General features: G+C 53.3%; 88 protein-coding genes and 1 tRNA gene. 34 read left to right on the forward strand and 55 right to left on the reverse strand.

Annotated features, from left to right (window positions below; genetic code table 11):
• From ACEW72_RS10045 to ACEW72_RS10095, 11 genes are all read right to left on the reverse strand, one after another.
• Positions 1 to 302, reverse strand: a 302-nt coding sequence (locus ACEW72_RS10045) for a biotin/lipoyl-containing protein (RefSeq protein WP_373476242.1), incomplete at its 3' end; no start/stop codon positions are given.
• Between the two features lie 6 nt (positions 303 to 308).
• Positions 309 to 3110, reverse strand: coding sequence for a 2-oxoglutarate dehydrogenase E1 component (locus ACEW72_RS10050; protein WP_373476243.1), 2802 nt, complete (start codon positions 3108 to 3110; stop codon positions 309 to 311).
• 38 nt (positions 3111 to 3148) lie between these two features.
• Complete coding sequence (gene sucD, locus ACEW72_RS10055) at positions 3149 to 4033, reverse strand: succinate--CoA ligase subunit alpha (RefSeq protein WP_373476244.1); 885 nt, start codon at positions 4031 to 4033, stop codon at positions 3149 to 3151.
• A gap of 11 nt (positions 4034 to 4044) precedes the next feature.
• A complete protein-coding gene (locus tag ACEW72_RS10060; RefSeq protein WP_373476245.1) occupies positions 4045 to 4566 on the reverse strand; it encodes a hypothetical protein in 522 nt (173 codons plus the stop codon).
• Positions 4563 to 5525, reverse strand: coding sequence for a malate dehydrogenase (mdh, locus tag ACEW72_RS10065; protein WP_373476246.1), 963 nt, complete (start codon positions 5523 to 5525; stop codon positions 4563 to 4565). The genes ACEW72_RS10060 and mdh overlap by 4 nt, the downstream gene beginning before the upstream one ends.
• A 138-nt stretch (positions 5526 to 5663) precedes the next feature.
• A complete protein-coding gene (locus ACEW72_RS10070; RefSeq protein ID WP_373476247.1) occupies positions 5664 to 7049 on the reverse strand; it encodes a M20/M25/M40 family metallo-hydrolase in 1386 nt (461 codons plus the stop codon).
• A 55-nt stretch (positions 7050 to 7104) separates the two neighbouring features.
• A complete protein-coding gene (zapE, locus tag ACEW72_RS10075; protein ID WP_373476248.1) occupies positions 7105 to 8217 on the reverse strand; it encodes a cell division protein ZapE in 1113 nt (370 codons plus the stop codon).
• Positions 8218 to 8235: 18 nt separating this feature from the next.
• Entirely contained in the window at positions 8236 to 8688 is a 453-nt protein-coding gene (locus ACEW72_RS10080) for a PaaI family thioesterase (protein WP_373476249.1), read from the reverse strand.
• 14 nt (positions 8689 to 8702) lie between these two features.
• A complete protein-coding gene (locus tag ACEW72_RS10085) occupies positions 8703 to 9482 on the reverse strand; it encodes a succinate dehydrogenase iron-sulfur subunit (RefSeq protein WP_373476250.1) in 780 nt (259 codons plus the stop codon).
• Between the two features lie 65 nt (positions 9483 to 9547).
• Positions 9548 to 10906, reverse strand: a complete 1359-nt coding sequence (locus ACEW72_RS10090; RefSeq protein ID WP_373476251.1) for a hemolysin family protein — start codon at positions 10904 to 10906, stop codon at positions 9548 to 9550.
• Positions 10907 to 11031: 125 nt separating this feature from the next.
• Entirely contained in the window at positions 11032 to 12255 is a 1224-nt protein-coding gene (locus tag ACEW72_RS10095) for a UbiH/UbiF/VisC/COQ6 family ubiquinone biosynthesis hydroxylase (protein WP_373476252.1), read from the reverse strand.
• Positions 12256 to 12372: 117 nt separating this feature from the next.
• On the opposite strand from ACEW72_RS10095, the gene ACEW72_RS10100 reads away from it, so the two are divergent.
• The 4 genes from ACEW72_RS10100 to ribA all read left to right on the forward strand — a co-directional run bounded on the left by ACEW72_RS10100 (position 12373) and on the right by ribA (position 17546).
• A complete protein-coding gene (locus ACEW72_RS10100; protein ID WP_373476253.1) occupies positions 12373 to 14691 on the forward strand; it encodes a DNA translocase FtsK 4TM domain-containing protein in 2319 nt (772 codons plus the stop codon).
• A 38-nt stretch (positions 14692 to 14729) separates the two neighbouring features.
• Positions 14730 to 15380, forward strand: a complete 651-nt coding sequence (locus tag ACEW72_RS10105; RefSeq protein ID WP_373476254.1) for an outer membrane lipoprotein carrier protein LolA — start codon at positions 14730 to 14732, stop codon at positions 15378 to 15380.
• Positions 15381 to 15678: 298 nt separating this feature from the next.
• On the forward strand, positions 15679 to 16485 hold the full coding sequence (gene xth, locus ACEW72_RS10110) for an exodeoxyribonuclease III (RefSeq protein ID WP_373476255.1): 807 nt from the start codon (positions 15679 to 15681) through the stop codon (positions 16483 to 16485).
• Positions 16482 to 17546 carry a GTP cyclohydrolase II gene (gene ribA / locus ACEW72_RS10115; RefSeq protein ID WP_373476256.1) on the forward strand — a complete coding sequence of 355 codons (1065 nt, stop codon included), beginning with the start codon at positions 16482 to 16484 and terminating at the stop codon, positions 17544 to 17546. Before xth ends, ribA begins: the two co-directional genes overlap by 4 nt.
• A 10-nt stretch (positions 17547 to 17556) precedes the next feature.
• Here the strand turns inward: ribA and ACEW72_RS10120 are convergent, their stop codons facing one another.
• Together ACEW72_RS10120 and msrB are read right to left on the reverse strand one after the other, a co-directional pair.
• Positions 17557 to 19590: a transglycosylase domain-containing protein gene (locus ACEW72_RS10120; RefSeq protein ID WP_373476257.1), complete on the reverse strand. Its 2034-nt coding sequence runs from the start codon at positions 19588 to 19590 to the stop codon at positions 17557 to 17559.
• A 40-nt stretch (positions 19591 to 19630) separates the two neighbouring features.
• Positions 19631 to 20023: a peptide-methionine (R)-S-oxide reductase MsrB gene (gene msrB / locus ACEW72_RS10125; protein ID WP_373476258.1), complete on the reverse strand. Its 393-nt coding sequence runs from the start codon at positions 20021 to 20023 to the stop codon at positions 19631 to 19633.
• A gap of 102 nt (positions 20024 to 20125) precedes the next feature.
• Here msrB and ACEW72_RS10130 point away from each other — a divergent pair, with 102 nt between their 5' ends.
• Positions 20126 to 20656 carry a DUF4402 domain-containing protein gene (locus tag ACEW72_RS10130; protein ID WP_373476259.1) on the forward strand — a complete coding sequence of 177 codons (531 nt, stop codon included), beginning with the start codon at positions 20126 to 20128 and terminating at the stop codon, positions 20654 to 20656.
• 16 nt (positions 20657 to 20672) lie between these two features.
• On the opposite strand, the gene holA is transcribed toward ACEW72_RS10130, so the two are convergent.
• The 4 genes from holA to ACEW72_RS10150 are packed head-to-tail and all read right to left on the reverse strand — an operon-like array spanning position 20673 to position 25127.
• The gene (holA, locus tag ACEW72_RS10135; protein ID WP_373476260.1) at positions 20673 to 21695 is read right to left on the reverse strand and encodes a DNA polymerase III subunit delta; all 1023 of its coding nucleotides are present in this window, start codon (positions 21693 to 21695) and stop codon (positions 20673 to 20675) included.
• On the reverse strand, positions 21692 to 22180 hold the full coding sequence (gene lptE / locus ACEW72_RS10140; RefSeq protein ID WP_373476261.1) for an LPS assembly lipoprotein LptE: 489 nt from the start codon (positions 22178 to 22180) through the stop codon (positions 21692 to 21694). The genes holA and lptE overlap by 4 nt, the downstream gene beginning before the upstream one ends.
• The gene (leuS, locus tag ACEW72_RS10145) at positions 22177 to 24693 is read right to left on the reverse strand and encodes a leucine--tRNA ligase (protein WP_373476262.1); all 2517 of its coding nucleotides are present in this window, start codon (positions 24691 to 24693) and stop codon (positions 22177 to 22179) included. Before leuS ends, lptE begins: the two co-directional genes overlap by 4 nt.
• Positions 24694 to 24695: 2 nt before the next feature.
• Positions 24696 to 25127, reverse strand: a complete 432-nt coding sequence (locus ACEW72_RS10150) for a DUF3576 domain-containing protein (RefSeq protein WP_373476263.1) — start codon at positions 25125 to 25127, stop codon at positions 24696 to 24698.
• A gap of 248 nt (positions 25128 to 25375) precedes the next feature.
• On the opposite strand from ACEW72_RS10150, the gene ACEW72_RS10155 reads away from it, so the two are divergent.
• Positions 25376 to 26131 (forward strand): hypothetical protein, encoded by a 756-nt coding sequence (locus tag ACEW72_RS10155; RefSeq protein ID WP_373476264.1) that lies wholly within the window; start codon positions 25376 to 25378, stop codon positions 26129 to 26131.
• Here the strand turns inward: ACEW72_RS10155 and ACEW72_RS10160 are convergent.
• On the reverse strand, positions 26128 to 26652 hold the full coding sequence (locus tag ACEW72_RS10160) for a thiamine phosphate synthase (protein ID WP_373476265.1): 525 nt from the start codon (positions 26650 to 26652) through the stop codon (positions 26128 to 26130). The genes ACEW72_RS10155 and ACEW72_RS10160 overlap by 4 nt on opposite strands.
• A gap of 59 nt (positions 26653 to 26711) precedes the next feature.
• Between ACEW72_RS10160 and ACEW72_RS10165 the strand changes: the two genes are divergently transcribed.
• Complete coding sequence (locus ACEW72_RS10165) at positions 26712 to 27386, forward strand: YggS family pyridoxal phosphate-dependent enzyme (protein ID WP_373476266.1); 675 nt, start codon at positions 26712 to 26714, stop codon at positions 27384 to 27386.
• On the opposite strand, the gene pdeM is transcribed toward ACEW72_RS10165, so the two are convergent.
• The 6 genes from pdeM to ACEW72_RS10195 all read right to left on the reverse strand — a co-directional run bounded on the left by pdeM (position 27366) and on the right by ACEW72_RS10195 (position 34217).
• On the reverse strand, positions 27366 to 28061 hold the full coding sequence (pdeM, locus tag ACEW72_RS10170) for a ligase-associated DNA damage response endonuclease PdeM (protein ID WP_373476267.1): 696 nt from the start codon (positions 28059 to 28061) through the stop codon (positions 27366 to 27368). The two genes, ACEW72_RS10165 and pdeM, sit on opposite strands and share 21 nt — an antisense overlap.
• 41 nt (positions 28062 to 28102) lie before the next feature.
• Positions 28103 to 29059 (reverse strand): retroviral-like aspartic protease family protein, encoded by a 957-nt coding sequence (locus ACEW72_RS10175; RefSeq protein ID WP_373476268.1) that lies wholly within the window; start codon positions 29057 to 29059, stop codon positions 28103 to 28105.
• 132 nt (positions 29060 to 29191) lie between these two features.
• Positions 29192 to 31597, reverse strand: coding sequence for a ligase-associated DNA damage response DEXH box helicase (locus ACEW72_RS10180; protein ID WP_373476269.1), 2406 nt, complete (start codon positions 31595 to 31597; stop codon positions 29192 to 29194).
• Positions 31598 to 31603: 6 nt separating this feature from the next.
• Positions 31604 to 32989 carry a phosphoglucomutase/phosphomannomutase PgmG gene (gene pgmG / locus ACEW72_RS10185; RefSeq protein ID WP_373476270.1) on the reverse strand — a complete coding sequence of 462 codons (1386 nt, stop codon included), beginning with the start codon at positions 32987 to 32989 and terminating at the stop codon, positions 31604 to 31606.
• A gap of 33 nt (positions 32990 to 33022) precedes the next feature.
• Positions 33023 to 33388, reverse strand: coding sequence for a J domain-containing protein (locus ACEW72_RS10190; protein WP_373476271.1), 366 nt, complete (start codon positions 33386 to 33388; stop codon positions 33023 to 33025).
• Positions 33389 to 33434: 46 nt separating this feature from the next.
• Complete coding sequence (locus tag ACEW72_RS10195; RefSeq protein ID WP_373476272.1) at positions 33435 to 34217, reverse strand: division plane positioning ATPase MipZ; 783 nt, start codon at positions 34215 to 34217, stop codon at positions 33435 to 33437.
• A gap of 98 nt (positions 34218 to 34315) precedes the next feature.
• Here ACEW72_RS10195 and panC point away from each other — a divergent pair, with 98 nt between their 5' ends.
• The 4 genes from panC to ACEW72_RS10215 all read left to right on the forward strand — a co-directional run bounded on the left by panC (position 34316) and on the right by ACEW72_RS10215 (position 37907).
• Positions 34316 to 35155 (forward strand): pantoate--beta-alanine ligase, encoded by an 840-nt coding sequence (gene panC / locus ACEW72_RS10200; RefSeq protein WP_373476327.1) that lies wholly within the window; start codon positions 34316 to 34318, stop codon positions 35153 to 35155.
• A gap of 108 nt (positions 35156 to 35263) precedes the next feature.
• Positions 35264 to 35560 carry an SEL1-like repeat protein gene (locus ACEW72_RS10205; RefSeq protein WP_373476273.1) on the forward strand — a complete coding sequence of 99 codons (297 nt, stop codon included), beginning with the start codon at positions 35264 to 35266 and terminating at the stop codon, positions 35558 to 35560.
• 91 nt (positions 35561 to 35651) lie between these two features.
• Positions 35652 to 36863, forward strand: a complete 1212-nt coding sequence (locus ACEW72_RS10210; protein ID WP_373476274.1) for a cation:proton antiporter — start codon at positions 35652 to 35654, stop codon at positions 36861 to 36863.
• 63 nt (positions 36864 to 36926) lie between these two features.
• Positions 36927 to 37907, forward strand: a complete 981-nt coding sequence (locus tag ACEW72_RS10215) for an SDR family NAD(P)-dependent oxidoreductase (protein WP_373476275.1) — start codon at positions 36927 to 36929, stop codon at positions 37905 to 37907.
• A 44-nt stretch (positions 37908 to 37951) separates the two neighbouring features.
• Here ACEW72_RS10215 and ACEW72_RS10220 read toward each other — a convergent pair whose 3' ends face one another.
• Positions 37952 to 38578 (reverse strand): TetR/AcrR family transcriptional regulator, encoded by a 627-nt coding sequence (locus tag ACEW72_RS10220; RefSeq protein ID WP_373476276.1) that lies wholly within the window; start codon positions 38576 to 38578, stop codon positions 37952 to 37954.
• A gap of 224 nt (positions 38579 to 38802) precedes the next feature.
• Here ACEW72_RS10220 and ACEW72_RS10225 point away from each other — a divergent pair, with 224 nt between their 5' ends.
• The gene (locus ACEW72_RS10225) at positions 38803 to 39747 is read left to right on the forward strand and encodes a metal-dependent hydrolase (protein ID WP_373476277.1); all 945 of its coding nucleotides are present in this window, start codon (positions 38803 to 38805) and stop codon (positions 39745 to 39747) included.
• Here ACEW72_RS10225 and ACEW72_RS10230 read toward each other — a convergent pair.
• The 3 genes from ACEW72_RS10230 to rplU form a co-directional block, all read right to left on the reverse strand.
• On the reverse strand, positions 39735 to 40325 hold the full coding sequence (locus ACEW72_RS10230; protein WP_373476278.1) for a GNAT family N-acetyltransferase: 591 nt from the start codon (positions 40323 to 40325) through the stop codon (positions 39735 to 39737). The two genes, ACEW72_RS10225 and ACEW72_RS10230, sit on opposite strands and share 13 nt — an antisense overlap.
• A gap of 203 nt (positions 40326 to 40528) precedes the next feature.
• Positions 40529 to 40798 (reverse strand): 50S ribosomal protein L27, encoded by a 270-nt coding sequence (gene rpmA, locus ACEW72_RS10235; RefSeq protein ID WP_373476279.1) that lies wholly within the window; start codon positions 40796 to 40798, stop codon positions 40529 to 40531.
• Positions 40799 to 40831: 33 nt separating this feature from the next.
• Positions 40832 to 41248 carry a 50S ribosomal protein L21 gene (gene rplU, locus ACEW72_RS10240; RefSeq protein ID WP_373476280.1) on the reverse strand — a complete coding sequence of 139 codons (417 nt, stop codon included), beginning with the start codon at positions 41246 to 41248 and terminating at the stop codon, positions 40832 to 40834.
• Between the two features lie 204 nt (positions 41249 to 41452).
• On the opposite strand from rplU, the gene ACEW72_RS10245 reads away from it, so the two are divergent.
• The 7 genes from ACEW72_RS10245 to ACEW72_RS10275 all read left to right on the forward strand — a co-directional run bounded on the left by ACEW72_RS10245 (position 41453) and on the right by ACEW72_RS10275 (position 50524).
• A complete protein-coding gene (locus ACEW72_RS10245; RefSeq protein WP_373476281.1) occupies positions 41453 to 41959 on the forward strand; it encodes a hypothetical protein in 507 nt (168 codons plus the stop codon).
• 58 nt (positions 41960 to 42017) lie between these two features.
• Positions 42018 to 44714: a phosphoenolpyruvate carboxylase gene (gene ppc / locus ACEW72_RS10250; RefSeq protein ID WP_373476282.1), complete on the forward strand. Its 2697-nt coding sequence runs from the start codon at positions 42018 to 42020 to the stop codon at positions 44712 to 44714.
• 110 nt (positions 44715 to 44824) lie between these two features.
• Positions 44825 to 46651 (forward strand): DUF885 family protein, encoded by a 1827-nt coding sequence (locus tag ACEW72_RS10255; RefSeq protein WP_373476283.1) that lies wholly within the window; start codon positions 44825 to 44827, stop codon positions 46649 to 46651.
• Positions 46630 to 46818, forward strand: a complete 189-nt coding sequence (locus ACEW72_RS10260) for a hypothetical protein (protein WP_373476284.1) — start codon at positions 46630 to 46632, stop codon at positions 46816 to 46818. Before ACEW72_RS10255 ends, ACEW72_RS10260 begins: the two co-directional genes overlap by 22 nt.
• 187 nt (positions 46819 to 47005) lie before the next feature.
• Positions 47006 to 48442 (forward strand): sugar transferase, encoded by a 1437-nt coding sequence (locus ACEW72_RS10265; protein WP_373476285.1) that lies wholly within the window; start codon positions 47006 to 47008, stop codon positions 48440 to 48442.
• Between the two features lie 73 nt (positions 48443 to 48515).
• Positions 48516 to 49748, forward strand: coding sequence for a WcaI family glycosyltransferase (locus ACEW72_RS10270; RefSeq protein WP_373476286.1), 1233 nt, complete (start codon positions 48516 to 48518; stop codon positions 49746 to 49748).
• Complete coding sequence (locus tag ACEW72_RS10275; protein ID WP_373476287.1) at positions 49745 to 50524, forward strand: FkbM family methyltransferase; 780 nt, start codon at positions 49745 to 49747, stop codon at positions 50522 to 50524. The genes ACEW72_RS10270 and ACEW72_RS10275 overlap by 4 nt, the downstream gene beginning before the upstream one ends.
• A 3-nt stretch (positions 50525 to 50527) precedes the next feature.
• Here ACEW72_RS10275 and ACEW72_RS10280 read toward each other — a convergent pair whose 3' ends face one another.
• The 8 genes from ACEW72_RS10280 to ACEW72_RS10315 all read right to left on the reverse strand — a co-directional run bounded on the left by ACEW72_RS10280 (position 50528) and on the right by ACEW72_RS10315 (position 58811).
• Positions 50528 to 51193, reverse strand: coding sequence for a hypothetical protein (locus tag ACEW72_RS10280; RefSeq protein ID WP_373476288.1), 666 nt, complete (start codon positions 51191 to 51193; stop codon positions 50528 to 50530).
• A 1-nt stretch (position 51194) separates the two neighbouring features.
• Positions 51195 to 52472 carry a lipopolysaccharide biosynthesis protein gene (locus ACEW72_RS10285; protein ID WP_373476289.1) on the reverse strand — a complete coding sequence of 426 codons (1278 nt, stop codon included), beginning with the start codon at positions 52470 to 52472 and terminating at the stop codon, positions 51195 to 51197.
• Between the two features lies 1 nt (position 52473).
• Positions 52474 to 53586 carry a glycosyltransferase family 4 protein gene (locus ACEW72_RS10290; protein WP_373476290.1) on the reverse strand — a complete coding sequence of 371 codons (1113 nt, stop codon included), beginning with the start codon at positions 53584 to 53586 and terminating at the stop codon, positions 52474 to 52476.
• On the reverse strand, positions 53583 to 54668 hold the full coding sequence (locus ACEW72_RS10295; RefSeq protein WP_373476291.1) for a glycosyltransferase family 4 protein: 1086 nt from the start codon (positions 54666 to 54668) through the stop codon (positions 53583 to 53585). Before ACEW72_RS10295 ends, ACEW72_RS10290 begins: the two co-directional genes overlap by 4 nt.
• Complete coding sequence (locus tag ACEW72_RS10300) at positions 54665 to 55969, reverse strand: O-antigen ligase family protein (protein WP_373476292.1); 1305 nt, start codon at positions 55967 to 55969, stop codon at positions 54665 to 54667. The genes ACEW72_RS10295 and ACEW72_RS10300 overlap by 4 nt, the downstream gene beginning before the upstream one ends.
• 170 nt (positions 55970 to 56139) lie before the next feature.
• Entirely contained in the window at positions 56140 to 56913 is a 774-nt protein-coding gene (locus ACEW72_RS10305) for a hypothetical protein (protein ID WP_373476293.1), read from the reverse strand.
• Positions 56914 to 56999: 86 nt separating this feature from the next.
• Positions 57000 to 58367, reverse strand: coding sequence for a cytochrome P450 (locus ACEW72_RS10310; protein WP_373476294.1), 1368 nt, complete (start codon positions 58365 to 58367; stop codon positions 57000 to 57002).
• A 198-nt stretch (positions 58368 to 58565) separates the two neighbouring features.
• A complete protein-coding gene (locus ACEW72_RS10315) occupies positions 58566 to 58811 on the reverse strand; it encodes a hypothetical protein (protein ID WP_373476295.1) in 246 nt (81 codons plus the stop codon).
• Positions 58812 to 59194: 383 nt separating this feature from the next.
• Between ACEW72_RS10315 and ACEW72_RS10320 the strand changes: the two genes are divergently transcribed.
• Positions 59195 to 60049 (forward strand): MraY family glycosyltransferase, encoded by an 855-nt coding sequence (locus ACEW72_RS10320; RefSeq protein WP_373476296.1) that lies wholly within the window; start codon positions 59195 to 59197, stop codon positions 60047 to 60049.
• A 171-nt stretch (positions 60050 to 60220) separates the two neighbouring features.
• On the opposite strand, the gene ACEW72_RS10325 is transcribed toward ACEW72_RS10320, so the two are convergent.
• The 8 genes from ACEW72_RS10325 to ACEW72_RS10360 are packed head-to-tail and all read right to left on the reverse strand — an operon-like array spanning position 60221 to position 69486.
• Positions 60221 to 61039, reverse strand: a complete 819-nt coding sequence (locus ACEW72_RS10325; protein ID WP_373476297.1) for a glycosyltransferase — start codon at positions 61037 to 61039, stop codon at positions 60221 to 60223.
• A gap of 22 nt (positions 61040 to 61061) precedes the next feature.
• The gene (locus ACEW72_RS10330) at positions 61062 to 62018 is read right to left on the reverse strand and encodes a hypothetical protein (protein ID WP_373476298.1); all 957 of its coding nucleotides are present in this window, start codon (positions 62016 to 62018) and stop codon (positions 61062 to 61064) included.
• Positions 62015 to 63025: a glycosyltransferase family 10 domain-containing protein gene (locus ACEW72_RS10335; protein WP_373476299.1), complete on the reverse strand. Its 1011-nt coding sequence runs from the start codon at positions 63023 to 63025 to the stop codon at positions 62015 to 62017. Before ACEW72_RS10335 ends, ACEW72_RS10330 begins: the two co-directional genes overlap by 4 nt.
• A 6-nt stretch (positions 63026 to 63031) precedes the next feature.
• Positions 63032 to 63865 (reverse strand): FkbM family methyltransferase, encoded by an 834-nt coding sequence (locus ACEW72_RS10340; RefSeq protein WP_373476300.1) that lies wholly within the window; start codon positions 63863 to 63865, stop codon positions 63032 to 63034.
• Positions 63862 to 65211 carry a hypothetical protein gene (locus ACEW72_RS10345; protein WP_373476301.1) on the reverse strand — a complete coding sequence of 450 codons (1350 nt, stop codon included), beginning with the start codon at positions 65209 to 65211 and terminating at the stop codon, positions 63862 to 63864. Before ACEW72_RS10345 ends, ACEW72_RS10340 begins: the two co-directional genes overlap by 4 nt.
• Positions 65204 to 66376, reverse strand: coding sequence for a GDP-mannose 4,6-dehydratase (gene gmd / locus ACEW72_RS10350; RefSeq protein WP_373476328.1), 1173 nt, complete (start codon positions 66374 to 66376; stop codon positions 65204 to 65206). Before gmd ends, ACEW72_RS10345 begins: the two co-directional genes overlap by 8 nt.
• Positions 66339 to 67319 (reverse strand): GDP-L-fucose synthase family protein, encoded by a 981-nt coding sequence (locus ACEW72_RS10355; protein ID WP_373476302.1) that lies wholly within the window; start codon positions 67317 to 67319, stop codon positions 66339 to 66341. The genes gmd and ACEW72_RS10355 overlap by 38 nt, the downstream gene beginning before the upstream one ends.
• Positions 67285 to 69486: a GumC family protein gene (locus tag ACEW72_RS10360; RefSeq protein ID WP_373476303.1), complete on the reverse strand. Its 2202-nt coding sequence runs from the start codon at positions 69484 to 69486 to the stop codon at positions 67285 to 67287. Before ACEW72_RS10360 ends, ACEW72_RS10355 begins: the two co-directional genes overlap by 35 nt.
• 413 nt (positions 69487 to 69899) lie before the next feature.
• Here ACEW72_RS10360 and ACEW72_RS10365 point away from each other — a divergent pair, with 413 nt between their 5' ends.
• Both ACEW72_RS10365 and ACEW72_RS10370 read left to right on the forward strand, forming a co-directional pair.
• Complete coding sequence (locus tag ACEW72_RS10365; RefSeq protein WP_373476304.1) at positions 69900 to 71132, forward strand: O-antigen ligase family protein; 1233 nt, start codon at positions 69900 to 69902, stop codon at positions 71130 to 71132.
• Positions 71133 to 71430: 298 nt separating this feature from the next.
• Positions 71431 to 72672: a tyrosine-type recombinase/integrase gene (locus tag ACEW72_RS10370; protein ID WP_373476305.1), complete on the forward strand. Its 1242-nt coding sequence runs from the start codon at positions 71431 to 71433 to the stop codon at positions 72670 to 72672.
• A 370-nt stretch (positions 72673 to 73042) separates the two neighbouring features.
• Here the strand turns inward: ACEW72_RS10370 and ACEW72_RS10375 are convergent.
• Together ACEW72_RS10375 and recJ are read right to left on the reverse strand one after the other, a co-directional pair.
• Positions 73043 to 73117 (reverse strand) — tRNA-Glu (locus ACEW72_RS10375).
• Positions 73118 to 73183: 66 nt separating this feature from the next.
• The gene (gene recJ, locus ACEW72_RS10380) at positions 73184 to 74950 is read right to left on the reverse strand and encodes a single-stranded-DNA-specific exonuclease RecJ (RefSeq protein WP_373476306.1); all 1767 of its coding nucleotides are present in this window, start codon (positions 74948 to 74950) and stop codon (positions 73184 to 73186) included.
• A gap of 41 nt (positions 74951 to 74991) precedes the next feature.
• Here recJ and ACEW72_RS10385 point away from each other — a divergent pair, with 41 nt between their 5' ends.
• Positions 74992 to 75483 carry a flavodoxin family protein gene (locus tag ACEW72_RS10385; RefSeq protein WP_373476307.1) on the forward strand — a complete coding sequence of 164 codons (492 nt, stop codon included), beginning with the start codon at positions 74992 to 74994 and terminating at the stop codon, positions 75481 to 75483.
• Here the strand turns inward: ACEW72_RS10385 and glpX are convergent.
• Together glpX and ACEW72_RS10395 are read right to left on the reverse strand one after the other, a co-directional pair.
• On the reverse strand, positions 75480 to 76463 hold the full coding sequence (glpX, locus tag ACEW72_RS10390) for a class II fructose-bisphosphatase (RefSeq protein WP_373476308.1): 984 nt from the start codon (positions 76461 to 76463) through the stop codon (positions 75480 to 75482). The two genes, ACEW72_RS10385 and glpX, sit on opposite strands and share 4 nt — an antisense overlap.
• Before the next feature lie 153 nt (positions 76464 to 76616).
• A complete protein-coding gene (locus ACEW72_RS10395) occupies positions 76617 to 77921 on the reverse strand; it encodes a homoserine dehydrogenase (RefSeq protein WP_373476309.1) in 1305 nt (434 codons plus the stop codon).
• 115 nt (positions 77922 to 78036) lie between these two features.
• Between ACEW72_RS10395 and ACEW72_RS10400 the strand changes: the two genes are divergently transcribed.
• A complete protein-coding gene (locus ACEW72_RS10400; RefSeq protein ID WP_373476310.1) occupies positions 78037 to 78837 on the forward strand; it encodes an NTP transferase domain-containing protein in 801 nt (266 codons plus the stop codon).
• A 23-nt stretch (positions 78838 to 78860) separates the two neighbouring features.
• Here the strand turns inward: ACEW72_RS10400 and ACEW72_RS10405 are convergent, their stop codons facing one another.
• Complete coding sequence (locus ACEW72_RS10405; RefSeq protein ID WP_373476311.1) at positions 78861 to 79919, reverse strand: DUF1176 domain-containing protein; 1059 nt, start codon at positions 79917 to 79919, stop codon at positions 78861 to 78863.
• A 69-nt stretch (positions 79920 to 79988) separates the two neighbouring features.
• Here ACEW72_RS10405 and ACEW72_RS10410 point away from each other — a divergent pair, with 69 nt between their 5' ends.
• Positions 79989 to 80858 (forward strand): 3-hydroxyacyl-CoA dehydrogenase NAD-binding domain-containing protein, encoded by an 870-nt coding sequence (locus tag ACEW72_RS10410; protein WP_373476329.1) that lies wholly within the window; start codon positions 79989 to 79991, stop codon positions 80856 to 80858.
• Positions 80859 to 80873: 15 nt separating this feature from the next.
• Here ACEW72_RS10410 and metC read toward each other — a convergent pair whose 3' ends face one another.
• The 3 genes from metC to ACEW72_RS10425 form a co-directional block, all read right to left on the reverse strand.
• Complete coding sequence (gene metC / locus ACEW72_RS10415) at positions 80874 to 82049, reverse strand: cystathionine beta-lyase (protein ID WP_373476312.1); 1176 nt, start codon at positions 82047 to 82049, stop codon at positions 80874 to 80876.
• On the reverse strand, positions 82046 to 82888 hold the full coding sequence (sseA, locus tag ACEW72_RS10420; protein ID WP_373476313.1) for a 3-mercaptopyruvate sulfurtransferase: 843 nt from the start codon (positions 82886 to 82888) through the stop codon (positions 82046 to 82048). Before sseA ends, metC begins: the two co-directional genes overlap by 4 nt.
• Before the next feature lie 63 nt (positions 82889 to 82951).
• Positions 82952 to 84475 carry a cryptochrome/photolyase family protein gene (locus tag ACEW72_RS10425; RefSeq protein ID WP_373476314.1) on the reverse strand — a complete coding sequence of 508 codons (1524 nt, stop codon included), beginning with the start codon at positions 84473 to 84475 and terminating at the stop codon, positions 82952 to 82954.
• Positions 84476 to 84586: 111 nt separating this feature from the next.
• Between ACEW72_RS10425 and queF the strand changes: the two genes are divergently transcribed.
• Positions 84587 to 85045: a preQ(1) synthase gene (gene queF, locus ACEW72_RS10430; protein ID WP_373476315.1), complete on the forward strand. Its 459-nt coding sequence runs from the start codon at positions 84587 to 84589 to the stop codon at positions 85043 to 85045.
• Here queF and ACEW72_RS10435 read toward each other — a convergent pair whose 3' ends face one another.
• Positions 85046 to 86608, reverse strand: coding sequence for a helicase HerA-like domain-containing protein (locus ACEW72_RS10435; RefSeq protein WP_373476316.1), 1563 nt, complete (start codon positions 86606 to 86608; stop codon positions 85046 to 85048).
• A 194-nt stretch (positions 86609 to 86802) separates the two neighbouring features.
• On the opposite strand from ACEW72_RS10435, the gene ACEW72_RS10440 reads away from it, so the two are divergent.
• Positions 86803 to 87951: a serine hydrolase gene (locus ACEW72_RS10440; protein WP_373476317.1), complete on the forward strand. Its 1149-nt coding sequence runs from the start codon at positions 86803 to 86805 to the stop codon at positions 87949 to 87951.
• A gap of 329 nt (positions 87952 to 88280) precedes the next feature.
• Here ACEW72_RS10440 and ACEW72_RS10445 read toward each other — a convergent pair whose 3' ends face one another.
• Entirely contained in the window at positions 88281 to 88577 is a 297-nt protein-coding gene (locus ACEW72_RS10445) for a hypothetical protein (protein ID WP_373476318.1), read from the reverse strand.
• Between the two features lie 232 nt (positions 88578 to 88809).
• On the opposite strand from ACEW72_RS10445, the gene ACEW72_RS10450 reads away from it, so the two are divergent.
• The 5 genes from ACEW72_RS10450 to ACEW72_RS10470 all read left to right on the forward strand — a co-directional run bounded on the left by ACEW72_RS10450 (position 88810) and on the right by ACEW72_RS10470 (position 95425).
• The gene (locus tag ACEW72_RS10450; protein ID WP_373476319.1) at positions 88810 to 89790 is read left to right on the forward strand and encodes an ArsR/SmtB family transcription factor; all 981 of its coding nucleotides are present in this window, start codon (positions 88810 to 88812) and stop codon (positions 89788 to 89790) included.
• Positions 89787 to 90728 carry a methylenetetrahydrofolate reductase gene (metF, locus tag ACEW72_RS10455; RefSeq protein WP_373476320.1) on the forward strand — a complete coding sequence of 314 codons (942 nt, stop codon included), beginning with the start codon at positions 89787 to 89789 and terminating at the stop codon, positions 90726 to 90728. The genes ACEW72_RS10450 and metF overlap by 4 nt, the downstream gene beginning before the upstream one ends.
• On the forward strand, positions 90725 to 91771 hold the full coding sequence (locus ACEW72_RS10460) for a homocysteine S-methyltransferase family protein (protein WP_373476321.1): 1047 nt from the start codon (positions 90725 to 90727) through the stop codon (positions 91769 to 91771). The genes metF and ACEW72_RS10460 overlap by 4 nt, the downstream gene beginning before the upstream one ends.
• 15 nt (positions 91772 to 91786) lie before the next feature.
• The gene (gene metH, locus ACEW72_RS10465) at positions 91787 to 94402 is read left to right on the forward strand and encodes a methionine synthase (RefSeq protein WP_373476322.1); all 2616 of its coding nucleotides are present in this window, start codon (positions 91787 to 91789) and stop codon (positions 94400 to 94402) included.
• Positions 94403 to 94489: 87 nt separating this feature from the next.
• On the forward strand, positions 94490 to 95425 hold the full coding sequence (locus tag ACEW72_RS10470; RefSeq protein WP_373476323.1) for a right-handed parallel beta-helix repeat-containing protein: 936 nt from the start codon (positions 94490 to 94492) through the stop codon (positions 95423 to 95425).
• Positions 95426 to 95839: 414 nt separating this feature from the next.
• Here ACEW72_RS10470 and ACEW72_RS10475 read toward each other — a convergent pair whose 3' ends face one another.
• Positions 95840 to 95992 (reverse strand): hypothetical protein, encoded by a 153-nt coding sequence (locus tag ACEW72_RS10475; RefSeq protein ID WP_373476324.1) that lies wholly within the window; start codon positions 95990 to 95992, stop codon positions 95840 to 95842.
• On the opposite strand from ACEW72_RS10475, the gene ACEW72_RS10480 reads away from it, so the two are divergent.
• Positions 95991 to 96335: a hypothetical protein gene (locus tag ACEW72_RS10480; RefSeq protein WP_373476325.1), complete on the forward strand. Its 345-nt coding sequence runs from the start codon at positions 95991 to 95993 to the stop codon at positions 96333 to 96335. The two genes, ACEW72_RS10475 and ACEW72_RS10480, sit on opposite strands and share 2 nt — an antisense overlap.
• Before the next feature lie 1162 nt (positions 96336 to 97497).
• A complete protein-coding gene (locus ACEW72_RS10485; RefSeq protein ID WP_373476326.1) occupies positions 97498 to 97788 on the forward strand; it encodes a hypothetical protein in 291 nt (96 codons plus the stop codon).
• Positions 97789 to 98440: the final 652 nt, after the last annotated feature.

Below are 98440 nucleotides of genomic sequence, written 5' to 3' on the forward strand. Positions count from 1 at the left end.
GCCGTGGCAACCGGTTGGGGCGCAGCCGCAGCCGCAGCAGGTGCGGGCGTGGCCGTTGCACCACTGCCTTCTTCAATCGAGGCAATCACCGCGCCGACATTCACGGTCGCGCCTTCTTCGACGCTGTATGCGCCCATGATCCCGGCAACCGGGGCAGGCACTTCTATGGCAACCTTGTCGGTTTCAAGGCTGGCAATAGGTTCATCGGCGGCGACCGCCTCGCCCGGCTTTTTCAGCCACTGGCCAAGCGTTGCCTCGGTGATGGATTCGCCCAATACGGGGACTTTGACTTCAGTGCTCATGGGGTATCAGCCTTTTCTCTGACGGCGGATTTCAGCGCGGACGTTGTGACCAAGGGCATCGGCGACCAGCGCCGCCTGTTCGGCCTGATGGCGTTTGGCAAGGCCGGTTGCGGTCGCAGCGGCTGGCTTGCGCCCTGCATAGCGCGCCCGGTTCGGGCGGGATTTTGCAGCGGCAAGACATTCTTCGATGAAGGGATCAACGAAAAACCAGCTTCCCGCATTTTTCGGCTCTTCCTGCGCCCACACGACCTCTTCCAAATTGGTCATGCGTTTCAACCGGACGGTCAACGGTTCGCCGGGGAAGGGATAAAGCTGTTCGATACGCACGACGGCGGTGTCCTTGTCACCCGCCGCATTGCGCGCCTCTATCAGGTCATAGGCCACTTTACCCGAACACAGCACCAGACGCTTCACATCCTTGTCAGCCGGCGCATCGGGATCGGACAATATCCGCATGAAATGGCTTTCACCCTGAAAATCCTCCGCCTTGGAAACTGCCATTTTGTGACGGAGCAGTGATTTCGGTGTCATCACCACCAATGGCTTGCGGAACGGCCGTGCCATCTGGCGACGCAACAGGTGGAAATAATTGGCGGGCGTCGTGCAATTTGCGACCTGGATATTATCCTCGGCACACAGTTGCAGGAACCTCTCAAGCCGGGCGGAACTATGTTCAGGGCCTTGCCCTTCATAGCCATGCGGCAACAGCATCACCAGACCATTGGCGCGCAGCCATTTGGCCTCGCCCGCCGCGATAAACTGGTCGATGATGACCTGAGCGCCGTTGACGAAATCACCGAACTGCGCTTCCCACAAAACGAGCGTTTTCGGCTCGGCCCCGGCAAAGCCATATTCGAAGCCAAGCACACCGAATTCGGATAGCGGACTGTCGAGAATCTCGAAGCGGCCGTGCGGCAAAGTCGACAGCGGCACGTACTTTTCCTCGGTGCCTTGGTCGACCCAGACACCGTGCCGCTGGCTGAACGTGCCGCGCCCTGAATCCTGCCCCGACAGGCGAACGCCATAGCCTTCGGATAATAACCCGCCGAACGCCAGAGCCTCGCCGGTCGCCCAGTCGAAATTTTCGCCGCTCGCGAACATCGCCTTTTTGGCATCGAGCACACGGCCCAACGTCGGGTGGATGTTCAGGCCTTCAGGCACTGTGGTCAGTGTGCGTCCCAGACTGTCGAACAATTTCTTCGACACGCCGGTCTCGACATTGCGCCGCGCGCTTTCGGGGTCGGCTGGTTTCGAAAGACCTGACCAGCGCCCGCCGAACCAGTCGGCCTCGTTCGCCTTGTAATCGGCGGCACCGGCAAATTCCTGCTCAAGCAGCGCAACAAAGCGCATGGTGTGTTCATTCGCCCAGTCGCTGTCGATAATAGCTTCGGCCTGCAATCTTCTGGCATAAAGTTCGCCGACGCCAGGATGGGTCTTAATGACCTTGTACATCAATGGCTGGGTGAAACTCGGCTCGTCGCCTTCGTTATGGCCGAAGCGGCGATAGCACCACATGTCGATCACGATATCGCGGTGAAAGGTCTGGCGGAATTCGATCGCAATCTTGCAGGCAAAGGTTACCGCTTCGGGGTCGTCGCCGTTGACATGGAAAATCGGAGCCTGAACGCCCTTGGCAACGTCCGACGGATAAGGCGAGGATCGTGCGAATTGCGGGCTGGTGGTGAAACCGACCTGATTGTTCACAATGAAATGCAAACATCCGCCGGTATTATAGCCTCGGATGCCCGAGAAGCCGAGACATTCCCAGACAATGCCTTGTCCGGCAAACGCCGCGTCGCCGTGGAGCAATACCGGCAGGACTTGCTCATGCTTGCCAAGGTCATCGCGTGCGGTCTGGTTGGCGCGGACTTTGCCCAAGACAACGGGGTTCACCGCTTCGAGGTGCGAAGGGTTGGGGACAAGGCTCATATGCACCTTGACGCCATCGAACTCGCGATCGGTGCTGGTGCCGAGATGATATTTAACATCGCCCGACCCGCCGACATCGTCGGGGTTGGATGAGCCGCCGGAAAATTCGTGGAAGATCACACGATAGGGTTTCGCCATCACATTGGCTAGGACGTTCAAACGCCCGCGATGCGGCATGCCATAAACGATCTCGCGCACGCCGAGCGACCCGCCATATTTGATGACTGCCTCAAGCGCAGGGATCATCGATTCGCCGCCGTCCAAGCCAAAGCGCTTCGTGCCGACATATTTGCGGCCGAGGAATTTCTCATATTGCTCGGCTTCGATGACCTTGGCGAGAATGGCTTTCTTGCCTTCGGGCGTGAACTGGATCGCGGCATCCTTGCCTTCCATCCGGTCCTGAAGGAATCTACGTTCTTCAACATCCGCAATGTGCATATATTCAAGGCCGACCGGGCCGCAATAATTGGCACGCAGCGTATCGACCAGCTCGCGCACCGTCGTCCACTCGAGACCCAGCGTGCCGCCAACATAAACCCGTTTTTCGAGATCGGCACCGGAGAAACCATGATATTCGGGCGTCAGGTCGGCAGGAATTTCCTGTTTTGAAAGTCCAAGCGGGTCGAGGTTCGCCGCCAGATGGCCACGCACGCGGTAGGTTCGCACCAGCATCATCGCGCGGATCGAATCGCTCGCTGCCGAAACCGCGTCGGCCTCTGCCATTGGCTTGCCAGCCGCTTTCGCCGCTGCCTTCACCTCGACCGCCATTTGCGTGGGGTCGAGCGATGCGGTCAAATCATCGGTAACCGACAATGGCCAGTTGGCGCGCTCCCAGCTGGGACCGCGTTCAGTTTCAAAATCCTGGTTCTCTAGACCCATATCTATGCCTTCCTTGGGGAGGGAAACGGCAGGGATGCTTATCCCTTCAGTACTTCGACCAATGTTTTGCCGAGTAAAGAAGGTGACGCCGACATGCGGATGCCCGCTGCTTCCATAGCCGCGATCTTGCTTTCTGCGTCGCCCTTGCCGCCTGATACGATCGCACCGGCATGGCCCATGCGCCGTCCGGGAGGAGCCGAGCGTCCGGCGATGAAACCGGCCATCGGCTTTTTGCGGCCCTTTTTGGCTTCGTCGATCAGGAACTGCGCGGCTTCTTCTTCTGCGCTACCGCCGATTTCACCGATCATTATGATCGATTGTGTCGCGTCGTCGGCAAGGAATAGCTCCAGACAATCGATGAAATTGGTGCCATTGACCGGATCGCCACCGATGCCGACGGCAGTGGTTTGGCCAAGCCCTTCGGCGGTGGTTTGAAACACGGCTTCATAGGTCAATGTGCCCGACCGGGAAACAACGCCGACCGAACCCGCTGAAAAAATGCTGCCGGGCATGATGCCGATCTTGCACTCATTCGGGGTTAACACGCCGGGGCAGTTCGGCCCGATCAGCCGCGATTTGGAACCGGAAAGCGCGCGCTTGACGGTGACCATGTCCAGCACCGGAATGCCTTCCGTGATGCACACGATCAGCGGGATCTCGGCATCAATGGCTTCCAAAATGGAGTCCGCGGCAAAGGGTGGCGGGACATAGACGACGCTGGCATCTGCGCCAGTCGCCTGTTTGGCCTCAAGCACAGTATCGAACATCGGCAGGCCGATATGGGTTGAACCGCCCTTGCCCGGCGTAACCCCGCCGACCATTTGCGTGCCATAGGCAAGTGCCTGTTCGGTATGGAAAGTGCCCGTCGCGCCGGTCATGCCTTGCGTGATGACCTTGGTGTTTTTGTTTACGAGAATAGACATTGTTTTTGTTCCTATTTTTTCTTGGCTACAAAGATGCCAAGACCGGATTTTGGATTCACGGTAGGCCCTACAAAATACTTCAACTTGTCGTCGTCAATCAGCCACTCAAGCTCCGGATTCGGTCGATCTTTTTCCGCGATACGACGTGGCGCGACTTGATGTTTTTTGGCAAGCGCCCCCACCACCGACGCTAAATCTGCGTCAGAACGGGTTGCTACGACGCACGTTTTCAAAACAGTGGATGGGTCGTTGTGTCCAAAAATGACAAACGCGCCGTTGGTGGAAAATATTGAACCTATATCATCACCATATTCTTTGGCCCAGCTATCGCCGGGAATGGCGGTTTGAGGAGAAGCGGAGTTCAACAAATTTTCGCACGCCGCAGCATACTGTAAAATTGCTTCCAATGATGACTTGTTTTGGTTCTCAAGGTCAGCCGACAGCTTCGGCACAATCAAGTCGGGATCAGCCGCTGCACTTTGGGCAACGGACGACGCTTCCATGAGCAGCAGTATGCCGAAAAGCAAACTCACGCCAAGCTCGAATCAATCGCCTTACACGCCACCAGCAGTTCCTTCACCGCATCGACGCTGACCGCGAGATTTGCCTTCGCTTCGTCATCCAAAGCGATCTCGACGATCTTCTCGACGCCGCCTGCACCGATGACCACAGGTACGCCGACATACAGATTGTCGACGCCATATTGGCCGGTCAGGTGGACAGCGGCGGGAAGGAGGCGCTTCTGGTCATACAGATAGGCTTCGGCCATCGTGATGCCGCTGGTTGCAGGCGCGTAATAGGCCGAGCCGGTTTTCAGCAACGCTACAATCTCGCCGCCGCCGCTGCGTGTGCGCTGTACGATCGCGTCGATGCGTTCCTGCGTCGACATGCCCATCGCGATCAGGTCGGGAACCGGAATGCCCGATACCGTTGAATAAGAAATGACCGGAACCATCGTGTCGCCGTGGCCGCCCAGCACGAAGGACGTGACATCCGTGACCGAAACGTTGAATTCTTCGGCGAGGAAATGGCTAAAGCGGCTGGAATCGAGGACTCCTGCCATGCCGACGACCATATGGTGCGGCAGGCCGGAGAATTCGCGTAATGCCCAAACCATCGCGTCGAGCGGGTTGGTGATGCAAATGACGAATGCGTTTGGCGCGTTGGCTGCGATGCCTTCGCCGACCGCTTTCATGACCTTCAGATTGATGCCGAGCAAATCATCGCGGCTCATGCCGGGCTTGCGCGCAACACCGGCGGTGACGATGATGACGTCTGCGCCTGCGATATCGGCATAATCATTGGTGCCGGTTATCTTGGAATCGAAACCTTCAACCGGGCCGCATTGGGACAGGTCGAGTGCCTTGCCTTGCGGAACGCCTTCAACAACGTCGAACAATACGACATCGCCAAGGCCTTTATATGCTGCGAGGTGGGCAAGTGTGCCGCCGATATTACCGGCACCGATAAGCGCAATTTTTTTGCGAGCCATGAAACGAGATCCTTCCCTTAAGGCCTGTAGCGGAATTGACGCCGCGTTACGCCGAATCGCTATGGATAACAACCCAATAAAGGCGACAAGTTAAGGCTTTTTACGATAATAGTTCGCAATAGCGTTAAAGCGCGTGCATCAGCCGGCCACTCGCTTTAACATCTCCATCCAGATCGGAATCTGGCCGTGAAAGCCCTCTGTCCAAACTCTTTCATTAAGGCCGTGGGCGCCTTCGCTTTGCCCGACAATTCCCCAAAGGCCGCCAAAACCGTAAACCGGAATTCCCTGGGCGCGCAGAAACGCCCCGTCGGTTGCCCCTGCTGATTGGAATGGAATGACCGGAGCATCTTTGAAGCGCGTCGCCACCGCCGCCCGATAGGCCTCGGTGATGTCGTCGCGCAACGGCGTTGGCGATGTTTCGGGCGTTTGTGAACCTTCAACGGCTGTGACCGTCACATCCGGGCCGGAAAGCGCCTGCAGTTGCTGACGCACATCTTCTATCTTTACGCCCGGAAAAATCCGGCAATTGACATTGGCTTCGGCCTTTTGCGGCAAGGCATTGGGCGCGTGCCCGCCCGACAACATGGTTGCGACGCAGCGCGTCCGGGTGCTGCCGCTGTCCATCGCTTCCAGCAAATCGGCGGTCTCGCGGTCTTTGGGGTCAGCTAAAAAGCGGCGAACCAGCTCGCCATATTGGCCATTATCCCCTTTTGCCAACGCGGTATAAGTGGCGCGGGTGGCATCGTTTATCATCGGTTCAAAACGGTGACGCTCAAGCGCAGCCAACGCATTTGCCAAGGCATAAATGGCGTTGTCGGGTCGCGGTACGCTACTATGGCCACCGCGATTAACCGCGCTCACCCTGTAATCGGCATAGGTTTTTTCGGCAATTTGCATACCAAATGCTTCCACCCGGCCGTCAGGAAAGACAGAACCGCCGCCCGCATCGCTATTCAGCGCATATTCGGCTTCAATCAATGCACGCCATTCGGTCGCCGCGCGCTTGCCACCATTGCCGCTGGTTTCTTCGTCGCCTGTAAACAATATGATTATGTCACGGGTCGTCTGGAATTTTTCCGCCCGCAAATATTGCAGGGCGATCAATATGCCGGTCAATCCGGCTTTATTGTCATTGGACCCGCGCCCGAGATAATAGCCGCCCTCTTCGCGGAATTTGAAGGGCGGATATTTCCAGTCGCTTTCCTTGGCCGCGACGACATCCATATGCGCCATCAATAAGATCGGCTTTTTCCCGCTCGGCTTTTCCGCCGGCCAGCGTGCGATCAACGTTTGGGTGCTGTCATGATCCTTTACGACGACATCGTTGATGCCGGCCTTGCGGAATTCCGCTGTCAATAACGTCGTCAGCTTTTTGAATTCGGCGGTCTGCCCCTCGACAGTCGGGATTTCGACAATTTTGGCAAACAGGTCACGCTCGGCCTTGTGTTTTGCGTCCTGCGGCTGGCCGTGGGCTGCCGTTGCGACCAGCATGGCGGCGGCAGCGATTGATACATAGCGAAGCATTACACTCTCCCTCAAGGCTTTGTCTGATTTCGCCCGAAATCGCTTATGCCTTTACTTAACGCGGACCGTGGCCTTCTGCCAGATAATCCTCCGATTGCATTTCGAGCAGGCGGGATACCGTTCGGTCAAATTCGAACCGTCCGTCACCATGCGGGTATAGCGAATCCGGGATGGCATCGGCACTTGCCAGAAATTTGACCCGATGTTCGTAAAGCGCGTCGATCAGGGTAACAAAACGGGCCGCCTCATTCCGGTTTTCAGGGCCAAGCACCGGTATGCCCACCATGATGACCGTGTGAAACCGCCGCGCGATTGCCAGATAATCTGCCGCGCCCCGGGCTTCGGCGCACAGGCGTTTGAACGAAAAGACGGCGACCCCTTTCAACGCCTTGGGCACATGGAGCGTCCGGCCGACCCCGACATCCAGTTCAAGTGCCGGAACGTGCGCGCGGTCTTCGGGCGGATAGTCGGTCAAACGGAAAAAGCTTTGGGATAAGGCAGCCGTTGCCTCCGCCCCGTTGGGAACGAGCCATGTTTTGGCATCACCCAACCTATCGCGGCGGTAATCGACCGCACCATTGAGCGCGACAATGTCGAGCTTGTCTTTCACCAGTTCGATAAAGGGCAGAAAGAGCTGACGGTTCAGGCCATCCTTGTACAGGTCGTCCGGATGCCGGTTTGATGTCGTCACGACCGTGACGCCCGCGGCGATCAAGCCGGTGAACAGCCGCGACATAATCGCCGCGTCGGCCATATTGTTGACCACCATCTCGTCAAAACACAGTAAACGTGCCTCGTCCGCCAAAGCTTCGACCAACGGAGGGATGGGATCACCTTCTTCCTTGGCGCGCTCATGTTTCAGGCGGGCGTGGATGTCGAGCATGAATTCATGGAAATGAACGCGTTTTTTGCGGCGGATCTGTACCGACCCATAAAACAAATCCATCAACATCGACTTGCCGCGCCCGACGCCGCCCCACATATATAATCCGCGCACGGGTTCGGGCTTTTTGCCCAAATAGCGCCAAATGGTGCTTCCGCGCGGGGGGACAGCCTCGAGTTCGGCCTGGACTCTGGTCAAGGCGTGAATGGCGGCTGCCTGATCGGCATCTGTCTTCAATTCATTGGCCGCCACCAAAGCGGCATAGCGGTTATTGACCTTATCCATGCATTTCACCACGAACAATCATCGTTGCGTGGGTTTCCGGATTGTCCCTGAAAACGCGGCGACACGGTCGTTGCCCTGGGTCACGATACCGCGCATGAACAACAAGCGGCCGGTTTCTTTCAGCAATTCGACCTCGGCATCCAGTGGTTCGCCGATAACCCCTGCGCCGATGAACTGCACCGAAAGATCGAGGGTTACTGCGGCGCCGGCCTCGATCAGGCCGAACATGCGGGATGCACCGAACATGGCGACATCGATAAAGCCCAGGGTGACGCCCCCGTGTACGGCATTGCGTAAATTGCTGTGCCGGTGTTCCGGGAACATACGAAGGCGGGCCTTACCCTCTCCTTCGCTTCTGACCAGCATTTTGCCCAACACCGTGCCATTATAGCGTGAGGCGTCGGTCATCTGCCAATTTAGCCAGCCCGGATGATCGGGATCAGGGCTGCTATCAAATGCGGGAGTTTCCAAAAGATGACCCGAATTTAGATGTGCCGCTCGGCAACCATTTTTTTGGTTTCCGCAATGGCCTTGGCCGGGTTCAGGCCCTTGGGGCAGGCATTGGCGCAGTTCATGATGGTGTGGCAACGATACAGGCGGAACGGATCTTCCAGTTCATCCAACCGCTCGCCGGTCATTTCATCGCGGCTGTCGGCCAACCAGCGATAGGCCTGCAACAATATCGCCGGCCCCAGAAACTTGTCGCTATTCCACCAATAAGACGGGCAACTGGTCGAACAGCAAGCGCATAAAATGCACTCATACAGACCATCCAGCTTGGCCCGGTCTTCCGGCGATTGCAGCCGTTCCTTGCCTGATGGTTCGGGGGTTACAGTCTGGAGCCAGGGCTTGATCGACGCATATTGCGCGTAAAAATGGGTGAAGTCGGGGACGAGATCCTTGATGACTTCCATATGCGGCAACGGGGTGATGGTAACTTCGCTTTTGCAATCTTCAATGGCCGTGGTGCAGGCAAGGCCGTTTTTACCATCGATGTTCATCGAGCAGGACCCGCAAATGCCTTCGCGGCAGGAACGGCGGAATGTCAGCGAGCTGTCCTGTTCGCCCTTCATCTTGATCAAGGCATCAAGCACCATCGGCCCGCATTGTTCGGTATCGACTTCAAATGTGTCGTACCGCGGATTTTGACCGCTGTCGGGGTCATAGCGATAGACCTTGAATTTCTTCAATTTGCCGTTCGTTTTTGCTTCGTGAACTGTGCCCTTTTGGACTTTGCTGTTCTTGGGAAGAAAGAAATCGGCCATATCTATATCCTGTGGAAACTACGGGGCCTGAATCGAACCCACAAATCTGAACGTCTTGAAGTCCGTTATAGAGCCATTCGGTTAATCACAAGCCCCTCAACTGCGTCGTTTATGCTTGCTTTTTTTGCAAGCGCCACGCGCAATTTGTCGATTTTCCGCCCGTCCATATCAACGACTTCAAATCGCCAGCCTTGATCGATGAACGATTCGCCTTCTTCGGGCAGGTGACGCAAAATATGTAAGACATGGCCCGCTGCGGTTGCATAATCGCGGTCATCGGGCAGGTCGATGTCCAGAATCTCGGCCATGGCGTCTGCGGCCATTGCGCCCGAAACCAACATTGAGCCGTCATCCAGAGTAATGATATTGGGCGCACTGCCCTGAGCCTGATCCGAAGCGAATTCGCCGGCAATGGCGGCCAGCAGATCATTGGGGGTGACGATCCCTTCAAAATGACCATATTCATCATGCACCAAAAGCATCGGTACATCAGAAGACCGCAAAATTTCCAACGCATCCATTGCATCCAGTTGATCCGGAACAATCTCCGCCTTTCGCATCAGTTCACGCAAATCGAGACGTTTTCCGCCGATCTGGGCAGCGACAATATCGCGCGATTGGACCACGCCGATAATGTCATCGCCATTTTCGCCGGTCACCGGAATGCGGGTGTGTGGAGAATTTACAAGCACATCGCGCACCTCGTCTTCCGACGCGTCGGCGGAAATGCGGTCAACATCGGTGCGCGGCGTCATCACTTCGCGCACGGGCCGGTCGGCCAACCGGACGACGCCTGCGATGACCTTATGTTCATGCTCTTCAATAATTCCCGCATGGGTCGCTTCGGCAAAAACCATGCGAAGCTCTTCGGTGGTCAATGCGTCCCGGCTGTCACGGCGCAACCCTAACAGGCGAAAAATCAACGCGCTTGAACGGTCAAGCAGCCACACGATCGGCGCTGTAATACGGGACAATATTTCCATGGGTCCGGCAACAATGACGGCGATTCTTTCTGGCGCTATCAGCGCGAATTGCTTGGGCACCAGCTCGCCCACGACAAGCGAGGCGTAAGTCGTAATCGAAATAACGATGCCGAATCCCAAAGTATCGGCCCAGTCTGCCGGAATGCCGTTCAAGGCCAGCCGCTGTGCAACGGGCTCACCCAGTGTTGAACCGGAATAGGCGCCTGCGATAATACCGATCAAGGTGATGCCTATTTGGACCGTCGATAGAAATTTTCCGGGGTCGCGGGCAAGGCGCAAAGCCGTATTAGCCCCCCGCGTTCCGCTATCTGCCATAGCCTTCAACTTAGCAGAGCGGGCCGAAACGATGGCCAGTTCCGACATCGCGAATATCCCGTTGATGCCGATAAGCACCAATATTGTCGCGGCATCGAACCAGGGAAAGGGACTAAGGGGTTCCATAGAAAGAATTTCCTCTTAGCGGCAAATGGCGGCTTCTGGCAACCGGAGAGCTAGGGTCACGCCCACTTAAATGCACGTGCGAGGTTTGAGGCCATTCTGACGCTAAATGGTCCTGACCCTAAAACTTATACCGCAACGCCCTGCAACAATTTGGGCAACGCGCCGCTTTCGCCCCTTGCTTCGGCCATGAAAAAGGCTTTTGCAGGGCGGGTGCGTTGAACCATGCCCATGCCCGTACGGCGTATCGCAGAAGCGGTTTTTCCGGGGACTGAAAAAAGGCGGTTTAAACCGTCGGTGGACATCGCCACCATCAGCGTATCGATGCTACGCCAGCGGCTGTACCGGTCCAGTAACTGCGCGTCACCCAGATCAAGCCCCAGCCGAAGCCCGTCGACAAGCACCTCGGTCAACGCCGCCACATCGCGCAATCCAAGGTTCAATCCTTGACCGGCAATCGGGTGAATACCGTGGGCACTATCCCCGATCAGCACGAGCCGTTCTGCGGTCATCGAACCGGCGTGATGGAAACCGAGCTTATAGCTGGAAAGCGGCGCGGCCAGTTCGACTTCACCCAATATTCCACCCATGGCCTTTCGCAGTTCAGCAGCATAGCCACGGCCCGACAGCTTCAAATATCCCGGGGCATCGGCCTCTTCGACGGACCAGACGATGGCTGAACGGTGCCGTCCATCCGCACAATCAAGCATGGGCAGCACCGCGAACGGGCCCGAAGGGTAGAAGATTTCATAGGCAATATTGTTATGCGGCTTTTCGTGAAATATCGCTCCAACCATTGCGCTATGTCTATATTGCCAATGGACGATCTTTATCCCGGCTTCTTCGCGGGTTATGCTTTGCCGCCCTTCGGCAACGATTATCAGTTCAGCTAAAATTGTTGCGCCATTGTCGAGTTTAACGGTTATGCCCGAGCTATCGCGCGTTTTTTCAACTATTCCTGCAGGCATATGCAGTTGAATGGCATCGCTGGCCTGAGCCGCTTCATACAATGTGCGTCGTAAAAACCGATTTTCGAACATTTGCCCAAGATAACCATCATCGGCACCGGGCACAAAGTCGAGCGACCCTGGCTTCAAACCGTCGCTGACCCATATCTGTTTGATCGGACAGCCTTTTCCTTGCAACGCATCGGCAAGGCCGATGGCCTCAAACATTTTCAGGCTTGAACTGGAAATGGCCGATGTCCGGCCATCAAAGCCCGATGCCAGCATAGAAGTCGGATCGGCGCGATCGACAACATGGGTGGTGATTCCATGCTTCGCGAGGGCCAGTGCCTGCGTTAGGCCAACAAGGCCACCACCGATGATGATTACGTCTGCTTTTTGCGTCATAATTCACATATGGCGTATTTGGCCGCGTGACTCAAAGGAGGATTTTGACCGTAATGCTTGACGGGGACTCCGGCGGAGGCGAAAAGGGGGCGTATTAACCTTGTAAAGCAGTGTTCGATGGCGTCGCGTATTTCCAAAATTACTTCCAAAAATAGTATGGCCAATTGGCGCCAGATGATGCGTGCCTCGCTGATCCGGAGCAGCGCAATGATCGGCGCAGCTGCGCTTGGTTTCCTGGCCGTATTTTATGGATTGTCCGTATTAAGCTATTCGCCGGCCGACGCCGCTTTCAATAGTGCAGCGGCAGATGTCCAGCATAACTGGATGGGCCAATCTGGCGCATATGTCGGCGACGCGGCCCTTTTTCTTTTTGGTTTGCCGTCGATATTCCTGTGCCCTTTGTTATTGGTATTTGCCCGCCGTTTGTGGCGCGACGTTCCGCAACCACAGTGGAAACGCCAGTTGATTTTTTGCATCGCGGGGATGCTGATCATGGGGTTCGGCATGTCCTATTGGCAACATGGCAGCGATATTGGCTTGCCAGCAGGTTGGGGCGGTACAATCGCGTTGTTGCTTGATAGCGGCATAACACCGTTGATCGGTCAGATTCAGGGTTCGTTTGGAACACTCATCCGGGTGGTATTAATTGTTGCCACCATATTGGGCGGCATCACGGTGGTTATCCGGTCGCTCCAGCTTGAACGTCCATTGTTCCGCATTCCTGCGCTTTCGATGCCCAAATTCGGATCCGGCAGTCAATTTGCCGGCGATATCGACGGCGATGCACCTGTGCCGATACTGGAACCTAAACCCCCGCGCAAAGCTGTAGAACCGGAAAATCGCAAGCCACCTGTGATTGACGACCGCAATGCCGCGCCCAAAAAGGCCGCCTTTTCAACGGGTGCACGGCAAGGCGATTTTTTTGGCAGCTATGCCTTGCCATCGCTTGACCTGCTTGACCCGCCGCCTGCAATGTCTGCGCCCAAACTTGATAAAGCCGCACTGGAAGCCAATGCCAGATTGCTCGAATCGGTGCTCGACGATTTTCATGTAAAGGGCCAGATTGTTGCGGTGCGGCCCGGGCCGGTGGTGACCATGTACGAACTGGAACCTGCCGCGGGTATTAAATCCAGCCGCGTCGTGCAACTTGCAGAGGATATCGCCCGGAACATGTCGGCGCTTTCGGCGCGTGTTTCAACGATTCCCGGGCGCACGGTGATGGGTATCGAACTGCCGAACGCCAATCGCGAGGCCGTTGTGTTTCAGGAAATGGTCGGCTCCAGCGCGTTTGCCGATCAGAAAGGCGCGCTGCCGATCGTGTTGGGCAAGAATATTTCCGGCGACCCCGTTATTGCCGATCTTGCGCCGATGCCCCATTTGCTGGTCGCCGGTACCACCGGCTCGGGTAAGTCGGTGGGTCTGAACTGTATGATCCTGTCACTGTTATACCGGCTGACGCCCGATCAGTGCCGGATGATCATGATCGATCCGAAAATGCTCGAACTTAGCAGCTATGACGATATTCCCCACTTGCTCTCACCTGTCGTAACCGAACCTGCCAAGGCCATCCGGGCGCTGAAATGGGCGGTGGAACAGATGGAAGAGCGGTACCGCATGATGTCGTCACTGGGCGTACGTAACCTTGCCAACTTCAATGAAAAAGTCCGCGCAGCCTCGGCAAAAGGCGCGCCTTTGGGGCGCAAGGTCCAAATCGGCTATGATCCGATGACGGGCCAACCCCAATATGAAGAAGAGCAATTGGCGTATGAACCGATGCCGCAAATTGTCATCATCGTCGACGAGCTGGCCGATTTGATGATGACCGCAGGCAAAGAAGTTGAATTCCTGATCCAAAGGCTTGCGCAAAAGGCTCGGGCGGCCGGCATCCACTTGATTATGGCAACGCAGCGGCCGTCGGTGGACGTCATCACCGGCGTCATCAAAGCGAACCTCCCCACGCGCATTTCGTTTCATGTAACATCGAAAATCGACAGCCGCACGATTTTGGGTGAACAGGGCGCCGAACAGCTATTGGGCAAGGGCGATATGCTATACATGGCGGGCGGTCGCGGCTTGACGCGTATCCATGGCCCCTTTGTTTCCGACGATGAAGTCCGGCGCGTTGCCGACCATTGGCGCGGGCAAGGGCAGCCTGAATATATCCAGGCGGTGACCGAAGAACCCGAAGATGGCGGATTCGACTTTGGCAGTATGGGCGCCGACGATAGTGAGGAAGACTCACAATATCGCAAGGCGTGCCAGATTGTCTTTGAAAGCCAAAAGGCATCGACCAGCTGGATCCAGCGGCAATTGCGGATCGGATATAACAGCGCTGCGCGGCTGATTGACCGGATGGAGGAAGATGGCTTTATCAGCGGGCCAAATCATATCGGACGGCGCGAAGTATTGCGCGACCGGAACGGCGAGCCGCTATAAATGTTAAGACAGGGTTCAACCCCCTTTTGCCAAAGAGCATGATATTCTCCCATGGAACCCAGATTATGACTTTCGGAAAATACGCACTGATATTCGCACCCGTCGCGCTGGTGTTGACTATGCCGGGTTCGGCACAAAACAGTTCTGCAAAAATGGACGAGGTTGTCGCCCATATGAAGGCTGTCACCACGATGACGTCAACCTTTACACAAACCGACCGGCGCGGCGGGACATTGTCGGGCAAGTTGCTGCTCAAGCGTCCGGGCCATGTCCGGTTTGAATATCAAAAGGGCGTACCGCTGTTGATTGTGGGCGACGGCAAAGCGCTCACAATTGTGGATTATGAGGTGAAGCAAGTCCAGCGATGGCCGATCCGCAACAGCCCACTTGCGGCTCTGCTTGACCCGGGCCAGGATCTTCGGCGCTATGGAAAATTGGTTGAAACGTCGACCGACGATGTCACCAGCGTCGAAGTGCGTGACCCGAAGCGGCCGGAATTTGGCGTCATCACGATGATTTTCGTGCGCCGGCCCGGTGCACCGGGTGGCCTGACCTTGAATGGATGGGTGGCCCTTGATTCCAAGAACAACCGCACGACCATCCGACTCACCGATACAAAATATAACGTAAATATCGCAAGTTCCGCATTTACATGGAAGGACCCCCGTCCCGTCCGGCGTAAATCCTAGGGTCCTGACCCTAAAGTGACGACGAAGCGATGCTGGGTCCAGACAAGCTGTGCGACTGAACGGGCTTGTTCATCTGGCTGACAGGAAAGTCATTGTATAAATTTCCCATCAGCAGTCGGTAGTTCGTGTGGTTTTCCCCCTGTTGCCCACGACGATTAAGCCACCGCTGATATCCGCGTGACGAACGCAAGCTTAGCCCTCATCCCAAATGCCCCCGGGATGAGGGCTTTGCTTTTTTCGCTTTAATTGCCATCAGTCGCTTGCCCGTTGGTGCACGGGCATCTAGGGCCTTAGCATCATGTCACAGACAATCCGCATCGCTTCTTGGAATATCAATTCGGTTCGCGCCCGGATCGATATTGTCGAACGCTTTTTGAAAGAAGAGGCGCCAGATATTTTATGTCTGCAGGAAACCAAGGTCATTGATAGCCTGTTTCCGGAAGGTCTCTTCCGGCAGTTGGGTTATCGTCACATGATGATCAACGGGCAACCCATGCACCATGGTGTGGCGATTGTCAGCAAAGTGCCGTTGATAAACCGCAAAGTCGAAGATTGGCAGGCAAACGGCGAGGCCCGCCACATCAGTGCGGAACTGAATCTGGAATCGACCAGAGGAGTCCGTCTCGATAATGTCTATATCCCGGCGGGCGGCGAAGTTCCCGATCTGGAATCCAATCCGAAATTCGGGCAAAAGCTCGATTTTCTGACCCGGATGAAAGAATGGTCGCAGGGCGTGACTGGCCCGACCATCTTGACGGGGGATTTTAACGTAGCGCCCTTTGAAAATGACGTATGGAGCCACAAGCAACTCGTCAATGTTGTGAGCCATACACGGGTCGAGTGCGAACATCTGGCGGCTATCAAGGATGCCGGCAACTGGGTCGATATAGCCCGGCATTTTGTCGACCCTTCGCAAAAATTATATACGTGGTGGAGTTACCGCGCCCAGGATTGGGAAACGTCGGACCGTGGCCGACGGCTCGACCATATGTGGGTGACGCCCGACCTGACGGCAAAGGCGAAAGCCCATGTGGTGCATAAGCATGTCCGGGGCTGGGGCAAGCCGTCGGATCATGCGCCAATTGTCACGGAATTCGCCTTTTGAATATCGACCCTTCTTCGGTTGGTGACCCGAAACGCGCGGCGCGAGCCATCGATGCTCTACGACGCGGCTGGCCCATTCGGATCGCGCATGACAATCAAATCATTCGCGTTGCTGCGATCGAAACCGCGGTTACGGTTCAGGGCGCTTCAAGTCTGCTTTTGTCGGCAAGCCGGGCAGCGACGCTCAAGCTTGTGAATCAGCGCGCGGCAGCCAACACTGACTTGCCCGTGCGTATCGCAGTCCCTGCGGATCTTGATATGGGCATGGCGTTGGCAATTGCCGACCCGACGCTTGATCTGCTTTATCCTATGAAGGGTCCTTTTTTGGCTAAAGCGGTTACCGACACGACCCCTTGTGTTGCCGCAATGGAATTGGCGCGGTTAGCCGGGCTGCTGCCTGCATTTCTGGTTATGGATGTCGATGCATCGACCGATGATGTGGTCGCGCCAGCCGACGTCGCCGCCTTTGACGACAGCGATAATTTGCAGATTGCAGCGCGGGCAAATTTGCCGGTTGCGGTTAATGCCCATACCGAAATAGTGGCGTTCCGGTCGCTTGCCGATTCAACGGATCATGTCGCGCTGGTGATCGGTAAACGTGACGGTTCACCGCCCATAGTCCGTTTGCACAGCGAATGTCTGACAGGTGATGTTCTCGGAAGCCTGAAATGCGATTGCGGCCCGCAATTGCATGAGGCGTTGCACCATATATCCGACGCTCAATGGGGCATATTGCTCTATTTGCGTCAGGAAGGGCGGGGTATTGGCCTGATCAACAAATTGCGCGCTTATGTGTTGCAGGATCAGGGATTTGACACCGTTGATGCCAATGTCCGCCTTGGCTTTGCCATAGATGCCCGTGATTTTTCGGTGGCGGCGCGGATGCTCGACCTTTTGGGAGTTGCTACAGTGCGATTGCTGACCAACAATCCGGAAAAAGTGGCGGGGTTAGAAGCCGAAGGTATCGTGGTTTGCGAACGGCTTCCGTTGAAAATTGCCTCTAACCCTCACAATGCCCGTTATCTGGATACGAAACGGGACCGGACCGGCCACGCACTTTAGGCTCTTTGGGTTAAAGCCCCGTCGGCTCGTCCGGTTCTGGCTGCGCGTCAACGGGTCGGCGGCCAATCGCTTTGTCGATAAAATCTTCGTCCAACTGTTCGGACCGAATGCCATCGGGAAGGCCGGGGTCGTCGACCGACGGGACGCCCTCGATAGGGTTGCCATTTTCGTCCAGCAAAAACGGTTCGCCATCCTCGCCCAGCAATAATTCTTCTTCTTCTAGCCGTTCGGGGAAGGTGACTTCGGTCGCAAATTGTTCGACGGGCCGATTGGCGACCGCCACGCGCATAAACGCGGCCCAGGCCTGCGCTGGTGCGCGTCCGCCTTCCAACCCGCCAACCGCGCGGGCATTGTCCCGGCCCATCCACACGCCTGTCGTCAGACCGCTTGAAAATCCAAGAAACCAGCCATCTTTGTTGCTGCTGGTCGTGCCGGTTTTGCCAGCGGCAGGCCGCCCGATATTCGCCGCCCGTCCGGTGCCGGTCGCAACCGCAGTCTGCATCAAATCGGTCATTCCGCCCGCAACCCATTCTTCAACCAACTGGATCGATTTCTGTGGCTTGGCGGAATAGATGACGTCCCCGTCAATCGTAGTGACCTTGGAAATCCCATAAGGCGTGATGCTGCGCCCCTTCGCCGCAACGGCGGCAAAGGCGCGGGTCATATCGATAACGCGTGCCTCCGATGTTCCCAAAACCATCGAGGGCTGGGTATTGATCGGCGTCGTAATTCCAAAACGCTTGGCCATATTTGCAATGCTGCTGGTGCCAACTTCTTCACCGATTTTCGCGGCGACGGTGTTTTTGGAATAGGCAAAGGCGGTCCGCAATGTGATCTCGCCGGCATAGCTTCCGCCGCTGTTTTTGGGTTGCCACCCTTCTATTTCCACAGGTTCGTCCACAACCTTGTCCTCAGGTCGGAAACCTGCTTCCAATGCAGTCAGATAGACGAATAGCTTCCATGCTGATCCCGGTTGCCGCACGGCGGTAACGGCGCGGTTATAATTGCTGGTGACATAATCGGTTCCGCCGACCATGGCTTTGACTGCGCCATCACGATCAATGGCAACAAGCGCTCCTTGCGTGCCCTTTGGGGCATTGGCAACAATTGCAGCGGTCGCTGCACGCTGCATTTTCAGGTCAAGGGTCGTCCAGACATCAATCGCTTTTTCGGTCTCGTCAATCAACCCGTCAAGCTGCGGCAGCATCCAGTCGGTGAAATAGCGGACGCTGTCCTGTGGCGGTTCCGACGCGATCTTGACTTGGGCAGGCTTGACTGCAGCGGCCTGTTCAGCCGTAATCATCCCCGCGTCCTGCATGACCTCGACCACTACTTCGGCACGGTCAAGCGCGGCTTTTGCGTCGGCGGTCGGGGAATAACGTGATGGGGCTTTCACCAATCCGGCAATAATGGCGGCTTCCGCAAGCGAGAGTTCTTCGGCACCGTGGTCAAAAAATTTGCGGCTGGCCGCATCAACACCGTAAGCGCCGCCGCCAAAATAGACTTTGTTCAAATAGAGTTCGAGTATCTGCTCTTTGGAAAATTTGGTTTCCATCGCAAGCGCGAGGATAATCTCACGGATTTTGCGGCCAAACTCCTTGTTGCTGTTCAGATACACATTACGCGCCAGTTGCTGTGTAATGGTTGATCCGCCTTGCGTCCAACGGCCTTCAATGGCGCGTACATAAAAGGATCGGGTGATGCCGATGGGGTCAACACCTGGGTGCATATAATAGCGTCGATCCTCGACCGCGACCATTGCCTCTTTCATCTCGTCGGGCAGTTGCTTGAATGTCAGCCATCGGCCAAAACTGGGGCCAAGAGATTGGATGACGGTACCGTCGGCGGCACGAATCCGGATCATTTGGCCATTTGGTGAAGCTTTCAGGTCTTCAAAACTGTCAATTTCGCCACGTGCTATCGCCACAAATATCCCGAGCACCATCAGGCCGAGAAGCAGGCCGACAATGCCAATTTTGAAAAGGCGGGCGATCCATGTCATGAACGATCCGCGTCCGCCATCCGGGGTATATGCACTTACCATTGCGCGTGGTGTTAATCCCAATGCGATTCGGCGACAAGGCCTAATCAGGATCGAATTCAAGCGCCGCACTGTTGATGCAATATCGCAAGCCGTCAGGCCCCGGCCCATCTGGGAAAACGTGGCCCAAATGCCCCTCGCAAGCGGCGCAGCGCACCTCGGTACGGATCATGCCATGCGACATATCGCGATGTTCTTCGACGACTTGAGGATCTGCTGGCGCGGTAAAGCTGGGCCAGCCCGACCCGCTTTCGAATTTGGTACCGGAAACGAACAATGCAGTACCACAACCGGCGCAGCGAAACTCTCCTTCGCGCTTTTCATCGGTTAGCTTGCCCGCAAATGCACGTTCCGTGCCGGCTTCCCGCAGGACATGATATTGCACAGGGTCGAGTTCTGCGCGCCATTCCGCATCGGTTTTTTCAATTTTTTTCATCAAAAAGGGCCTTTCAACATCTAAATGTGGGGGTTAGATTTGCATGGTCAAGGGGCTGACTTAACCCGTTGTTTACCATGAACTGCCTAAAGTGAACAGGTTATGACAGGACCAGGTCATAAGTTGCGCGCTTTGGCGGCGTTGGGGCTATTGCCGTTGCTATTGGCGGCGGGCGAGGGGCCTTGTCTTTTATGCACAGCGCCAGATAGCAAGGCGAAGGAAAGCGTCGAACAGGACGTTCCACTCTCAATTGATATCACAACAAAGCTGGATTTTAGCCGTGCCGCGCTTTCAGGCGCGGGTGGTGGCCAGATTGAAGTCGATCCCGATAATGGAACCAGGCGGGTGAATGGCGGGATTGTGGATCTGGGCGGTTCGATGCTGGCCGGAACTGCGGTGGTAAGGGGGCAACCTGGGCGATCGGTGCGGATTGATATGCCAACGACTGCCCGCATGACGTCATCGAGTGGTGGTGTAGTGGAAATAGCCGGATTACGGACCAGCTTAACAGGCAGATCGCGGCTGGATCAGCAAGGTCGGCTCGATTTCTCTTTTGGCGGCAAATTGATTGTCCGCGGCAACGCAACCGGTACATTCCGCGCACGTATACCTATAACTGTTCAATATGAATGACTTATGGGTCCTGACCCTAGCCCCGGCGGGCAGCGGCGCGGGCGATGCGGATCAATTCTTCTTCCAATATCACCATTGCCAGATTTTCACGGACGCTCATCAATTTTGATTCCACATCCAGCAAATGGCCGTTCAAACCAGCCAATCGCACGGATGGCCAGCGCGACAATTGTTTGATGAAATCATCGGCTTCTTTCCAGAATATCGACCGCGTAGCCTTTACAACTGCACCGGGGTTGGAGCCGCTGTCCACCTTTGCGCGCAACGACGCCAATAAAGTCACCCGCCTTTGCAACGCCCGGACAATGCGGATCGGCTCGACTCCCATTTCGCGTGCCGCAACCAACTCACGCCCGGCGCCGCGCAGTTCCCCGCCCATGACCTGATTTACAAGGCCGCCCACATTTTCTTCGCCGGTTTCGGCTGACAAAGCTTCAAATGCCGCGATTTCAACGGTTACGGGCCGTTGGGGCGATGCGTCATAATATAGCGATAATTTCTCGATTTCGGCCTGCGCCAATTTGCGATCCTGCCCCGTATAGCGCGCAATTCTGGCTGCAAGGCTGCGGTCGAGTTTGAGCCCTGTCGTGGCAGCGTAGGCCATTACCGATGCTGCTGCATCGGCTTCTTCTGGCAAATAGCTGATATATGCCAAGGCGCGGGGGTGACTTTCCACCAATTTACGCAATTTGCTTGCTTTGGTCAGGTTGCCGGCAATTGCGATTACGGGATTAACTTCGCCTTCAAGCGCCAACAGATTTTCAACTGCGGCCAACCCTTCTTCGCGGCGAAAATTTACCCTGAGATAGCGCTGGTCGCCGAAAAGCGACATCGACGATGCCTCGTCGGCCAGCAAAGCCGGATCATTTCTGATCTGTTCGCTATCAATGTCCACGCGCTCTGCACCAACCAATTGCGCGGCCATCTGGCTAGCGATGTCGGTATTGGCGGATTCGTCCTGACCGAAAATAAAAAACAGCCGGATGTCGGGCCGCGTTGTAACTGCACCAATGAAACTACGTTCCTTGGCGTTGCTCATTCGCCGCCTGCATATAGCGAAAGGCGGGTCACAATCTGGTCCGCAACGCGCTGGGTCAGGTTTTCGAGTGCGGTGTTTTCGCTGGCAATCGTGGCATATTCGGAACTGACGACGTCAATACCGGCATCTGCCCCTGCCGTTGCATCCAGAACGGTTTCCCCGGTTGAACTTAGAATAAGCTGGTACCGCGCCCGCAATGTGCGCCGTTCACGGGTGACGGTATCATCGGCACGCACGCCAAATCCTTCGATCTGGTCATCCAAGGCCACCACTAACCGGAATCGGGAATTGTCATTTCGCGGCGTGCCCAACCTGTCGTTCAGTGCATTACGCATCAACCAGCCGTTTTTCCCCTGGATAGGTTCGACAGCGATGGACACCAAAGTTGATGCTACGGCCCCTGTTGAACCCCCACTATATAGCGGCCGTAACCCGCAAGCGGTCAGCATGAGTGCAAGAATGAAGGGGGCAATAAAGCGTTTCATAAGACGATGTTGACCAGCCTGTCAGGCACAATAACGACTTTCCGGATTTCTGCGCCGTCGATGGCAGACTGAACCTTTTGACTGGCGAGTGCAAGCGCTTGCATTTCGTCTTGACCCAATCCTTTTGGCACGGTCAGCGTATCGCGCAATTTGCCCCGGACCTGGATCGCAATCGTCACTTCGTCTTCGACCAAAAGTGCAGAGTCGACTTCGGGCCAGGGTGCGTCCGCGATCAAACCTTGACCTAATTTCGTCCATGCTTCTTCGGCGAGATGAGGTACCATAGGGGAGGACAGCAGAATGATCGTCTTGATCGCTGTATCGCGTGATGCCGAAGGGGCCGCCTTTTCAATGGCGTTGGCCAGATCATATATTTTGGCCACCGCCTTGTTGAAAGACAGCGCTTCGATATCGGTGCCAATACCGGCAATCGCCTGATTCATCTTGCGTAACAGCGCCTTGTCTTCGCCCTGCGCGCCGCTGACCTGCCCGGTTAAGCGCCAAAGACGCTGGACAAAGCGCCAGCAGCCTTCGATCCCTGCTTCCGACCATTCCAGATCGCGTTCTGGCGGGCTGTCGGACAGCATGAACCAGCGCACGGCGTCGGCCCCATATTGGTCGACAATATCATCAGGATCGACGACGTTTTTCTTCGACTTCGACATTTTTTCGATGCGCCCGGCGGTCACGGGTGCGCCGGTATCGACGATTGTCCAAAGATCGCCGTCACGTTTCACCTGATCCGGGCTGAGCCACGCACCCTTGGCATCCTGAAAAGTCTGATGCGTCACCATCCCTTGGGTAAACAGTGACGCAAAAGGCTCCTTCACATCGATCATACCGATATGATTAAGCGCCCGCGTCCAGAACCGCGCATAGAGCAAATGCAAGATCGCGTGTTCAACGCCGCCAATATATTGCTGCACCGGCAACCATTTTTCGGCAACTGCACGATCAAAGGGCTTGGTACCCGGCTGGCTTGCGAAACGGATGAAATACCAGCTGGAATCCACAAATGTGTCAAGCGTATCGGTTTCGCGCCGCGCGGCTTTTCCGCATTGCGGACAATCGACCCTGCTCCATGTCGGATGGCGGTCCAGCGGGTTGCCGGGGATATCGAATGTGACATCTTCGGGAAGTTTCACCGGCAATTGCGCTTCGGGAACCGGAACCGCGCCGCAGCTTTCGCAATGGATGATCGGAATGGGCGTGCCCCAATACCGTTGACGGCTAACGCCCCAATCGCGCAGGCGATATTGTGTCTGGCCCTTGCCCCACCCTTCTGATTCAGCCTTTGCGATCACGTCGGCTTTGGCCTGTTCGATCGAAAGTCCGTCCATCCAGTGCGAATTCACAATAGTACCCGGACCGGTATAGGCGACATTGCCGGTAAAATGGCTGTCGGCGATATCACCGTCCGACACGACGCGGGTGACCGGCAGTTCATACTTACGCGCAAAGTCGAGGTCGCGCTGGTCATGTGCGGGGCAGCCGAAGACTGCGCCAGTGCCATAATCCATCAGCACGAAATTCGCGACATAGACGGGCAGATGCCAACTGGGGTCGAGCGGATGTTCAACCGTCAGACCGGTATTAAATCCCATTTTCTCCGCAGTTTCGATATCGGCTGCGGTCGTACCACCTTTGCGGCACTCTTCGATAAAGGCGCTCAATTCCGGCGCATTGGCCGACAATTTCTGCGCGACCGGATGATCGGCAGCAATGGCGACAAAGCTGGCGCCGAACATCGTGTCGGGCCGCGTTGTGAAAACGTCGATACCGTCCCCGTTCGATCCGGGAAAGGCGAAGCGGAACGTGAGGCCCTTGCTGCGCCCGATCCAGTTTTCCTGCATCAACCGGACTTTGTCGGGCCATTGATCCAACGATGACAGGCCATCCAGCAATTCGTCGGCAAAATCGGTGATTTTCAGGAACCACTGGCTCAGCTTGCGCCGTTCAACAGGCGCGCCGGATCGCCAGCCCTTGCCATCAATGACCTGTTCATTGGCGAGCACGGTCATGTCCACCGGATCCCAATTCACCGCCGATTCCTTGCGATACACCAGACCTGCGGCATAAAGTTTCAGGAACAAGGCCTGTTCGTGGCCATAATATTCCGGTTCGCAGGTTGCCAGTTCACGCGTCCAGTCAATGGCAAAACCAAGCCGTTTCAACTGCGCCTTCATGTTGGCGATATTGTCGCGGGTCCAGCCGCCGGGATGCACGCCTTTTTCCATAGCGGCATTTTCGGCCGGCATTCCGAACGCATCCCAACCCATCGGATGCAAAACTTCATGGCCGGTCATGCGCTTGTAGCGCGCCAGTACATCACCCATCGTATAGTTGCGGACATGGCCGATGTGAATGCGTCCCGAAGGATAGGGAAACATCTCGAGCACATAACTGCGGGGCTTGGGCGACGTATCGTCTGCGACGAAACTCGCTTGATCCTCCCAAATCTTCTGCCACCGCGCGTCGGCGACGTGCGGGTTGAAACGATCAGGCTGGGTCATAATTATCCGCTAATGGCTGTACGGCGCAGGTCGCGGGCCTTGGTCAGGATGATGGCTTCCATTTTTTGCACCGTAGCCGCGCGCAAAGGTGCGGCGACCCATTGCCCGTTTTGGGAAACTTCACGGCTTCCGGCAACGCGCAGTGCATCGGCGCGCAGATCCTGATCCAAAATCGAAATGGTCAGTTTGATGCGCTCACCGGGGGTTTGCGGATTTACATACCAGTCGGTTACTATCACGCCGCCTGCCGAATCGGTTTGAACCAGCGGCATGAACGATAGAGCATCCAAAGATGCCCGCCAAAGATAGCTGTTAACGCCAATTGTGGTCACCTGACTTGCGGCAAGATCGGCTTTCGGACGCATAGTGCCGCCACAAGCGGACAGCAATAATGTGCCGGAGGCGAGAATGAGTGCCAGGCGAGTGAAGCGCATAATTTGTCCTTGAACGATGAAAAAGTCAGAATCCTCTATAGCGCCTTGCTGGCTTGAGCAAGCTTTCTGGGTGCTGAACCAGCGACGATCAATCATTAGCTAGGGCTAGGCTGGGTATCACTTTGTGGATAACGTGCAACATATTGTGAAAAATTGTATTGTTTGAAAGATTCTTTGGTCCCCGGCCTTTCGATTTCAGAGAATCATGTCTATACCAATAACCAAGAAGGAGTCGATTTGGCGCTGTTATGTCAGCAAGTAAGTCTTTCCGGCGGAATAAAGCCATTTTTGCAGCTGCGTTGCTTGCAACGGGTTCGCTTGTCTTGTCACCGCTGGTGATGCCTGCGTTCGCCGCCAATACGATAGAACGCGCCAACCGGGCTTCCAATGATTGGCTGAATACATTTACACCTGCTGGTGTTGACAGTCGGCTGGCTGAAAAATTTGCGGAACCATCGGGTGCCGACAATCGCCGTTTCCCGTTCACGCTTGCTGGCGGGGAAGCCAATCGTAACCGGACAATCATTGTTGCTGCGCGCGCCAATTCGCGTTTGACGGCAGGTGCGGTATCGGTGCGTGGTGCAATCGCCGCGGTTGAACCCGGTGCGGGCAAGGCTTTGCGCCTCTCGACCATCGACTATCGACTGACGGCGGCGAAAGGTTGGCAGGGCTTCACTTTGCCGACTGCTCCCAAACTCTCGGCTGTGGCACCGCTCAGCGAATTGGGTCGGGGCAGCTTCCGGCTTGATGACGGCGTTAAAAAGCCGCGCAAATTCAATGCGAGCATAAAGCTTGACGAAAACAAGGAAGTTGCGCCCCCTGCGCGCGGCAGCGCTTCAACTAACGAATATAAGCTGGATGTCGGCGGCAGCTTCTCCATCAGCCGCAAGATCGATTTGACGGCGGGTGTTCGCTACACAAGCGAAAATGACCGAGTAATGCCCACCACGGATAACCGTAAGGATAGTGAAGCAGTCTATGTGGGGACCAAAATCCGCTTCTAGGTCTTTGCTGTAATTTTTCGATCCATCAATCCGTCGATTGCAGCCCATCCATAAATCAGGCGTTGATTGAACAGCTTTGCCTTTTGGCGGGTCACCCCCCCCAATGCGATAATTTTTGTACCATTGACCTTGGCCGCTATTCGATTGAGTCCGTGCAAGCCGAGTGGGCTTTGCCCCGGATGACTGTTGGTTGCGAATATCGGCGATACCAAAATCATTGCGCTTTTAATGCGCCTTGCCTCGGCCAGTTCCCGCCGGTCATGAACCGAAGCACTTTGCAGCATTTTTGAACGCTTACTAACGCTGCGGTGAAACCCGTCCGCGCGCCAGTGCACGGCACTCCGTTCGCTTCCTGCGAGCAGCAAAATATGTCCGCGTTGCCGGCAAATATGCGCGACCTGTCGAAACAGGGCGAATCTCTGCGTTTCGTTAAGTTCGTAATGACGGAATATAACGCCAGATCCAATTGGCAACCGCCGGATAGACGAAAACAACCTGTCTCCGAATCGCTGATCGGTCATCAACCAGATTTTTGGAAGGGGGTGGCGGCGGCGCATACGGATGCGTATAGCGCTAGCTTATGCAAGCAACAGCCAAAAATCCAAGCCGACCGATTACCGAAATCAGGGCGCAGATGGCGTCTGCGGCAAAAGTCGCAAAACGCCGTGAAGGTGATGTCACCCTTATCGCAGTTTCGAAAACGCGCTCCATTGAGGAGATTGAACTCTTAATCGCGGCTGGACAGCGGGCCTTTGGCGAAAACCGCATTCAGGAAGCGGCCAGCAAATGGCCGGAATTAAAGGCGCGGTATCCTGACATCACACTTCACCTTATCGGACAATTACAATCCAACAAAGCGCAAGAAGCCGTTGAGATTTTTGATGTCATTCACACGGTTGACCGGCCTTCGCTGGTTTCTGCTTTAGGCAAGGCGATGCGTGATCAGGCCCGTCACCTTCCCTGTTTTATCCAGGTTAACATCGGCGCAGAAGAGCAAAAAGGCGGCTGCGCCATTTCGGCACTTCCCGAATTGCTGGAATTAGCGAAAAAAGAGGGGTTGGCGATAAAAGGCCTAATGTGCCTGCCGCCCGCTCATGTCGAGCCGGCGCCGTTTTTTGCCCTGCTGGCAGAGTTGGCGGCACGTCACGGTTTTACTGGGTTAAGCATGGGAATGTCCGGTGATTTTGCCACTGCCATCATGCTAGGCGCAACCCATATCCGCGTTGGTACGGCGTTATTTGGCGAGCGCGATTGATTTACTGATTGGAAATCGGGCAAGTCCATTACGGACGGGGACAAGAGCTTCTGCTATTTCGGATTGTAGCAAGTCACAGGCACTGATGATGGCGTTGTCGAGCACATCCAGCCCGCCTGTAAGCGCCCCAAAAGCTGGCATAATGAGCTTGCGGTCGCTTTTCACAAAGCAGCGGCGCGATACCATTCGCCCGCGCAACATTTGCCGGAACTTTGGGTGAAAATGGCCCGATATTTCTGGCATGGATTCGCCCGCTTTTGCTTCGTGGCGTAATAGGATATCGTCCAATTTCAGATCTGTAACAGATGATCCGCCCCAACGGCCTTCCAAAATAGGGTCATGATTGCCTGTTATCCAGATCCATTCGGTTGACCGGATCAGGCCGGACAGAATATCGGCGGCATCCCCGCCCAAACGTCTTTCTCCGCCGCAGTCGTGAAAATTGTCGCCCAAACATATGATGCGTGCCGGCAGAAATATTTGGGAGAGCGCAGCGAGGGCCTGTATGGTGGCAAGGCTGTCATATGGCGGCAGCATCTGGCCGCCCGCCGCATAGGCGCTGGCCTTTTCCAAATGCAAATCGGATACCAACAATACTTTTTGGGAAGGCCAATACAGCGCCGAATCACCTGCCAATTCGAAAACATCGCCACCAAATTCGAATATGCGCTTCATCGCGCCAGCCTATGCGGTGCATCGGTTTGTGTTGCAAGTTGTCACTGGAAAGTGGTCGACATCCTCTTGGGTCTGTTGCGCCACACATTGTTTGGAAGGTCAAAACCTACCCGGCGATTGCCAAAATCAATGAGAACCCGATCAAAAAGTTTCAAGGCATCCATACCCAGAAGGATCGCGGGCCTGTCATTCATCTTGAGCGCGGTGAAGGCGTAGTTTTCGGCAAAGGTGATGGGCAGATCATTGATCGCCAGTCCGCCAATTTCTAAATGCCTTAATTGGGTGAATTGCCCGTTTAACACTGTGCCTGTGACGCTTAACATTTCAACCGGCACAAAGTCTGTTTTAAAGTGTCTACGGCGCAACTTGTCACGTAGCGCAGGATTGGCCATGCTGTTTTGTGCACCCGTGTCCAAAATGACATCCACTTTTATACCGTCGATATTTGCGCTGGAAATAATCATGCGGCCCGCTTTTTTCTTCGCGGTTACCACGATCATACCGTTTTCGAGCTTTGTTTTACCCCGCGTTTTTTGTGACGGCAGGACATCCATTTTTTGGTGTACGAAATCCAGCAAAACCTTGTTTTCTTCAAGGCTGTCTATTCCTAACAGGCCATAAGCTCCGAGATTTGACCGTTCGAGACCGGGCGCCTCTAATCCTTCGAGATTAACCGTCGCTGTGGTCAATTTATCGATGAAAAAGGAATTCACTTGGGTTTGCCCTGAAATGGTCGCAAGCGTGAGTATCGGGCCGGCCTCAAGGAACAGTTTTTTAGCAAGATCATTTGCGATCACTGTCCGCTCGGCACCCGTGTCAACGATGAATGGTACCGCTTCACTGCCATTCACCTGAACCTGGACCGTCATCCGGTCGGTCTTGTCTAACGCGAAGAGCTCGATTTGAGCCACTTCGGGCGCGGACACTGGTATAGCGTGCGCGACGGCACCAATATGGGCAAGCACGATGGTTACGATTCCCAAAACCAAATGTTTCATGTCATCTTCTCCCGCCCGGATGCTACGCCTGTTTACGATAAGCGGCAAGTCACCGCCGGTCGAAGCAATTGCCCGCTTTGTCGAAGCAGTTAAACAGCGCCGATCGTCTTCGATTGTTCAATGTATCGGGGGTTAGGGGGTCATCGCCAGACCGGCAAGACTCTCTGCTTCCAACAGAAGTTCATCGTCTACCGAGCCTTGTGCGACGCTTTCGCGCCCGATCATTACCAGTAACGGCACGGCCAATGGGCTAACCCGTTCCAGATCGACGTGCAACATTGTATCAGTGGCCCGGTCAAGCAGATCGCTCAACCGGCCCAAATCGGTCAAACGCGCCCGGGCATCGGCCCATGCTGCCTCCAACAACAGATGGTCCGGTTCATATTTTCGCAGCACATCATAGATCAGATCGGTGGAAAAAGTAACTTGCCTTCCGGTCTTGCGCTTACCCGGATGCTGGCGTTCGACGAGGCCGCTGATAACCGCAACCTCGCGGAATGCGCGTTTCAACAGATAGCTGCTTTCCACCCATTCGACAAATTCGTCGTTTAATATGTCGGCTGAAAACAAAGGTTCCGGATCGGTTATCGGTTTCAGGCTCCACACGCCAAGCGCATAGTCGCTCGCGACAAATCCCATCGGCATGAGGCCACGGCTTTCCATCCGCCGGGTCACCAACATCCCAAGCGACTGATGCGCGTTCCAGCCTTCGAACGGATAGGTCACCATGTAATGGCGCTTGTCATGCGGAAAGGTTTCGACAAGCAGTTGTCCGGGCGTCGGCATTTTGCTGCGATAGGCCTGCATTTCCAGCCACTCGCGCACCTCGTCGGGAAAGCGTGCCCAACCTGCCTGATCGGTCAGCATAGACCGCACCCGCTGGGCCAAATGGGTAGTGAGCGGAAGTCGTGCGCCCATATAACTGGGGATAGTATTTGCCGCTTTGGTCGCGGCCCGCACGATTAGGTCGAGATCTTTGATCGTTTCGACTTCCAATGCCATGCCCGCAAATGTGAATGTGTTGTCCGGCGTCAATGTGGCTGCGAAGCTTTCTTCGACTTTCCCTAATTTGCGGCCGTTCCGGAAGCGGACGTCAAGCATCGGCGAATCTACAATAATGCCTGCGTTGAACCGGTGTTGCGCCGCAAATTTGGGATGCGACAAATGCCATTGCCCGTCGGGTCGCTTCACCAGCTTTTTGAATTTATCATAGGCTTTCAAAGAATAGCCGCCGGTTGCAATGAATGCGATCACCCGCTTGAATGTCATTTCATCCAAAGCGGAATAGGGAAAAGCCGACTGAATTTCGGAAAGGAGATCGGCTTCATAAAATGGCCCGGCGCAGGCAAGTCCCATCATATGCTGCGCCAGCACATCGTAACTGCCCGGCTGAAAAGCCTCACCATCGCGCACGCCTTCGCGGACCGCATCATAAGCAGCTTGCGCTTCGAGATATTCGAACCGGTTGCCGGGGACGAGAATTGCTTTGCTTGGCTCATCCATCCGGTGGTTCGACCGCCCGATGCGTTGCAATAGCCGTGAACTTCCCTTTGGTGCGCCCATCTGGATCACACAGTCGACGTCACCCCAATCAACGCCGAGATCAAGCGATGCCGTACACACCAGCGCGCGAAGCTTTCCTTCGGCCATCGCGTTTTCAATTTTACGCCGGGCCTCTATCGAAAGCGATCCGTGGTGGATGCCGATGGCATATTTCGGTTCGTTCGCGTCCCATAATTTCTGGAAGATAAACTCGGCAAGAAAGCGGGTGTTGCAGAATATCAGCGTGATTTTATTGCGGCCGATCTCTTCAATTAACTGCGGAATAGCGTGCTGACCACTATGTCCGGCCCATGGTACGCGGCCTTCAGGCAACAGGATTTTAAGATCAGGTTCCGCCGCAGCCTCGCCTTGCACCAGCCGCACCTGATTGATGTCACCATAAGGTGCAAGCCATGCACGATAGGCATCGGGATCGGACACCGTTGCCGACAATGCGACGCGTTGCAACGCGGGTGCGAGCGCTTGTAGCCGGGCCAGCGAAAGGCTCAGTAAATCTCCGCGCTTGCCATTGGCAAAGGCATGAACTTCATCAATGATAACGCGCTTAAGTGTAGAAAACAGGAAAATACTGTCTTCGTGGCTCAACAATAATGACAGTGATTCAGGCGTGGTTAGCAAAATATGCGGTGGCTTCACCCGCTGCCTTTGTTTGCGCTCTGACGGCGTATCGCCGGTGCGTGTTTCAACCCGGATGGGCAAACCCATTTCCTCGATCGGCAACAGCAAATTGCGCCGGACATCGACGGCCAGCGCCTTCAGCGGAGAAATATAAAGCGTGTGAAGGCCATCACACGGGTTGGCAATCAAGTCGCTGAGGGTCGGGAGAAATCCAGCCAAAGTTTTGCCCGCACCCGTTGCTGCCACAAGAAGCGCGTGACGTCCTTCATCGGCAGCATCGATCATCTCCAACTGGTGTCGCCGCGGATGCCAATTACGGGCGGCGAACCAGTCGGAAATGATGGGAGATAGCGTCACACGGACTTAATGCCCGACAGTTTCCCCGCGTTCCAGTCCTGATGCCGCCAATTGTGCGTCAATCTGCGCCATCAGGCGATCTAGACCTGCTTCGCTCGATGCTTCGGCGCGGGCGACAAGCACATCCTGGGTATTCGAGGCGCGCAGCAACCACCAACCATCAGGTGTGCTAACACGCGCGCCATCGGTGTTGTTGACGTCCGCTCCATCCGCAGAAAGCCGGGCGAGAACTTCATCAATCACCGCAAATTTACGGCTTTCGTCTACCTGGAAGCGCATTTCGGGTGTGTTAATCATGTCGGGCATCGCACCGCGTAGTTCGGTCACGCTTTTGCCCAGCTTGGCCGAAGCTGCCATTAGCCGGACCGCCGCGTAAATGGCGTCGTCAAAGCCGTAATATTCATGTTTGAAAAAGATATGTCCGCTCATTTCACCGGCCAACGGTGAACCTGTTTCCTTCATTTTGGACTTTATGAGGCTATGTCCGGTTTTCCACATAAGTGGTTCGCCGCCCAAATCTGCAATCCGGTCGTAAAGCGCTTGCGAAGCCTTGACGTCAGCGATTATGATTGCGCCCGGTACTTCGCCCAAAACATCTTCTGCATAAATTTGCATGAGCTGATCGCCCCAGATGATGCGGCCTTCGCCGTCGATTGCGCCGATCCGGTCACCATCACCGTCAAAAGCCACTCCAAAATCGAGATTCTTTTCCGCGACAAGCTTTTGCAAATCGACCAGATTTTTGGGGTCGGTGGGATCGGGGTGATGATTGGGAAACTGGCCATCCACATCCACAAACAAAAGATGGTGTTCACCAGGCAGCATCTTCACCAGCTTTTCAATCGCTGGTCCCGCCGCACCATTGCCCGCATCCCACCCGATGCGGAACGGTTTTTGTGGTGCCGCCTGCGCGACCCGGGCGACATAGTCGTCAAGGATATACAGATGTTCAGACGTTCCAGTACCATCCACCCAATCACCAGCAGCAGCCATTTGGCCGAGTTTCTGGATGTCCGCCCCGAAGAAAGGCCGTCCCTGAAGGACCATTTTGAAGCCGTTGTAATTGGCTGGATTGTGGCTGCCGGTTATTTCGATGCCGCCATCTACATCTTCCAAAACGGCTTCGGCATAATATAACATGGGCGTAGGTCCCATGCCGATGCGGACAACATCGACGCCGCTGTCATTCAAACCGCGAACCAAGGCTTCCTCAAGCATCGGTGAGCTGACGCGCCCGTCATAGCCTATAGCGGCCTTTTTACCGCCAGCGCGGATCAGGCAAGTGCCAAAGCCGCGGCCAATGGCATAGGCATCATCGGTGCCCAGCGTTTCGTCGATTATGCCGCGGATATCATATTCACGAAGTGACGTAGGGTGGAAAACATGGGTCAATGTCGATACTCCTGTTATGTGTTCGGACGGCGCTTAACGCGAATGTTTTTCAAGTTCGTGTAGCAAATGGTCACGCGCTTCATTTAATTCACGCGCACGCTCTTCGTTCCCTCCGGTGTCGGGATGGTTCTGCGCGATCAGCGCGCGGTGCCGTTCACGAATCCGCGCGGCGTTGTCAAAACGGGAAACCCCCAAGAGGAGCCGGGCCTTGTCGGTATCAAATTGGCCGTCCTGTTGATTTTTGGAGCCGAACAGCCGCTTTTGGGTCCCGCGATGCCATGCTATTGCGACGAATATGGCAACCAGCCCGAGGAAGAAACTTCCGCGTAGCATGATAGCTGCGCCTGCCACGCCCATGACAATCGGCAGAAGCGTTTCAATCGTCAACTTGCCCTTCATACCGCCCATCCATGGACCGCGACACTAAAGGCAATAAGAAAAGGCATCATGCTAAAACAGCCTGGCTTGGTTCGGGAAGCGCAAGGCCAGTCACCAGTTCGCGCAGTTCCTGCCGTGCGACGATATGCGCGGTCGCCAACTGGCCCAGATGTCCCTTGTCAATCAACGTTAGGCCAGATGGAAACAGCTCACGGTATATCACACGCTCATTAAGTCCGGGAACCGACCGGAAACCGACGCGTTTTGACAATTCTGCAATGGCATCGGTCATACGTTGCTGGTTTCGCGCTTCCATATTATGCAACCGGTTACGCACTACAACCCAGTCGATTGTAACGCCGTCCGCCTTCGCACGCTCTTTTCGCGCTTCCCAGATGAGTTCGGCATAAAAGCTCAACCGGCGGACCTTGAAATTTTCAGCATCAACCTGGCCGATAAGATCGAAATCGACAAAGCTGTCATTGATGGGGGTAACGAGCGTATTTGCCCGTGTCGCAACAAAACGGGCATATTTATCATCGCGACCGGGTGTATCGTAAATGACAAAGTCATTGTCGTGGCTCATCCGGTCGACTTGGCGTTCAAGTGTTGCTTGTGAATCATGTTCGAACACCTCGAACTCCGGCATGGGCAAGGTGATCCCGCGCCGTTTGATGGTGTCGCGACGATTTTCCAGATAGCGATAGAGCGTGCGTTGACGCGAATCGAGATCAATACATGCGACCCGCGCGCCACGGGATGCAAGTGCGATAGCAACGTGCACTGCGGTTGTTGATTTTCCTGTGCCGCCCTTTTCATTGGCGAAAACGATATGATGTACCCCGGCCATACGCCTATTATAACCCCTGTTCGATATTTGCCTTGAAATGCATTATATGCATCTTTCATAGACATGCCCTCATGGCCAATAACCAAGGCGACCGGTACGTGCAAACCATCAATCAACTTGACTCACTGCGAAAAAATATTGCGGCGCTACGTAAAGCAAGGCAGCGCGTCGCTTTAGTCCCGACTATGGGCGGGCTGCACGACGGGCACCTTGCGTTGGTGGAGGCCGCGAAAGCCCATGCCGATGCGATTGTCGTTTCAATTTTCGTCAACCCTACGCAATTTGGTCCCAATGAAGATCTCGACGCCTATCCCAGAACGTTGGAACGTGATTCTGAATTGCTACGCGGGTGCAAGGTTGATCTGCTGTGGGTACCGCAAGTGCCCATTATTTACCCCCATGGGTTCGCGACGAAAATCCATGTCGCCGGACCCAGTGCCGGATTTTGTGGCGGTTCTCGACCCGGGCACTTTGACGGCGTCGCGCTGGTGGTCGCCAAATTGTTCAATCAAATAGAACCCGACGTCGCATTTTTTGGCGAAAAGGATTTCCAGCAACTGGCGGTCATCCGGCAAATGGCGCGGGATCTGGATTTCAATCTGGACATTGTCGGAGTTCCCATCGTTCGGGATGCCGATGGCTTAGCGCTGTCTTCGCGCAATGCCTATCTGTCGGCGGCGGAACGCAAATCTGCGCTCGCATTGCCCCGCGCATTGAATGTTGCAGCGCAAGCCATCCGTGCGGGCGCTGAAATTGGTCAAACAATTGCAGCCTCGATCGACACTATCACAGCCGCTGGTTTCTCGAATGTGGATTATTTTGCGCTTGCCGACGCCGTAAGTTTGGAGGTGCTTTCAATCTATGACGGCCGCCCCGCCAGGTTGCTTGCAGCGGCTAAAATCGGGAAAACCCGGCTGATCGACAATCTCGCTCTTTGATTTCGGCCTGCCCCGCTCCAGAATGGACGAAGTTTTCCTCGTTTTCGTTAACCATTTGTTAGCCATGATACGCGAAGTTGTCCCCACAAGGGAATTTGGGGACAAAAAATGGGAAACAGTTTCGAAAGCGCTAATTTTCTAATCGAAAGCCGACTGGCTGACGCCGCACGTGGTTGCGCCGATGCTTTGTATGATCTCGGCATGGCATACTCTACCGGTGGTGGTGTCGACATCGACCTGATTGAAGCGCACAAATGGTTTAATCTTGCCGCGTTGAATGGCAGTGAAGCCGCCATGATGTGCCGTGCGGACATATCGGACGATATGACGGCCCGCGAAATCGCCGAAGCGCAACGTCAGGCGCGCGCTTGGCTGCAAGGTACCGAACACCGCAAGGCCGCCTGATACTTTCTTGAGTTTACAACCTAGTTCGACTGGCATTTTCAAATCGCAATTGGGTCGTTAGACCCAGTCCCTGAAAAGGGGACAAATGCACATGGTTCAGATGACATTGACCGAGGTCTATCTGATTGCGATGATATTGATATTCGCCGTGCCTTTTTTGATTTGGTGCCTTTTCCGAACCGAATATTATGCCCCTCTGGTGGTTGTCCAGATTATCTGCGGTATCCTTTTGGGGCCCGGCATCATGGGTGCTATGTTCCCCGAATATTATGATTTTGTGTTCCGTCCGGAGGTCATTGGCGCGCTTAATGGGGTTGCATGGTGGGCGGTGATGATCTTTGTCTGGGTGGCCGGCATCGAACTCGACCTGTCCGAGGCATGGAAAAAACGTCGTGAAACGGGAGTTACCGCCGGGCTTGCACTGGCGGTACCGCTCATTTTTGGCGGCGGGGCGGCGGTATTGCTGTTGCAAACGGGGTCAGGCTGGGCAGGAATTAAAGGGGAATATTGGCAAGTTGTTGTCGGGATCGGAATGGCTTGTGCGGTCACTGCCCTCCCCATCCTCATTTTATTCATGGAAAAGCTGGAAATACTACGCCAGCCGCTGGGCCAAAGAATTTTGCGTTACGCCAGTCTGGACGATGTCGCGATATGGGGCGTACTTGCGCTTATCTTGCTCGATTGGGAGAGGATAGGCAGACAGGCTGCGTTCCTTGTGATGTTCGCGGTGGCTGCATTTCTGGTGCGACGCTTGATGTTGAAAATCAATGAAAATGACCGCTGGTATGTCGGACTTATCTGGCTTGCAATATGTGGCTTCGCTGCTGACTGGGCTGGTTTGCATTATATGGTGGGGGCATTTCTGTCGGGCGCAGTATTGGATGCCAAATTATATGACCAGAAACGAATGGATGATTTTCGCGGAACGGTATTATTGACTGTCATGCCTGTATTCTTCCTGAGTACGGGGCTTCGTACCAATTGGGATGTCGGCGGCGTTGCCGTGTTCGGGGCGGCAGCTCTTCTGCTGTTTGCGTCCGTTACGGGTAAGTTAGCCGGAATACATATCGCAGGGCGCATCCTGAAGTGGGAAAAAGGTGAAGCGTCATTGATCGGGTGGTTATTGCAAACCAAAGCGCTCATCATGATCATATTCGCCAACATCCTGCTGGACAAAGAAATTATTACCAACGAAACCTTCACCGCCCTGCTGTTGATGGCGGTAGGCAGTACGATGTTGACCATTCCGTTGGTGACACCAAAATTGCTACATCTCAAATCGGTCGTTTCACGAACCGAATAGCGCCGCTAACAAGATTTTTACCCTACTGACCCTAAACGCGCGCCAGACAACAAGGAATCAAGCATGAAACAAGCGATCATCGTCACCGGAGCAGCCGGGTTTATAGGCCATGCTGTGGCGCACCGTCTTCTTGCCCGCGGCGAACGCGTTATCGGTGTCGATATCGTCAACGATTATTATGATCCTTCCTTAAAAGAAGCGCGGTTGGCAACATTTGACGGGCATGAAAACTTTACATTCGTGCGGATGGATATTGCCGATGCAAATGGAATGGCAAAGTTGGTCAGCGATAATGGCGTCGTAAAGGTCGTACACCTCGCGGCGCAGGCTGGCGTGCGGTACAGTATCGAAAATCCGTTTGCCTATGAACGCTCAAACCTCGCGGGTCATCTGTCGGTGATGGAGGCTTGCCGCCATGCGGAAGGCTTTGAGCATCTCGTTTATGCATCGTCGAGCTCGGTTTATGGCGACAAACCGATGGGCGGCGAAGGCTTCACCGAAGACGAACCGGCGATGGACCCTGTCTCGCTTTATGCCGCGACGAAGCGCGCCTGTGAATTGATGAGCCAGTCTTACGCTAAATTATACGGGTTTCCGCAAACCGGCCTGCGTTTTTTCACCGTTTACGGCCCCTGGGGGCGGCCCGATATGGCCTATTTCAGCTTTACCCAGAAAATCCTGAAGGGCGATTCGATCGAAGTGTTTGGCAATGGCAAGATGGCGCGGGATTTCACCTATATCGACGATATTGTCGACGGCATCATTGGGGCGCTCGACAATCCACCGCAACGGGGCGACCATCGTGTGCTGAACATTGGTGACAGCCACCCTGTCGGCCTGATGGAAATGATCGAAACGCTTGAAAATGCGCTGGGTCACAAAGCCGTGAAGATCATGCGCCCCATGCAATTGGGCGATGTCACCGCAACTTATGCGGATGTTTCAAAACTGAATGCGCTAACGGGCTATAAACCCAAAGTGATGCTGGCCGAAGGACTTCAGCGATTTGCCGATTGGTACCGGTCGCATTATCATAAAGAATGATGTGACCAACGGTCGGGATCAAATCGATTTATCGGCGTAATCGGCTAGGTAATAGGGGCAGTGCTGCGCGCCTGCCATTCATCGAACGAAGCCGCCAGTTTTCGGCTTGCAATTAGCCGACCTGCCTCTCTTGGCAGGCCCAGCGATGCGGACAAAGGCCCGCCTAGCAACGCATCGCCCAATGCCATTAAAACCATTTCGAGGGTCAGTTCGTGCAGCGACGTATCAGCATGGCCATCTTCAGCAATCTCGTCGACCAGATTGTGGATTGCCTCGATTATGGGATCAAGTGCATCTTCATTGCCCGATAGCAACATCCATGATGCCAATGCGCCTGCGCCTTCGCGATCAAAATGGTCGAAAATCAGATCGGCAAGTTCAAGCGGGGTCACTGCGCCGCCCCGCATCTGGAACACAGCCTCCCCTATTTTGGCGCATATGCTGTTGCCCATATACGCGGCCAAATCACGCTGCAAACCCGATGCGGAGCCGAAATGGTGGAGCAAATTGGCATGGGTACGGCCAACACGCCCTGCAACAGCCTTCAGCGTTACGGCTTGCGGTCCGGCCTCAAGCAACAATTCGCGTGCCGCCTCCAATGCCGCAGAACGGCTTGCTTCGGGGCTTAGCCGGCGCGGTATATGCACGATTTTCGAAGACTCTGCCGACATTATTCAACGCTACCTTTATACTGATCCAAATAATTTCAAGCTCTTCGGTAGAAAGCTTTCGCGAAGATTGCGATACATCTTGCGACTAAGTTTTGGCTTTGTCTATTATTGCTTTGGATGTCGCCGATAATTAGATTTACCCAAAAAACGGAACAAATCCATAAAAAACAAGCAATTTTCTTTTTCTTGATGCCGTATTAACCAATGCCGTTAAACGGAATTTCATGCGCGCATCCTATCCGGTGCACATGGATGCGGCCCAAAACACAACTACTAAGTCGGTTCCCCCGAAAGATCGACCGGATGTAACAGCGCGGAATTTTCGTGCGGTACCGACGGCTTTGACCAGTCGGCACTGGGTACGTCAGGACCCCTATGCAACGGCTTTCTTCAATGCGCTTTCTGCGGTTTTTCCGCATGGTGAAACCTTTATGATCCGCAGCCTCGTTCCTTGGACCGAGCGTGTTCCGCAACCATTGCGTGGCGAAGTTGAAGCGTTTATCGAACAAGAAGCCGGGCATAGCCGTGAACATGTGGCCATGAACAAGGCTTTGATTGGCGCAGGTTACGACATTGCCCCGCTTGACCGTAAAATCAGGGCGTTTGTGTCGGTTTTTGAAGGCGCAAGTGATATCATCAAGCTGACGGCAACCATGTGCATTGAACATTTCACTGCGATTATAGCGGCTGAATTGCTTAAGAATCCGCAGCACTTATCCGGCGTTGAGGACGAAATGCTTGAGCTGTGGCTCTGGCATGCGGTTGAAGAAGTCGAGCACAAGGGCGTTGCTTTTGATGTTTGGAAGCACGCCACCGCGCAATGGAGTTCGCCACGTCGCTACATGCTACGAAGCGTTTTCATGCTGGCGGTGACCACAAGTTTTTTCATCAACCGGACACTGGGACAAATTGAACTGCTGCGGCAAGATGGCGTCGGCTTTTCGACAGCGTTCAAAAATGTAATGAAGTCCGGATTCGGTAAGGGCGGCATTGGACGCAATGTCCTGCGGCCCTGGTCGGAGTTTTTCCGCGTGGGCTATCATCCTTGGGACACAGATGATCGCCAGTTGTTGGCAAAGGGCGAGGCGGATTTGGCCACCATTGCGGCAAATCGGGCCGGATATCGAAAGGGCAGCGCAATACCTGCGCCGACACGTCAGGCGGCCTGAAGCCTTTCAAAATAATCCCTTATGCTGAATGCCCGGGATGAAATCGATGGCATCGCATCATCGCCTGCGTCCTCCAAAGACCGTTCATACAAGGCACAGGTCATCGATTCGCCCCGCCCCTTGCTGTGGCGCAACTCGCTCTTGCCGGTGCTACGGAACCCCAATTTTCGCAAAACCCCGCTCGATGCCGGGTTGTCGATAAAATGACCTGCAACCAGTTTCTTATGACCGATGGCTTTGGCAATGCCCATGACGGCGCGTCCAGCTTCGGTAGCAAAGCCCAGGCCCCAATAAGGGCGCGCTATCCAATAGCCAAGCTCTGCTTCTCCACTGTGCTGGCCAAGTCCACACGCGCCGATCAACCGGGGGGCACCATCAGTCCGCAACATCAAAAGGAAAGAAGGAAAGATCTCATCATGATCCATCGTTGCGAAACGCACCGCCTCTTCATGGGTATATGGCCAAGGTGCGCGGACGAGATTGCGGACAATGCCTTCATCAGCAATTGCCTGATGGAGCTTTTGCGCGTCTTCAGGCCAGCTAGGCCTCAACAACAATCTTTCGGTTCTTGCGAACATTATTTCTCTCCGGTTCGTGGCGCCGCCTTTTGCAGAACAAAGCGACAATCCTGTTACATCTGCCCGGTTGGGCTGGTTTGAACAGAGAGAAGAGGCAAAAAGAAAGGGAGACCGGTTGACCCGTCTCCCTGTTCAAAGGTGGAAACCACCTTGTGTGTGATTTCCGGGTCATCCGTCTGGACAACCCGGTATCGATTGTCCGATTATTCCGCGGCGGCTGCCATCATGTCTACCGACACATATTTGCGGCCGAGTTTACCAGCGTGGAATCGCACGCGGCCTTCGACGAGCGCAAACAGGGTGTGATCCTTACCAAGACCAACACCGGCACCCGGATATACCTTGGTACCGCGCTGACGGATGATAATGTTACCGCCGATGACGTTTTCGCCACCGAACTTCTTTACGCCGAGGCGACGGCCTGCTGAATCGCGACCGTTGCGTGACGAACCACCTGCTTTTTTATGTGCCATGGTCTAAACTCCTTGCGTTGTCCGAGCCGAGGCTCAGGCTTCTTTCTTGGCTGCGGCCTTTTTGGGCGCAGCGGCTTTCTTGGGTGCGGCTTCCGCAGCAGGAGCGGCGTCAGCTGCTTTTTCTGCCTTTGGCGCGGCGGCCTTCTTCTCTTCCTTGCCAACAGCCAGGATTCGCAGAAGCGTCAGCGACTGGCGATGACCCTGCTTGCGGCGATAATTGTGGCGGCGACGCTTTTTGAAGACGATCACCTTTTCGCCGCGCTCTTGCGCGATGATTTCGGCGGAAACCGTCAAGCCATTCACATCCTGTGCTTTGTCACCGTCACCGGCCAACAAAACATCACCAAGCGAGATCTTGTCACCCGCTTCACCAGACAGCTTTTCAACTGCGATTTTATCTCCGGCGGCGACGCGATACTGCTTGCCGCCTGTGCGCACGATAGCGAACATGGCTTTAACTCATCCGTTTCTACAGCTTAGCGCTCTTTTGAAGCGCGGTTGCTCACGCGTGATACCTGAAGACGAATCTCGACAGGTCACGCAAGAATGGGCGCAGCTAGTCCAAGGAATTGCTGCTGTCAACGCCTTTTGCCGCCTTTTTGGCGCGGTTGCACAAGCCTTGCGCTCCAGCAGGTGGCGGCTTAGACAACCCGAATGTCTTGCGCCAAGTCCATAACCTGTTTTGCATCCTTTGCTTTGCTTGCCGCGTGCAGTGCGACCGAGGGGGATTTCCCATCGCTTTCGCGGCGCAGTTATGAAGGTAGCGGCCCAATTGCCGCGCCCAATGCCCCCATTATAGAAGCATCCTCGCTGCCGGTCGCTGCCGTTGCAAAGGTTGCTGCCTTACATAAGCGCCATCGCATTGCACACGCCGCATTTGAAAATGCGTTACCGCCGGTTCAGGCTCTAGCCAAAAGTGCCGCAGGTTCGTCGCCTGGGTCGGAAAGCTGGGTTGTCGCCCATCTGCAGCTTTCGCGCCTGGATAATGTACGGAGTGATTCGGTCGCCGTGATGCGTGAATTTGATTCGCTTATTTCGGAACAGGGCAAGGCCGATCCCGCTCTTGTCCCACTGCTGGATGTGGCGCAATTGGTGGTTTCAAAAGATTTGACGGCCCAGAATGCTGAAATTGCCAGTCTTTCGCGGATGATCGGGGAATAGCTATTCCTATGCGCGGCTAAGCGCATTTGCTTGCCTCATTTTCTATTGCGGTGCACAAATGCCCGAGATGAACGGCGCAAATACCCAACCTATTTCACAAAATCCCGATGTCCGCCTTCTGGGCAAAATGTTGGGCGATGTCATTCGTGCTTATGGGGGCGAAAAGCTATACCGGCAGACCGAATATATCCGGTCCACCAGCGTCGACCGGTTTCGCGGAGTCGAAGGGGCCGGTGCGAGTGACCGGGGATTGGGTGCGCTCAGCCTGGACGATACGCTTAATTTTGTACGCGGATTCATGCTGTTTTCGTTGCTCGCCAATCTGGCTGAAGACCGTCAGGGACTGGCGCATGAAGAAGGCGCGACCGTTGAAGAGGCATTTGAACGGCTGAAATCAGAAGGGGTCAATCTGGGCGACGTCATGGCCATGCTGTCGCAAAGCCTGATTGTTCCGGTCCTTACAGCCCACCCTACTGAAGTCCGCCGTAAAAGCATTATCGATCATAAAAACCGGATCGCGGCGCTAATGGCGATGCGCGACACCGGGCAGTCGAGCACACCGGATGGCGACGATATCGATTCGGCAATCTACAGACAAATCGCCCTGTTGTGGCAAACGCGTCCTCTTCGCCGGGAAAAACTGTTTGTAACCGACGAGATCGAAAATGCCCGTGCCTATATGCAGGAAGTATTCCTGATTGCTTTGCCCAAGCTTTACATGCGTTGGGAAAAGGCGCTCGGGGCAAGGCCACCAGGTTTCGTTCGGCTCGGCACCTGGATTGGCGGAGACCGAGATGGCAACCCATTCGTTAATGCTGAGACGCTACATTATTCTGTTGTCCGAGATGGCGGAACTGCAATCCGGCATTATCTCGAATCGATCCACAAGCTGGGCGCCGAAATTTCGATCTCGAGCGCAATGAGCGACACGCCTCAGGCCGTGCTCGAACTAGCCGAAAAGAGCGGAGATACAGCATCCACTCGGGCCGATGAGCCATATCGCCGCGCGCTGTCGGGCATATACGCAAGGCTCGCGGCCACACATGTAGCACTGATTGGCGACAAGCCACCACGGCCATCGTCGCTGTCCGGCGAACCATATTCGGGGCCCGACGAATTGCGTGCAGACCTTGTTACGGTGGCCGCGGGACTTGCCAGTGATGGTGATGGCGCGCTGTCCAGCGGCGGGGCTCTTGGGCGGTTGATCCGGGCAGTAGAGATATTCGGTTTTCACCTAGCCACGCTGGATCTTCGCCAGAATAGCGATGTCCACGAACGCGTGATTGCCGAGCTTTTTAAAGCGGCCGGTGTTTCTCCTGATTACGCAGCGCTGGATGAAGCAGCGCGGATCAACCTTTTAACGGCCGAACTGGCGCATAACCGACCGCTTGCGGGAGAATGGACTGAATACAGCGAGGAGACTGCCAAAGAACTTGCGATAATCCGTGCGGCGGCGAAAGCGCAGGCCGATTTTGGACGTCAGGCAATTACCGCTTACAACATCAGCAAGACCGAGAGCGTGTCCGACATGCTTGAAGTCTATGTGCTCCTTAAACAGGCGGGATTATATCATGTCACGGAAGACGGAAAGCCTGTCTCCACCATCATGTCAGTGCCTTTGTTCGAGACCATCGCCGATCTGCAGGCCGCGCCTGCGACGATGAAGGCATTTTTCGCCATTCCGCAGATGTGGGAACTAGCCAAGGCTCGTGGGTATCAAGAAGTGATGATCGGCTACTCTGATTCGAACAAGGATGGCGGCTATCTGACTTCAACATGGGAGCTCTATGAAGCATCGAGTGCTCTGGCGACGGTATTTGCCGATGCCGGAATAGCGATGCAGTTATTCCACGGGCGCGGGGGGGCAGTAGGGCGCGGCGGCGGTTCGGCCTTTGGGGCCATCCTTGCGCAGCCGCAAGGGACGGTTCAAGGCCGTATCCGCATCACCGAGCAGGGCGAAGTCATTGCTGCCAAATATGGAACCGTCGATAATGCGGTGACCAGCCTTGAGACCATTGCGTCTGCCACTATGCTGGCTACATTGTCGAGCGATCCGATCGGCGAGGCCGATGTTACGCGCTTCAAGGCAGCGATGGCGGAGGTGTCGACCCGCGCGTTTCGACATTATCGTGGACTGGTTTACGAAACCGAAGGCTTCCGGACGTTCTTCCGCCAGATGACGCCGATCAACGAGATTGCGACACTTAAAATCGGTTCTCGCCCGTCGAGCCGAACCGCGTCGGACGCAATCGAAGACTTGCGCGCGATCCCTTGGGTGTTCAGTTGGGCTCAGGCGCGGGTGATGTTGCCGGGCTGGTATGGCACAGGGCAGGCACTGGCAGAGTTTGCCGACAAGGGTTTGTTGCGTGCGATGGCAGGCGAATGGTCTTATTTCCAGACGATTCTTGCCAATATGGAAATGGTATTAGCGAAATCCGACGTCGGAATCGCTGCGCATTATGCAGGGCTAGTCGAAGACGAAGCGCTGTCCGCAACATTGTTTGGTCGTATTAAAGATGGCTGGCACGCTTCGCGGGACAGTCTGCTAGATGCTACCTGTCAACGCCATTTGCTGGAGGCACACCCTGCGCTGAACAACTCCATCCGCCTGCGTCTCCCATATATCGAGCCTCTCAATCTTCTCCAGATAGAACTCATGAAGCGATACCGCGCCGGTGAGGCCGATGAAAGGATTGGTGAGGGAATCCAGCTGACAATAAACGCAATCGCCACCGCGCTCCGAAACAGCGGCTGAGGTCCTTCGACAAAGCCAAGCGCCCGTTCGACAAGGCGCAACATAACCGCTTCACCTCGCAGAGATGCCTGTTACACCGGTGATGTACCGAATGAACAGGAGAGACCTGCATGCGCCTGAAAACCGCCATTTCCGCCCTCGCAATTGCGCTTGCCAGCATTGGCACGCCTGCCCTCGCGCAAACTGCCGCCACGACAGCGACTGCGCCTGACGTTGACCAGAACGCGGCAATAATGGCCTTTTTTGAGGAATATGATGCCGAACAACTCGCACGGTCGCCCTTGAGCAAATCCTATCGCGGAATAAAGGATGCCGATTATGGTCGTTGGGATGACGGCTCTGACGAGGCTGAAGCCCGTTCCTATGATGCGGAACGCTCTGCGCTCAAGGAAATGAAGGCCCGGTTCGACGCCGCCAGACTTTCCGCGGAAAATCAACTCTCCTTCCGCCTGTTTGAAAAACGGGCTGCGCGCAGCGACGCGGCGTTCAAGTATAGTGATTATGGCTATGTCTTCGACCAGATGAACGGTGCGCAGAGCCAGATTCCGGCTTTCCTTATCAACATCCACCGCATCGACACCAAGTCCGATGCGCGCGCTTACATCAACCGTCTCTATGGCATTGGTCCCGGCTTGAATGAAGCGATCGGGCAGGCGAAGGCACGCGCCGCCAAGGGCATCATGCCGCCGAAATGGGTATATCCCTATGTGATCAATGATTCGCGCAACGTCATTACCGGCGCGCCGTTCGGCGAAGGCTCAGATGCTCCCTTGTTCGCCGATTTCAAGGGCAAGGTTGCGAAACTCGCCATTAGCCAGACGGAAAAGGACCTGCTGATCGCTGACGCCGCCCAAGCGCTGAATGTTTCGGTCAAACCCGCCTATGAGGCCCTGATTGCCGAAATGACCGCGCAGGAAAAGGTCGCTGGAACCGACGACGGCATCTGGCGTTTTCCCGATGGAGCAGGCTATTATGCTGAGCGGCTCGCCAATTATACCACCACCAACATGACGCCTGACCAGATCCACAACCTTGGTCTGGCACAGGTTGCGCGCATCCATAAGGAAATGCAGGCGGTCCAAAAGAAGATGGGCGTGAAAGGTGATCTGAAAACCTATTTCAACTATATGCGCACTGAGCCTAAATTCTACGCGCCCGAAACGGCTGAAGGCCGCGCAATGTATCTGGCTGAAACCCAAAAGGCCTACGACGCGATCACACCATTGTTGCCCAAATGGTTCGGTGTTCTTCCGCAGGCACCTTTGGTTGTGAAGCCAGTCGAAGCATTCCGTGAGAAATCGGCGGGCAAGGCTTTCTATCAACGTCCGGCACCGGACGGTTCACGTCCCGGCACATATTATGCAAATCTCTATAAAATGTCGGATATGCCGCTGACCGAGGCAGATGCATTATTCTATCACGAAGGCGTTCCCGGTCATCATTTGCAACTGGCGATCCAGACCGAACTGAAAGACGTACCTGCCTTCCGCAAATTCGGAGGCGTGACCGCTTATTCAGAAGGTTGGGGCCTCTATTCGGAAAAGCTTGCCAAGGATATGGGGCTGTACACTGATCCAGCCCGTGATTTCGGCCGGTTGCAACTCGAACTGCACCGTGCAATCCGTCTGGTTGTCGATAGCGGGCTCCACCACAAACGCTGGACCCGCGAACAGGCGATCAAATATGTCGAGGACAATAGTGCCGATGCGCCCGGCGGAATTGTGAAGGCTATCGAACGCTACATCATCTTCCCCGGTCAGGCGACCGCTTATATGGTCGGGCGTCTGAAGATCAGCGAACTGCGCGACAAGGCGCAAAAAGCGATGGGGTCCAAGTTCGATGTACGCGGGTTTCACGATACGGTTTTGAAGTCCGGACCGGTACCGCTTGATGTGCTGGAAGAGCAGGTTGATGGGTGGATTGCTTCGCGGAAGTAGGGCAGCGAGATCTGCTCTTAAGGGAACGTCTCGAGCAAAGCGTCGAGGACCGTCCCGATGCCGAAGACCGTGAAGTTATTTTAGGCGACATTCTTTTCATCACCTTTACCGAAATCCGTAATCTCGACATTGACCGCCATTATGGTTCGCTGCGCTTGCAATGCTAACTCGCAGCCTATGGTATCTGGCACGACCAACCGGAAAACCCGGCGCTGCGGTATTTGCTTCTAGCTAGCTGATCGTAGCCACAACGCCCCGGTTTTTACCGAACATTAACCATCTGCGTGCCATAGCTTTGTAACTGTCGGACCAGCATTTGCGGGGATGTCCGGCGGCAAGGGGCGTACGAAACTCATGGTGACCAGAACGACCATAAAGGCTTCAGAAAAACGGTCGCATCGCAGTCCGAAAGGCTTTGCCCCGCAGAAAGCGGAATTTGCTCCGCCAGTTTTGCCAACTGTATCCAAAAGGCAGCAGCGGCATAGCATTGCGGTGTTACTCATCATCACCGACATATTATCGATCATCGCTTCATTCGCCGTCGCCAGCCTGATACGGCTAGGCCACCTGGACAGCAGCCAATTCATACCGATCCTGTTCGCGATAACGCCTATTTACGTCGCAATCGCGCTGAATAAGCAAGGCTATGGTCCTGATGCTACGATGGATTTTGGCCACAGCTACCGTAAATCAGCACTCGCCTTCTGCTTTGCCTGCGGGTCGCTTTTACTGATCGCCTTTTTCCTGAAAGCCAGCGAGGATTTTTCGCGCATCCTGCTCGGCGTCGGCGCTTTGCTGGGGTTGGCAAGCCTGGCATTTTCGCGCTTTGTGGTCACCAGAATAGGCGCAAAATGGCTCGATTGCGAGCCCTTCGCGTGCCTATTTATTCATGACGGCGTTGCCGTGCCGTACAGTGCAGAAGGTCGAGTGATCGACGCCCGGCTTGCCCGGCTTTGCCCCGACCCTGCTGACCGCGATTCGCTGAATCGGCTTGGCGAATACAGTGCCGGAATGGACCGGGTAGTTGTGCACTGTCAGCGCGCCGATCGCCAACGTTGGGCGTTCGCGCTCAAGTCTTTGAACATTCATGCTGAAATAGTTGTTCCAGAACTTGCGAAACTGGCACCGCTGGCCTTGTCCCGCCACCGCGGCGTCACAACATTGCTGCTCAGCAGCGACCCTTTGGGCTTAAGCCAGCGGCTGACCAAACGCGTTTTCGACCTTAGCATCGCCGTTGGCGCATCGGCGGTTGCGCTACCTTTACTGGCGGTCATCGCACTGCTGATAAAAATCGAGAGCAAGGGCCCAGCCTTTTTCCGGCAGGAGCGGATAGGAATAGCCAACCGGACTTTCACGATCTGGAAACTGCGGTCGATGCGGTTGGAGGCGTGCGACGCGAACGGAGAAACATCGACGGCGCGCGGCGACGACCGGCTGACAAATATTGGCCGGTTTATTCGCAGTACCAGCATTGATGAGCTACCCCAACTGTGGAACGTCTTGCGAGGCGATATGAGTATCGTAGGCCCGCGCCCGCATGCTTCGGGTTCGCGAGCAGAGGACCTGCTTTTCTGGGATATCGACGAGCGTTATTGGCATCGTCATGCGGTTCAGCCCGGTCTGACCGGCCTAGCCCAAATTCGCGGTTATCGTGGCTCTACCATGTTGCGGGAAGATGTAACCAATCGGCTGCAGGCCGACCTTGAATATGTCGCCAACTGGTCGTTAATCGGCGATATCCGCATCATCCTGCAGACATTCGGCGTGCTGTCGCACAAAAATGCTTATTAGCGGCCAGCCTTCTCCCCAGCTTTTAACGCGCGCAGATTAGCGTTGCTGCCCAAACCAACATATTGCACCTGCTATGAACATCCTGATTGTAAGCCTAAACTACGCACCGGAGCCTACGGGTATCGGCCTGTACAGCGGCGGCTTGGCAACTGAACTTGCGACACGCGGGCATCGGGTAAAGGTGGTGGCCGCAGTGCCCCATTACCCCCAGTGGCGCATCTTCGATGGATATCGTGGCTGGTGGTGGACTAGCAACATCGAAAGCGGCGTGTCCGTAACGCGCTGCCCGGTTTACGTTCCCGCCAATGTCACCGGTTTGAAACGTATAATCCATTATGCAAGCTTCGCAATCAGCAGCTTTTTCCCTATAATTGCTAAAGCGTTGTTCTTTCGGCCCGATATCATCCTTAACGTTGCTCCATCGCTTGGCACAGCACCGACGACGCTGGTGTCAGCAAAGCTGACAGGCGCGAAGGCGTGGCTGCATTTGCAGGATTTTGAAATAGAAGCGGCATTTGCAACCGGCCAGGTCAATGCAAGCGGTATCGCAGCCAACGCGGCGCGCAGGTTCGAAAAAGCAGTACTGAAACGCTTCGACATAGTCAGCAGCATTTCTCCTGAGATGTGCCACAAACTTTCCGAAAAGCAGGTAGGTACTGAGCAAATTTACGAATTCCGTAACTGGGCAGAGTTAGATCATATCAAGCCGCAAGCCTTGTCCAGCTATCGTTCGAAATGGTGTTTAGGAAACAAAAAAATAGGCCTCTACTCCGGCAATATTGCATCAAAGCAAGGTATTGAGATGCTGCTTGATTTAGCGCGGATCATGTCGGTTGATCCGGAATTCCACTTAGTCATTTGCGGCGAAGGTGCAAATCGCCTTGCACTTGAAGATAAAGCCAAAGGCCTAGCCAATATCAGTTTTTATGATCTTCAGCCGATGGAGAATCTGTCCGAACTTCTCGCGCTTGCCTCGATCCATTTGCTGCCGCAAAAGGCAGGCGCAGCAGATCTGGTGCTTCCGTCCAAGCTTACAAATATGCTGGCGTCGGGACGGCCCGTCGTCGCCGGCGCCGCAGTCGGAACCGGTCTTGCCCGTGAAGTTGAGGGGTGCGGGCTCGCCGTCGAACCTGAAAATGCGCAAGCAATGGCCGACGCTATCAATTTGCTCATTGGAGACGAACAACATTACGCAGCCTGCGCAACCGAAGCGAGAGTAAGGGCCGAAGCGCGCTGGTCGAAAAAGGCAATCATCGATGCGCTGGAACAACGTATGATGCCATTGCGGAAAAAGGAACGCGCATGAACATCTTCACCCGGATCGCTCGTAAACTCCGACGCCTCGTTCGAAGGCCGCTGGTTCAGGTGAAACCTGCCGAGGGCATGATCCGGCTTGGATCAGCCTATGGTGGCTGGGATTTTCTTGACCGCGATTATTTGCGGGGCTCGACGATTGTGAGCGCGGGGCTTGGTGTGGATGCCAGTTTCGATGTCGAATTCGCCCGGAAATATGGTGCGACGATCTGGCTTGTCGACCCCACCCCGAAAGCGGTCGCACATTACCGGGACCTCATTGCAAAAGCGGGAGAGCCCGCAACGCAAAGCTATATCGCAGGCGGGCATCAGCCGATGAGCGTTTATCCGATGGACTGGACCGATGGTGCCCACCTGAAACTTGCGCCTTATGCGCTATGGCACAAAGCCGGAAAGATGCGTTTTTTCCTGCCGTCGGATAGTAGTCACGTCAGTCACAGCCTGAGCAACTTTCAGCAGGGCTATGACGCAGAAGCAGAGCATATCGAAGTTGACGCCATCAGGCTTTCCGATCTCATCAAGCAAAAAGGCTTCGACCAGCCTTCACTTATGAAATTCGACATCGAAGGCGCTGAAATCGAGGTACTTCAGTCGATAGTCGAGGATGGCATCAAGCCGCAGCAGTTGCTTATCGAATATGACGAATTGATAATCCGTACGCGCAAGGCGATGCAGCGGGTCAATGGCAGCATCGCAATGTTAGAAGCCAACGGATATGTCTGCCGTTATTATGACGGCGATTCGAACTTTCTGTTCGAGCTTAACTAAGGCCTAGAAATACTTCACGACGGCAAATTTCGGTGTGTAAGCTATAATTTGTGCGTCACTTCCCTGGATCAGGTGAAGTTCAGCGTTGCGCCTCGTCATAAACTCCCTGACCGTGTCTTGCTCGCCTTTGCGGGCTGCATCGTCAAAAATGACGATAAATTCGTCACCGAGACATTTGTCGAGTACGTCCAGCGAACACCAGCGCGATCGACGAGGCGTTCCTTGTGGGCCATCGACCAGAACCATGTCAAATTGCGATGCGACAAAGTCATAGCATGGCACAGCATAACCATGCACTTGCCGCTCCACCAGCGGCGCATAGACACAGGGGTGTTTGACCCGTTCTGCCATGCGTTCAACCCAGGGTTTTTCATGATCCACGGATACCGCGTCTACGCCAAGCGCGTCGAGCAATATGGTCGATTGCCCCATGCCAAGTTCGAGTGTCTTGGAGACCGGTAGTTCAGTGAGACAACGCATCAACGTGTACAAAAGTGAATAATTTGCAGCGCCAGCCGTAGGATAGAAGGCAGGTGCCTCTCCGGTTTTGCTGCGGAACGCCTCATTGAACATTGTGGCATATTTGGCTTCGCGCCGGTCAAGCGACCCGTCGATTTTGTTGCGCCAATGGCGAAAGCGGGCCTTCGCCAATAATCCGTTCGTCGCCATATTATCCCCTTGCCCCACTAATTTCCAATTTGCTTACGCGCCATAAATCGCGGCCATAAACGGCCATTGCAATTGTCGCCATTGCTATCGCTTGAATACCTAAAAAGAGTGGCGCGCTATTTTGCGCCAGGGTAATTGCCACGCCCAGACCAATGATTGCTGCCACCAAGATTTTGCTCCCTCTGCGGTCCTGATGCGTTACAGCCAGCCGCGTCAAAAAAAGCAGGTGAGTTGCGCAATAGCAAAAAACGAACAGCGCAATCGCGAGGAACATATTCGAACTTTGGTCGCCTGCTATCTGGAAAAATTCGCGTGCTATCCGGTCGCCGGCAAAGGCCGTAACGGTCGCCTGGGCCAAAAGTATAGTCGCGGCTATCAATGCCAAATGTCGCATAGCTTTGTTTAGCCAGTTCCGGTCGGCCTGCACCACCGATTGAGTCAATGTCGGCAAGACAGGCGCAAACAATGCAAGCAGCAGTGAATGGATCAGCACCGCGATCCGCACAAACGCGCCAATGACGGCAACTGCGGCTGTGCCGAAGGTTATTGCCATTATGTAGACGCCTCCGTGCAAGTAAAGCACCATACCGCCCTGAGCCTGAACATTGGCGGCCAATAATTCCATAATCTCTTTTCGAACTGCCCTATCCACTCTGGGCATACCGATACGACTTCTACGCTGGACGACGAACAGCAAGAGGTTCAGCACCTGCACAACAACCGGAACGAGATATATAGCTGCAAAATAATAAGCCGTGTCAGCGCCGGTTGGGGCAATAAGGATTACTATCAATGTGACCACTGAACCCAGCAGCGCAAAACCGCTATTATAGTGGGTTTCGCCAAATGCGGCACGTGTGCCTTCAATTGGCGCGGCTAAAAAATTTGATACAATGAACAGCGAAAATATTAGCGCAAGATGACCGTCATTTGCGCCTGGCAATGCAAAAGATCTCAGCGCGAGATAGCTTATCACAGCCAATAAAATGCCGCTGATCACGCTCCAAAACCATAGCGACCAGAAGTATCCGCCGACGCGGTCATCTTCGGACGATGCCTTCGCCTTGGCAATTAGTGTAGACGCGGCTGGGGAAAATCCCGCCATCGCTATCAACGGAAAGGATGCAAGCGCAGCAACCGTGAATAGCAATCCGAATGCCTCGACTCCCAGTGCTTTGGCGGCAATGGGCAAAACTGCGAGTTGGACGAGAGCGCCAAAAATCTTTGCGCCACCGGTTGCGGCGTAGGCCAGGCCGATCGTTTGTTTGCGCGACTTCATCTCAAAATGCTTTGTCCGCAAGCGCGAACTGTTCGATCATCGAATCCAGACGGCCATGTCTGTTTACATAGTCATATATTGATGGACGAAACCCCTCGGAACGATTGTTGCGAATCGCAGCGCTCAGAACGTCGAGCAGGGCGTCCATCCCAGGTTGGCGAACAAGCAAACCAGTCTCGCCATCAATTACGTTGCAGATTTCCGGGTGATGTCGCGGCAGGTCGCGTCCCCGGCCGTAACAAATAACTGGTAGGTCATATGCCAGCGCATGGTTTATCGCCAGTCCGGCGGCGCCTAATAGAACGAAATAATCCGCCCCTTTGAAGTGCGGTGCCAAATCGCTTTCCGCATGAATCGCGCCAAGCACTCTAACGGAACCATCGCCAACTTTGGCAGCTTCGCGTTCGACGGCGGCACGCTGGGGGCCGTCGCCAATAATAGTCAACGCGGCATCAGGAAATTCAGCCTTGAGTTTCACAAATGCACACACCAGTTCCGCTATTTTTTTGTCCTCAGTCAATCGCCCGACTGACAGCAGCTGCGGACTTCCATAGCGCGTGCACTCTGCAGTCGCAGCCACCGCGCGAATGCTGTCAACATCAAGCGTGTTGCCAAGTGCGATTACATTTTTCCACGGAAGCCAGCGCTTTACCCAATCACGACCTTCGTCGGAATAGGTCAGCACAAGGTCAGCGCGCGCCATCGGCAAAAGCCGCGCATACTGCCGGGCCCAGTCAAGCGGCCAGCCAAATCCGCGTTCCATGTTCCAGCCATGTGACCAAAGTGCAAAGCTTTTGATCGTACCGGCTGATCGCAGCTGCGGAAGCACTTTGGCCAAATTATTCTGCATCGAAAATTCGGCGATTACCCGTTTCGCGCCATTTAACCTGAGAATTTCTGCGACTGGAAAATCGCATCGATATTGGTTCGATGGATCGGGAAAGTGGCACTCGAAATAATCCGCAAAATCATGTATGGTAGCCACATTCAAAAATGTGCCGCTAGGATGATTTGCCGCGCACGCAACGCGCCAGCCGAACATCTCGTTCAACCTGCGGAATAACGGCACCCGATAATCGGGAATGACGCGCTGGATAATAACGGTCTCGGTCATGCCCGCGGTCCTTGCCCGCCGCAAATTTCGGCGGCTAAGGTGTCGAGACGAGCGAGGTTGGCGGCATTGCGTGCAAGCGCGGCTTGGGCGATGTCGTCCCGATTTGTATTGGCATTGCCCAAGCTCCGGACAGCTTGGATCGCTTGTCGGACAAAGTCGCTGCCGACCTCGACAAGGCCAACGCCCTGTTGTCCTGCCAACGCTCCAATACAGCCGCGCCGGAATGCCAGCACGGGTACGCCGCGTGTAAGGCTTTCCATTAGCACCAGCGGAAAGGCCTCGGTCTTATAAGCTGTCGGGAACAAAAACAGGTCAATCTCATCAAAAAACTGCTCTTTTGCAGGACCATGCAACGGCCCCGCTGCGACAAATTTATCCCCATGTTTCGCACATGCTGTCCTGATTGCTGTTCCGACCGCTGGATCGCTTACCGGCCCAGCCAATATAGCGCGGACCAAAAGGCCTTCGTCGACCAAAGCATCAAAACTATCGATAAATTCAAGTGCGCCCTTTTCGATCGTCAAGTTCGCCAGCAAACCGACCGTGATATATTTGCTCGCCGCTCTGTGTGCGTAGTCGTCACGCACGCTAACACTATTCTCACACACAATGACATTTTGTGCCGCAGGATAAAGCGAAGACAGCTTGTTCGCCATATCGCCGCCCAATACGATATGCCGCCCTGATGGCCCGGCAAGCTCTGTTATCGCCCGCATCAGCCGCGTCGGCTTAAGCAGGTAGCGATAACTATGATGATGTAGGAAGATGTTCATCCCCATTAGCCGACCAAACAGCAGCAAAGCCACAGTCCATATTCCGCCCAGATTATCGTCGGGCGAACCGTAAAGCGTCTTACAACCGGACAGCCGCGCGACGGGAATGCGTATCAAAGCCCAAAAGACCCGCAAGGCCTTGCGAGTATGATAAGCTATACCCCGGGCCAGCCCGCCGGGACTAATATTACCGACCCATACATCGCCATATTGGCGCATAAGTTCGACCATCTGTGCATTGACGACTGCCATCCCATGTGTCGGCGGCGGCAGCGGACCGAAGAAGAATATTTGGCGGCGATTGCTCATTGTTTTGAATCGGGCTCAGTCTGGGCCAATATTCCAAACGCACAGATCAGGAACAACATGATAGGCAGATTATAATAGAACACACCGTCAATCAGCGAGAACAGCGCCATCGAGGACGCGGCTAGGAACAAGGCCAAGTTTTGCCGAGGATACGCGAAAGTAAAGCGCACCAATCTGCCGCCAAGCAACGCCAATAAGCACAACATGGCAGCAGCGCCGAAAAGGCCCCATTCATAGGCAAATTGCAGCACGCTATTATGCGGGTGATTGTAGGTTTCTTTGGCAGCTGGAACCTGAAGGCGGAACTGGTTGCCGCCATGACCGAGGACAGGTTGCTCCAACACGCCGCGCCATGTGTCGCGCCAGATTTCTGTGCGGCCTGACGACAGCTTGTCAGCCGACTGCGAATTACTGCCTTCAAAACGCGCAACCGCGTTGAAGCTGCTATGGTCAGGGGTCGGAATGGCTTGTGACAGTATTGCGCCGCCCGCTAAAGCCAACGTAATTGTTCCAATGGTGCGGGCGTTGCGCATCATCGCAAACAGCAGCACCGCAGCTGCGAGTACTCCGAAATAAGCCATCAGAGGCCCTCTTGAACCAATCCAGATGGCAAATCCGAAATTGATCGCCAGCAAGACCAGATGCAGGTGCCTCCGCTTTCCTTCATGAGAGGCGATCATTCCCGTTGATAGCGCGATGGCCGGCATCAGAAAATACCCCGAATGGCGAATGTGGGTGAAGCCAGGGAGCGACGAAACCCAGTCATAATCTGAGCTAATGCCGACCATCACCATAAAAATGACCATCAGCGAGACGAAGGCGGTGCTGCCTATTGGCATCGCGTCGGCAAACATAATTGTAATGTTACCTCGATAGCCTTGGCTGCTGCTACGCCAACGCCGCAAAAGGAACAGGGCGGATACCGCAAATAAGGAATGGATGGTCCAAGAAATGAGGCTGAGAACGGCGGTGTTCGGGGTCTCGGCAAAGGTGGTGGCAAGCAGGATGGACAGCAGCCAAAGTGCTGCCAATGACTTTACCTTACCCCCCAGCCCGGCCCATTCTTTTTGCACATCACAGCCACGTGATAAGGCGAACACGATCGTCGCAATCTCGAATAACTGCGACGGCAACCAAAATTGACGGGCTATCAGTTGCCAAAAGGCAAATTCGCCGTCGACGCGGAAAGACAGCAACGCGGTGACGACCGGCAGAGCGGATAGCACAGCGATCCACCATATAGCTGGTCGGGATTCAGGCCAACCCGGCACATGAACGTCATTTTCCTTGGCGTTGGTCATCTTTTCCCATGGCTTTCCCCGTCGCCCATAAGGGCCACTAGCGCAAATTAGGTCGAGGTCGATAATTTATGGTTAATTTTTCGTGCTCAGAGCGAACGCACAACCTTGCAATTATTCGCTTTCGACTAATTAATGTCCGTGCCAATTAAACAAATTGATTGGTCGTAAATTTATTGCGCTTCCTCCTCAACCGCCTTCACACCAAAATCGAAATGAATCCGCACCCACACGCCCAGTTGCGGCTTGTTGTCGATGCGCGGCGGCTTCACCAGAAATTGCCAGGCGGCCTTGCGTAATGCCTGCGCCAGCCCCGTCCCGCGTGGGTTTTCGCCTATGATCTGGCAATTTTCGACGCGGTTGTTTTCAATCATGCGGCAGGCGATGTCGGCAGACGCTCTTGGTGGGATGCGTTTGACGGCTGCCAGATATGGGCGGAGTTCGCTGTCATAAGGTTCGCGCAGCCAGGCAACGGGATAGAGTTGTGCGCCGCCGGGGCCGAGGCCAGGACCCATCATGCCTTTATTGCCCTGTCCACTACCCTTGCTGTCACCGGCTCCAGCACTACCGCTGGAGGGGAGTTTTGACAGGTCCATCGCATCGAATTCGGATTTGCTGACTTTTATGAGTTCCGGGCTTGGTGGTGGTGCCCTGACCGGATTGACCGGAGGCAGCAATGGCTTGGGTATCGGTGGGTTGACGTTGCGCTGCTGCTCTTTCGTGACCGGAGTTTCGGTGTCGCTCTTGTCCGCCGATGCGGACTCCGCTTCCGCTTCGAGTGCAAAGGTACTGAGGCCGCGCTTACCCATCTCTGGCCCACCTGAGCGCATACTGAGGCTTAATATTGCAATGATGACCAATGCCTCGAGAAACAAGGCAATGATAAAGCCAGTGCCCCGCCGTCGAAGATCCTCGCGGTCCCAATCTGTCTGTTTTGAATAAGCCATGCGACGGCCGAGACCTTTAGGGCATCGGTAAAGCCTTGCAATGCAGGATTTGGTGCAGCCAAGAGCGGTTGACCGGCGGTGTCAGCTCAAAGAGGTACGAACCTAACCTTCAACCCGTCCTTCGGCTTCGGTATCGGCCATGCCTGCCATTCGGGTGTGTAATCATCCGCAATTTCGACACGCACGCTGGTCAGCAAATGATGCATGAACAGCTTCATCTGCATATACGCAAAGTGCAGGCCAAGGCACATATGTGCACCGCCGCCAAAGGGCACCCATGCATATTTGTGTCGCGCCTTGACCTTGTCCGGAGTGAAGCGCATCGGGTCAAATGTCGCTGGTTCGGGCCAATATTCTTCCATCATATGGACATAGGCCGGGCTGATGCTGACGGCTGTGCCTTTTGGAATGTGAAAGCCCATAAATTCAAAGTCACGCAGCGCCCTGCGCGGTATTGACGGTACGGGTGAGATCATCCGCAATGCTTCTTTGAAGGCATATTCGGTCAATTCGAACTTATCGAGGTCAGCAAACGCGATATCGCTTCCGGCCGGAGCAATGGAAAGGCATTCCTGACGCAGCTTTTCCTGCCATTCAGGGTGCTTCGCAAGATACCAGATCATCGATGTAACCGAAGAAGTGATCGTATCGTGCGCCGCCATCATCAGGAAGTTCATATGATCGATCAGCTCGCCGTCAGTCATATATTCGCCATCGTCACGCCGGGAGCGGCAGAATTGACTGAACATGTCCTGCCTGTTTTCGTTGCGGCGACGCTCGGCAACTTGCGGTCCGAAATAGTCGATCAGATATTTGCGACCGGCAACTCCGCGGCCCATGGACGTGAAAGGAATGGGCGCACGGATGGGTGCAACCGACGCCTGAACCATGTCGACAAAGGCGGTGTTGATCTTGTCCGCTTCTGGGCCAAGGGGAATGCCGAGAAAACTGCTTGCGGCGACATCAAGCGTCAGCTGCTTGATTGCGGGATAGAATAGCATGTCACCGCGCCAGTTTTTTAGCTGCTCCGAAAATATGCGGTTCATATCCTGCGTGTAGGCGCGCATGGGTTCGGGCTTGAATGCGATGCCCAATGCGCGGCGATCCATGCGGTGATGATCAAAATCCATCAGCATCAGTCCGCGTGGAAAGAGCAGGTTCAAGACTGGACCCCAGCCTTGTTCCGAAGAAAAAAGCTTGTCGCGGTCGAACAGCATCAGTTCGTTTGCTTCGGCGCCCACCATCGAGATTGTCGGATTGCCAAAAGCGTTGGTGCGGAACACCCTGCCATATGTATTGACCATATGCGCGCCGTAGCCCGGCGGATCACGCAAAACACGAAAGGTCGTCCCGACAATGGGAAGTCCATTTTCTCCGGGGATATGCGACAAATCGCCAATAGTCTTGCGAGGAACCCAATGCGGGTTAGCAGCTTCGCTGTGGGCAAGCGCCATACAGGGTATTCCTTATGTTAATCGCACAGTTAAAACTTACTGCCACCGATGTTAGTAGGGTGCAAGCGGGTTTTCATAACGATTAAAGCAAGAACAATGGCTGACTTAAAGATTGCTACCAAAAAAGCGGCCGTGCCGGGGGCGTGGCACGGCCGCAAGACGCGCGCAACCAGGGATTGTCCGCGCGAATAGGAGTTATTAAAAGCTGTCCTGAATAAAGGACGCGCGCTTCCCGATCCGACGTGCCTCAATGGCTTCATCGGCAACACGGGTCATATAATCCAACTGCTCGAATTGTGCCTGACGACGGGCAGAGGGTGTCATATTTGCGATGCCGGTTACTAGATCGGCGGGTTCATGCCCCGTAATGCCGATTACCAACGCCAGGAATATCGATGCGAACCCTAAAGATGTAAAAACGACGAGCGCTGAATCCGGCGTCATATTTCCTCCGATATCTTTCAAACTTCTGCTGAATGGACAATAAAATCAGACCATCCGCAGTTAGGGAAGAATGGCTTAGGCGGGTTAATTTTCCCTGATGCCAATTAGCCAACGTAAAATTTACCATGCTGATTTTCGTGGCTCAAATTCACCAGAAGTCGAAGTGTCTTCGTAAAACGTGAATTGAATCAGCCATGATTAAAATGTAGACCTGCGAGCGGTAACCTAATATGCGGCTCCAAATTTTGCACTTGGCGCATCGGGAATAGATAGACAAACACCTAATGATTGACGTCAATTACTTTGCGTTGCTGGTTGCTTGCGCATCGATGACTTTTTTCTTGTGCTTTAATGCGGCGCGACTTTGCGCTTACCTGAATCTTGTGGACGTTCCAGTGGGTCGCAAGCAGCATAAAACACCTACACCACTCATGGGCGGCGTCGTGATGATAGCCGTTCTTGCCCCTGTTGCGCTTGTCTATGTTTTCTCTGGCGTATCCGATCGCTGGTTTGGCTCATTGCTCATCTGGATAGCATGTGTGACGATCATGGCATTTGTGGGCCTTGCAGACGATCGCCACACTCTCTCGCCCCGCTTGCGTTTGCTCATCTCGTTTTTGGTTTTTGCTACCGCGGCGGCAGTCGACCCAACCTTTAATGTGAGGGTGCTGGATTTTGTAACGCCCAAATTTTCGCTTGGTCTCGGGACATGGTGGCTGGCAATTATCTTCACCGTGATCTGTTGCGTCGGCCTGATCAACGCCATCAATATGGCTGACGGAAAGAACGGACTGGTGCTTGGGCTTGCGCTGGGGTGGCTAGGGATATTGTCGCTAAGGGCGGGCGACGCGCTGTTGCCGCTGATCGGCATTCTGGCCTGTTGCTTGGCGATATTGTTCGTTTTCAATATGCGCGGCCGGCTTTTTCTTGGCGACGGCGGAGCTTATGCTATTGCCACCGCACTCGGCCTGCTGTCGATCATGGTTTACAACAGTCCGGGGTTAGAAACGCTGCGCGCGATCTCTGCCGACGAACTGGTGCTTTTATTCATTATTCCCGTTTTTGATTCTTTTCGGTTAACCTTTACCCGACTCAAACAAGGAAGGTCGCCGATGTCTGCTGATCGCGACCATTTACACCATCACTTGCAAAATCGATTTGGGTGGCCAGTTGGGCTTTTGGTATATTGGTTTCTCGCATTGTCTCCTGCCGCGATGTTGATTTTGTTGCAGCGATAGTGCGAACGAGACCGAGTTTGATGGCGCCTTTTCTGTAAGGCTAATACTGCATTCTTATATTGCGCAAATTATCGCTTAAGCGCATTCTAATGCTTGGGTGGGCTGAGGTGATCGATATAAGCCAATGTACAAAATCTTAAATGACGACAACTCAGCTTTGTTCATTAAGAATTAGCTTGCTCGAAAGCTATATCCAAATTTTTTTAATGAATTCGGGCCTAGCCTAAAAAGGAGGCGAACCAGGGGGATGGCTATTTTCCAAGACAAGCCATCATTTAGATAAATTCCCTTAACGTAACACTTAAACTCACCCCACGCTTTTAATAGACCGCGTCTCTGCCAAAAGTCTGGTCCGATTGTAAAACTTAAAAGCGGTTCGGAAAGATTACTAAAACGAAAACCAGCTTTTGCCGCCCGAAACCAAAGCGCAATGTCTTCATTAAGAGAATCAGTTGGATACCCTCCTAGCTTTTCAAAAACACGTTTTCGAACACAAACGGTTGGGTGAGCAACAGGCGTACGCCAAAACATGCTGCTTTTCGCAGATTCATGGTCTTCTGGAAAACTGACTATACGTGAAAGACCGTCCTCGCATATTTCAACAATGGCAGTACCTAATATATCAACACTAGAATTTTGCTGCATAAAATCAATTTGTTTTCTTAACCTTGTGGGATGCGATACATCGTCCGAATCCATTCTGAACACTAATTGTTCAGTTTCTAAAAGCCCAATCAAATCATTAAGAACATATGCCAGGCCTCTATTGTTTTCGAAAAAAACGAGCTTAAAGAGCTGGGAATCAAATGACTTTAAGACATTCTTGATTTCTTCACTTACTGGTCCGTCCACGCCCAAGTATATATTTATTTTAATCGATGAAGAAATGCTTTGCGTTAGCAAAGAATTTATCGAGCGCCGAAGAAAATGTGGATCATCCGCTGCATATGTCGACATTATGACGGCGACGGGTCCAGTATAATCAATCATGTTTTTCCACTTAACTTAAATGTTAGTAAGTCGCACCAAATGGCACTCCAAAATAAGCTGCTCGTATAATATCTGTTGAGAAATCGGATCCAAAAGTTGGAAGTACCAATGCCATTCCAAGTAATAAATTTAGCAACTTAGCGCGTGGTGTTCCGCTTCTCAGTGCCTGATGGCCAAACAACCAGATAGAGGTGACAGTTATAACCAACATGAAAAATCTGGATCCGCTTGAGCCTCCGGAAAATATGAATAATGCAATAGCGACTAATATACCAAGGACATAGAAAAACGACATGCTATTACGCAGACCCGTCGCAGCAGCTAAAATTGCGTACACTGCAATCGCCCACCCCAGATATATAATCACACTCGTGTTTGTTTCGGTGCCCTGACGAAAAAGCTCGGCTAGCACGTTGCCGAAGAGTAGCGCTGCCAGCAAAACGAAAGATGCTAACGCAAAAATAACGGGGTAATTTTTCCGTGAACAAGCTTGCACGAAAAAATATACGAAAGAGAGGATGCCCATGGAACTGTGAATAAGGAAAGGTATCATATGCAGCGGTACGGCTCGTGAAGGTTTTGAGTTTTCAGTTAGTCGTTCGACTAACATCCATGCGGCAAAGCCGACTAACTGCCGGTGAATATTACAGATTCCAAGCAATATCATCGGGCTTAGGACTAAACAAACTATGGCGATGCCTGACAAGGACCGCCCCCTGACCGCGATCGCAACCATTACTAAAGATGCCATATCCAAAACAAATATAGCTAACCATGCATCATTAAACGATGCTGTTAGGACTTTCCCGGTTGCCCAGTATAGGGGTTCACGAAGGTTATAGTCAGACATACCAATTGCACTAAACTCCTCAACAACCCGGGTCAGATCCGACAATGGAATAGTGAGGCGAACGCCTAGCAATAGGACATAAATGTACACTGCGATCAGCAGGCCTGCATATCGTTGCGCCCAAGTCACGCCGCCACCGGTTGCGCAATTGCATCTTCGACAGCATCGGATACCATTTTTACAAAGCCCGAGATCGAGTGTCTGGAGCGAATATCAGCGCGATGCAACTCTAAGCGTTCGCGCCACTGCTGATAATCTGCGTCGTTAAAATTTTCGATGAATGAGAACAACGCGTCGCTATCAGGGAACTGCCTTAAGTCGATGAACAGCGACGGATCAATCATATCTCCAATGTCGGGAGGCCCCAAATATAACGGCATCGAACCGAAGCGGAAACAGTCAATCATCTTTTCAGTCATACAGCCTGGATATTGCGTATTCTCTACGCATAAAGTGAATTTGGAGCGCTGCATAATTTCTGCTTTGGAGTCGCACTTGCCTCTATATGAGGCCAACGGTTTCGAACGAGTCAGCAAGGGTTTTAGCCAGGATAGTCTAAACGCCACTTTCGCAAGCAAGCCTACGGGATGATCTCTTAGTTCCCATCCACCGCCGTAAAGATGAAACTTTTCACCAAATTTGCTTTCAAATAAATGAATAAGCCGATTACGCTTAATATATAGATTATATTTTGAGTATATTACAGAATTCTTGTTGGCATTTATACAAGAAACAAATATAGATCTCTCTTTCCATTGGGGCTGAAGCTCGTTATTCAACTCTCTTGGATAGCGGTACTTATCAACATTTGATTCGGAACTTTTAATGCTGTCTATTTCGAATATTTTTCTATAATTTAATTTCGGAAATAGTAAATTCTGTGGTTGAACAAAATAAGGTTCACAAATGATAAGAATCTTTTTTGATTTCCGATCTATGGAAATCTGCCTTTCAATGTGGACTTCCAAATCAAACATTTGGCTTTTATATTCAGGGTTTCCAGAAAAGAATACGTCATGACGTTGTTGAAGATGGCGAACCAGCCCGACAACGTGATCACCCAGATCTCCGCTGTTCACGTACCACTCGAGATTATTTTTGCCAAACCAGCCGCTTTTGATCAGAATGTTTGCCATAACTAATCAAGTCCACGATTTGGTAACTAAATGAGACAAACTGTTCGGCAACGCATCCGCTCTAGTGAAGATTTCGGTTTGATCATTGCGGATATAAAGGTCGTCAATGTAAGAGATGCGAAAAACAAATCTGTATCCCATAGACAGCACAAGATCTCTTATGTCCTTTTTACCCGATACCCCGAAACAATTTTCAACCAACATTATCCTAGGGCGAATTGCATTTCCCAATCCATGCAAAACGGGAATCTCTGCTCCCTCAACATCCAGCGACAAAAAATCCACATCCTGAGGCAGGCCATTTATCTCATCGAGCCTCATTACCTTGACCGATTTACCGACCATTGTAGCGCGGTCAAATAATGGCGAGTCGGACGTAAATGACAATTGGTCTTGCCAACCGTCAGTATTTTCATGTTCAAAAAACGACACTTCTCCCTTAGAGGCTCCTAATGCTACATTTTCAAACCTTGTCCTTGGCCTCTTCGATTTCCAAAGCTTTGCGTACTTCTGTAAGGGATCAAAGGCGACTCCTTCATACTTTTTCTTCAGTTCAAAGTAGTAAGTGTTGCTATTATATTCAGGGTGGTTCGCTCCTATATCGATAAAGAAACCATTTTCTTTGCCCTCTAGTAGAAAATCCAATATTTCAGGCTGGTTGTATTGCCCCGTCGATTGAGATTTTGGATACAGTACTACGGTATCTGGATATTTCAGTTTACAAGATATCTGATTTAGCATCCGACGCGTATACTGCCATCCTGTCTGCGCGATTGGTCGAAGTGATGATGGTAGCGATTTTCTTAAATTATTTTTTAAAGAACGTAGCGTCATAGTCATTGTTGTTGGTCTTTCTGACTTATCAACTGGTGATGCTTGATTAATGTAACCGGCAAAATTATCAAAACTGGGCCGATTAATTGAGCGATTCCCAGTAAAAGCAAGCTTCCGGTGGATGCCGCGACTGCCATTCCACCCACGGTTACGACAGCTGATGCGACTAAAGGAAAATTGAAAACTTCTCGCTGGGTCGATCTAAAAAATTGCCCGACGCAAGCCATATAACTGTAAATAAGCGCGCTGGCGAGAAATGGTAATAATTCTGTGCTTGAGGGAATTGATTCTGGCCATCGATCGTAAAATTGATACCGGAGTATAATGGGAAGACTGAAACATGCCACTGCCGTCAATATAGTTGCTACAAGCGTTCGACCGAGAGTCCTTTTAAACTGGCGTATAAAGCCAATGGAATCGCCTTTTGAATGGCGATTACTAGCAGCCGAAATGTGAGGTGAGCTAATTGCTGCGGCAATTACTCCAATTATTGCCGAAATTTGGCTGGCGACACCCAATGACGTTACGACCCCGTCGCTTGCAATCGTGTAGGCAATAAGCAACGGTAAACTGGAAATCGCATAGCTCGCCACCCAGGTCACTGATACCTTTCCGTGGAAACGGGAGGCCGTGACTTCATAACTACGGGCACTGGCTGAGTTTTCGCCCGCAGCTTTTATTGTATCCCAACTTAACCGGAGTAGCTCGGAGTGCCGCATCGAGTTTAGCAAAAATCCGGTCAAGATTGCTGAAGCCCACGCTACCGCAAGTGACCAAAGTTGAAGTCCAGTGTAGCTTGCAATGCCAAATGCAACAATAAATACGCTGTAATATATTGATCTAACAATAAGCACATCTGCTATTCTTCCAAAACCTTCTACTATAGATTCCAATAGTATCAGAAAAAGCCTTAGCGTATAAATAGAAAGTAACAAAGCCCAAGGAGCAAACCAAATTATAAAATTTGGAGTTTCCTGATTTAAATAGATCGTTCCAAATGCGAGCAGCATCGCCATTACGAAATATGCGATTGAAATATTTTTAAATTTAGAAAATCCAAAAAATATAATATCTGACGTATCTGATTGAATTAAATATTGTCTTCCATTGGTAAAATTGTGAGATCGTGATATGAGAATTACAATAACTTGAGAAATTCCCAATTCAAAAATAGTTTGAATTGATAAGATAGATAAAAATAGAAAGTACATTGCCTGTTGTTCGTTCGAAAAAAAGGCTATGGCAAAAAATGTTGCTAAAAACTGAGAAATAGCAAATAAGGAACGTGACATTAAAGATAAAAAACTAACGCTCAAAATAAATGATTTTGCGTTTTTTATTAAATTATTCATTATAATCCGAGGCTTTAAACCCCGCTTGCTTAATGATCATGTCACGCTGCGCGCTTTCATAATCTGCCAGAACCATTTCAGCTACGAGATCTGTAAAACTAGTATTAGGTCGCCACCCTAATTTATTCATGGCCTTATCGGAGCAGCCCAGCAGAGTTTCAACTTCTGTCGGTCGGAAGTATCGTTGATCGACCTTAACAATAATTTGGTCCGGCGTTACTGCAGTGGCTTTATTGCCGGTAACGTCGGTTACCCTAGCGACCTCGTCTATGCCGCTTCCTTCGAACCGCAGCGATATCCCCAGATTGCTCGCGGCCAGTTCGACGAATCTCCGCACACTGTGTTGTTCGCCGGTCGCAATTACAAAATCGTCTGGCGTCGCCTGCTGTAGCATTAGCCACTGCATCTCGACATAGTCACGTGCATGCCCCCAGTCACGAAGCGCCTCCATATTGCCGAGATAGAGAGTATCCTGCAAACCTAGTGCTATGCGCGCAAGTGCCCTGGTAATTTTTCGCGTAACAAAAGTTTCGCCACGAAGCGGAGACTCATGGTTAAACAGGATACCATTGCACGCATACATCCCATATGCTTCCCTGTAGTTCACCGTAATCCAATAAGCATATAATTTGGCAACGGCATAAGGGCTTCGAGGGTAAAAAGGGGTTGTCTCGCTTTGCGGGGTTTCCTGCACTAATCCGTAAAGTTCACTGGTCGATGCCTGATAAAATTTTGTTTTCTTCTCTAACCCCAGAATGCGAATTGCTTCAAGGAGTCGCAATGTTCCGATGCCGTCGGCGTTGGCGGTGTATTCTGGAGTCTCAAAGCTGACGGCGACATGGCTCATCGCTGCAAGGTTATAGATCTCATCAGGCTGGCATTGCTGGACAATGCGCAGCAAATTGGTGCTGTCGGTCAGATCGCCATAATGAAGCGTAAAGCGACTATCATCATTGACCGGGCTTTCGATCAAATGATCGATACGATCTGTGTTGAACGAGCTTGCCCGCCGCTTAACGCCGTGAACATTATAGCCTTTCGACAGCAGAAATTCGGAAAGATAAGCGCCATCCTGGCCCGTAACGCCTGTAATAAGTGCGGTTTTTCCAGTCATATTTAAAACGTTCTCAATTTTCTTTGCAAAATGGGGATTTGGAATACGCATCATATATACCGTCGCGTAGTCCGATAGATGCCTTCCAGCCTAACTCATTGATCTTACTGACATCCAGCAGTTTTCGCATGGTGCCGTCAGGTTTGCTGCGATTGAACGTGACACTGGCGTCTAAACCAACCACACTCATTACGACCTCTACCAATTCAGCGATGGTTAGATCTTTGCCCGTACCGATATTTAGCAGCGGGCCAACGTATCCTATGGTCATCAGGAAAACGCAAGCACTGGCCAAGTCATCGACATGGAGAAATTCACGCCGAGGGGTACCTGTCCCCCAAACCTCGATTTCGGGCATATTGGCAACTTTAGCTTCGTGGGCTTTTCGGATTAAAGCTGGCAGTACGTGGCTTCCTAACGGGTCATAATTGTCATTAGGCCCATATAGATTCGTTGGCATCACACTTATATATTCGCGACGATATTGTGAATTATAAGCCTCGGTCAACTTGATACCAGCTATCTTGGCGATAGCGTACGGTTCATTGGTTGGCTCGAGTGGGCCTGTCAAAAGAAACTCTTCCCTGATGGGCTGCGAACAATCTTTTGGGTAAATGCAACTCGACCCCAGAAACAAAAGCTTCTGAATGTCCGCTAAATGCGCACCATGAACTAAATTGTTTTGAATCTGAAGATTTTCATAGAGAAAATCGGCCCGCAAGGAATTGTTCACGTGAATGCCGCCGACTCGTGCCGCCGCGATAAATATAAATTCCGGTCGCTCTCGCAATAGAAATGCTTGGACCTCATTGGTATTAAGAAGATCCAACTCATCTCTAGTGCAACAAATTAGATTGTCATAGCCATCCGCTTGAAGGCGCCGCATCAATGCACTACCCACCATCCCTCGGTGACCCGCGACATATATCTTTGATTTTTTGTTCATTGCTGATGCCGGACTACTTTTCAGAGCTTGAACCATAGCCATAGCCATAGCCATAGCCGTAACCATAGCCAGCGTTCTTCTGTTTGAGTTTTGTGAGCACAACACCAAAAACATGCGCTTGAACAGATTGCAGGCGGCCAAGAGAAGCCTTTATTCCGCGGATGGCGACTCCCTCTGCTTCGGCGACGAACACGCAGCCTTCAACCGCTCGTGCTAAGAGTGGAGCGTCTGCCAAGCCTAGAATGGGTGGAGAATCAACTATTACATGCTCAAAATGCTCCATTAATTGCTTTACTAGCATAAGCATCCGATCACTACTTAGCAGTTCTGCAGCGCTAGGCGGTGCCGGTCCTGCCGCTAGCAATGTCAAGCCTTTGACATCGGTCGGTTGCAAAAGTTGCTTCCAATTATTCTCGCCTGCTAAAAAATTGCTTAGTCCAAAGTTATTCGCTTGCCCGACAAATTGATGCATCGAAGGTGATCGCATATCAGCATCGATCAGCAGAACTTTACGTCCGGTTCTTCCGAGAACGGTTGCAATAGCCAGGCTGGTCGTACTCTTTCCTTCCGCTGGCCGCGTACTTGTAACCATCAAAGCCCTTGGTACGCCATGGTCTGTGGAAAATGCGAGGTTTGATCGAATACTCAAATATGCTTCCGACAAAGCTGATTTGGCATCTCCTAACTGCTCAAGCGCCCGTTCATTCTCGACGTCTGGAACACTGCCTAACAACGGTATATGAAGCAGGCGGTTCACTTGTCCGGGATCACGAATGCCCTCGTCGACTTGATCTAGCGCAAATGTTGCGACGGCAGCAATGCCAAGCCCGGCAAGCAACGCCAGTGCTAGGTTAAGCGGCAAATTGGGCGAAGATGGCTTTTCCGGCACTTTTGCCCGGTCAACAATGGCTATGTTATTCGCACCAATACCGGCGACACCGATTTCCTTATAGCGCTGCAAAAGCCCATCGTATAACTGACGATTGGTATCCGCCTCACGTTGGTAAATGTTATAGTTGATGCTGTCGCGTTGTTGACGATCCATCCTATCTTTTAGTGTTTCCACTTGCTGCCGAAGACTGCGCTCTCGCTGCACGGCCTCTTTGAATTCTGCCGACCGACTCGTAAGCACACGGCTTTCCTCGCGAGCGATGCTTGCATCCAACACACGTAATTGTTCGGCCAGCGCTCTAGCAGTAGGATAGCCAGGCTCAAACTGCACCAATAACTTCGCATATTCAGCCGCTGCCTCAGCCCGCTTCTGCCTCAACTGTGAAATTGCGATATTTCCGAGAGCATCTGAATTGGCTCCTCCACTCAGACTTCTTGCCTTACTTTCGGCTGCAATGCGGTTTGCCGTCGCTTCGGCTAGTGCAGCATTTAGTGCTTCAAGATCACTGGAGACAAGTGTCCGCTGAACTTCGGTTTTGCCATCCGCACTCTTTGTCGTCCCGAGCGCTACGATGCCTTTCTGGGAGGCATAATTAACAACTTCACGCTCAGACATTTCAACGCGCGCACGAAGATCGGCAAGGCGACCTTCAAGGAATTTTCTTGCGTCCGCAGTTGAAGCAAAGCGACGATCCATGCTTTGTACGATAAACTGCTCTGTCCATGTATTGCTGATTTGCGACGATAACTCCGGAGACGCGCTTGAATAACTTATGTCGACGAGCGCTGAACCCCGAATAGGGGAGATTGATATATGTTTAATGATCAATTCAACAGCTTTGTTTTCACGTTTTTGCCTTTCAGCTGCACTGACTTGTTGCCCTGGCATCGATGAGAATAGGCCGTCGTCGTTCGGGTTCGTTCCATGGGCATCAAAAAAAGCATCATTGGTTCCCAAGCGTAATTGGCGAGCCACACGCTCTGCTAGTGAGCGTGCTTGCAATAGCGAATACTGGGTTTGAAAAAACTCCAAGTCGCGTCCTGTTTCCGCCGATTCAAGGCTTTCTACATTGGTCACATTTTTTTGGGCGCGGCTGATTTCGATACGGGAAGTTGAAGTGTACTGAGGTGTTGCCAACAATGTTGCAATCAGTCCCACAGTGAGCGAGGCAAACGTAATCCCCACAATTAGCCATTTCCACCGCTGCACAACTCGCCAATACTGCAACAGAACAGGGGGCGCGAGACCGCGTTCGGCCTCTTTGTCTTGAGCAATCGCGCTCAAATCAGTAGTGCCAAGCGCTGAGGTGGGGGGGTTTAACATTATTTTCCTTGTACTGGTATGAGCTTCAATCAAATTGGCTAAGCCAGTCAATTTCGCTTCTAAAATACAAGTCGGGCGGGTAACCGAAGCGCTTGAATAATGCCACAGTTTTTTCAGACAAGGCGCCGCTTTAATTGGTCTATTAATCTATATGCAGTTCCGTATAACTTTGGCAGCATATCAGCTGCCACCTCTTTCACCCTTGATTTATGGCAGAGGTTGTAAAGGCTTGTGACATCATTTTGTAGGAAAACCCATTGTTAAATCTTGTCCGCTCGGCTCTGCCATCACCTCAACTCTCGGGGCTGACATTCGTGCTTGTGATCGTTTTTCTGATGGGTGGCTCATCACGAAGCGACGTACAATCTCTAGCAATCTTGAACCCTCTAATGGTATTATGCTGCGGGGCCGCTATGTTTATGCTTGGGCGCGAACGCCTCCAAGAAAAAAAATCGCTCATTGCAAGTTTTGTACTGATTTTCATCTTAACTGGGCTCTATCTGACACCGATGCCGCAAGAGATTACTGGATTTTCTAGGGGCGCAGATGATTTCGCCCAAATTCGCGAAGCGGTGGGTGTAACGGATACCTCTCAACTTTTGGCAATATCACCCTCGATAGCCTTGCAGTCGCTCTTTTTTCTATTTGGACCCATGGCTGTGCTCCTGTTTGCCATACAGCTCAATCGGGACGAGCTAAGGCTAACCCTGCCAATTATCATTGTCGCTGGCGCAGCTTGTGGAATAATCGGAGTTCTGCAAGTGGTTGGTGGCGCTGATGGTCCATTCTATTTCTACCGGATAACGAACTATGGGAGCGCAGTTGGTCTTTTTGCAAACCGCAACCACGCCGCAGTGTTCTTAGCATGCCAATTCCCCATATTGGCTCTATTTGCTGTGATGCATCCCGTCAACACTCGAAGAACTAACAAAGCTCTCAAACCGATTACAATTGCAATCGCAGCAATCTTGGTCCCGCTTATATTGATTACTGGTTCCCGGTCTGGTTTGCTCACTGCTATCGTAGCACTGCTTGGTGGAGCGCTTTTATATGCCTCTACGAACCATCCAAATCGCGAAACCAAAAATAGGCCCTTTATGGCCCCTTTATTGGCGATTGCCTTTGTGTCTTGTCTCGTTCTTATTACGATCTTCGTTGCGCGCGCGGAGGCAATTGATCGCATATTTGAAGATACTAACGACGGAAATAGTCGTGTCGATTATTGGGCCTCAAGCCTGAATCTGTTTTGGCATTATTTTCCCTTTGGTTCAGGCCCCGGATCTTTTGTATCTGCTTTTCAGAAAAATGAGCCGGTGACCCTATTAGGACGTTTATATTTGAACAGACTTCACAACGACTGGCTAGAAACAGGGCTTACGTTTGGATTGGCCGGGATCTTTTTAATGCTGGGCGGCATTTTGTATTATTTACGACGTTCGTTTCTTTTGTGGTTTCGCATGGATGGCGCGCGATCGGCTGTTTCCCGTGGACGTATGGCGAGCATAATATTTGCGATATTAGGTATAGCCAGCTTGTCAGATTATCCCCTGCGAACGCCCGCAATGATGGGTTTTGCTGCCCTTGTCTTGCTGTGGTTTGCAGAAGCCCGCCGCGAACCTAAAGTTACCGCCGATAGCCCAGGTTAATGGGACTTTTATGGCAACATGTTGACTATCATTCCTGATTTTAGCCAAGCAGCATCGTTGTAGCGTTAGCAGCCTAGAAAGCGGGGGGCTTGGCTTCTAATGCTATCGGCTATGTTATTAGAACCCTTGTTCCATTCGTGACGCATTTCAATTGGTAGATTGCTGCCTAGCCGATGAACATAAACAACCTGTTGTAAATACTCGAGTATTACCATTTTTCGAGCAGATTATCCTGGCCATTCCCAGTCAAAATCTTTAGAGAATTCGAGAATGTAGGAACAGTTCTCAAAGGCATCTAATGGCGCGAATTGTTGAAAATGCGGACCTACAAAATCGACTTGGGCGTCTTCGGTTAGAGATCCGGAAGAAGCCTTACTGGATGATTTTGAGCGAAGGTCAGCATTTAGGCTATTATCGAGGGCGGCGGGTAAGAAAATGGGTGGTTCGTTTCCGGTACCCTGGCGGTTCACGTTCTTACCAAGAGGCGACGATTGCTGAAGCGGACGATTATGTAGACTGCGATGGCTTAAAAATCCTAAGTTTTAAGCAGGCGCAAGAAACTGCTCGCAAATGGTTCGCTGTCATTGGCCAAACCGATTATCCCAGTTCAAAGCCATATTTGGTCGCTGATGCACTAGATGATTACCTTGAGGGTTTCTCCGGAAAAGACCTCGCAAATACCCGTCGCCGGATTGAGGCGATAATTCGTCCGCAGATCGGAAGGCATGACACTGCCAAACTGACCGCTACAATCATAACGGATTGGCATTTGGCGCTTGCTAACGCACCTGCCCGCCTACGCACGGCGCCCGGTGCGGTTCAGAACTATCGCCAGACTGCTGATACGGTCGATGCTCGGCGAAGTCGCCGTTCTAGTGCCAACCGCATTCTTACTATTCTAAAGGCAGCCTTGAATGCCGCATATCGCAATGAAAAGGTTGCGGACGACAATGCATGGCGACGGGTGAGGCCTTTTGCAAAAGCAGATGCCCCGCGATTGCGATCCTTGGCGGATGACGAGACACGAAGGCTAGTGAGCGCATGCAATCCAAATTTTCGGCCAATGGTAATGGCGGCTTTGCTTACTGGCGCACGTTACTCCGAGCTTGCCGCGTTGGAAGTTCGTGACTTTGACACCCAATCGAAGTCACTCTGGTTGCGCGATACAAAATCGGGGACGCCAAGGGCGATTTATCTGGAAGCCGAGGGCTTTCGATTAGTGTCTGAGGCAATCGTTGACAAAAGTCGGACCGAACCGATTTTCCCGCGTCCCGATGGCAAGAGATGGGGCGCGGCGCATCAGATGCGGCCAATGCAAGCGGCGTACATGGCGGCGGGACTCGAACCCGTCGGTTTTCACGACTTGCGCCGGACCTACGGGGCAAGGCTAGCAAGGAAAGGCGTGCCTATGGCAGTGATCGCCGAGGCGCCGGGCCATGCCGACGAACGGATTACCCGGAAACATTATGCTCATTTGGCGCCATCCTATGTGGCGCAAACGATACGAGAAGCCGCCGCGGGGCTGGGTATCGTGCAATAGAGATTCAGGTGTCTTTTTGCAGATGTTTCCCTGTTATGGGTTGATCAGTTCCCTGTTATCCAGCAATTAATTCCCTGCTCTTTTTCTAGGGAAATTTATTAAGAAACTTAGGAATTCTGCGGCTTTCAGTGCGTTCAGCCTGCCAGAACACGAACAAAAATTGACATTTTCCCTGCTAATTCCCTGCTAGCAGGGAATTTTGCTGCTAGAATTGTTGCTCCCATTTTGCCGCGCAGCCGAATTAATGGAATTGCATTAAGGCGCGGCTGGTCCCGAGATCAGCCAATGGCCGACCATTGAATCCACAACGAAAATGCCTGTTCGGGAAGTATTGGGGATGTTTTTATCAGCCGTCTTACGCGGCGGAACCTGGTGACCCCTACGGGAATCGAACCCGTGTTTCAGCCGTGAAAGGGCCGCGTCCTAACCGCTAGACGAAGGGGCCAATCGCTTGGCGAGCCGCGCCTTTACGGATTCGATTTGCCTAGGTCAAGCCTAACATGACGCAAATTCAGTCCGCAAAGGCGATATCGTCGATATGAAGCTCTGCCTTGGGTGTTGATCCCCAATCATCGACTTTTGCGCGGCCAGTAATCCAGTATTTTTGTCCGCGTTCACCGTGTAGCAACTGTTGGCCCAGCAGGCTTTCACCCTGCCGAAATGCCATTGCCTTAAACGATGCCCCATCGTCACCCGAAACGATAGCACGCACATGGTCTTTGCCAACGACATCACATTTTACGATGCGAACAGGCCCCGTCACAATCCGAGGGCCAGGCCAGCCCATGCCATAAGGACCTGCGGTTTCCATGGCATCAATGAAGGCGGGGTTCAGGCCACGTGGAGACAATAGAGCATCGATCAGGATGGCGTTACTTGAAGATGCGCGCGCGACATCTGACTCAAGGCGCTGATCTAGCCAGTCGGATAGCGCCTCGATATTCTCCGCCTTCACAGTCAATCCTGCTGCCATCGCGTGCCCTCCGCCAGCCTCCAGCAACCCCGCTTCCCGAGCGGAAATGATAGCTGCGCCCAAATCGACCCCACTGATCGAGCGGCCGGACCCTTTGCCAACCCCATTTTCGTCCAGCGCAATGATGATCGATGGTTTGCCAGTTTTCTCCTTGATCCGCCCTGCAACTATTCCAATGACACCTGGGTGCCAGCCTTTACCTGCTATTAAAGCAACTGCCTTGTTATGTTGTCCGGGTAACATGGCCTCTGCTTCGTCCTGAACAACCGATTCAATGGCGCGACGTTCTTCGTTCAGGCGGTTCAGTTCCGACGCAATGCTGCGGGCTTCTTCCCGGTCTTCTGTGGTCAACAATCGGACTCCGAGATCCGATTTGCCTACCCGGCCGCCGGCGTTAATTCGGGGCCCCAAAGCAAAGCCAAGGTCAGAACAGACCGGCGCCCGGTTCAGGCGGCTTGCTTCGATAAGCGCAGCAAGACCGACATTACGTCGTCCGGCCATGACCTTTAACCCCTGGGCAACAAAGGCCCTGTTCAACCCGCGCAGTTGTGCAACATCGGCCACGGTGCCAAGTGCCACAATATCCAACAGTTCAATCAGCTTGGGTTCAGCACGCCTTTCAAAAAATCCACGGAGGCGCAAAACGCGAACGACTGCGGCAGCCAGAAGAAAGGCAACACCGACTGCGGCAAGGTGCCCGTGCGATGCGGCTTCGTCACTTTCATCCAGTCGATTGGGATTGACCAATGCGAAAGCCGCAGGAAGCTGCGCTGAACATTTATGATGATCGACCACGATTACTTCAAGCCCAGCCGCTTTGGCTTGGGCAAGGGCATCGTAAGCCATCGCACCGCAATCAACAGTAACAATCAAACGGCTGCCGCCTTCGCCGATCCGCACCAATGCTTCACCAGAAGGTCCATAGCCTTCCATCAGCCGGTCAGGAATATAGTGGCCTGCCTCCAACCCCAAATCACGAAGCAGGCGGATCAAGAGGGCGGCGCTGGTTGCGCCATCGACATCATAGTCACCATATATCGTGACCTGTTCCTGGGCCTCGACAGCATTTGCCAGCCGCTCCGCCGCGCAATCCATATCGCGGAATATCGAAGGATCGGGCATAAACCCGCGAATCGTGGGTTCGCGGTGACGATCAATATCTTCGCGCGGGACGCCCCGTGCCATTAGTAATTGCGTGACAAGGTCATCGGGCTGAAAGCCAGGATCGCGGGTATCCACGTCGCCGCTGCGCCATTGCCAGCGCTGGCCGAGTATCGAATGCGTGATGTTGAGAACTGATGACATGGACCTTCCCTATGCGGGGTTGCCAATGCTAGCAAGGCGACATGAAAAAGCTGCTCATCATTTGGCATAGCCAAACCGGCGGATCCCAAGCTTTGGCACAAGCGGCTGCCGAAGGAGCGGCCACTTTTGAACTAACAGAGACAGAATCGCTGCCTGCTGACGCTGCACAACCAGCACATATGCTTGAATCAGATGCATATCTTTTTGTTTTCCCGGAAAATCTGGCGGCCATTAGCGGCGTAATGAAGGCGTTTTTCGACCGGTGCTATTATCCGTGCCTCGGCAAGATTGAGGGACGACCTTATGCTATAATGGTGTGTGCGGGTTCCGACGGCAGCAATGCCGCCCGGCAAGCCGAGCGTATCGTGACCGGATGGCGGCTCAGGAAAATAGCGGACACTTTTATAGTCTGCACCAACGCGCAAACCGAAGCGGCCATATTAGGTCCCAAAAAGATTTCGCAAGCAGATTTACAGCAAGTCCATGATACCGGCGCGCGGATGGCGGCCGGGGTTGCCTTGGGCATTTTCTAACCTGCGATATTCCCCCGGCCATGTTCGCTTTTTACCCGGCGCACAGTGCCGCTTGACGCCCGCATGACGATGGTTTCGGTCGTGATGCGACCATCTCTGAGTGTCTTTACGCCATCAAGTAAAGACCCGTCAGTCACGCCGGTCGCCGCAAATATGCAGTCGCCTTTCGCCAATTCCTCAAGATCGTAAATCTTGTCCAGATCTTCGATACCCCATTTGCGCGCACGTTTGCGTTCATCATCGTTACGGAACAGCAGGCGGCCCTTGAACTGACCCCCGACGCAGCGCAGCGCAGCCGCAGCGAGCACACCTTCCGGGGCGCCGCCGGTACCCATATAAATATCGACGGTGGTGTCGGGATTTGCGGTTGCAATAACGCCAGCAACATCGCCATCGGGGATTAGCATGACGCCGCAACCCAACGCGCGCAACTCGGCGATAAGTTTTTCGTGACGTGGGCGATCAAGAACGCAAACGATCAGTTCGCTGGGTTCTACGCCCTTTTCATTTGCAACGGCCGTTACATTTTCGGTGACCGTACGGTCCAGATTGACAATATCCTTGGAATAGCCTGGGCCTACCGCAATTTTGTCCATGTAAACATCGGGGGCATTCAAAAGATTGCCTTCTTCCGCAACCGCCAGAACGGCCAGTGCATTCGGCCCGGCCTTCGCCGTGATCGTTGTCCCCTCGAGAGGATCAAGCGCAATATCAATGCGCGGGCCTTTGCCAATGGCCGATCCTACTTTTTCCCCGATGAAAAGCATTGGTGCCTCGTCGCGCTCGCCTTCGCCAATGACGACGGTACCGTCCATGTAAAGCCCGTTCAGGGCGGCACGCATAGCCTCGACCGCTGCAGCGTCAGCCGCCTTTTCATCGCCTCGCCCAATCAGTTTCGCCGCTGCAATCGCGGCTGCTTCAGTTACACGGACCATTTCGAGAACGAGCACTCGGTCGAGGATTTGGCTTGCTGCCGTCATTGGGTGTTCCTAGCTATTTTAAGTTCGCGGTTCGTGTTGAATGAAAATCTGGTTTCGGGCTTTGGCAGGTCCGGATTGCATTTTCGTTAAGGAGGGCGCAGGCAAATGTCGAGGTGGCTTGTCGCCGCACTGGAAAGATACGAACATATTGGTTCATTCTTCCAATATGTGCATGACCATCGGTTCGCCCATCAGGCTGTCCGATGTTGAGAGCGTTTCGAGTGTGTCATTTATGGCGAGCTCCGGGCCTGCGTGGGTAACCATTGCAATAAGGGCTGATCCATCATCGCTGGTTTCTGTCTGGATCAGGCTTTCAATGGACAAGCCCGCATCCCGCATGGCGGCCGTGATTTCAGCCAAAACGCCGACACGGTCAGCAACAATCATTCGGACATAGGTTTTCCCGATGCGATGGGCGGAGGCCGCACGCGGCATTTTTTCCAGTTCGGACGATGGCATCGAAAAAGCGGGGCCGGTTTCCTTGCGGGCGATGTCCACAAGATCTGCAACCACAGCAGATGCGGTAGGCCGGTCGCCTGCGCCTGCGCCTTGAAACAGCAAGCGGCCAGAAAAATTCCCTTCCGCCACCACTGCATTGGTCGCCCCAATTACATGGGCGAGCGGATGTATAAGCGGTACAAGGCAAGGCTGGACGCGCTGGAAAATTTCGGCAGAGCCATTTTCTCCTTCAATTTCGGCGAGCCCGATAAGGCGTATGCGATAACCTAGCGCTTTGGCCTGCGCGATATCGGCGGCAAGGATTTTACGGATACCGCGGGTCTCCACGCCACCAAAATCAATTTGCGAGCCAAAACTCAACGATGCCAGGATCGACAATTTATGCGCGGCGTCGATACCGTCAATGTCGAAACCGGGGTCGGCTTCGGCAAATCCCTTGGCCTGGGCATCGGCCAGCACCTCGTTGAAATCCAGGCCTTCCTTTTCCATCGTCGATAAAATGAAATTGCAGGTACCGTTCAAAATTCCATAGACGCGGTCGATTCGGTTTGCGGACGCACCATCACGCAACCCCTGGATTACAGGTATACCGCCTGCGACAGCCGCCTCGAATTTCAGGGCCGCATTTTTGTTTTCGGCAAGCGCCGCAAGCTCGGCTCCGTGATGGGCTATCATAGCCTTGTTCGCGGTCACCAAGGCCCGCCCATTCGACAAAGTTTCGCGCGCAAGGGTAAGCGCCGGGCCGTCCGAGCCGCCGATCAGTTCAACGACGACATCAATATCGCTTGCGGTTGCAAATTCCCCCATATCATCAACCCAGCGATAAGGTGCCAGATCTACGCCCCGGTCTTTTGAACGGTCGCGTGCCGTGACAGCGACAATTTCAATCGCCCGCCCCGAACGGCGTGCAATCAGCGGGCCGTTTTCCTCAATCAACTGGATAACGCCGGTGCCTACAGTACCAAGACCGGCGAGCGCAATACGAAGGGGGGAGGACATAATATTAACCGGGCTTTCTGCTAAATTGAGAGCATTGCCCGTGCGCTTAAGCGTTTCGGGAAGGAAATACCAGCCCAAGCTTGCCGCAACTGTGGCACCGCACTATAGGCGGCGCATGAATAATTCCCCTACCTTGCTGGTCCTGGCCGGCAAACGTGACGGTAAGCTTGACCCGATGGCCGCCGAGGCTGGCGTCAGTCATAAGTGCCGTATTCCAATTTGTGGCAAGGCGTTGCTGCAATGGGTATTGGAAGCCGCAATACCGGCCTTTCCTGACACCAAAATACTTGTTTCGATCCATGATCCGATGGTTATTGCCGACCTCCCGGCTGTTATAGAACTGGAAAAGGCAGGCCGTCTGATGATCTGTCAGGCGCAAGCGGGGATTGTGGAAAGTGTCGAATATGCCGCCAAACAGGCCGGTGACAGCGCTTGGCCAATGGTAATCACTACAGCAGATAATGTTCTGGTAACCTCAGAATTGATGCGCGACGTCCATTCTGAAGCCTTGGCAGGTGACGGGGATGCGGTCATTGTGTTGTCCACGCGCGAAGCCATTCAGGCAGCGCATCCCGAAGGGCAACGCAGATTCTATGAATTTTCCGATGCCGCCATTTCCAACTGCAACCTTTTCTGGCTCCGCAATGCCTCGGCACTCAAAGCGGCTGAAGCATTCCGGCAGGGCGGACAATTCATCAAAACAAAAGGCCGCATTGCAAAAGCCTTCGGAATCATCAACCTGATCCGTTTTCGGCTTGGCTGGTGGAAACTGGATACGGCGTTCAAGGCCATATCGAGGGCGCTCGGTGCGCGCGTTGTGCCTTATATGGAGGCTGATGGGGCTTATGCCGTCGATGTCGACAATCCACGCACTTATGCCATTGCCGAGATTTTGTTGAAACAGCGAAAATTATAGGATCAGAGCATAGGATCAGGACCCTAATTGATGATCTTCACTTCGGCCTTCCAGATCGGGATCCAATCCAGTGAGCCCCGGCATTCTCCCATAAAGGCCGCGCTTGTTAAGCGGAAGGTGCTGCCGTCCCAGACCCAGCTTTCCGACGATCCGCAATCGCCGAGTCCACGGCCCTTGGAATAGCTGTTGATGGTCTGCTTGGCAGCGTCCCAATCTGCGTTCACCAAAAGCGGAATTTTGCTTTCTTCGCTGAAGCCTGTGGCCCCATAGTCAAATGTTGCCGGTTCGAATTTCCATTTTCCCGCATTGTCGCGCCGACCCACATAAACACCCGATGAAAAATTATAGGCACCCGCGCCACAATTGAGCATGACCAAGGCGAGCGGCCCTTGCACGTCAGCTCCAAGACTGTAAGCTGTATCTTCTGTCGAACCCAAACGTTCTTCTGAGCACGGGCTGCCCTCGGACAGCGCGACGAGAGCAGTTGCATCGGGTAACATATCGGTGGGCAACATTTTGCGGATTTGGAGCACCGGATAAGCGGCCTTTTTTGCAGACGCCTTTTTTGCACCAAAGGCTACAGCGGCTCCCCGCGAACCGGCACGGCCCTGTTCCGCATCAATATATCGCAATGCGGCGGAAACACCGGATAGAGATGCCATTCCCAGATTCGCGCCGCTGCCATCAACCAACCGGAGTGACCGACCGTTTGCCATTGCCCGGGCGATTTTCAGGCTTTCTGTGCCTTCAATTTTGATCGCCTCGCTGCCGGTGGGCACGGAGCCGCTGTGGACTGCTTTGCCGTCGATTATGACGCGATATCGATTTGCTTTTGCGGCAAAACCGCCAACTTCGATGGCCAAAGGCGCCTGCACTCCGGACGATCTCGTGATGACCACAGATAAGCCGTCATCCCAAGGTCCATCGGGCAACAGTGCTACGGCTTGACAAGAGAGGCCATTATCGCAACCGACGCTCCAATCTTTGAAATTGGAGATTTTTCCGGGTGTCGGTGATGCGCCGTAAGCGGCGATTGCGGTCGCTGAAAACAGCCATATTGATGCGAAAATTGCCCGGCACATGGCCACAGGCTAGCGCTTTTATTGTGCCTAAGCTAGGGGCTTTTGAACTCAGTACAAATGGAGATTATCATGCGCGCAGTGGGGATTATCGGGGCCGGTCAAATGGGCGCAGGCATTGCCCAGGTTAGCGCCGGTGCGGGCTATCATGTTTATCTGTCCGACATTGACCTGACGCGGGCGCAAGCTGGCAAGGCCGGTATTGAAAAGGCGCTGTCCAAACTGGTCGACAAAGGAAAAATGGCCCGGGAGGCGGCTGATATGTTACTCTCACGCATCGAACCTGTGGCCAGCTATGTCCCGATGGCCGAAGCGGGATTGATCATCGAAGCGGCAACCGAACGGGAGGACATTAAGCGCAAGATATTCGAATCAGTTGCTGAAATCCTAGACAAAAATGCGGTTCTGGCGTCAAATACTTCGTCTATTCCCATAACCCGCCTGGCCCAATCTTCACCAGATCCTGCACGTTTTATCGGTGTTCATTTTTTCAACCCCGTTCCTGTTATGGGGCTGATTGAAATCATTCGCGGCCTTGGGACAACGGACGCGACTGTAGGCATTGTACGCAGTTATGGCGAGGGGCTGGGCAAGCAATTGGTGTTTGCCAATGATTCGCCGGGGTTCATCGTCAACCGCATTTTGATGCCCATGATAAATGAAGCATGCTTCGCCTTGGGTGAGGGCGTTGCGACAATTCGCGATATCGATACCGCCTGTCAGCTTGGCTTGAATCACCCTATGGGTCCATTAACGCTGGCGGATTTTATCGGCCTCGATACCTGCCTTGAAATCACCAATGTTCTTTTCAAAACAACCGGCGATCCGAAATTCCGTCCGGCTCCGTTGCTGCAAAAATATGTCGAGGCAGGCTGGTATGGCCGCAAAGCAAAACGGGGCTTTTATGATTATTCGGGCGAAGTTCCGGTGCCAACCCGCTAGGTCCTGACCCTAAGGTCAGGCCAATGTTTTGAATGCCGAATCAAGATCAGCGATCAGGTCGTCGCAGTCCTCCAACCCGATTTGCAACCGGATGAGCGCACGGTTCTTTTCCCACGGAACTTCGGTACGACAGGTCTCTGGATGGACTGGCAATGCAAGGCTTTCAAACCCGCCCCAGCTATAACCGATACCGAACAGTTCGAGGGCGTCGACAAATTGGGCGGCATTTTCTTTGGTGCCATTCAAGACGAATGAAAATAGCCCGGAAGAGCCGCTAAAATCCCGCTTCCATATTTCATGGCCGGGGCATTCGGGAAGGGCGGGATGTAGTACAAGGTCAACTTCGGATCGGTCCTGCAACCAATATGCGATTTTCAGGGCAGATGCTTCATGTGCCTTCATACGCACCGCAAGCGTTCGAAGCCCGCGACTGGCAAGATAGGCGTCGTCAGGAGATACGACTTGGCCCAATTGTTGGGCCGTTTGGCGCAATCCTCTCCAAAACCGCGAATGTGTCGTCACGCTGCCCATCATAACGTCGCTGTGACCGACGATATATTTGGTGGCTGCCATGATTGCCATATCCACACCCTTGTCGAGCGCGGTGTAAAAGAAAGGTGTTGCCCAAGTGTTGTCGAGTAAACTGACAACGCCGCGCTTTTTGGCCTCCGCGCAAATGGCGGGGACATCTTGCACTTCAAAAGTCAGGCTGCCCGGCGTTTCGAGCAAAATGGCCTTTGTCTTTTCACAGAAAAGTGCGGCGATGTCGGCGGTTAGCGGATTGAAATAACGGGTTTCAACGCCCATTCTTTTCAAAAATCCGTCGGCGAATGCCCGGCTGGGGTCATAAGCATTGTCGGTCATTAAAAGCACATCGCCTGGCCGCAATATGGAAAGCAGTGCACACGAAATCGCGGCCACACCTGACGGGTATAGCATTGTTCCGGTTGCACCCGGCTCCATCTCGGTCAACGCATCGGCCAGCGACCATTGGGTCGGCGAGCCGCGGCGACCATAAAAAAAGCGGCCGTCTTCATTACCGTTTTTACCGGCGTCCAAAGCAGCTACATCGTCATAAAGATGGGTACTGGCCCGCCAGACCGGAACATTCACAACTGGTCCAGTCAGGGCTTTTTTGCGCCCACCTGTGATGATTTGGGTCGATTTATTGCGTGGCTTTTCCGGATTCAAGCCGCACCCGTTTCCTTTGGTGTATCCTTATCCAAACCCCATTCGGACCAACTGCCATCGTACAAGGCGACGTCTTTCTTGCCGGTTAGCCGTGCGCCAAACAACACCACTGCGGCGGTCATGCCTGACCCGCACGTGGTAATCATTGGCTTGTCAAGATTAACGCCGGCTTGGGTATAGGCTGCAACCAGTTCGTCGCCTCGCTTCCAAGTGCCGTCGGAATTATACAGATTTCCGAAGGGCAGATTACGGCTACCTGGAATATGGCCAGACGCCATTTCGGGGCGTGGCTCGGCTTCTTCTCCGGTGAAGCGGCCTGCACCCCGTGCGTCGACGACTTCAGCACTTTTGCTGTGTAGATTTGATAGCAAATCGGCTTTACTTTTTACCGCCTGCTTGTCTTTCCATACGGTGAAGTGACGGTGACGCAGCGACGGTTTGCCGGTTTCAAGTGCGCGGCCTTCGGCTTTCCATTTCGCAATGCCACCATCTAGTATCGCGACATCATGGGCACCGAACAGGGTCAGCATCCACCATGCACGGGATGCAGATTTGAACGGGCTGTCGTCATAAACGACAATTCGGCTTCCGTCGCCAAGTCCCAAAGACTGCATCCGGCTGGCAAATTTTTCGGCCGGGGGCAGGCTGTTAGGCAGCGCATTATTGGCATCCGCAAGCTCCTCCAGATCCATGAAAACAGCAGAAGGAATATGCCCGCCTTCATATTCAGCCTGCGCGTTACGTCCCGCATCCGGCATGAACCATGTCGCGTCGACTATACGCAAATCGGAGGCACCGATTTCTTTTGCCAACCATTCGGTGCTTACTAATAACTCCATTTTATATGTCCTAGCCCGCTGTTCTTGATTCTTGTGCGGCGCAAGATAAGGCGGTTTTGCAATCTAGCCAAGTGTTTCCAGAAACTTCGCTGCGTCACTTCGCAAGGCTGCTTGGTCGGCGTCGGTCATCCGGCCCCAGTTTTTATACGGCATTGCCATACGCGGGTTGGCGCTCAGCATAGGCGCATTGCGTGCGACAAAGTCCCAATACAGCGCGTTGAACGGGCAAGCGTCAGGTCCCGTCCGCTGTTTGACGTCATAGCGGCATGACCGGCAATAGTCCGACATCCGGTTGATATAGGCGCCGCTGGAGGCATAAGGCTTTGATGCCAGCATCCCGCCGTCCGCAAATTGGCTCATTCCCAACGTATTTGGTAATTCGACCCATTCATAGGCGTCGGCGTAAACCGCCAAATACCATTGATGTACCTCGACCGGATTGATTCCCGCCAACAGCGCAAAGTTTCCGGTTATCATCAGCCGTTGGATATGGTGGGCATAGGCGTAATCCAGCGTTTGACCGATTGATTGCGCCATACAATGCATATCGGTTTTGCCCGTCCAGTAAAAATCCGGCAGTGGCCGCGACGCGCCTAGTGCGTTGCGGTTCACATAATCAGGCCCCGCAAACCAATAGATGCCTCGCACATATTCGCGCCAGCCGATAACCTGCCTGATAAAGCCTTCCGCGGCATTTAACGGGACCAGCCCCTCCCGGTATCGCGCCTCGACATTGCGACAGAGCTCCAGCGGATCCAGCAGACCAGAGTTGATATATGGCGACAAGATGGAATGCCAAAGAAATGGCTCGTCAGTCAGCATTGCATCCTGATAATCCCCGAAATGGGGCAAAGCCACATCCAGGAAATGTGTCTGTTGCCGAAGGGCGTCGGCGCGGGTTACTGCAAATCCGAAATTTACGGTGTACCCGATATGGTTGCCAAAGCGGGTTGTAACCATGTCGATGACGTCTTGGGTTAGGACGTCGGGCGGGAAATGCAGCGGTTTTGGAATCTGATGGTCGCGCTTTGCCGGTTTACGGTTTTCTGTATCATAGTTCCATTGTCCGCCTTCGGGCTTGTCCTTATTCATCAACAGGCCGGTTTTGCGTCGCATTTCGCGGTAGAAAAACTCCATCCGTAATTGCTTGCGGTCTGCGGCCCAGATTTCGAATTCGGTGTGCGATGCGATAAAACGTGTGTCGGCTGTTATCTCCACCGGAATTTCGAAACGGTCCCCCCAACTGTCGAGCATTGCCTTTACCCGCCATTCTCCCGCTTCAGTGATCCGGATTTTGTGGGGGCGATGCTTCTCGATTGCGCGCACTACTTCGCCGGTGAAGTTGCCGCAATTTTGCGGATCTTCCAGGCAGACATAGTCTACTTGCCACCCTTGGCTCTCCAAATCGCGGGCGTGGTGGCGCATCGCGGACAGGATGTAAGAAAGCTTTGCCTTGTGATGGGGCACATAGGCGGTTTCTTCTGCCACTTCGACCATCAGCAAAATAGCCTGGCCTTTGTCCTGCCCCGAAAGCGAAGATATCTGGTGGCTGAGCTGATCGCCCAAAATGGGAATTAGTGTTTTCATATATGCAGATAGCCACTGAACCCGTTGTGAAGCGATACAGGCAATGTAGTGTAAACCGGATTCCGCAAATGACCTGTTTGCAATGCGTCACGAAGGGGATAAATGCCCATCATGACCGACCAGCCCAAAACAACATTCCTTGGAAAACAAAGCGACCAGCCCGCCAGCCCGGATCTGGCGACGCTCGATTATGTACCTAATCCAAGGCCTGACACATTATATCTGACGCGATTTGCCATTCCCGAATTTACATCACTGTGTCCAGTCACCGGGCAACCTGATTTTGCCCATCTTGTCATCGACTATGCGCCGCAAGCGACAATAGTGGAATCAAAATCCCTAAAGCTTTTTCTCGGTTCGTTTCGTAATCATGCCGCTTTCCACGAAGACTGCACGGTAGGCATCGGCCAAAGATTGTTTGGGGAGATGAAGCCCCATTGGCTACGGATCGGTGGATACTGGTATCCTCGAGGCGGGATACCTATCGATATTTTCTGGCAATCGGGCGAACCGCCAAAGGGCCTTTGGTTGCCTGACCAAGGTGTTGCTTCCTATCGTGGGCGTGGCTGATTATTTGAACAGGCTGCCCAATATCCCGCGGATGAGGGACTTTCCGAGCGATCCGGCAAGCTGACGCCCCACCGACGTTGCGGCAGAACGCGCTGCGGATTGCACCATTTTTTCGGCCATGCTGGGCTTGGCCGCGTCGCGAGCGGCAACCGCTTGCTGCCGGGCCATTTCTTTTGCAGCTATGGCATCCGCTTTTGCTTTTTCCTTGGCCGTGGCTGCGGCTTCCTTGTCGGCGACGGCCTGCGCCATTGCTTCAGCCGCCGCTGCCGCTGCCTGTGCTCCTTTGGCTGCCAGTATTTCTTCGGCAGACTCCCGGTCAATCAGCACGTCATATTTGTCTCCAATCGCATCGGTCTGAATCATCACGCCCCGTTCTTGCGGGGTCAGTGGCCCGACGCGGCTGGCGGGTGCCTTTATCAATGTGCGCTGCACTATCGAAGGCGAGCCGTCGGGTTGAAGCAACGATACCAGCGCCTCCCCGATTTTCAGTTCAGTGATCGCTTGGGCAACATCGACGTCGGGGTTAGGCCGGAAAGTTTCTGCCGCCGATTTCACCGCCTGCTGGTCACGCGGGGTAAAGGCGTTCAGCTTGTGCTGAATACGGTTATTCAACTGTGCAGCGACGGTGTCCGGTATGTCTATCGGGTTCTGGGTGATGAAATATACGCCAATTCCTTTTGACCGGATCAGCCGCACAACCTGCTCGATTTTCTCCAATAATGCTTTCGGCGCATCGTTGAACAGCAAATGCGCTTCATCGAAAAAGAAAACCAGTTTTGGTTTTTCCGGGTCGCCAATCTCGGGGAAATTTTCGAATAATTCGGATAAGAGCCACAGCAGAAATGTCGAATAAAGCTTGGGACTGGCCATCAATTTGTCGGCAGCCAAAATGTTGACGATACCCCGACCGGCGTCGTCGGCTTTGACAAAATCCATTAATTCCAGCGACGGCTCGCCAAAAAAATGCGCCCCGCCCTGGGTACGTAACTGGAGCAAAGACCGCTGGATGCTTCCGACCGACTGTTTCGAGATGTTGCCAAATTCGAGCGTCAACTCGTCCGCGCGTTCACCGCAATGGACCAGCATCGCCTGCAGGTCGTCGAGGTCGAGCATCAAAAGCCCGTCCTTGTCGGCAACATGAAACGCAATGGTCAAAACGCCTTCCTGCACCTCGTTAAGGTCCATGAGGCGGGATAAAAGTAACGGCCCCATTTCCGACACAGTGGTCCGGATAGGGTGACCTTGCTCACCAAATAAATCCCAGAACTGCGTTGGATTGTCTTTATAGGCCCAGTCCACCTGACCAATTTCGGTGACCCTGCCGGCGAAAATCTCATGTGTTTTGCTTTGCGGCGAACCGGCCATTGCCATGCCGGACAAGTCGCCTTTTACATCGGCTACAAAAGTCGGAACGCCAGCGGCAGAAAAACCCTCCACTAATCCTTGCAAGGTGACGGTTTTACCGGTTCCCGTCGCGCCTGCAATCAAGCCGTGGCGATTGGCGCGTTTAAGGTTTAATGCTTCGGGACCATTCGCACTTTTTCCGATGAATATACCGTCCATAAACACCTTCCCGTCATTCTTTCAGTTTATCGAGGACAACTACGGACAGCTTCCAAGGTCAAGTAAATCCTGCAATGCATTGTAAACTCACCCGCATGGCCTATCGAAGTCCCTTGTCGAGAATACAGAATTGTTCGTCGCAAAACTTTGCTAAAGTGATATCGCACAACGGCTTAGCCAACTATCGAGTGAATATGTCCTTTCAAAACGCAAAATCTATCCGGTTTTTCCGACAGTTGGGTGGTACAGCCCTGATTTGGCTGTCGATGGTTTCGATGCTATCAGCATGTGTTGCCGCTGATCCGCCGCCTCGCCCTAAACCAGCGGTCAATGCGCCTGTAGTGCGCCCCGTCCCTAAACCAACGCCCGTTGCGAAGCCTGCGTCACCTGTTTCGACAAAGCCTGCGGTGATCCCGCCCGTTGGACTTGAGAACCTGATAGATGAACAATGGCAGCAATTTCCTGGGAAAACCGGTGTTGCCATTATGCGCATTGATGGCGGCGAATGGGTGCTGGGTCGCCGACTTAGCGACCTTTTTCCGCAACAAAGTGTTTCCAAAACATGGGTGGCGATGACCGTTCTGGACTTGGTCGATCAAGGCAAGCTTCGTCTCGATCAAAAGGTAAAGATCACGAAGGATGACTTGGCCGTTTTTCATCAACCAATCCGCGAACGCGTTCTGGCAAACGGACCAATAGAGGAAAGCGTCCAAAGCCTGTTGGAACAATCCATTATGGCGAGCGACAATACCGCAAATGATTCCCTGCTGCGAACAGCGGGTGGCCCGCAAGCCGTCAGGGCGTTTATACAACGCAAAAAACTGGGGGCGGTTCGATTTGGTCCGGGTGAACGCATAATGCAAAGCGAGATCGCCGGGCTACAATGGAAACAGGAATATTCTGTTGGCCGCCGCTTTTACAGCGCGCGCGAAGCACTGCCTTTGGCGTCACGCAAGTCGGCAATGGATCGCTATTTGGCGGACCCTGTCGATGGCGCAGCGCCTGAAGCGATTGTGCGTGCCTTGGCGAAATTGGCACGTGGTGAATTGTTGTCGCCGCCATCCACGCGATTGTTGCTGGATATCATGTCACGGACAAGCAGCGGCCCAAATCGCCTGAAGGCAGGAGTGCCGGCCGGTTGGCGATTTTTGCACAAGACAGGCACCGGGCAGATTCTATCACCCATTTCCACAGGGTATAATGACATCGGTATAATGACCGCGCCTGACGGAACGCGCTATGCCGTAGTGGTTATGATCGGCAGCACCACGGCATCTGTTCCGCAGCGTATGGCATTCATGCAATTTGTATCCCGAACCATAGCCACGTATCACCAACGATAGGGCGCGACCGATTCTATGCAGGGGTAAGTTTTCAGCCTGATGACGGGTTGAATCAGGAAACCGTTATGCCTCTACCGAACGGGTTGGTCGAGGTTGGTTTCGCTGTCTAGCTTGGCGGCTGCGTTGTCCAGTGTCGTTGCATCTTCGGACGTTAAGCCAGTCCTGTCAGATTGGGATGGATCCTGACTGCACGAAGTCGCGAAAGCGAGGAGCATCACTATAAGATAACGGCGATGGGCCATGATTGTGACTCTGCTGGATTTTTAACAAAAAAGGCCGCCCTGCGAACAGAACGGCCCTTTTTATCAGCTTGTGCTGAAAGTGCGATATTACTTCGCAGCTTCCTTAGCAGCGTCAGCCATTTCGCCAGCCTTAGCAGCGGCTTCACCGGTTGCAGCAGCAGCTTCACCGGCCTTGTCAGCCATTTCGCCAGCCTTGTCGGCCATTTCGTCGGTTGCAGCAGCAGCGTCAGTAGCAGCTTCAGCGCCTTCTACAGCAGCGTCAGCAGTTTCAGTGGTAGCTTCTGCAGTTGCGTCAGCAGCTTCAGTGGTTGCTTCTTCAGCGCCCGAGCATGCAGCCAGGCCGAGCGAAGCGGCGAGAACGAGAGATACAGCAATTTTCTTCATTTGGGAAAACCCCCTAGCAAAACTTATTGAAAACCTGACAGGCACAAAGCACAGTTGTGAATGTGACTGCGGTTTGTCCCTCTAGCCTCTTCATTTTTTCATGGCAATCGGGTTTTTGCAGCTGATGCGGCCAGCGTGGCTATATTTGGGGTAAACTCTACCTTTATGGTAGAAAACATGGCCAATTTGAGCCAATTGACAGCATATAAAGATTTCTTTATGTGCTGCTCCGATGATTGATTTACTCGATATAATGCGTGCTTTGGCCGACCCGACGCGGCTCCGAATCGTGTTTTTGGCGCTTCGTTTAGAGTTGTCCGTAGGCGAATTGGTGCAGATTCTGGGCCAAAGCCAGCCTCGGGTATCCCGTCACATAAGATTATTGGACGAAGCGGGGATATTGAATCGCCGAAAGGAAGGAAGTTGGGTATTCATCCAGCCGGGCCCGGTTTTGAGTGAGGGCAAGCTGGCTTCACTATTCGCTGACGTTGATATTACCCATGCCCGGGCGTTTCAGCGCGATTTGCAGAAACTGGACGAGGTCAGGGCCGCGCGCACCCAGATGGCCGCCGAGTATTTTGCGGTCCATGCGCAGGAATGGGATTCCCTCCGCTCACTTCATGTCGCAGATTCCGAAGTTGAACAGGCCATAAGCAGCATATTACGATCTGCTCCATTAGGTTCGGTTCTGGACGTTGGCACCGGCACCGGACGCATGATGGAATTATTCGCTGCTGATGCCAGCCATTTTGTCGCTCTAGATAACAGTTCGGATATGTTGCGGCTTGCCCGGGCGAAACTGAGTAATATGAGCAGCCTCAGCGCTGCTAAAGTTGACATCATGATGGGGGATTTCAATCACCTACCGTTTGATGAAAACACATTCGATACGATTTTATTCCATCAGGTGCTGCATTATGCCCAAGATCCCGAAGGGGTCATTGCCGAAGCCGCAAGGGTGCTTGCGCCAAATGGCCGGTTGATAATTGTCGATTTTGCCGCGCACGAACGCGAAGAATTGAGAACGGTTCACGCCCATGCGCGACTTGGCTTTGCCGATGACCTGATTGCCCACGCTTTTCAGGCCAATGGAGTGCATCTTGCGCACCAACTTGTGCTGGATGGCGGGGCGTTGGCGGTCAAAATGTGGATGGGCCAAAAACAGGATTTGGTAACCGGGATCGAATTTAACAAATTAAGGATCGTTGCATGATTTTCCCTTTTGCACACATGCAGGAAGCCAGTCGGGCATTGGCGGATCCACTCTTCGCGGGCCTTTCCGGCGATTGCGAAATCAGCTTTGAATTTTTTCCGCCCAAGACTGAAAAAATGGAAGAACAATTATGGGATTCGGTGGTCACATTAGCCCCGCTTGCCCCGCGATTTTTCTCTGTAACTTATGGTGCAGGCGGGACCACGCGAGAACGGACACATAACACGGTTGCGCGCATTGCGAAGGAAACGCGAATCCCTGCCGCTGCGCATCTGACCTGTGTTGATGCATCGAGAGAAGAAATTGCCAAAGTTGCGAATGCATATTGGCAAGCAGGGGTGCGTCATGTCGTTGCGCTTCGCGGCGATGCGCCTAATGCTAACGGTAAATTTATACCTCATCCCGACGGCTATGCCAGTGCGGCTGAATTGGTTGAAGGCTTGCGTCGCCTGCATCCATTCGAAATATCGGTAAGTGCATATCCTGAAACCCACCCGGAGGCTTTGTCCGCAGCAACCGACATTGATTTCCTCAAGCGCAAGTTGGATGCAGGCGCCAGCCGCGCCATCACGCAATTCTTTTTTGAACCCGAAACCTTTTTCCGGTTCCGCGATACCGTTGCAGCAGCGGGTATCGATGCCGAAATCGTCCCCGGGATCATGCCAGTATCAAATTTTTCGGCTATCACACGTATGTCCAACATGACAGGCACCGCAATTCCGGCGTGGATGGCGCATTTATTTGAAGGGCTGGATAACCATCCCCCGGCGCGGCAATTGGTGGCGGCGACGATTGCTGCTGAAATGTGCCGCCGGCTTTATGCAGGCGGGGTGCGTGATTTCCATTTTTACACCCTCAACCGGGCGGAATTGTCTTACGCCATTTGCCATCTGCTTGGTAAACGCCCGATTCACACAGCGCGGGATAAAGCGGCATGAGCGCGCGTGCAGAATTTTCCGCCCGCGCGTCAAAGCAGATCATGGTTTTTGACGGCGGTTATGGCACCGCCATTCAAGCCTATAAATTGTCGGAAGCTGATTATCGGGGCGCGTTGGATCTGACCCATGACCAAAAGGGTAATAATGACCTGCTGTCGATTACCCGGCCCGATGTCGTGGAGGCTATTCATATGGCCTATCTTGATGCCGGTGCCGACATGATTGAAACCAATACGTTCAGCGGTACGAAAATCAGTATGGCCGATTATGGCTGCGAACATCTGGTGCGCGAATTGAACCTTGAGTCCGCGAAACTGGCGCGGGCCTGTTGCGATGCAGCCGAAGCGAAAAATGGGATCAGGCGGTTCGTTGCAGGCTCGATTGGCCCCACCAACAAGACCCTTTCGCTCTCCCCCGATGTTAACGATCCGGGGTTTCGCGAGATTGATTTTGACTATCTTAAAGATGTCTATCGTGAACAATGCGACGCGCTGATCGACGGCGGCGTGGACTTTTTGCTGATCGAAACGATATTCGATACGTTGAATGCTAAATGTGCGGCGATGGCGGCGCAAGAAGCAGCAGCGGCTTCGGCGCGCGATGTACCCTTGATGATTTCGATGACGATTACTGACATGGCGGGCCGTAATCTGTCTGGCCATACGGTTGAGGCTTTCTGGGCCGCGATCCGTCACGTCAAACCACTGACGGTCGGGTTAAATTGTTCGTTCGGCGCAGATTTATTGCGCCCCCATCTCGCAGCCTTGTCAAAACAGGCGGATACTTTGGTTATGGCCTATCCGAATGCCGGGTTACCCAATGATCTGGCCGAATATGACGAATTGCCTGAGACGACCGCCCTACTGATCGGGCAGTGGCTGGATGACGGGCTCGTCAACATTGTAGGCGGTTGCTGTGGCACAACCCCGGCGCATATTGCCGCCATTGCCAAAGCCGTCGAAGACCGGGCCCCGCGCCAAATTCCGCATACCGCTATAGTGACCCGTTTGGCGGGCCTTGAACCGTTCATCATGGCCGCCTGAGTAAGAAAAGAAAACATGACCCCATCTTCTTCCCGCTTCGTCAATATCGGCGAGCGCACCAATGTTACCGGTAGCGCCAAGTTCAAAAAACTCATCCTTGCTGGCGATTATGAAGCGGCGGTTGAGGTGGCGCGGGATCAGGTCGAAAATGGCGCGCAGATTATTGATATTAACATGGATGAAGGCCTGCTTGACGCGCATGAAGCGATGACGACCTTTATCAAACGGATCGCTGCTGAACCTGATATTGCCCGTGTGCCGTTGATGATCGACAGTTCGAAATGGAGCGTTATCGAAGCGGGGCTGAAATGTGTTTCGGGTAAGCCCATCGTCAATTCCATTTCGATGAAAGAGGGTGAAGAGCAGTTTCTTTATCATGCCCGACTTTGCATGGCCTATGGTGCGGCAGTAGTAGTGATGGCCTTCGATGAAACGGGTCAGGCCGATACTAAAGAACGTAAGGTCGAAATCTGCAAGCGCGCTTATGATCTGTTGACCGGCATTGGCTTTCCGCCCGAAGATATCATATTTGACCCCAACATCTTCGCCGTCGCAACCGGCATTGAAGACCATAATAACTACGGCGTCGATTTTATCGAGGCGCTAAAGGAATTGCGCGTCCTGTGCCCCTATGCCCATTATTCGGGCGGCCTGTCGAACCTGTCATTTTCATTCCGGGGCAATGAGCCGGTTCGTCGGGCGATGCACTCGATATTTCTATATCACGCCATTCCAGCCGGCTTGGACATGGCGATCGTGAACGCAGGGCAGCTTGATATCTACGACGATATTGACCCAGAACTGCGTGTGGCATGTGAAGATGTCATTATGAACAGCGATCCCGACGCGACCGAACGGCTCATTACATTGGCCGAAAAGTATCGCGGTACAGATGTCGCGCAGGAAAAGGCAGAAGCTGAATGGCGCGGCTGGGACGTCAAGAAGCGGCTAGAACATGCTCTGGTCAAAGGTATCGATGCCCATATTGTCGACGATACAGAAGAAGCGCGGCTTGCCATCAAGCAGGCAGGCGGGCGACCAATCGAGGTCATCGAAGGGCCGTTGATGGACGGCATGAATGTTGTCGGTGACCTGTTTGGATCAGGCAAGATGTTCCTGCCGCAAGTGGTGAAATCCGCCCGGGTTATGAAAAAGGCCGTTGCCCATCTTTTCCCTTATATCGAGGCAGAAAAAGAAGTGGGTGCCAAGGGCAAGGGCAAGATCATCATGGCCACCGTCAAGGGCGACGTTCATGACATCGGCAAGAATATCGTCGGCGTGGTGCTGCAATGCAACGGGTTCGAAATTGTCGATCTCGGTGTCATGGTACCCTGGTCCGAAATCCTGAAAGCAGCAAACGAAAATGATGCCGACATGATCGGTCTATCCGGCCTGATTACCCCATCGCTCGATGAAATGGTTACTGTCGCCGAAGAAATGCAAAAAGCAGGCATGACCATGCCGTTGATGATCGGCGGCGCGACCACGTCAAAGACCCATACAGCGCTGCGGATTGAACCTGTATATTCCGGACCGGTGATCCATGTCCTTGATGCCTCGCGCGCAGTGGGGGTCGCGGGCACTTTGGTCAGCGATACGATGGCCGAAAAATTCGTTACCGAAACACGCGCGGAATATGAACATATCCGGGTTGCCCGCGCCGGTAAAACGGCCAAGCCGCTCGCCACATTGGAAGAAGCCCGCGCCAACGCATTTGAATTGGACGAGGCGCTGAAGCCACCTACGCCGCGCCGGCCGGGTGTCCATACCTATGATGACTGGGACTTGGCCGATCTTCGCAAATATATCGACTGGACCCCTTTTTTCCGTGCGTGGGAATTGCATGGCAATTATCCCGACATTTTGACGGATCCGGTTGTCGGGGAAAGCGCAACCAATCTGTTTGCCGATGCCCAAGCGATGCTCGACAAAATTGTCGATGAAAAATGGCTGCGGGCAAAAGGGGTGGCGGGCCTGTGGCCATGCACGCGAAAGGGGGATGATATCATCATTCACCTTGACGACGAAAGCCATGTGAAATTGCCATTTTTGCGGCAGCAGGTCGCCAAACGCGAAGGCCGCGCCAATATGTGCCTTGCCGATTTTATCAGCCCGAATGGCGACTGGATCGGCGGCTTTGCCGTGACATCCGGGCACGGCATCGGGACGCATCTGGCACAGTTCAAGGTGCACATCGACGATTATTCCGATATCATGCTCAAGGCACTGGCCGACCGGTTGGCGGAGGCTTTTGCCGAGCGGATGCATGAACATGTACGCAAAGAGCTGTGGGGATATGCCCCCGATGAACAGTTCACGATGGAAGCCCTCAATCGTGAGGAATATCGCGGCATCCGTCCGGCGCCGGGTTATCCCGCCTGCCCCGACCATAGTTTGAAGCCGATCCTGTTCGACCTGCTTGATGCGACCCATAAAACCGGGATCACGCTGACCGAGAGTTTTGCGATGTTGCCCACAGCAGCGGTGAGCGGTTTTTATTTCGGCCATCCGCAATCGGAATATTTCGGCGTGGCGCGGATCGGGGAAGACCAGGTAACCGAATATGCGGCGCGGCGCGGCGTAGATATGGAAACCGCAACGCGTTGGTTGCGCCCAAACCTTAACCAGTAAACCTGCCGCTGTCTCTCAAAGGGACGGCGGCCTAACAAGTCGGTTAATCGGCTGGTTCAACGACAGGCTGTCGGCTATATTGCGCGGGTGATACAGAAACATGCGCTCCTTCTGGCAATAACTTTGCTCGCAACACCGCTCGCCGCCCAAAATGCGTCACCTTTCCAAAATGCCGAAACCGGCAGAAATTATCGCAGCCTGCAACAGGCGGTAGATTCGATAGCGGACGATGAAGGCACCATTATCATCGCGCCAGGAACTTACCGACAATGCGCGATCCAGACCGCTGGCGTGGTCGCATTTCGTGCTTCTGTACCCGGACAGGTGATATTCGATGCGGTGACATGCGAGGGCAAAGCAGCTTTAGTACTGCGTGGACAAGCCGCCACCATCGACGGCATCATTTTCCAGAACATGCGCGTGCCCGATGCCAATGGGGCCGGTATCCGGCTGGAAAAAGGCAATCTGACGGTCACCCGCGCCATTTTCCGGAATAGCGAGCAAGGCATTTTAACCGCTGAGGACCGATCCGGCTTGATCAGCATCGACCAGTCGACATTTTCCGGGTTGGGCCGATGTGATCGAGGGTTAAGCTGCGCGCACAGCATCTATATTGGCGGATATGGATCACTGACCGTGACCAACAGCCGGTTCGAACGCGGCAATGGCGGGCATTATGTCAAAAGTCGTGCGGCACGGGTTTCGATTACCGATAATGCCTTTGACGACACGCGCGGCCGCGAAACGAACTATATGATCGACCTGCCCAATGGCGCGGTTGGCAGCATTGCCCGCAATGTATTTGTGCAAGGGGCGTCCAAGGAAAATTACAGCGCCTTTATCACGGTGGCACCCGAAGGCCGCCAGCAATCAAGCGTCGGTCTTTCGATCAGCGCCAACGAGGCGAGCATAGCCCCCGGCGTCGACCGTCAGACAACGTTCCTCGCGGACTGGTCAGGCGACCGCATTGCGCTTGGCGGGAACCGGCTCGGGCGCGGGCTGAAGCCATTCGAGCGGCGGTAGTCCCTGCGGAAGTTGACACTAAGTTGACACCTGAACGCCGCTGATCTCCCTGCTTTTTCTTGGAACACTGTGCCGCTGCTCCGGCGTCATGGGGTTTGTTTCACGCGAAGAACGCGAAGATTTTGAAGAGCGCAGCTCGTGTCATAATCTCTATCCTCGACAAATGGATAGATGAGTTCAAGGGGCTGCGCCGCACTCCATAATGTAACCTTTGCGAACTAATCGGGCATGACGGGACGTTCGAATTTCTAGTCATCTCGACACTGAGAAAGAGCCGCGCCAGTCCATGCGGACTGGCAAATCGACGCTCTCAAATCAAATCCTACATTGCAAGGGGAAATGGAGTTGCTTTTGTCTGCTTTTGAGGGGTTGCTGTATAAAAGCCAACTTTCGGGATACGACAACATAGCAGCCTTAGAACAATGTTGATATGGTCTGCACCATGATCATCAAGACAATCACCGCGCTGATAGTCGCACTGTTGCTGAGTAGTTGCTCTTCATCATATAATCTCCGAGCGATCATCATGAATGGCGAGGTTGCATTCATTCCCGAGGACGATGACATGTGGGGGAACCCAAACCCCGATTGCTTTTATTCGATCTCCGTTTCAATCGTCGACGGGCCTTCGGCGGTGCCAGAGGCAGGCGACCGCGCAGGAATGGTGGAGAACGGCGTTTATTGGCGGAAGTCCTTTGCGGTGACTTCATGCGAAAATGCGTTCCCGGTTACTTACGGGGCGAAGCTGCAAGGACCACCTTTCCGCGAAAATAACCAATATGAAGTTGAAGCTAAGCCGCTTTTGCCGGGCTTTACATATCAAGTCAGCGCGGCCAGCGAGGGCTCAGCATACGGTGGAGGAAAGTTTAGGTTAAATGAGCAAGAAGCGGTCGAAAATCTGCCAAATTGAGGCTGGCCGCAAGGTCTGCTTCTCACAACATTCGAGCCGTCTGGAAATCAGATTGGCGACACTAAAAAGAGACTTTCAGGACACGCCAAAGTTGTATGATATTTGCGAGTAGATATGATGAACAAATTAGTAAAGTATTTCGTGTTTTCTTTTCCGATTATTTTTGTGTTGTCTCAGTATTTTGACATACGACCATTTGATTTAATTTTGTTTGGCTTATTTTGTTTAGGGTGTTTGTACTTAATTATAAATCCTTTTAAAGGAGTGAAGTAATGCGTCTTTCCGATCTTGTCTGTGCAACTTCATCAACTCTACACGTCTCAATTAGCCGCAAGCGGATGAGGTGGACAGCTCCCGCTGACGGCATGCATCATAACATTCGATTTTCCCAATAGGCAGAGATTTTGCTTCCTTATCAAAGCACTTTCAGCAGCAAATCTTTTTATAGCCGAAGGTATAACGCACACATTGTTCATAAGCTGAGCGAAAGGCAGCTTTCCGACGATATGCTAAAAAAGCGGACTTGCCGGATACGACAACATTGCGGACGTTTGACGAGCGCCAACGTGGTGCTACACAGTGGCCGTGCAAATAGACACTGGCCTTATTAAACAATCGCTGAAAGCCGCTTTTGTTGCCGCGTATGTTGGAGCGTTGATCTCGTTTTGGATTTCTCTGGTTTGGCGTATTCAGACTGGGGCAGATGCCCGCATGTGTCCCGTAGGGTCGCAAGACCTGACAGATTGGTGCACGTTGGGCGAGCTGTTGCTGGCATTCTTACTTGCTTTTCTATGGGCGCTTTTTGGCACGCCGTTCGCGTTGGTTATCACTATGCCATGCGCGATCGCTCTTGGGTTGCTCGCGTCTCCAATTGAAAGTCGCTTGCGCTCGAGTGCACTGTCATTCGTGCAATATGGGTTAGCGGCAGGATTAGGACTCGCAGTAGGACTGGTTTTGCACGTCGTTGCAGGAGGAGTTATTGCAGCTTTTGCAGGCACATGGACCTTTCGGCGGGCAAGGTATTCCCATGGCGCGTATCGGTTGCCCCGGGATACACGAGACCCCGTAGGTTAGCGTCGGCTTCCCTACAATATACGACAAAAGCGGACTAGCAGGACACGACAACATTGCAGACATTCAACGAATGCCGTAAATTCACCCAATGCAGACGAATGCCGCAACACTTGTTAGAATTTCCATTTGGTTGCTGATGCTGGCTTCCGGGCTAGTCGCATCGTTTTGGCTCATGCTCGTTGTTGTTTCCGACTTTCGAATATGGACAAATGATTCAAATGCAGCAGGGATAGCCCTACAGGCAGTGATGATTACTTTCCCCGTTGTGTTATTCATCGGGCTTAAGCTGTCTAAGGGCAGTTTCCGTGGCACGATGGCGTTATTTTGTGCTGCATGGACTATAGCAATTTCGGCGCTCGCGTACTTCGGGGCTTTATAGCGCGATTATCACAGCAGTCGTCGCGATAACTTGGAACCAAAAACGCTTCAATATTATGAATATAAACTATCGTGTCAGCGTAATTCGAGTTAAATATGCGAGTGTCACCGTAATTCTGCTATATGGGATCGTAGCTGAAGCTGGTGACTGTGCCATTGCTGCAGATGAGCCAAATTAGGTGTATTTAGTAAACACGCATTTACGACACTTAATAACAACTATGAATATGCATAAATCGCTGCTGCGGCAAGAATAACGATACTGCAAGTATACAACAAGGGCAAACTTAACTTTTTCGTTGCAGCATTTATAGCCGACTCTCCAAACAAAAAAGCAATTATATTGTCCAACATAATTTAGCGTCCAACTATTAATTTTATTTCCAGCATCCAAGCGAGCGCCAAGAAAACACACAGCGCAGTGATCAATTTGGTCTTTTGTTCATTGCTAGATATTCCATGTAGTTAGCAGCAAGTGATGATCTTAATCAACTGAACGATGGGGTAACGCAAATGTCCGCTTTCCATCTGTGGACGCCCCTAAAGATGCAAGCGGTTTTTGAGAGGGGTGCATGTAGTCGGATGCTGCCATCTGTCCGGCCTCTTGATGCAGCATAGCTGCGGGCCCGTATGGGAGTTCGCGGACCGGAACC

The organism is Sphingorhabdus sp. (assembly GCF_041737645.1).
In the GTDB taxonomy this organism is placed as follows: domain Bacteria; phylum Pseudomonadota; class Alphaproteobacteria; order Sphingomonadales; family Sphingomonadaceae; genus Sphingorhabdus_B.

Coding starts and splice junctions, on each gene's coding strand:
- xth (WP_373476255.1), top strand. CDS start 15,679: ATGTCACAGACAATCCGCATCGCTTCTTGGAATATCAATTCGGTTCGC.
- ACEW72_RS10365 (WP_373476304.1), top strand. CDS start 69,900: ATGTTTATGCTTGGGCGCGAACGCCTCCAAGAAAAAAAATCGCTCATT.
- ACEW72_RS10370 (WP_373476305.1), top strand. CDS start 71,431: ATGGCGCGAATTGTTGAAAATGCGGACCTACAAAATCGACTTGGGCGT.
- zapE (WP_373476248.1), bottom strand. CDS start 8,217: ATGGATAAGGTCAATAACCGCTATGCCGCTTTGGTGGCGGCCAATGAA.
- ACEW72_RS10225 (WP_373476277.1), top strand. CDS start 38,803: ATGCGCGCATCCTATCCGGTGCACATGGATGCGGCCCAAAACACAACT.
- ACEW72_RS10050 (WP_373476243.1), bottom strand. CDS start 3,110: ATGGGTCTAGAGAACCAGGATTTTGAAACTGAACGCGGTCCCAGCTGG.
- ACEW72_RS10460 (WP_373476321.1), top strand. CDS start 90,725: ATGAGCGCGCGTGCAGAATTTTCCGCCCGCGCGTCAAAGCAGATCATG.
- ACEW72_RS10440 (WP_373476317.1), top strand. CDS start 86,803: ATGTCCTTTCAAAACGCAAAATCTATCCGGTTTTTCCGACAGTTGGGT.
- ACEW72_RS10290 (WP_373476290.1), bottom strand. CDS start 53,586: ATGACCGAGACCGTTATTATCCAGCGCGTCATTCCCGATTATCGGGTG.
- ACEW72_RS10265 (WP_373476285.1), top strand. CDS start 47,006: ATGGTGACCAGAACGACCATAAAGGCTTCAGAAAAACGGTCGCATCGC.
- holA (WP_373476260.1), bottom strand. CDS start 21,695: ATGAGCAACGCCAAGGAACGTAGTTTCATTGGTGCAGTTACAACGCGG.
- leuS (WP_373476262.1), bottom strand. CDS start 24,693: ATGACCCAGCCTGATCGTTTCAACCCGCACGTCGCCGACGCGCGGTGG.
- ACEW72_RS10160 (WP_373476265.1), bottom strand. CDS start 26,652: ATGACCGATCAGCGATTCGGAGACAGGTTGTTTTCGTCTATCCGGCGG.
- gmd (WP_373476328.1), bottom strand. CDS start 66,376: ATGCGTATTCCAAATCCCCATTTTGCAAAGAAAATTGAGAACGTTTTA.
- ACEW72_RS10305 (WP_373476293.1), bottom strand. CDS start 56,913: ATGGCTTATTCAAAACAGACAGATTGGGACCGCGAGGATCTTCGACGG.
- ACEW72_RS10285 (WP_373476289.1), bottom strand. CDS start 52,472: ATGAAGTCGCGCAAACAAACGATCGGCCTGGCCTACGCCGCAACCGGT.
- ACEW72_RS10195 (WP_373476272.1), bottom strand. CDS start 34,217: ATGGCCGGGGTACATCATATCGTTTTCGCCAATGAAAAGGGCGGCACA.
- ACEW72_RS10105 (WP_373476254.1), top strand. CDS start 14,730: ATGATATTCTCCCATGGAACCCAGATTATGACTTTCGGAAAATACGCA.
- queF (WP_373476315.1), top strand. CDS start 84,587: ATGACCGACCAGCCCAAAACAACATTCCTTGGAAAACAAAGCGACCAG.
- lptE (WP_373476261.1), bottom strand. CDS start 22,180: ATGAAACGCTTTATTGCCCCCTTCATTCTTGCACTCATGCTGACCGCT.
- ACEW72_RS10300 (WP_373476292.1), bottom strand. CDS start 55,969: ATGACCAACGCCAAGGAAAATGACGTTCATGTGCCGGGTTGGCCTGAA.
- ACEW72_RS10385 (WP_373476307.1), top strand. CDS start 74,992: ATGAAAAAGCTGCTCATCATTTGGCATAGCCAAACCGGCGGATCCCAA.
- ACEW72_RS10340 (WP_373476300.1), bottom strand. CDS start 63,865: ATGACTATGACGCTACGTTCTTTAAAAAATAATTTAAGAAAATCGCTA.
- ACEW72_RS10255 (WP_373476283.1), top strand. CDS start 44,825: ATGCGCCTGAAAACCGCCATTTCCGCCCTCGCAATTGCGCTTGCCAGC.
- ACEW72_RS10475 (WP_373476324.1), bottom strand. CDS start 95,992: ATGTCATCGTCCTCGGGAATGAATGCAACCTCGCCATTCATGATGATC.
- recJ (WP_373476306.1), bottom strand. CDS start 74,950: ATGTCATCAGTTCTCAACATCACGCATTCGATACTCGGCCAGCGCTGG.
- ACEW72_RS10335 (WP_373476299.1), bottom strand. CDS start 63,025: ATGGCAAACATTCTGATCAAAAGCGGCTGGTTTGGCAAAAATAATCTC.
- metF (WP_373476320.1), top strand. CDS start 89,787: ATGATTTTCCCTTTTGCACACATGCAGGAAGCCAGTCGGGCATTGGCG.
- ACEW72_RS10155 (WP_373476264.1), top strand. CDS start 25,376: ATGTCAGCAAGTAAGTCTTTCCGGCGGAATAAAGCCATTTTTGCAGCT.
- ACEW72_RS10400 (WP_373476310.1), top strand. CDS start 78,037: ATGAATAATTCCCCTACCTTGCTGGTCCTGGCCGGCAAACGTGACGGT.
- ACEW72_RS10090 (WP_373476251.1), bottom strand. CDS start 10,906: ATGGAACCCCTTAGTCCCTTTCCCTGGTTCGATGCCGCGACAATATTG.
- rpmA (WP_373476279.1), bottom strand. CDS start 40,798: ATGGCACATAAAAAAGCAGGTGGTTCGTCACGCAACGGTCGCGATTCA.
- ACEW72_RS10395 (WP_373476309.1), bottom strand. CDS start 77,921: ATGTCCTCCCCCCTTCGTATTGCGCTCGCCGGTCTTGGTACTGTAGGC.
- ACEW72_RS10245 (WP_373476281.1), top strand. CDS start 41,453: ATGTCTTGCGCCAAGTCCATAACCTGTTTTGCATCCTTTGCTTTGCTT.
- ACEW72_RS10165 (WP_373476266.1), top strand. CDS start 26,712: ATGCAAGCAACAGCCAAAAATCCAAGCCGACCGATTACCGAAATCAGG.
- ACEW72_RS10310 (WP_373476294.1), bottom strand. CDS start 58,367: ATGGCGCTTGCCCACAGCGAAGCTGCTAACCCGCATTGGGTTCCTCGC.
- ACEW72_RS10345 (WP_373476301.1), bottom strand. CDS start 65,211: ATGAATAATTTAATAAAAAACGCAAAATCATTTATTTTGAGCGTTAGT.
- ACEW72_RS10130 (WP_373476259.1), top strand. CDS start 20,126: ATGACAGGACCAGGTCATAAGTTGCGCGCTTTGGCGGCGTTGGGGCTA.
- metH (WP_373476322.1), top strand. CDS start 91,787: ATGACCCCATCTTCTTCCCGCTTCGTCAATATCGGCGAGCGCACCAAT.
- ACEW72_RS10435 (WP_373476316.1), bottom strand. CDS start 86,608: ATGGACGGTATATTCATCGGAAAAAGTGCGAATGGTCCCGAAGCATTA.
- ACEW72_RS10405 (WP_373476311.1), bottom strand. CDS start 79,919: ATGTGCCGGGCAATTTTCGCATCAATATGGCTGTTTTCAGCGACCGCA.
- ACEW72_RS10175 (WP_373476268.1), bottom strand. CDS start 29,059: ATGAAACATTTGGTTTTGGGAATCGTAACCATCGTGCTTGCCCATATT.
- mdh (WP_373476246.1), bottom strand. CDS start 5,525: ATGGCTCGCAAAAAAATTGCGCTTATCGGTGCCGGTAATATCGGCGGC.
- ACEW72_RS10220 (WP_373476276.1), bottom strand. CDS start 38,578: ATGTCGGCAGAGTCTTCGAAAATCGTGCATATACCGCGCCGGCTAAGC.
- ACEW72_RS10480 (WP_373476325.1), top strand. CDS start 95,991: ATGTGGGGGAACCCAAACCCCGATTGCTTTTATTCGATCTCCGTTTCA.
- ppc (WP_373476282.1), top strand. CDS start 42,018: ATGCCCGAGATGAACGGCGCAAATACCCAACCTATTTCACAAAATCCC.
- sucD (WP_373476244.1), bottom strand. CDS start 4,033: ATGTCTATTCTCGTAAACAAAAACACCAAGGTCATCACGCAAGGCATG.
- ACEW72_RS10100 (WP_373476253.1), top strand. CDS start 12,373: ATGGCGTCGCGTATTTCCAAAATTACTTCCAAAAATAGTATGGCCAAT.
- ACEW72_RS10270 (WP_373476286.1), top strand. CDS start 48,516: ATGAACATCCTGATTGTAAGCCTAAACTACGCACCGGAGCCTACGGGT.
- ACEW72_RS10205 (WP_373476273.1), top strand. CDS start 35,264: ATGGGAAACAGTTTCGAAAGCGCTAATTTTCTAATCGAAAGCCGACTG.
- glpX (WP_373476308.1), bottom strand. CDS start 76,463: ATGACGGCAGCAAGCCAAATCCTCGACCGAGTGCTCGTTCTCGAAATG.
- msrB (WP_373476258.1), bottom strand. CDS start 20,023: ATGAAAAAAATTGAAAAAACCGATGCGGAATGGCGCGCAGAACTCGAC.
- ACEW72_RS10425 (WP_373476314.1), bottom strand. CDS start 84,475: ATGAAAACACTAATTCCCATTTTGGGCGATCAGCTCAGCCACCAGATA.
- ACEW72_RS10280 (WP_373476288.1), bottom strand. CDS start 51,193: ATGGCGACGAACGGATTATTGGCGAAGGCCCGCTTTCGCCATTGGCGC.
- sseA (WP_373476313.1), bottom strand. CDS start 82,888: ATGGAGTTATTAGTAAGCACCGAATGGTTGGCAAAAGAAATCGGTGCC.
- ACEW72_RS10230 (WP_373476278.1), bottom strand. CDS start 40,325: ATGTTCGCAAGAACCGAAAGATTGTTGTTGAGGCCTAGCTGGCCTGAA.
- ACEW72_RS10485 (WP_373476326.1), top strand. CDS start 97,498: ATGCAGACGAATGCCGCAACACTTGTTAGAATTTCCATTTGGTTGCTG.
- ACEW72_RS10190 (WP_373476271.1), bottom strand. CDS start 33,388: ATGAAGGGCAAGTTGACGATTGAAACGCTTCTGCCGATTGTCATGGGC.
- ACEW72_RS10445 (WP_373476318.1), bottom strand. CDS start 88,577: ATGAAGAAAATTGCTGTATCTCTCGTTCTCGCCGCTTCGCTCGGCCTG.
- ACEW72_RS10120 (WP_373476257.1), bottom strand. CDS start 19,590: ATGGTAAGTGCATATACCCCGGATGGCGGACGCGGATCGTTCATGACA.
- ACEW72_RS10150 (WP_373476263.1), bottom strand. CDS start 25,127: ATGCGCTTCACTCGCCTGGCACTCATTCTCGCCTCCGGCACATTATTG.
- ACEW72_RS10355 (WP_373476302.1), bottom strand. CDS start 67,319: ATGGCTATGGCTATGGTTCAAGCTCTGAAAAGTAGTCCGGCATCAGCA.
- ACEW72_RS10210 (WP_373476274.1), top strand. CDS start 35,652: ATGGTTCAGATGACATTGACCGAGGTCTATCTGATTGCGATGATATTG.
- ACEW72_RS10295 (WP_373476291.1), bottom strand. CDS start 54,668: ATGAGCAATCGCCGCCAAATATTCTTCTTCGGTCCGCTGCCGCCGCCG.
- ACEW72_RS10215 (WP_373476275.1), top strand. CDS start 36,927: ATGAAACAAGCGATCATCGTCACCGGAGCAGCCGGGTTTATAGGCCAT.
- ACEW72_RS10410 (WP_373476329.1), top strand. CDS start 79,989: ATGCGCGCAGTGGGGATTATCGGGGCCGGTCAAATGGGCGCAGGCATT.
- ACEW72_RS10360 (WP_373476303.1), bottom strand. CDS start 69,486: ATGTTAAACCCCCCCACCTCAGCGCTTGGCACTACTGATTTGAGCGCG.
- ACEW72_RS10315 (WP_373476295.1), bottom strand. CDS start 58,811: ATGACGCCGGATTCAGCGCTCGTCGTTTTTACATCTTTAGGGTTCGCA.
- ACEW72_RS10450 (WP_373476319.1), top strand. CDS start 88,810: ATGATTGATTTACTCGATATAATGCGTGCTTTGGCCGACCCGACGCGG.
- pdeM (WP_373476267.1), bottom strand. CDS start 28,061: ATGAAGCGCATATTCGAATTTGGTGGCGATGTTTTCGAATTGGCAGGT.
- ACEW72_RS10095 (WP_373476252.1), bottom strand. CDS start 12,255: ATGACGCAAAAAGCAGACGTAATCATCATCGGTGGTGGCCTTGTTGGC.
- ACEW72_RS10325 (WP_373476297.1), bottom strand. CDS start 61,039: ATGATTGATTATACTGGACCCGTCGCCGTCATAATGTCGACATATGCA.
- ACEW72_RS10275 (WP_373476287.1), top strand. CDS start 49,745: ATGAACATCTTCACCCGGATCGCTCGTAAACTCCGACGCCTCGTTCGA.
- ACEW72_RS10070 (WP_373476247.1), bottom strand. CDS start 7,049: ATGCTTCGCTATGTATCAATCGCTGCCGCCGCCATGCTGGTCGCAACG.
- rplU (WP_373476280.1), bottom strand. CDS start 41,248: ATGTTCGCTATCGTGCGCACAGGCGGCAAGCAGTATCGCGTCGCCGCC.
- ACEW72_RS10085 (WP_373476250.1), bottom strand. CDS start 9,482: ATGGCCGATTTCTTTCTTCCCAAGAACAGCAAAGTCCAAAAGGGCACA.